Raw genomic sequence first — 103,558 nt, forward strand, 5'->3', positions numbered from 1 at the left:
GTCGGCCCGGCGGCTGCGCCAGTCCTCCACGGCCGCCGCGTACGCCGGGGTGGTGCGGTCCCGCTCCGCGTCCGACACCTCCACCACGCGATGGCCCGGCCGGCTGTGCTCGGCGAGGATCTGCCGGCGCAGCCGGATCATGTCCTGGCGTTCCTCGTTCTTGTCGAGGATGAAGAAGACGTCGCTGCGGGCGATGGCCTTGGCCGCCTGCAGGGTCAGGTGGTCGGGGTCGCCCGCGCCGATGCCGATGACGAAGATGTGCTGCATGACAGCGATTGTGCCGTCCGCCCGCCGTCCGCCTGCCCGCTGTACGCCCGCCCGCCCGCTGTCCGTCCGCCGTTCGGCCGCGCCGCCTGCCCGCGCCGCCTGCCCACGCCGCCATCCGCCATCCGGACAATCGCCGACACGGCCGCTCGGGTGGGCCTAGGCTGGGCCCGCAGTCGGTTCGCCCTGTCGGCCAGGCAGGCGCGTCGCAAGAGGGAACCCGGTGGGAATCCGGGACTGCCCCGCAGCGGTGAGTGGGAACGACCGCCGTCACATGCACTGGGCCCCGCCGGGGCCCGGGAAGCGACGGCCAGTAGGTGTCCGCCCTTCAAGGGCGGGCGAGCCCGCGAGTCCGAAGACCTGCCACTGCCCGCGTGCACCCCGTACGCGGTGATCTCGGTGACCTCGAGGGCGGGTCGGCGGAGCGGGCGGGCACATCCCGGTGCCACGCCCCTGCTGCCGTACCTTCGCGTCCGCGTGCTCTCCCGGGATCGCAGCGCGACTCGCGAAGGAGAGTTCCGTGTCAACGAGTTCCACCGCTCCGCAGGCCACCGTGTACGGCTACCCGAGGCAGGGGCCGAACCGGGAGCTGAAGAAGGCCGTCGAGGGCTACTGGGCCGGCCGAGTCGACGCCGAGACCCTGCGGACCACCGCCGCCGGCCTGCGCCGCGACAACTGGCGGCAGCTGGCCGAGGCCGGAGTCGACGAAGTCCCCACCGGTGACTTCTCGTTCTACGACCACGTGCTGGACGCCACGGTCGCCGTCGGCGCGATCCCGGCGCGCCACCGCGCCGCCGTCGACGCCGACCCGCTGGACGGCTACTTCGCCATGGCGCGCGGCACCCAGGACGTCGCGCCGCTGGAGATGACCAAGTGGTTCGACACCAACTACCACTACCTCGTCCCCGAGTTGGGGCCCGACACGGTCTTCTCCGCCGACTCCACGAAGGCGGTCTCCGAGCTGCTCGAGGCCCTCGCCCTCGGCCACCGCGCCCGCCCGGTGCTGGTCGGCCCGCTCACCTACCTGCTGCTCGCCAAGCCCGCGCCCGGCGTGGCCGCCGGCTTCGAGCCGATCACCCTGCTCGACCGGCTGCTGCCCGTCTACGCCGAACTCCTCACCGACCTGCGCGCGGCCGGCGCCGAGTGGGTCCAGCTGGACGAGCCCGCGCTCGTCCAGGACCGAACCCCCGCCGAACTCAACGCCGCCGCCCGGGTCTACCGCGAACTCGGCGCGCTCACCGACCGGCCGAGCATCCTGGTCGCGACCTACTTCGACCGGGCCGGCGAGGCCCTGAAGGTCCTCGCCAAGGCCCCCGTCGAGGGCGTCGGCCTGGACTTCACCGGCCCCGGCGCCGCCAACCTGGCCGACCTCGCGGCCGTCGGCGGCCTGCCCGGCAAGCGCCTGGTCGCCGGCGTGGTCGACGGCCGCAACATCTGGATCAACGACCTGGAGAAGTCACTGACCACCCTCGCCACCCTGCTCGGCCTGGCCGACCGGGTGGACGTCGCACCGTCCGGCTCCCTGCTGCACGTCCCGCTCGACGCCGGCCGCGAACGCGACCTCGACCCGCAGGTGGCGCGCTGGCTCGCCTTCGCCCGCCAGAAGACCGCCGAGATCACCACCCTCGCCCGGGGCCTGCGCGAGGGCGTCCACGCGATCGCCGCCGAACTCGCCGCCAACCGGGCCGACCTGGCGTCCCGCGCCGCCTCCGCACTCACCCGCGACCCCGCCGTCCGCGCCCGGGTCGCCGCCACCACCTTCGAGGACGCCCGCCGCGCCCAGGCCTACCCCGAGCGCGCCGAGGCCCAGCGCGCCCGCCTCGGCCTGCCGCTGCTCCCCACCACCACCATCGGCTCCTTCCCGCAGACCACCGAACTGCGCACCGCCCGCGCCGACCTGCGCGCCGGCCGCCTCGACGAGGCCGGCTACCGGGAGCGGATGGAGGCGGAGGTCCGCGAGGTCGTCGCCTACCAGGAGAAGGCCGGCCTGGACGTCCTGGTGCACGGCGAACCCGAACGCAACGACATGGTCCAGTACTTCGCCGAGCAGCTCACCGGCTACCTGGCCACGCAGCAGGGCTGGGTGCAGTCCTACGGCACCCGCTACGTCCGGCCGCCGGTGCTGGCCGGCGACATCTCCCGCCCGCACCCGATGACCGTCGAATGGTTCCGCTACGCCCAGGAACTGACGGAGCGTCCGGTCAAGGGCATGCTCACCGGCCCGGTCACCATGCTCGCCTGGTCCTTCGTCCGCGACGACCAGCCCCTCGCCGACACCGCCCGGCAGGTCGCCCTCGCCCTGCGCGACGAGGTCACCGACCTGGAGGCCGCCGGCGCCGCCGTCGTCCAGGTCGACGAACCCGCGCTGCGCGAGACCCTGCCGCTGCGGGCCGCCGACCGGCCGGCCTACCTGGACTGGGCGACCGAGGCGTTCCGGCTCAGCACCTCCGGGGTCCGCGCCGACACCCAGGTCCACACCCACATGTGCTACGCCGAGTTCGGCGAGATCATGGCCGCGATCGACGAGCTCGACGCCGACGTGATCTCCCTGGAGGCGGCCCGCTCGCACATGCAGGTCGCCCACGAGCTGGCCGGGGTGGGATACCCGCGCGAGGTCGGCCCCGGCGTCTACGACATCCACTCGCCCCGGGTGCCGAGCGCCGAGGAGGCCGCGGACCTGCTCCGCAGGGGGCTGGCGGCGATCCCCGCCGAGCGGCTCTGGGTCAACCCCGACTGCGGCCTGAAGACCAGGGGGTGGCCGGAGACCCGGGCCTCCCTGGAGAACCTGGTCGCCGCCGCCCGCGCGGTCCGCGGGGAGCTGGCCGGCTGACCCCGTCGCGCCGGGGGCCCGCCGGTCGGCCGGCCTCCGGCGCCACCCGCTGCGGCCCACCGCCACCTGCGGCCCGCTGTCATCCGCTTCCGCCCGCCGTCGGCCCGCGTCCGACGGCGGGCGGCGGCATGACCGGGCGCGTCGGCGCGGCGACCTCCCCGCCACCCTCACCCCCGCCCTCCACTGACCCGCTCCGACCGACTCCTCGTGGTCATCTTGTGGTGCGGAGAAGATTGCTGACAGGATCTCAGCCGGGTATTGCTCCGTAGCGGAACCCCGGCGGGGCACCCCGGAACGGCACGCACGAGGAGGCCGGATGGCACGTGTGAACCTGCGGGCTGCATTCATGAGCGGCCTCTCGTCGACAGTGACGGCGCAACAGGTCTTCACCAACCGGGTCGACGAGGTGGCCGCCTTCGGCCGGTCGGTGGACGCGTTCCACCGGGCACTGGACGAGGCCGAGGTCTCGCCGGTCGTGGACCGCGCACAGGGCCGCCGCAACGTCCTGACGTTCTACGGGGTGGGCGGCATAGGCAAGACGACGCTCTCCCACGAGCTGGAACGACGCCTCCTCACCGACGCGCGGGCCGAGGGCCGCGACGACGTCACGACGGTGCGGATCGACCTCTCCGAGGAGGGCGCCTGCGACACCGAGAGCCTGCTGCTGCGCCTCCGCGCCGGCCTGGGGCAGCTGGGGAGCCGCTGGCCGGCCTTCGACCTGGCGCTGGCCTCCTACTGGGCGCGTGCCCATCCCGGAGAGACGCTGCAGGAGTTCCTGGACGCCTCCCCGGCGCTGCGCCGCGCCTCGCGGAGCATCGGGCTGGGCGACCAGATCGCGGAGAGCGTGAGGCAGGTCGACCCCGCGGGCCTTGGCGGCCTGGCGGGGCTCGCCCACCGGGCGGCGCTGGCCACCTACCGTGCCGTCCGGGACCGCGTGCGGGAAGGGCGGCTGCTCTCGGACTGCGAGCTGTTCGCCGAACTGGTCGAGGCGGACGCCGACTACGAGACGCTCTCGTACTTCCCCTACCTCCTGGCCTGGGACCTCGAAAGGCTTCCGGGCCGCGGCCGCGCAGGCAAGCGGCCGACGGTGTGCGTCTTCCTCGACACCTTCGAGGTGGTCAACGGCCGGGCCGACCGGGCGGTGGAACGGCTCCTCCAGCGCTGCGTCTACCTGATGCCGAACGTGCTGTTCGTGATCACCGGCCGCAACCGCATCGACTGGGCCGACTCGGGCGCGGGGGCCGAGATCGACTTCACCGGACCGCAGTGCTGGCCCAACCTCCACTTCAGCAACGACACGGCCGAACCGCGCCAGCACCTCGTCGGGTACCTCTCGGACTCCGACGCCGACAGCTACCTCAGCGAGGCGCTCACCCGGGACGGGGAGCCCGCCATGTCGGCGGAGGTCCGGGAGCGCATCATCTCGGGCGGCCAGGGCCTTCCGCTCTACCTGGACCTCTCGGTGTCGCACTTCGCCGCGCTGCTGGCGCGTGGCGGACAGCCCTCGGTGGCGGACTTCGGCGGCTCGTTCACCGCGGTCGCCACCCGGTCGATCAGGGACCTCCCCCGTGACGAACGCGACCTGGTCCGTACGGCGGCCCTCACCGACCGGGTCGACGCCGCACTGCTGCGAGCCGGCCAGCCGGGCGTTCCCGACGGCAGCGTGGCCCGGTTCCTCCGCAGGCCGTTCCTCACCCACGACGACGCCTACGCGCTGCCGTACGCCCTGCACGCGGCGCTGCGCCACGCCATCGGCGAGGCCGACCGGTCCCTTCCGGACGGCTGGTCCGACCGTGACCGGAGCGAGGTCGCCGGCCGGCTGCTGACGTGGCTGGGCCGGGGCGTGGGCCCTTCGGCCGGGCGTGCCGCGACCGCGCAGGCCCTGGAGTCCGGCCTCAGGCTCTCGGCCGCGCACGGCGTCTTCGACGACTGGATGGCCCAGGCCACCCAGCGCCTGGTCGAGGCCGGCCAGTGGTCGGAGCTCGGAGCCGGCCTCGCCGCCGGTCCGGCCGACGGCCCCGGGTACCGGGCGGTCCGCGCCGCGATACGGGGTGTCCAGCTGCGCCGTACGGGACGTGTCGAGGAGGCGATCGACCTGCTCGGCAGTGCCGGGGAAGGGCTGCCGCACGACAGCCGCACGGCGCAGCTGGTGCGCATCCACCTCGCGCACGCCCTGCGCAACCACGGCGACTACTCGGCGGCGGCGGAGATCTACCAGGACCTGCTGGAGGGTGAGTTCGACGCGGCCGCCCGCTACTGGCTCTGCGACCACCACTACCTCAACGGGCGCTTCGCGACGGCCCTCTCGGCCCTGCGCGAGCAGCGCAGCCGGGGCCCGGAGGACGAGGGGGAGCGGCTCCGGCTGCTCGGCCACATCTGGCGGGTCAACGCGCGGTTCGACGAGGCGACCACCGCCTACACCGAGGCGATCGACCTGGCCCGGAGCGAGGGACTGGCCGCCGCCGAGGCGAAGGCCCAGGCCAACCTGGCACAGACGGCCTGCTGGTCCGGGGACGTGGCCGCGGTGTCGGCCGCGGCGGCCCGGGCCAGGGACCTGCTGGACCTGGTGCCCAACCCGGTCGAGCTGGTCAAGATCCGGTCCGCCGAAGCGGTGGTCCTGGCGCTGGGCGGCGATGCCCGCGCCGCTGCGGAGGCCGTCGGCGACACGCGGCGACTGGCGGACGGGATCACCTACCGCGGCGGCCACAACCTCGCGGACGTGGCCGAGATCCTGCTCGGAGTGCTGGCCGGGGACCACGACGCCGCCCGGCGGACGCGGTCCGAGCTCGACCGCCGCACCCGGGCCTCCGGCGGGAACACCTACTGGGTGCCCATCGCGACCAGCTGGATCGACGGTGCCGGGCGGGCCGCCGAGCACGTGCCGCAGGTGGACTGGGTCGACGGTCCGGCCGGGTCGCTGGGACGCTGGGCCGAGCTGGTGACCCACCGGTGACACGTCGGGGCGGCCGGACCACCGGCCCGGCCGCCCCGACCGGCAGCCGAACCGCAAGAGGAGAGCAGCACCGCAATGACTGACCTGGTACGCGTCGGCCTGGTCGGGGCCGGGATCATCGCCGAGACCCACCTCGCCGTGCTGGCCGAGCAGGACCGCGTGTCCCTGGAGTTCACCGTCGATCCCCGCCCGGGGAGGCGGCCCACCTTCCGCGGCGGCTCGTCGCCCCACTACGCGGACCTCGCCGACGCGCTCCGGGAGCACCGGCCGGACCTGATCGTGCTCGCCACGCCCACGGACACGCACGCGGACCTCGCGGTCGAGGCCCTGGCCGGATCCACGGCCAGGGTGCTCGTCGAGAAGCCCCTCGTCCACGACCTGGCCTCGCTCGCCAGGCTCAGGAGCCTGGACGAGGCCCTCGACGTCCGGGGGAGGCTGTTCACCGCCCACCACTTCGCCTTCTCCCCGGAGGTGGACTGGGCGGCTGCGCTGATGGCCGAGCACCCCGAGTGGGGGCCCGTGACGGTCGTCACCTCGGCGTTCTACGACCCGTACGTCCTCAAGGGGGCCGAGGCCGTCACGGCGTACGGCTCCAGCTGGATGGACTCGGGGGTGAACCAGCTCAGCATGCTCACCCGGTTCGTGGACTTCACGGAGCTCACCTCCGCTCGGCAGAGCGACGGCGGCGCGAGCGCGTGGTGCACCGCGCTGTACCGGTCCCGCGGCGAGTCGGGCACGGCCCGGCTGCGCAGCAGTTGGCTGACCGGCTCCAGCAGCAAGGAGAGCAGCCTCGTCTTCGGTCGTACGGGCGTGGAGGTCTGGATCGACCACACCGCGCTGACCGGCTTCGCGGCCCGGGGCGGCGACCTGCTGGCCGCCTTCGGCACCGACGGCCGGACGCCCCGGAAGATCGCCCACTACCGCCCGCTCTACGAGAGCCTGCTCTCCGACCGGCCCGACCCGGTCCTCGGGTTCGACGCGGCCGCGGGCATCACGGAGATCCACCACGCGGTGCCCGGCGGGCGTTAGCCGAGGGTGCCGACGGGGGCCGGTGGGGTGTGGGCGGGGTGGGGCGGGAGGGGCTCCCGGGGACCCGTTTCGGTGGGCGGCCGGGGCCGGAGCTAGCATGTGTACACCCTCCTAGCTCGAAAGATGGACTTGTGACTGTCAACGACGACGTGTTCACGGACTGGAAGAACCGCGAGGAGATCGCGGAGTCGATGATTCCGATCATCGGCCGACTGCACCGGGAGCGGGACGTCACAGTCCTGCTGCACAGCCGCTCCCTGGTGAACAAGTCGGTGGTCAGCATCCTCAAGACCCACCGGTTCGCCCGCCAGATAGCCGGCGAGGAGCTCTCGGTCACCGAGACGCTGCCCTTCCTGCAGGCGCTCACCACCCTCGATCTCGGCCCTTCCCAGATCGACCTCGGCATGCTCGCCGCGACCTACCGCAACGACGGCCGCGGCCTCTCGGTGGCGGAGTTCACCGCGGAGGCGGTCGCCGGCGCCACGGGTGACGGCAAGATCGAGCGCTCCGGCTCGCGTGACGTCGTGCTCTACGGCTTCGGCCGCATCGGCCGGCTCGTGGCCCGTCTGCTGATCGAGAAGGCCTCCGACAACGGTCTGCGGCTGAAGGCCATCGTCGTCCGCCAGGGCGGTGACCAGGACATCGTGAAGCGCGCCTCGCTGCTGCGGCGCGACTCGATCCACGGCCAGTTCCAGGGCACCATCACCGTGGACGAGGCGACCAGCACGATCATCGCGAACGGCAACGCGATCAAGGTGATCTACGCCAACGACCCGTCCGAGGTCGACTACACGGCGTACGGCATCAAGGACGCCATCCTCATCGACAACACCGGCAAGTGGCGCGACCGCGAGGGTCTGTCGAAGCACCTGCGCCCCGGTGTCGACAAGGTCGTCCTGACCGCCCCGGGCAAGGGCGACGTGCCCAACATCGTGCACGGCGTCAACCACGACACGATCAAGCCGGACGAGCAGATCATCTCCTGCGCGTCCTGCACCACCAATGCGATCGTGCCGCCGCTGAAGGCGATGGACGACGAGTACGGCGTCCTGCGCGGCCACGTGGAGACCGTCCACTCGTTCACCAACGACCAGAACCTCCTGGACAACTACCACAAGGCCGACCGTCGCGGCCGCTCGGCGCCGCTGAACATGGTGATCACCGAGACCGGTGCCGCCTCGGCCGTCGCCAAGGCGCTGCCGGACCTCAAGGCGAAGATCACGGGCAGCTCGATCCGCGTCCCGGTGCCGGACGTCTCGATCGCGATCCTCAACCTGCAGCTGGCCCGCGAGACCACCCGTGAGGAGGTCCTGGAGCACCTCCGCGAGGTGTCGCTGACCTCGTCGCTGAAGCGCCAGATCGACTTCACCACCGCGCCCGACGCGGTGTCGAACGACTTCATCGGCTCGCGGCACGCGTCGATCGTCGACGCCGGCGCCACCAAGGTCGAGGGCGACAACGCGATCCTCTACCTGTGGTACGACAACGAGTTCGGCTACTCGTGCCAGGTCATCCGGGTCGTCCAGTACGTCTCCGGCGTGGAGTACCCGACCTACCCGGTCCCGGCGGTCTGATCCGCTCGGACCTCACTGGGTCCCCATCGAGTCCCCACGGCGGGGCGGCAACCGGTCTCCGGTTGCCGCCCCGCCGTCGTTTCGGCAGCCGCGGGAAGGCGGGCGGGGGAGAGGGGTGCCGGCCGGGCGGGAGGACTTCCTCCCGCCCGGCTTCCGTGTACACGGTTGCCCGGTGTGTCAATCGCGTGTCGTGCGGGGGAACAAGTGCCGCGAGTGGCTGCGGTCCGGCCGGCCGACGGGGCCTCGACGGGGCCTCGGCGGACGTCGGCGCGGGGATGTTGGAGGACTGTTAACCCTGGTGTGGCCTGCTGCTTTACGGGCGTGGGTGGGCGGGTCGGTCGAATGGGGCAGGGGTGTCGTCCGGCCGCCGGACGAGCGCACGAATGGTCTATACCAATGCGGTACTGTGGCCGTGGAGCTGTCAGAAACACGGCTGTGGGGGCCATATGACCGTCCAAGAACTTTCGCCTGCTCAGACGGGGCCTGCCGAGCCCGTCGGGCACCTTCCTCAACCTCCTTCGGATCAGGAGCTCTACTGGTACTTCGGACCGCAGCGCCGCTGGGTGCTGGTCGCCACCTCGGCCGCCTTCGTGTTCACGGCCGGGACGATGTTCACGTTCGCCCTGCGGACGCCCGCCCTCTGGGTCTTCCTCGCGGTGCTGGCGCTCAACGTGGTGGCGCTCGCGCTCTCCTCGTTCAACAGCCTGCGCAGCCGCCGGCTCACCCGGCAGTCGCACGAAGTCCTCGTGCACGCCTGGGACCCGGACGGACTGCCGACCGTCGACCTCTACCTGCCCACCTGCGGTGAGCCGCTGGACGTCCTGGAGAACGCCTACCGGGCCGTCGCCGAGGTCGACTGGCCCGGCGCGCTGACCGTCTGGGTGCTCGACGACGGCGACCGGCCCGAGGTGGCCGCGCTCGCCGCCGGGCACGGCTACGAGTACGTCGTGCGCCCCGACCGGGGCCACCTCAAGAAGGCCGGCAACCTCAACCACGCGCTCACCCTCAGCAAGGCGGAGTTCATCGCCATCCTGGACGCCGACTTCGCGCCCAGGCCCGACTTCCTGCGCCACCTCGTCCCGTACTTCGCCGACCCGCGGACCGGCATCGTCCAGAGCCCGCAGTGCTTCGACACCGACGAGACGATGGGGTGGATCCAGCGCTCCGCCGGCGCCGCCCAGGAGTGGTTCTTCCGCTGGATCCAGCCCTCCCGGGACGCCAGCGACGCCGCGATCTGCTGCGGCAGCAACGCCGTCTACCGGCGCGCCGCCATCGACGCGGCCGGCGGATTCGCCCGGCTCGACCACAGCGAGGACCTCTTCACCGGCCTCGGCCTGTACGCCAAGGGGTACCGCACCCTGTACGTGCCCGTCCTGGTCGCCAAGGGCACCTCGCCCGACAACCTCGCCTCCTACGTCAACCAGCAGTACCGCTGGGCGATGGGCAACCTGCACCTGCTCGGCTCGCCCGAACTCAAGCGGATCGGCGCGCCCTGGCGGATGCGGCTCTGCTTCTACGAGGGCATCGTCGGCTACCTCGCCGCCGCCGTGAACATCTTCGTCGCGCCACTGCCGCCGCTGGTGATGATGTTCTGGTACCCCGACCAGATCAGGCCCTGGCACGTCCTGCCGATGCTCGCGCCGCTCTGGCTCTGGCACGTCCTGCTGCCCCGGGTCAGCCGCACCCGCTGGCGGATCGAGGTGATCCGCTCCAACGTGCTGATGAGCGTCGCCGCCGGCGCCGCGTTCTGGCACACCCTGCGCGGCCGCAGCGCCGCCTGGGTGCCGACCGGCGCGGGCAAGGCCAAGCCCGGCGGGATGGCCCGGCGGGTGGTGCTGGTCTCGCTGGCCTGGCTGATCGCCTCGCTCGGCGCCGGCGCGGCCGGGCTCGCCGTGGCCGTCGCCCGGTACGGATGGGAGCCCAACTGGGGCCTCGGCCTGTACCTCGCGGTGCAGGCGCAGATCGGCCTACCGCTGATCCGGGACCTGGTGGGCGAGATCAGGGGGGACGCCCGAAGCAGTGCGTCCGCTCCCGCGGGCCGCGCCGGCATGCTCCCCCGGCGCTGGCCGGAAGGGCTGGCCGCCACCGCCACGCTCGTGCTCACCGCTCTGCTCGCCTCCGGCTGGGTCCGCCCGATGCTGCCCTGGCTGGGTTGAAAGGTCGTCACCACCCATGGAAACGCCCGTGGTTCCGGAACTCCGTCCGGACGCCTACACCATCCCCGGCCCGCCGTCCGGCGGCGCCGGAGCCCGGGGGTCCGGTCCCCGGGGCGCCGTCTCCCGGGGTTCCGACTCCCCGGGCCCGGCGCCCCGGCCGGGCTTCCGGCCCGACATCGAGGGCCTGCGCGCAGTCGCGGTCCTCGCGGTCCTCGCCTTCCACGCCTCCGTCCCCGGCCTGGCCGGCGGCTTCGTCGGCGTCGACGTCTTCCTGGTCATCTCCGGCTACCTGATCACCGGCCTGCTGGTGCGCGAGGCCGTCACCACCGGCCGGATCCGGCTCGGCGAGTTCTTCTCCCGCCGGGCCCGGCGCCTGCTGCCCTCCGCCGCGATCGTGCTCGCCGCGGTCGCCCTGGTCGGCGCCTGGCTCACCGTCCCGCTGCGCCGCGCCGACCTGGAGCACGACGTCCTCGCGGCGGCGCTCTCCGTCGCCAACTGGCGGTTCGTCGCCCAGCAGACCGACTACCTGGCGGCCGGCCGTGACGAGAGCCCGCTGCTGCACTTCTGGTCGCTCGCCGTCGAGGAGCAGTTCTACCTCTTCTGGGGGCCGCTGCTCGCGCTCGCCTGCTACCTGGTCCTGCGGGTGGCCCGCAAGGGGCGCCCCGACCGCCGCGGACGCTCCCTCCGGCCCGTGGCGGCCGTGCTCGCCGCCGTCCTGACCGTCGGATCCTTCGCGCTCTCGCTGCACTGGACGCAGGACTCGGTCTCCCTCGCCTACCTCGGAACCCCTTCCCGCGCCTGGCAGTTCGGCGTCGGCGCGCTGCTCGCCCTGCTGCCCTGGCACCTGCTGCGCGGGCCGCGCCCGCTGCGCCTGCTGGTCGGCTGGGGCGGCGCCCTGGCCGTCGTCGGCTGCGTGCTCGCGTACGACAGCAAGACCCCGTACCCGGGCGTCGCGGCGCTCGTCCCGACCCTCGGCACCGCCGCCGTGATCCTGGCCGGCACGCCCGACCGGGCCGGCGCCACCTCCGCCCTCGGCGTGGACCGGGTGCTCGGCACCCGCGCGCCGCGCGCCCTCGGCCGCCTCTCCTACAACCTCTACCTCTGGCACTGGCCGGTCCTGGTCCTGGCCGGAGCCGAGTTCGGCGCCCTCGACTGGCCGGTCAAGGTGGCCCTCACGGCCGCCGCCGCACTGCCCGCCGCCGCCGTCATGCGCTGGGTCGAACGGCCGCTGCGCCGCAGCCGGACCGTCTCCGAACTCCCGCGCCGGGGGCTCTCCCTGGGCCTCGCCGCGGTGGTCATCCCGGTGGTGCTGGCGCTGGTCGTCGGCACCGGGACGCTGCGCCACCTCGGCCCCGCCGCACCCGTCGACCTGCAGGGCCTGCCGCCCGGCTCGCCGGACGGCACCTCGCTGCTGGTGCGCACCGCCACCCCGCCCAAGGGCGGTCCGGCGGTGGTCCCGGACGCCGTCCAGGCCCGCAAGGACTTCCCGCCCGACGGCGAGTGCGAGGTCGCGCCGACCGCCACCACCAGCCCCGACTGCCGCTTCGGCGTGGTCGACAGTCCGGACCGGATCGTGCTGCTCGGCGACTCGCACGCCGGCCAGTGGTTCTCCGCACTGCTCGCCGTGGCAGCCGAACGGCGCTGGGCACTGGAGGAGTTGGTCAAGCAGGGCTGCCCGCTGCCGGAACTCACCGTGGTAAACCCGCAGTTGGGCCGGACCTACCGGGAGTGCGACACCTGGCGCGCCAACGCCCTGACCCGGCTCAAGGAGGGCCCCAAGCCCCGGCTGATCGTGGTCTCGACCCTCAACCGGTACACCGACGACCGTCAACTCCTGCTCCAGGGCTGGGAAAAGACCCTCGCGCCGCTGCGCGAGCTGGGCGTGCCGATCGTCTACCTGCGCGACACCCCGATCCCCGGCACCGACGTGCCGGCCTGCGTCTCCGGTCACACCGACGAACCGGCCGCCTGCGAGTTCCCGCGCGATCAGGCCCTGTGGGCCGACCCGCTGGCCGACGAGATCGCCGCCGGCCGACAGCCCGGGGTGCAGTCGGTCGAGGTCAACTCGGTCGTCTGCCCCGGCAACGGCCGGAGCTGCCCCGCCGTCCTGGAGCGCATCCTGCTCTACCGGGACGACACGCACCTGACCAACGTCGCGGCCGTCGTCCTCACCCCGCGGCTGGACCGGCTGCTGGTCGAGGCCGGCGCGCTGCCCGCCAAGGCCGCCGCCCCCGGTGGCCCGGCTGCCCCGGTCGGTCCTGCCGGTCCTGCCGGCCCGGTCGGCGCGGACGGCTGGACCCAGCTGCTCCGGGACGACTTCGACGGCCCGGCCGGCAGCCGCCCGTCCGCCGCGAACTGGCAGTACGACCTGGGAACCTGCTATCCCGGCTGCCCGGCGCCCCAGTGGGGCACCGGCGAGATCGAGACGATGACCGACTCGCCCGCCAACGTCCGCCTCGACGGCCGCGGCGCCCTGGAGATCGTCCCCACCAGGGACGGGAACGGCCAGTGGTCCTCCGGCCGGATCGAGTCCCGCCGGGCCGACTTCGCCCCGCCGCCCGGCGGCGTGCTGCGGATCGAGGCCTCGCTCGCCCTGCCCGACGTCACCGGCCCCGCCGCCGCCGGGTACTGGCCCGCCTTCTGGACCCTCGGCGCCGACCTGCGCAACGGCTACACCGGCTGGCCGGCCATCGGCGAGCTCGACGTGATGGAGCAGGTCAACGGCCGTGACACGGTCTTCGGCACGATGCACTGCGGCGTCCTCGACGGCGGCCCCTGCCAGGAGCCCCGCGGCCTCGGCTCGGGCGACCAGCGGTGCGGGGCGGAGTGCCGCACCGGCTTCCACCGGTACGCGGTGGAGGTTGACCTGACGGCCGGCGCCGAGCAGATCCGCTGGTACCTCGACGGCCGCGAGTTCCACCGGGTCGAGGCCGCCCGGATGGACCGGGCGACCTGGGACAAGGCCGTGGGCCGCGGGCTGTTCCTGATCCTGAACGTCGCCGTCGGCGGCAACCTCCCCGCCGCCTTCGGGGGCGTCCCCGGCCCGGCCACGGAGCCCGGCCACCCGATGCGCGTCGACTACGTCGCCGTCTCGGCGAAGGCGAAGGTGGGCGCGGGTCCGGCCGCGGGTCCGGACGCGGCTGCGGGCGCGGGTTCGGCTGCGGGTTCGGCTGCGGGTCCGGCAACGGGCGCGGCCAAGCCGTAGTCCGTGCGGTGCGAGAGACCGGCCCGGGCCGGGGAGCCGCGTGCTCCCCGGCCCGGGCCGCATTCCGCGACGGGCCGCGGTGGGCCGTGACGGGCCGGGCCGTCAGCTTCCGGGCGTCGCGGCGGCGGCACCCGGGCCGGCACTGCCGCAGGTCGCCGTAAGGAGCAGGGTGTCGAAGGTGTCGCCGGCGGCCTCCGACTCGCGGTACGGGTTGAACGAGATGACGACCTGCCGGCGCCCGGAGGCGTCGCCCCTGACCATCGTGCCGTAGCCGGGGATGCCGCCGCTGAGGCCCCAGTACTCGCCGCACGCGGTGGGGTAGCGGGTCAGCCCGAGGCCGTAGGTGAAGCCGAGCCCGGTGTCGACCTGCTTCTTCATCTCGGCGAGTTCCGCCGGGCGCAGCAGCCGGCCGCCGAGCAGCGCGGCGTTGAAGCGGGCCAGGTCACGGGTGGTCGAGATCCCGGCGCCGGCCGGGCCGAAGGCGGACGGGTTCAGGAGGGTGATGTCGGTCGGCCCGGTCGGCCGCTCGATGTACGCGTGGGCGTGCGGCCCGGGGACGACCGGCGAGGTGACGGGCATCGAGGTGTCGCGCAGCCCCAGCGGCCGGATGATCCGGCGCTGGATCTCCTCGTCCCAGGTGCGTCCGGTGACGCGTTCGACGATCATCCCGAGCAGGACGTAGTTGGTGTTGGAGTAGTTCCAGGCGGCACCCGGCGGGCCGTACGGGGGATGGGCGGTGGCGATCCGCACGACGTCCAGCGGGCGGTAGGTCGTCCAGCGGCCGACGGTCAGCCACCGCTCCAGGTTCTCCTCCCCCTTGGTGCTGAAGCTCTCGTCGTCGGTGAAGTTGTAGATCCCGCTGGTGTGGTTCAGGAGCTGGCGCACGGTGATCGCACCGCCGCCGGGGACGAGCCCGGGGAGGTGCCGTTCGATCGGGTCGTCCAGTCCGATGCGGCGCTCGCCCACGAGTTGGAGCACCACGGTGGCGGCGAAGGTCTTGGTGACGCTGCCGATCCGGAACCTGGCACCGTTCGGCACCGGCGCGCCGGTCGCCAGGTCGGTGACCCCCGCGGTGCTCTGCCAGACCGTGCGGCCGTCCTCCCGGACCTCGGCCAGGGCCGCCGACGAGCCGCCCTCCTCGACCATGGCCCGCAGCGCCGCCCGCAGCGCCGCCGGGTCGGTGACGGTCGACGGTGCGGCGGCCCGGTCCTGTCCGGCGGAGGTGGAGGCGGCGGCCGAGGCGACGGCGGTCGGGGCGGGCGCTGCGCCGGGGGTCGGGGAGGCTGCGAAGGCCGTCGGCGTCAGCGTCGCGAGCAGGCCCGCACCGGCCAGCGCGACGACGGCGGCGTGGCGCGCGAGCCGTCGTGCGGAGCGGGGGTGCGGCGTGGCGGTGGTCATCTCGGTTCCCTCCCGATGGCGGCCGGATCCCTTCCGGCTGCCTCCACTCTGGCTGCGGCGCCGCCACCGCGGCCTCCCCCCGAGGTCGGGACCGCCTCCCCCCGCAGAGCCAGCCGGTGGCCCTCCGTCAGAAGGACCGGCACCGGTGTGCGGGTCGGCCCGGCCTGGTGGTGCCGGACGGACACGGCGGCGGGGCGAGGGCCGCCGGTCGGCTCCGGTCGGTCACCGTCGAGTTCCGGTCGGCCGGTACGGCCGGGTCCGTGAGCCGGGTGAGCGGCTCCCACCCCATCCGGCCGTCACCGAGCAGGACATGAGGAAGAGGGCGCCGGCCGGCCTGTCCACGCCCCGGCCACCACTGTCATGCTGGGCGTACCGAAACAGACGGAGGATCACGTGGCGGGGGACAATGTCGGTACGGCCGGGCTCGATGCGCGGCCCTGGTACGCCGCGAACGAACTCGTGGCCTTCCTGCTCGAACTCGCCGCGCTGGGCTCGCTGGGCTGGTGGGGATTCGGCGCAGGCCACGAGGGCGTCCTGCGGATCCTGCTCGGCGTCGGGACTCCGCTGGCGGGCATCGTGCTCTGGGCGCTGTTCGCCGCACCCCGGGCGCGGCTGCGGCCTCGGCTTCCGCTGGTCCTCGCGGTGAAGGCGCTGGTGCTCGGTGGCGGCGCCGCCGCCCTGTGGGCGGTGGGGCACCCCGTGGCGGCGGGCGCCATGGCGGTCGTGACGGTCGTCAACATCGCGGTGGCCGAGATCTTCCGCACCTCCCCCGTCGAACGCGACCCCGACCGGGCCGCACCCGTCGGGTGACGGAGGCGGCGCGGCCGTACGGCGGTTCGGGTGACCGGGGGCGGTGTGTCCGGGCTGCGCGCGGGCGTGGCGGCGGTGGCCGGTGTGTATACGTGGCAGCCGGGTGGGCCGCTCGCCCACCGGACACCGCTACGGAAGGGAACCCCCATGACCCAGCCACGGGCCAGGGCCGCGCAGAGCGTGGGCGAGGTCATCGAGCGGATGCGCGCGATCGCGGCCCGGCTGGACCCGCGCGACGGCGTCGCCTGCTTCAACCGGATGTACCTGCGGGTCACCGAACTCGTCGGCGAGCGGCTGACCGCCGGCTACTTCCAGGACCAGGCCTTCATCGAGCAGCTCGACGTCGACTTCGCCAACCTCTACTTCGACGCGGTGGACGCCACCGAGACCGGGCGCCCGGTCAACGCCGCCTGGAAGCCGCTGTTCGAGGCCCGGGCCGACGGGGTGATCTGGCCGATCCAGTTCGCCTTCGCCGGGATGAACGCCCACATCAACCACGACCTGCCGCTCGCCGTGGTGACCACCTGCATCGAGTGCCGCACCACGCCCGACACCCCGCCCGTGCACGCCGACTACCTCAAGGTCAACGAACTGCTCGCCCAGGTCGAGGCCGAGGTGCGGGCCTCCTTCGAGGCGCAGGTCGTCAAGGTCACCACCCAGGCCGCCGAACCGCTGAAACACATCGTCTCCAGCTTCTCCATCGCCCGCGCCCGGGACGCCGCCTGGGCCACCACCGAGGCGCTCTGGCACCAGCGCAACCTCCGCCCGGTGTTCGACGCCACGCTGGCCGCCGCCACCGGCACCACCGCGCTCGCCGGGCGGATGCTGCTCACCCCCGTCCTGCCGCCGGTCGGGCAGCCGGACGGCGAGGCCTGACGAGCGGCGTCCGGCGTCCGGCGGGTGGCGTTCGGCGTTCGGCGGGTGCCGTGCGGCGGCCGGGCCCGGTGCCCGATGCCCGGCCGCCCGGGCCCCGGCCGTAGACACCTCGGGCCGGCCGCCGGCCACCGGCTCAGCGCAGCGGGTCGAACGGCGCCAACGCCGCCGGCGGGCGCCCCGTGGCGACCGCCTCGGCGAGCAGCCGCCCCGTCGCCGGGCCCAGCGTGATCCCCCACATCCCGTGCCCGCCCGCCACGAACACCCGGGGCGAGCGGGTGGCCCCGATCAGCGGCAGCCCGTCCGGGGTGCACGGCCGGCAGCCGACCCACTCGTCCCGCCGGTCGTCCAGGTCGGCCCCGCGCAGCATCGGGCGCGCCGCCTCCGCGACCGCCCTGATCCGCCGCCCGTCCAGCGGTGCGCCCGGGCGGCGGAACTCCATCATCCCGGCCACCCGCAGCCGGTCGCCCAAGGGCGTGCAGGCCACCCGCTGCGCCGGGAAGTACACCGGCCCGGCGGGCATCCGCCGCACCGGCACGCTGAAGCTGTAGCCGCGTCCGGCCTGGACGACCGACCGCACGCCGAACCGGCGGGCCAGGTCGCCGAGGTCGACGCCGCCCGCCAGTACCACCGCGTCGAACTCCTCGGCGTCCCCGTCGCCGGTGAACACCTCGACCCGCCCGCCCCGGTCCCGGAGCGCCCCGACGGCGGTGCCCGGGCGGATCACCCCGCCGCGTCCGCGCACCGACCCGGCCAGCGCGTGCACGAAGCGGCCCGGGTCCAGGTACCGCTGGCCGCGCAGCAGCACCGCGGCGCCGATCCGCTCGGAGAGCGCCGGCTCCGCCTCCCGGGCCTGCGCGCCGTCCAGCAGCTCGTGCTCCACCGGCTGGCCCGCCGCCCGGAGGTGGTGCAACTCCCGTACCAGGCCGAGCCGTTCACCGGCCGTCCGGTACGCGGCGAGGAACGACCGCGCCTCGACCGTCCGTGCCTCGACGCCGCCCGCCGCCAGGGCGTCGAAGGCCGGCAGCGCCAGCCTGTTGAGCGGCACCAGCGCGGCCATCCCGCGCCGCCAGCCCCCGGGCGTGCTGTGCCGCACGAAACCGGCCAGGAACCGCAGCAGCCGGGGGTCGGTGCTCGGCGGCACGTACACCGGCGAGGACGGGCTGAGCACCGCCCTCAGCCCGTACCGCAGCACCGCCGGTTCGGGCAGCGGCGCCGCCAGCCCCGGGGTCAGCCACCCGGCGTTCCCCCGGGAGGCGCCGGCGCAGACGTCCTCGCGGTCGAGGACGGTGACGTCGGCGCCGTGCTCCTGGAGGAACCAGGCGGTGGCCAGCCCGACCATCCCGGCGCCGACGACGGCGACCCGGCGCGGGCGGCCGGGGCGGGTGCCGTTCCCGGGGGAGAGCGGAGAGTCGGGGGAGGCGGGGGAATCAGGGGAGGCCGGGGAACCGGGGGAGGCGTTCGAGGGCATGGGGTCGCTCCTTCTGCTGTCGCTGCCGCCCCGGTGGCCCGGGATGGTTCCGATGGTGGCCCGGACCGGGGGCGGGTGTCGTCGTCCCCGCGGGTGGTCCTGGCAGCCAGGCCGGTACCGGCGTCCCCCCGCCCCGTCGTACGGGCGCGCACCCCGGCGCCCGGTCGGCGCAGCCCGGCGGGCGGGCTCCCGGGCGCCGGGGTGGACTGGTGGGTGACCGCCCGCCGTGGAAAGGCCGCCGATGTCCCCCTCGCCCGCCGGACCCGCCGCCGGACCCGCCACCGGAACCGCCGCCGGAACCGACGTCGGACCCGCCACCGGAACCGCCGCCGGAACCGACGTCGGATACGCCGACCTGAGCGCCCTGGTGATCAACTGCACCCTCAAGCGCTCGCCGGAGCGCAGCCACACCCAGGGCCTGATCGACGTCAGCACCGGGATCCTGCAACGCCAGGGCGTCCAGGTGGACGTCCTGCGCGCGGTGGACCACGACATCGCCACCGGCGTCTGGCCCGACATGACCGAGCACGGCTGGGAGACCGACGACTGGCCGGTCCTCTACAGCCGGGTGATGGCCGCCGACATCCTCGTCCTGGCCGGCCCGATCTGGCTGGGCGACAACTCCTCCGTGATGAAGAAGGTCGTCGAGCGCCTCTACGCCTGCTCCTCCGTCCTCAACGCCGAGGGCCAGTACGCCTACTACGGCCGCGTCGGCGGCTGCCTGATCACCGGGAACGAGGACGGCGCCAAGCACTGCGCGATGAACGTCCTCTACTCCCTCCAGCACCTCGGCTACACGATCCCGCCGCAGGCCGACGCCGGCTGGGTCGGCGAGGCGGGCCCCGGCCCGTCCTACCTCGACCCCGGCTCCGGCGGCCCCGACAACGACTTCACCAACCGCAACACCACCTTCATGACGTGGAACCTCCTCCACCTCGCCCGGCTGCTGAAGGACGCCGGCGGCATCCCCGCCCACGGCAACCAGCGCTCCGAGTGGGACGCCGGCTGCCGCTTCGACTTCGAGAACCCCGAGCACCGGTGAGCGGGACCGGTCGCGGCCGGGGATCAGGAGAATTAATCGGTTGCGCCGGCCGGGAGAGCGGTTAAGGTGATCCCTGTTCTCGCGGATGCGGTGCGAGGACCAGACGAAGAGGAGGTGTGTCCGAATGGTTGCCGCCGTCAAGCGGCGCGCCTTCGCGTGCGCGCCATACGCCTTCCTCGTACGTCGTCTCCCCACCGGCTGACAGCGCGCCGTATCGGCCGCGCCCCGGTGGGTCGTCTCCTCAGGAGCCACCGCAGTGCGCGAGCGTTTTACCGACAGTGATTCCTTCTCCCGTATCCGCCCCAGGGGCGGGGCCCGGCGCGGTCGCCGGTCCGAGGGGTTCGACGGGTTCGAGCACTTCGAACCCGAGTACTTCCCCGCCGGGACGGCCGATTTCTCCGAGGGCCTCGACGAGTCCGCCCTCATGTCCCCGCCCCCTGCCGACGGTCCGGCCGAGGGCGACCGCTGGTCCACCTGGGACCAGTCCACCCCCACCGAGAAGGGGCCCGAGCCGCGTCCCGACTGGGTGGTGACCGAACTCGCGGCCGTCGACACCGAGCTCGGGATCGTCAAGACCGGCAAGGAGGCCGACGTCTTCCTGCTGGAGCGCGGCGTCCCGGGCACCGGGCGGCGCACCCTGATGGCCGCCAAGCGCTACCGGGACGCCCAGCACCGGATGTTCCACCGCGACTCCGGCTACCTGGAGGGCCGTCAGCACAAGGAGTCCAGGATCTCCCGGGCGATGGCCAAGCGCACCGCGTTCGGCAAGGAGGCGATCGCCGGCCAGTGGGCGGCGGCCGAGTTCTCGGCGCTCAGCCGGCTGTGGACCGCCGGGGTGGCCGTCCCCTACCCGGTGCAGATCACGGGGACCGAGATCCTCATGGAGTTCGTCGGTGACGAGGCCGGCACGGCTGCGCCCCGACTCGCCCAACTCCGCGCGGAGGAGGCCGACATCGAGGACCTGTGGGGGCAGCTCGGCCACAGCCTGTCGCTGCTGGCGGCCGACGGCTACGCGCACGGCGACCTCTCGGCCTACAACATCCTCGTCCACCACGGGCGGCTGGTGATCATCGACGTCCCGCAGATCGTGGACGTCATCGCGAACCCGCGCGGGCTGTCGTTCCTGGAGCGGGACGTGCGCAACGTCGGTGCCTGGTTCGTCTCCCGGGGCCTGCGCGAGGGGCGCGTCGACGAACTGGTCGACTCGCTCGCCCGGGACACCCGACGGCGGTAGTCCGCCGAGCGTCGCCGGGGACCGCCGCTGGGGACCGCCGCCGGAACCCGCCGCCCGCCGCCCGCCGCCCGCCGCCCGCCGCCCGCCGCCCGCCGCCCGCCGCCCGCCGTGCGTCGCCGGTTCCCGCCGCCCGCCGCCCGCCGCCCGCCGCCCGCCGTGCGTCGCCGGTTCCCGCCACCCGGCGGCGGGAACCGCGGGCGGCGCCGACGGCGCCGACTCCCTTGCGGCGCGCACGCGTTCCGCCCCCGCCGGTCGGACCGTTCGTGCCGCCCGGAGGGGGCGGTGGCCGTACGATGGGGCCCGCGAATCCAGCCCGTCGTGGCGGGGGAGACGGAAGGCTGCAGCGTGTCGACGCAGGTGATCTCGTACGAGATCGACGACGAAACAGTGGTCGGCTTCGAGGTGGAGGTGACGGAGGGGTTCCACCCGGTCGGAGCGGCCGAGGTGGCCGGGCGCGTGCGGGAGGCCGTCCGTCCGGCCGTGGAGGCGGCCCGGGAGGTGCTCGCCCAGGTGGCCTCGATGGGGCCCGACGAGGTCGAGCTGAAGTTCGGCATCAAGGTGAGCGGAACCGCGAACTGGCTGGTCGCCAAGGCGGCGACCGAGGCGAACTTCGAGGTGACGCTCACCTGGAACGCGCGCGGAGAGGCGACCGAGGGCTCCGCTCCGGGCCCCGGGGAGTGACCCGGCCCGAGTCGGCGGTGCGGCGGCCGGGCTCGGGGAACTGGGTGGCCTCGGTCCACCCGGCCCGGCGGGGCGACGCCGTCGGGTCCGGGTTCCTGATCGACGAACGGCGGGTGCTGACCTGCGCGCACGTCACGAGGACCAAGGGCCGGCCGGCCGAGGAACTCTGGGTGGCGTTCCCCAGGATGCCGGACCTGATGGGGCACCGGGTGAAGGTGGCGGAGGTCGTGCTGCCCGACCCCGACATCCTGGACGGCTCGCAGGCCGACGTCGCGGTGCTGGTCCTGAGCGAGTCCGTGCCCGCCTACGCGGCGGCCCGCCTGCGCCGGCCGACCCCGGACGACCTGGTGGGCCAGTCCTGGTGGTCGTTCGGCTTCCCGCACGGCCAGCGCCTCGGCAACTCCGCGGACGGCTCCGTCGGCGAGGCGCTGGCGTTCGGCTGGGTCCGGCTGGACACCGGCTCCCGCTACTCCGTGCAGCCCGGCTTCAGCGGGGCCGCGCTCTGGTCACCGGACTACGACGCGGTGGTGGGCATCGTCGGCCAGGCGAACGGGGGCGGGGACGCCCAGGCGATCACCCTGTGGATGGCCGACCTCTGCCTGCCCGAGCAGAAGCTGGGAGCCCTCGCCGAGTGGTCCGCGGAGGCCGCCGGGGACGGCGCCCTCGCCGCGTGGGGCTGGACCCTGGACCGCGACCCGGAGGCGCGCCGGCACTGGCGGCCGCGCGCCCGCGGCGTCAGCACCGACGCCGAACGCGGCTTCCGCTTCCGCGGCCGCAGCACGGCGCTCAACGAGATCGTCTACTGGCTGCACGAAGGCGCCGAGCGCCAGGCCCTCGTGGTGACCGGATCCCCCGGGGTCGGCAAGTCGGCCGTCCTCGGGCGGATCGTCACCACCGCCGACGCCGACGTCGTGGCGACCCTCCCGCCCGAGGACGACGCCGTCCGGGCCCGGGTGGGCTCGGTCGCCTGCGCCGTCCACGCCAAGGGGAAGACCGCGATGGCGGTCGCCGAGGAGATCGCCCGGGGGGCCTCGGCCGCCCTGCCGGCCGCCCCGCAGGACCTGGCGCTGGTGCTGCGGGACGCCCTGATGACCCGCCGGCCACCGCACTTCAACGTGGTGATCGACGCCCTCGACGAGGCCGCCACCCCCGCCGACGCCCGCGCCGTGATCACCGGCATCGTCCAGCCCCTGGTGGAGACCTGCAGCGATCTGGGCGTCCGGGTGGTCCTCGGCAGCCGGCGCCGCGACAACGGAGGCGGGCTGCTCTCCGTGTTCGGGACGGCGATGCGGGTCATCGACCTGGACATCGCCACCTACTTCTCCCAGGCTGACCTCGCCGCCTACGCCCTGGCCACGCTGCAACTGGCCGGCGACGAGCGGCCCGACAGCCCCTACCGGGACGAGTCGGTGGCCGGCCCGGTCGCCCACCGGATCGCCGCCCTCTCGGAGCAGAACTTCCTGATCGCCGGACTGGTCGCACGCACCCACGGCATGGCGGACCGCACACCCGTCGCACCCCGGGACGTCGCGTTCACCCCCACCGTGGACGCCGCACTGCGCGAGTACCTGAAACTGCTCCCGCCGGTCGCCGGCGTCCCCGCCTGGGACGCGATGACCGCGCTCGCCTACGCCGAGGCGCCGGGCGTCCCGCCGGCGCTGTGGCTGGAGGCCATCCGGGCACTGTTCGGCGTGGACGTGCCGGAGGACGCGCTGCGCGCCTTCGCCCGGTCCTCGGCCGCCAACTTCCTGGTGGAGACGATGGCCGCCGAGTCCGGCGAACCCGGGGACCGCATCCTCCGGCTCTTCCACCAGGCCCTCGACGACGCCCTGCTCGGCGCCCGCGCCGACCTGGACATGACCGTCGCCGACGAGCGGAAGATCGCCCGGGCCCTCACCGCGGTGGGCCGCGCCTCGGCCTGGACGGGCTCCCCCGACTACCTGCTGACCGCCCTGCCCGGCCACGCGGCCCGCGGCGGCGTGCTCGACGACCTGCTGCTCGACGACTCCTACCTGCTGCGCGCCGACCTGGGCCGGATCATCCCGCTGGCCGGGGCGACCCCCACCGGGTCCGCCGCGCAGCCGAGGAGCCTGCTGCTGCGCAAGACCCCGCGGGCGATCCACGCCGGCCCGGCGAGCCGGGCGGCGCTGTTCAGCGTCACCGCGGCCCGGGACGGCCTCCCCGGGGGCGAGTTCGCCGCCGAGGCGCCGTACCGTGCGGTGTGGGCCGCGGTGACCGCCCGGCAGGAGGACACCGTCCTGGAGGGCCACCGGGGCGCGGTCTCCCTGGTGTGCGAAGTCCCGGTGGGCGAACGGTCGTTGCTGGTCGCCGTCGACGACCAGGCCGTCCGGGTCTGGGACCCGACCTCGGGAGACCTGCTGCGCACCCTGCCCGGGGACGCCCGGTCGGTGCTGGCGGTGTGCGCGGTGCCGACCGTGCACGGCACCGTGCTCGCGACGGCGGGCCCCGACCACCTGGTGCGGCTCTGGGACCCGCTCACCGGGCAGCTCGTCCGCACGCTCGCGGAGCACACCGCCGCCGTACGCCACCTCGGCCGCGTCCGGCTGGGCGAGCGCGACCTGCTGCTCAGCGCGGGGGACGACTCCACCGTCCGGCTCTGGGACCCGGTGAACGGGCAGAACCTGCAGACGCTCCGCGACTACGCCGGGCCGCTGGCGGCCGTCGCGGTCGAGTCGCCGGACGGGGGCTGCGACGTCGTCGTCACCCACGGCGCGACCGCGGGCGAACGGCGCCGCCTGCGGCTCTGGGGACTGACCCCGGCGGCCGACGAGCGGGCCGGCGCCGCGTCGGCGGGAGGCCAGCCGGTCCGGTACTTCCCGGGCAGCCGCGACGGGACCACGGCGGAGGTGCTGGCGGCAGACCCCGACGGGCGGTTCGTCGCCGAGCCGGACGGCCGGGACGTCATGCTCTGGAACCTGCGGACCGGGCGGCCGGGGCGGATCCTGCAGGGCCACGGCGCCCGCGTGCTCGCCGTCTGCTCGGTACCGGTCCCCGGGGACCCGCTGGTGGCCGGTGCCGGATCGGACGGCACGATCCGGCTCTGGGACAGCGCGACGGGCCGGGCCCGGCTGGTGCTCCACGGCCATTCGTCCGCCGTCCGTACCGTCTGCGCGGTCTCGGTCGGCCGCCGGGTGATGCTGGCCAGCGGCGGCGAGGACGGCACCGTCCGGATCTGGGACCCGTCGGCGGACCCGTCGGTGGGCGGCCCGGTGGGCGTGGTGGGCGGTGCGGTGGGCGTGGCGGGCGCGGTGGGCGGCGGCACCGGCGCCACCGGCCTCGTCGGCGTGGACGGCGGCCCGTCGGGCGCGGACACCGCCCCCACCGGAGGCGGACCCGTGGCCACCGTCCGGATCGGCGGACAGACCGTCCTGGCCCATGCGGGCACACCGTCGGGCCTGATCCTGCGGGACCTCGACACGGGCACGGAGCTCGGCCGGCACCCGCAGCCCGCTCCGGCCGTGGGCGACCTGCACCAGCGGGAGGAGGACGGCGCGGTGTTCCTGGCCGAGCACGGCCGGTCCCGCGGCGTCCGGTTGTGGGACCCGAGGAGCGGCCGGACCCGTGCCCTGGAGACCGGACCGGACTCGGCGCTGCCGACGGCCGTCTGCGGGCTGGGCTCCGCGGGGCGCACGGTGGTGGCGGTCGGCCACGAGAACGGCGCGATCACCTTCGTCGCCCAGGACACCGGCCGGCCGCTCCACAGCCGGCACCGCCACACCCGCTCGGTGAGCGCCCTGTGCGAGGTCCGGGTGAACGACTACGTCATGCTCGCCAGCGCCTCCGAGGACCGCACCATCCGCATCTGGGGCGCGGCGGCGGGGGACCCGCTGCAGAGGCTCCACGGACACGAGGGCGCGGTCACCTCGCTGGCCGTGCTGCCGGGCCTCGGCCCCCGGGGAGTGCTGCTCGCGAGCGGGTCCGCGGACCTCAGCGTCCGGTTGTGGGACCCGGTCGCGGGCGACCACCTGGCGACGCTGAACGGCCACAGCGGGCCGGTCACCGCACTGAGCACCGTCCGGGTCGGGCACGAGACCGTCCTGGCCAGCGCGAGCATCGACCGCACCGTCCGGGTCTGGTCCCCTCGGGCGGGTCAGCTCCTGGTCGAGATACCGGTGTACTCGCCGGCCATGGCGCTCGCCGCGGACCGGGACGTCCTCGCCGTCAGCCTGGCGGACGGCCTGCTCGCCCTCCGGCTGGCGCCCGCCCTGCTGCCCCGGCGTGACGGCCCGGGCGTGACGTCCCGGGGGTAGTCGGCCAGCCGTAGTCGCCGGGGCGGGTGGCCGGGGCGTGTCGACCCGGGCGTGACCGCTCCGGGCGTGACCGCTCCGGCCGCGGTCGCCGGGAATCGAACGCAAGGGTGGGCCATCTCGAACGCCGGATCGAATCGGATCGAACGCCGGGTCGTTCGGCGGGCCGGTGCCTATACGACGGTAGGTGTCGGTTCCGGGTGAATTGACACCCGTTCACGCGATCGGCCGAACGGGTGGCCGTGCCGGTGGCGGGGATCCCGCCTGGCGTGCCGAAAAACCGTTCCCGCCCGGGGCTGCCCGGTGGCGGAGAGGGGGCGCGGGCCCGTCGGCGTGCTTCAAACGTGGAAGGCGCAGACGTTCACCCGATCGGGTGTAGAAGATCGTTCGGCTCGTTCCAGACCTGCCACCCCGCCTACCGTTGGGAAGCGAGCGAGACGGGTCCGCTTGCGGAGATCCCGTTCCCTCTGGGCCACATGACGGTCCGTCATCACCTGAAATCCTTCTCGGAGGGAGACTCCCCCATGCCCCTGGGCACCAGGCCGGAGCCATCGCGGGCGCCGCAGCGCCCGCAGGCCGGTCTCACCGCGGCCGCACGAGGCGTGCCGGAGAACGTGCAAGCGGAAGCGGTGCGGTCGTGAGCTCCCCTGCCCTGGACCGGATCCTCCGCGGTCCCAGCGGCCTCGGCACGGCAGGCCTGTACGTGGCGCCGCGCGGGGAGTCGCCCGATGCACCGGTCGGCGTGCCCGGTGTGCCCGGCACACCTGGTGGACCGGCCGGGCCCGGCGTGCCCGCCGAAGCACCGGATCCGGCGGCGGACGGGCGTCCGGCGGACGCCGGTCCCCCCAAGGCGGGCGACCCCATTCCGGGCCTGTACTGGCACCCGGTGGCCGAGCCCGACCCCGCGCGGGTGGAGGAGGTCAGCCGCAGGATCAAGGCCTGGGCGGAGGACGAGGTCCAGCTCTACCCGCCGGAGTGGGAGGACCAGTTCGACGGCTTCACGCTCGGCCGCTACATGGTCACCTGCCATCCCGACGCCCCGACCGTCGACCACCTGATGATCGCGACCCGGCTGATGGCCGCCGAGAACGCCGTCGACGACTGCTACTGCGAGGACCACGGCGGCTCGCCGGTCGGCCTCGGCGGGCGCCTCCTGCTCGCCCACACCGCGCTCGACCCGCTGCACACCACGCAGGCGTACGGGCCGGACTGGGAGGAGTCGCTCGGCGCGGACGCCCCGCGGCGCGCGTACCGCTCCGCGATGGACTACTTCACCGCCACGGCCACCCCCGCCCAGTCGGACCGGTTCCGGCACGACATGGCCCGCCTGCACCTCGGGTACCTCGCCGAGGCGGCCTGGTCCGAGACCGAGTACGTCCCCGAGGTGTGGGAGTACCTGGCCATGCGCCAGTTCAACAACTTCCGTCCCTGCCCCACCATCACGGACACCGTCGGCGGCTACGAGCTGCCCGCGGACCTCCACGCCCAGCCCGCCATGCAACGGGTCATCGCGCTGGCCTCCAACGCCACCACGATCGTCAACGACCTGTACTCCTACACCAAGGAGCTCGCCAGCCCCGGCCGGCACCTCAACCTGCCCGTGGTGATCGCCGAACGCGAGGGCACCTCCGAACGCGACGCCTACCTGAAGGCCGTCGAGGTCCACAACGAGCTCATGCACGCCTTCGAGGCGGAGGCGGCGGCGCTGGCCGCCGCCTGCCCCGTGCCGACCGTGGTGCGCTTCCTGCGCGGCGTCGCCGTATGGGTCGACGGCAACCACAACTGGCACCAGACCAACACCTACCGCTACAGCCTGCCTGATTTCTGGTAAGCAAGGAGCTGACCGATGACCACGACCGACATCACCACCCCCCTGAACGGCGCCGCCACCGTCCCCGGGCCGGCCACCCCCTACCAGGGCGACATCGCCCGCTACTGGGACCATGAGGCACGGCCCGTCAACCTGCGCCTCGGCGACGTCGACGGCCTCTACCACCACCACTACGGCATCGGCGACGTCGACCACTCCGCACTGGGCGAGCCCGGCGACAGCGAGCGCGAGAAGAAGGTCATCGCCGAGCTGCACCGGCTGGAGTCCGCACAGACCGGCGTGCTCCTGGACAACCTCGGCGACATCAACGCCGGCCACACGCTCGTCGACGCCGGCTGCGGCCGCGGCGGCTCCATGGTGATGGCCCACCAGCGCTTCGGCGCCAAGGTCGAGGGCGTCACGCTCTCCGCCAAGCAGGCCGACTTCGGCAACCGGCGCGCCAAGGAGCTGGGCATCGAGGACTCGGTCCGCGCCCGCGTCTGCAACATGCTCGCCACCCCGTTCGACACCGGCTCGGTCCGCGCGTCCTGGAACAACGAGTCCAGCATGTACGTCGACCTGCACGACCTCTTCGCCGAGCACTCCCGCATCCTGTCCGTGGGCGGCCGGTACGTGACCATCACGGGCTGCTGGAACCCCATCTACGGCCAGCCGTCGAAGTACGTGTCGCAGATCAACGCGCACTTCGAGTGCAACATCCACTCCCGCCGCGAGTACCTCCGCGCGATGGCCGACAACCGGCTGGTGCCGTCCGCCGTCATCGACCTGACCCCGGCGACGCTGCCCTACTGGGAGCTGCGGGCCACCGCGTCCTCGCTGGTCACGGGCATCGAGGAGGCGTTCATCAACTCGTACCGGGACGGCTCCTTCCAGTACGTCCTGATCGCCGCCGACCGCGTCTGACACGAGCGCCCGCGCCCGCGCCCGCTACCGCCGCCCCCGGCCCGGCCCCCGCCGCCCGCCGGGGGCGGCGGCGTGCGCCCCCGGCCCACCGCTCACCGGAGGTACAGCGCCCCGTCGCCGTGGAGCAGGGCGGGAATCGGCCGATCGTGACCCTGTGGGGGTGCGGCCGGGGAGCGGGCGCTCAGCTCCGGGGGTGGTCCCGGCGGACGGCGTCGATGCAGGTGTCGCGGGAGACGGGGCCGTCGAAGCGGAGGCGGTCGTAGGGGGCGAACGGCGGTTCGAGGGCGTCGAGTTCGTCGACCATGGCGTGCAGGCCGGTCAGCCAGGCGGGGGAGTCGGGGGCGGGGGCCCGGAGCGCCTCGGTGATCGCCCCGACCAGCTCCTCCTTGCGGCGCATGGTGACCGGGTGGAGCCGGTGCAGGCAGACGTTCTGGCCGCTGAGGTAGGACTCGTACTCGCTCGCACCGGCCTCCGGGTCGTCCCAGTGCCCGCGGAACCAGTCCGGCAGCTTCGCCAACCCGCCTGCCTCGTCGACGAGTTCGAGGAGGTCGGGGGCGACCATCTCGGTGCCGTCGGAGCGCAGGTAGGCGGGCAGCGGGAGGCGCTCGGCGAGCATGTGGCCGCGGACGGTGTCCGGGTCCTCGCCGTGGCGGGCGCAGAGCGCCTCCAGCGGGGCGAAGTGGCGGTCGACGTAGGCGTCGTCGGCCTCGGTCATCGGGTGTTCGCCGTTGACCGCGAGGTAGCGCAGGGCGAGCTGTCCCTTCGCCGTCGTCCCCATGGTGTGCCCTCCGGTGTCGCTCGGTTCCGCGGTGTCCGTAGCCGTGTTCGGGGCCGCGCTATCCCGCCTCGGCCGTGCCGACCGTGTCCTGCGGGGCGCGCCCGGGCCCGGAGTCGGTGCCCGGCCCGGAGCCGGCGTCCGGCCCGGAGCCGGCGTCCGGCCCGGAGCCGGCGTCCGAACCGGAGTCGATGCGCACCACCGGGGAGAGCGCGGTGCCGAGGAACACTACCGCCTGCACCGCGGCGGCGCACAGGAAGAGCGTACGGGTGGGGGAGGACCCGGAGACGAGCCAGCCGCCCAGCACCGCGCCGAGCGGGATGGTCGCGTACGCGGCGGCCCGGCTGACCGACACGACACGGCCGATCACCTCGGAGGGCACCACCTTCTGACGGGCCGTGAACCAGCTGACGATCACCACCGAGGTGGCGATGCCCTCCACTCCCCAGGCGATCATCACGGCCCACCAGGTGGGTACCAGCACCGGCAGGACCATCGTCGCCCCGGACAGCCCCATGCCGAACGCCAGCAGCACGCCGAGTCGGTAGCGGTCGGTCAGACGCGGCGCGAGCACGCCGCCGACCACCGCGCCGAGGCCCTGGGCGCCGAAGACCAGGCCGAGCACGACCTTCGGCATGTCCTCGACCTCCAGGATCAGGAAGAAGAGGCTGCCCTCGATGGTCCACGCGGCCAGGTTGGAGAGCGCCATCAGCACCGTGCCCCACATCACCGCCTTCATTGTCCAGAGCGACCGCAGTCCGCCGGCGAAGTCCTTGGCGATGCCGTTGGCGGTGGTCGGTTCCGCGGCGCGTGGGCGGGTGTAGGCGATGGCGGCGATCAGCAGTGCGGAGGCGCCGAAGGAGACCGCGTTGACCAGGGCGGAGAGCGAGACGCCGAGGGCCGCGACGAAGGCGATGCCGGCGACCGGGCCGATGAAGCCGAGTGCGCTGTCCACCGTCTGGGTCCAGGAGTTGACCCGGGCGAGCCGCTGCTCGGGCACCACGTCGACCAGGAAGCCCTGGAACGCGGGGAAGTAGAACGGGCGGACGCACGCGAGCAGGAAGGCGCACAGGTAGATGGCGGCCAGCGGCGGGTCGTCGAGCAGGGCGAGCGCGGTGACGGCGAGGGCCAGGACCGCCGAGGTGAGGTCGCAGAGGATCATCACCCGGCGCCGGTCGAAGCGGTCCGCGATGACGCCGGCGACCAGCCCGATCACGATGTAGGGGATGAACTCGATGGCGTAGGCGAGGGCGGTGGAGGTGGCCGATCCGGTGATTTTCAGGACCAGGACCGGAATGGCCAGCCGGTAGATCCAGTCGCCGACGCTGGAGACCAGGAATGCGGTGCGCAGCCGGAGGTCCGCCGAGTTCGCGACGGGGTGGTTCTCGGTCAGCGGTTCGGTGGACACCAGCGTTCTCCCGTGTGCTTTTCGAGGTGCGGATCTTCGGGGTGAGGAAGGGAATGATCGAGGAAACGGATGATGGAAACGGATGACGGAAGCGGATGATGGAAACGGGTGGAGGAGATCGAGGAGGAGATCCGGGGAAGGAGCCGGGAAAGGTGCGGAGCAAAGATCGATGGCAGCGGCGGGCGGGGGAAATGCGGAAAGGCCCGCGGGCGGGCGTGCCGAAAGCCCGGCGGGTGCCGTCGGTACGGCATTCCCGCCAGGTTTCCGGCCGGTCGGTGATCGGGGCTGACGGGTTCAGAAGGGGAGCTCCCGGTCGTCGCGGGCCAGCCAGGCGCTCGTGGCCGAGGGCCGGGCGTCGCGGCAGACCGCGCAGTCGGGGTCGCGCTTCCAGGTCTCGGCCTGGCGCACCCGCGGGTTGTGGAAGGTCTGCTCCAGCAGCCGCCCCACCGAGAGCGGTTCGCAGACCCGGGACGCCAGCCGGACCATCTCGGAGACCATGTGGGCGGCGGCGACCACCACGAGGCCGTTGAAGGCGGCGGTGTCCTCGCCGTAGGCGCTTCCTTCGCGGTCGATGTCGTCGAGGACGTCCAGCACCATCCGCGAGGTCTCGTCCTCGCGCCGGACCTGGCCGTACCAGCACTCGACGCACCCGCTGACGCCGGGCACCATCGTGTAGTGGATGGCCCGCTGGGTGTCGACGCCGCCGCCGATGAGCGTGGTGCCGGCGCGGACGCAGCCCTCGTTGAGCCAGTGGGCGACGTGCACCTTGGGGCGGTCGACGACGGCGATCACGATGTCGCGGTCGTGCACCACGGCGTAGACGTCGTCGGCGGACATCAGCTTGGCCTCGACCGCGTCGATCCGCACCCCGCTGTTGAGCCGGCGGGCCCGCTCGGCGGCGACGTGCACCTTGGTGCGGCCGACGTCCGGCTCGCCGTAGATGATCTGGCGGTTGAAGTTGGAGACCTCGATCTTGTCGAAGTCGACGATCCGGATGTCGGTGAAGCCGATCGCGACCAGGTCGATCAGGGTGTGCGAGCCGATGCCGCCGACGCCGAGGACGGCGACCCGGGCGTCCCGGATGCGGCGCTGGAACTCGTACTTGGAGGTCTCCAGCGAGGCGTAGGTCTCGAAGAAGCCGAGGTTGTTGGACCAGCGCTCACGGGCGGCGGCGTCGAAGTCCTCGCCCTGGTCGGTGGCGTCCTGGACCAGCCCGGTCTCGTCGAGGTCGCGGACGGCGTCGCGGACGTCCTCGGGGGTGACGTCGGGGTACCCGGCGCTCAGGTCGCGGTGGACGGCGTCGAAGTCGCGGCTGCCGTCGAGGAGTTGGAGGAGTCGGAGCACGCGCCCGTCGGTGTCCTCCAGTGAGGTCAGGTCGCCGCCCATCCGGAAGTGCACGGACCCGTCGGAAACGAAGTAGGGGATGCTCGTCTTGAGCGCCGGACGTGCCACGAATACCCCTCGGAGGATGATCGTCGGAATTCTTCGGATGATGTGGCCGAAGATTCCCGGAGGGTTTCCTCGACGGGAATCACGGCCGGAACGGGCGGGAGATCAGGAAAGGCGGCGGGGCACCGCTGGTGGGAGCCCCGCCGCGTTCATTCTCAGCCCTTGGCGGTGCTGGCGGCGCTGCTGTAGCGCTTGGTGGACTTCTTGATCATCAGAATCACCTCCCCCCCTCGGGTCTGACTCCATGCTATTCACAGCGCAAGTTCCCGGACAAGATGTCGGACCGGTTTTACGGTGAGATCTTTTGAGTGTCGCCGAGTTGAACGGAAAGTCCCAGGTATTCGGCTTGGAATGCCAGCACATCGGCGAAATAGGCGAGCCGTCCGCTGCGCGCGCGGGCGCCGTGGCCGACGCCGGCCTCTTGACGGAGCAGCACCGGGCGTGCCGAGGCGGTCGCGTGCTGCAGCGCGGCGCACATCTTCCGGGCGTGCAGCGGGTCGACCCGGGCGTCGTCCTCGAACGCCGTCAGGAGCACCGCCGGGTAGGCGGTGCCCGGCACCACGTGGTGGTACGGCGAGTAGCCGAGCAGCCAGCCCAGTTCCTCCGGGTCCCCGCGGCTGCCGAACTCGTCGGTCCAGTACGGGCCGTAGCCGGTCAGCTCGTAGCGGGCCATGTCGAGCAGGGCAGCGGTGGCGGCCACGGCGGCGAACAGGTCCGGGCGCTGGGTCAGCGCCGCGCCGACCAGGAGGCCGCCGGCGCTCTGGCCGAACGCGCCGAGCCCGTCCGGTGGACAGAGGCCCTGGTCGTGCAAGTGCCGTGCGGCGGCGAGGAAGTCGTCGATGCCGCGCTGCTTGTGCTCCCGCATGCCGGCGCGGTGCCACTCCTCGCCCTCCTCGCCGCCGCCGCGCACCGCCGCGACGGCGAACTGGCCTCCCCGGGAGGCCCAGGCGAGCGCGGCCGCGTAGTAGTCCGCGACCTGCGGTTCGCCGAAGGCGCCGTAGCCCTGGAGGATCGTGGGCAGCGGGCCGTCCGGGCGGTCGGCGGGCCGGGTCAGCAGCAGCCGCACCGGTGTGCCGTCGGCGGAGGTGCACGTCGTCTCGGACACCAGGATCCCGGGGGCCGGGACCCCGGGGACCAGGACCCCGGGGACCGGCGACGCCAGGGGGCCCGGGGTGCCGGTGACGGCGGTCGGTTCGGTGGTGCTGGTCGGTCCGGTGGCGGCGGGTGCGAGCCAGGCCCCGGCGGTGTCCCGGCGGGCGTCGTAGCGGTGGACGGTCTCCGGCGTGGTGGGGTCCGAGTAGGTGAACCAGGCCTCGTGGCCGCCCTGGCGGAACGTCAGATCGGTGACCACGCCGGCGCCGGGAAGCCGGACCTCGCCCAGTGGTGCGCCGGTGCGCAGGTCGTGCCTGGTGATCCGGCCGCGCCCGCCGGCGGAGCGGAGCACCAGGAGCAGCGGGGCGGGCAGCGCCGGGTCGTCGAGGACGGCGAACGACTCCAGTACCTCGCGGTCGTCCTCCGGGACCAGGGTGCGCGGCTGCGCGGCCGGGGCCCGTGGGTCGGTCACCAGGATCCGGCCGCGGTCCGCGTCCAGGTCGGTGAGCAGGTAGAGCGCGCCGTCGGTCGCCGGCCACGGCGAGGTCCAGCCGCCTTGGGTGGCGGCCAGTGGGGCGAACTCCGGTTTGTCGTAGGGGTCTCGGTGGAGGTCGGCGAGCAGGATCCGGTTGCCGCCGGAGAGCCCGTCGGCGGTGACCACCACCAGGTGGCGGCCGTCGGCGCCGAGCACGACGTCCAGCTCGGCGGCCCCGGCGGCCGGTTCGTCGTCCCCGGCTGATTCGTCCCCGGCGGGCTCGTCCGCTGCCGCCGGTTCGCCGTCCGGTCCGGCCATGGGGTCGGACTCGGGCCCGGCGCCGAAGAGTTCCGGATCGTCCGCCGGGTCCGTCCCGAGCCGGTGCAGGTGGAGCCGGGCGCCGCCGTCCGGGCCGGTCCGGGTGTAGTAGAAGGCGTCGTGGCCGGGCAGCCAGGCGACGCTTCCGTACGGGCATCCGCCGATCGGACCGTCCACCGTGCGGCCGGTGGCCACGTCGAGCACGTGCAGGTCGTACTCCTCGGACCCGCCCTCGGTGGTCTGGTAGGCGACCAGTCGGCCGCTCGGATCCGGTGTCCAACCACCCAGTGCCGTACGGCCGGTGGGATCGTGCCGCTGCGGGTCGAAGAGCACTCGGCGGGCGCCGGACCGGTCCGCGACGGCCAGTGCGGGGTGCTCGTCGTCCGGGCCGCGAGCGGTGAAGAAGGCGAGCTCGGCCGTGGGTTGAGGTGATGTCAGGTGCTCGAAGGCGGTCAGCCGTTCCATCGCCGTGCGGAACGGTGCCACCGCCGACCAGCCGTCGCGCAGGCGGTGGAAGAGCTCCCGTTGGCCGGCCGACCAGGTGGCGGTGTCGGCGGCGGAGGAGTCCTCCAGCGCGCGGTAGGGGTCCGGGACGGTGCGGCCGCCGAGTTCGTCGGCCGTGTCGCCGCGTAAGGCGGGCGGGTACTCCGGCCGCCCGGCCGTGTCGATCGGCAGCATGGCCCCCTCCAACCCGCATGCGGACGGAACGGTGATCCTCGCCCGGGGGTGGTCCGCAGGGGGCCGTCGTCCGGGTGGCCGACATCCTAACGACGCTTTCCGCGTACTCGTCAATGGCCGTGGGGGCCCGGAGCTTCCGCCGTGCGGCGTCGCCTGGGAGGGGGTCGGGCGGCGGTGCACACGCACGAACGGTGCGGCCGAAGGGGTCCGGGTGCTCGCGCCGGACGGCGGGCCGGTGCGCGGGCCGGGGATGAGAATCCGCTGGGCGCAAGGGTGTTCGTTTCGCCCTGTGGCGGCACCGCCGCCGGGCACCCGCCCCGTCTGCCTCGTCAGCCCTGCCCACCCCGTTCACCCCTTCTACCCCGTCCGCCCCGTCCGCCCCGACCCTCCGCGCCCCACCCCGGGTCCGGCCCGCCCCACCCCCTCCCGCCCCGTCCGGGCCCGGCGCACCTGCGCCCGGGCCCGGACGGGGCCGAGGGCGGCTCAGCCCTCGGTGAAGACCAGGTCCTCGACGTCGACGGTCATCCGTACGGCGTCGTCGCCGATGAGCTGGACCAGCGGCTTGAGGCTCATCTCGGTCCGGTCGGCCGGGAGGATCTTGACCTGGTCCTGGGCGCCGGCCAGGAAGGCGGGGAGGCAGGTCAGCGACTCCCCGACCAGGTTGAAGTGGTCGACCAGCCGCCGGAACAGCTTGGGGAGCAGCACCAGGCGGGTGAGCGCCGCCATGTCGGGGATGACCGCGCCGGTGGCGGAGGTGGTGACGTCGTCCCGCCACAGCCCCTTCTTGTCGGTGCGGGCCTGGTGGGCGACGGTGGTCAGTTCGGCGCGGAGGTCCGGGAAGAGCTTGCTGTAGAAGGTGGGGTAGGCCAGGCCCTTGGTGAGCAGGTCGTGGTTGGCGGTGGTCCGCAGCAGCGGGACGTCCACCTGGACCTGGCTGCCGTCGGCGCCGGGCGGGGTGCCGATGCCGATCAGGGCGACGCAGCGGCCGAGGCTGTCGGCGCCGATGGTGGCGATCCAGCCGGGCGTGGTGGCGGGGGTGGCGGCGATGACCTTCTCGCCTTCGCGCTGGATGTTGCTGAAGCCGAGGAAGGCGAGCAGCGTGTCCCGGGCCGCGTGGGCGAACTCGTGCGGCTGGCTGACCACGGGACCGGTCCGGTCGTAGTGGGTCTCCAGGGCGTCCACGGCGTCGAGCCGCAGCCTGGTCTCCCCGGTGGCGGTGCTGTGTTTGACCGGACAGCCGGGGAGCCGGTCCCAGGCCTTCGGGTCGACCGGGACGAAGCGGACGGTGTCGCCGTCCGGCTCGGATCCGATGATCTTGTAGGAGCCGTGGACCAGGAGCATCGTCATGGCAGCCTCTTCGCGGTGCTGGGGGAGCCGTCCGCCCGGTCGGGGGCACCGGCCCGCGCGAGGGGCCGTCACGGTCGGTGGCGCCCCGGTGACGGGAGGCGGCGGGGTGGCGCCACTGTAGGTTCGTGTCCGATCCGGTTCAACCACCCCCGGCGTGTTGCCCGTTCGGCGCGTCGCCGGTCCGCCCGCCGCCGGCCGTTCCCGCGGAGGCCGGGCTGGCCGACGGGGTGTCGGCGGCGCGTGATATCCAGTGGGTCCTGGATGGCCTCACGGGTCACCCGAACGATGCAGACGACGACGGGCCGACGAGGTCTCAGGGGGGCCGCACCATGTCCTTTTTCCGACGCCGAACCGGCGATGACGCCCCGGCGGGCCAGGGGGGTCGCCGGGCGTTCGGCTTCGGCCGGAAGGCGGCGCGCGGCGCCGTCCCCGTCCTCGACCCCGCCCACGGGGACGAGGGGCTGCGCCGGCTGCGCGACCTCGCCGCCGCCGGGGACTGGACCGCGCTCGGACCGGCCCTCGCCGTCGTCGGGGACCAGGCCGAACTGACCTGGCTGCTCGCCGAGGTCGCCGACGTCGAGGGCGTCGAGGAGTGGATCGGCAAGGTCGTCGCGGAGCACCCGGACGAGCCGCTGCCGCTGCTGCTCTCCGGCGCCCGGCACATCTCCTGGGCCTGGGAGGCCCGCACCGGTCAGCGCGCCAAGCACGTCACCGACGAGCAGTGGCAGCTCTTCCACGAGCGGCTGGACGTCGCCGAGGAGCAGCTGTTCGAGGTCGCCGAACGCGAACCGGAGTGGCTGGCGCCCTGGTACTTCCTGCAGATCGGCGCCCGCGGCGCCTCGCTCGGCCCGGCGGTCGCGACCGCCCGCTTCGAGGCCGCGCTGCGCCGCGACCCCGCCCACCTGGCCTCGCACCAGCAGCGCCTCCAGCAGCTCTGCGCCAAGTGGGGCGGCTCGCACGAGGAGATGCACGCCTTCGCCCGCGCCTCGATGCTGGCCGCCCCCGAGGGCAGCCCGCTCGGCGAACTCGTCGCCCTCGCCCACCTGGAGCACTGGCTGGACCTCCCGGACGGCGAGGACCACGCCTACCTGACCGGCCCCGCGGTCCGCGCCTCCCTGCGCGAGGCGGTCCACCGCTCCGTGCTGCACCCCGCCTACCGGCCGGGCCGCGACTGGCGGGCCGCCCACAACACCTTCGCCATGGTCCTCTCCCTCGCCGACGAGCGGGCGCTCGCGCACGCCGTGTTCCGCACCCTGGAGGACGTCGTCACCGACTGGCCGTGGTGCTACCTGGGCGGCGACCAGGCCGAGAACTTCCGTCTCCACCGCGACCGCTGCGCCCACTGACCGCTGCTCCCACTGGCCGCTGCGCCCACTGACCGCAGCGCCCGCCGGCGTCCTCCGGGGCATCCCGCCCCGACCCGCCGCCGCCGCGCCCCGCCCTGATCCGCCCCGCTCCGACTCACCGCCGCCGCGCCCCACCGGGCCCGCGCGCACCACGAACCCCATCACGCCTGCGATCGAAAGAGCCCCCGGTGTCCCCATCCGAGAACCCGACGAGCGCGCACACCTTCCAGGTCGACCTGCGCGGCCTGGTCGACCTGCTCTCCCACCACCTCTACTCCAGCCCCCGGGTCTACCTGCGCGAGCTGCTGCAGAACGCGGTCGACGCGATCTCCGCCCGCCAGGCCCTCGACCCGGCCGCGCCCGCCGCCATCACCGTCCACGCCGACACCGCGCTCACCGTCACCGACACCGGCATCGGCCTCACCGAGCAGGACGTCCACACCTTCCTCGCCACCATCGGCCGCAGCTCCAAGCGCGACGCCGACGGACGCCTCGACGGCGCCGGACTCGCCCGCGCCCGCGGCGACTTCATCGGCCAGTTCGGCATCGGCCTGCTCGCCTGCTTCGTGGTCGCCGACGAGATCACCGTCGTCACCCGCTCCGCCGCCACGCCCGACGCGCCCGTCATCGAGTGGCGCGGCGGCTCCGACGGCCGCTACACCATCCGCACCCTGCCCTCGGACGCCAAGCCCGAGCCCGGCACGACCGTCCGGCTCACCCCGCGCGCCGACGCCGCCGAGTGGACCCGCGCCGACCGCGTGCTCTCGCTCGCCCGGGACTTCGGCAGCCTGCTGCGCCACGAGGTCACCGTGGTCGACGGCCGCGGCGACGCCACCCGCGTCAACCACACCCCGCCCTGGGCCGACCGGCACGGCTCCCCGCTGGCCCGCCGCGAGGCGCTGGCCGCGTACTGCCGCACGACCTTCGACTTCACCCCGCTCGACACCATCGAGCTGGACCTGCCGCTGGTCGGCCTGCGCGGTGTCGCCTACGTGCTGCCCGACGCCGTCCCGCCGTCCCGCCGGGCCGGCCACCGGGTCCACCTCAAGGGCATGCTGCTCTCCGACCACGCCGACGAACTCCTGCCCGACTGGGCGTTCTTCGTCCGCTGCGTGGTCGACACCGACGGCCTGCGGCCCACCGCCTCCCGCGAGGGCCTGTACGCCGACGAGACGCTCGCCGCCGTCCGCGACGCGCTCGGCACGCGGATCCGCGACTGGCTCACCGGGCTCTCCGCCGGGGACCCGGCGCTGCTCCACCGGTTCATCTCGGTGCACCACCTGGCCGTCAAGGAACTCGCGCGCTACGACGACGAGTTGCTCCGGATGCTGCTGCCCTGGCTGCCGTTCGAGACCACCGACGGCAACGTCACCCTGGACGAGTTCGTCCGTGCCCACCCGGTCGTCCTGGTCACCCGCACCGTGGAGGAGTTCCGCCAGGTCGCCCCGATCGCCGGCGCCGCCGGGCTCGGCGTCGTCAACGGCGGCTACACCTACGACCGCGACCTCGTCCACCGGCTGCCCGAGATCCGCCCCGGCACGTCCGTGGCCGACCTCGACCCGGGCACCGTCACCGCCCACCTCGACACCGTCGACCCGGCCGCCGAACTCGCCGCCTCCGCGTTCCTCACCATCGCCCGCGAGGTGGTCGGCCGGTTCGACTGCGACGTCGCCCTGCGCAGCTTCCACCCGACCAGCGCACCGGCCCTGCTGCTCGACAACCGGGAGGCCCGGCACGAGCGAAGCCGCGCCCAACTCGCCGAAGAAGCCGACGGGTTGTGGGCCGACATCCTCGGCTCGCTGCGCGCCGAGGTACCCCGGGCCCAGCTGGTGCTCAACCACCTCAACCCGCTGGTGCGGCGGGCGGCCGGCATCGCCGACCGCGAACTCGCCGTCACCGCCGTCGAAACGCTGTACGGGCAGGCCGTGCTGCTCACCCGCAGGCCGCTGACCTCCAGCGAGAGCGCCCTGCTCAACCGCTCGTTCATCAGCCTGCTCGACCACGCCATGTTCGGCCACGAGGCCGCCGGCCGCGGGACCGGCCCGCGCGACGACCAGAAGGAGGCGTGATGCTGGACACCGTCGACGCGGTGACGGCCGCGCTGCGCGAGAACGACGCCCGCCCGTACGGGCGGCAGCGGACCGTCACCGCAGAGGAACTCGTCGACGCCGCCGAGCAGTTCGACGACACCGGGGTGCGCTCGATGGCGCTCCTGGAACTGATGGAGGCCTACACCTACGACGGCGAGCGGAGCAAGTCCCCGGTCGTCTTCGCCCGCGTGCTCAAGCTCTGGGACACCGACCCGGACGGCTTCGGCGAGTGGGCGTCCCAGCAGGTCTTCTGGCGGTTCAAGTGGGTCGCCAACGCGCTGCTCGGCACCCCCGACGTCCCGCTGGCCGCGCTCCGCCGCTGGCACCAGGAGATGCGCGACCGCTACCGCGCCGCCGGGCACGGCCTCCAGCCGTACTACGCGCAGCGGTTCCACCTCGCCGCGCACACCGGTGAATCCGTCCAGGACGCCTACGAGCTGTGGGCCGCCCGGCCGCGCACCGAGCTGAGCGACTGCCAGGCCTGCGAGATCCGCTCGCGCGCCGTCCACCACCTGCGGGCCGGCGACGACGAGCGCGCCCTGGAGGCCTGGCGCCCGGTGCTGGGCGGCGAGAGCACCTGCGCCGAGGAGCCCTGGACCAGCCACGCCCACGCGCTGCTGCCGCTGCTGCGCCAGGGCCGGCTGGACGACGCCCGCTCCAGCCACCTGGTCGGCTACCGCTTCGCCCGCGGCAAGACCGGCATGGCCCGCGCCGTCGGCCTGCACCTGGAGTTCTGCGCGCTCTCCGGCAACGAGCCGCGCGGCCTGGAGATCCTCGCCGAGAACCGCGACCTGTTCGGCGTCACCGGCGACCCGGGCGCCCGGCTCGACTTCCTCACCGCCGTCGAGGTCCTGATCGCGGGCCTTGCCCGGGCCGGCCACGGCGGCCTCGCCGTCAGCGGTCCGCCCGGTGCGAGCTGGACGGTCGACTCGCTCCTCGCCCACCTGCGGGCCGAGGGCGACGCGCTGGCCGCCCGCTTCGACGCCCGCAACGGCACCGACGCGGTCGGCGACCGCCGCCGCACCCGTCTGGAGCGCCGGCCGCTGCTCGCGGAGCCGCTCGCCCTGGGCGTGCGCGCCGCCGCCGCGCCCGAGCTGGCCGCCGCCCCGGCCCTCCCCGCGGTGCCCGCCCGGGAGACCGAGGCGGAGCCGGAGGACTTCGCGGCCCTGGTGGCCCGCGCGCGTGAACTGCAGCTGATCGGCCACCCGGACGCCGACCGGCTCTGGCGCCGCGTCGACGAGCGGTTCTCCGCCGACGGCCACACGCACACCGAGGGCACCGGGGCCGGCACGGCCGGGAGGCTGCGTGCCGAGCTCGCCGAACGGCGGGCGCACGACGCGCTCGACCGGGAGGAGTGGGCGGCGGGCGCCGCCGGGCTGCTGGCCGCCGGCGAGCTCTTCGAGGAGGAGGGCCTCGTCGGCCGCGCCCTCGCGGTGCGCACCCGCGCGCTGGTCGCCGAACTCGCCGCCGACACGGACGCCGACGCGGACGCGGACGGTGATGAGGGCGCGGACGCCGACGCCGATGAGGGCGCGGCCAGGGCTGCGGACGAGGGCGAAGGCGCCGGCGAGGGCGATGGCGAGGGGGCGGACCGGACCGGGGCATACCCGGACGGCGCGGACGGCGCGGCCGCTGCGGCCGCAGCCGCCGGTGCTGCGCCCGACTGGCCGGCCCTCGACGCCGCGCTCGCCCGGGCCGGGGAGCTGCTCGCCGCCCCCGGCGGCCCGGCCATCGAGGACGACGACTACCTGGTCGTCCTCCAGTGCCGGGCCTTCGCCGCCCACCAGGCCCTGGTCCGGGCCCTGCCCGAGGCGCCCGCCGCGACGGCCGAGCGCTTCGACGCCGCCGTCACCGCCTACCGGGAGGCGAGCGCCGCCCGGGGCTCGGTCCGCCGCCTGGCCGTCGCCCGCCAGTACGCCGCCGACGTCGCCGCGCGCAAGGGCCTGCTCGCCGAAGCCGCCGGTGAACTCCGATCCGTCATCGCCGAGTTGGAGGAGGCCGGGCAGCCATGGCACACCCCGCGGCCGTACGGGCTGCTCGGCCAGGTGCTGCTGCAGGACGGCGAGCCGGCCGAGGCCGTCGAGGTGCTCCACCGGTCCCTCGCGGCGGCCGCCCGCTGGGCCGACGAGTCCTACCCGTTCGCGGCGACGTACCTGATGGCCGGCCACGCGAGCGCCCACCTCGGCGACACCGGCGCCGCCGTCCGGGCGCTCTCCGAGGCCGCCGCCCGGTTCGACCGCGAGGGCCCGTCCGCCGCCCAGGAAGCGGCCCAGGTCCGGCTCCAGCTCGCCGACCAGCTGACCGGCGCCGACCGGACGGCCGACGCGGTCGCCGTCCTGGAGTCGGTGCTGCTCGACCGTTCCGCCGACGCGCTGGACGAGCGGCTGCTCGCCCAGGCCCGGCTGGACCTCGCCCGAGGCCTGTACGCGCTGGACGAGTACCGGGACGCCGCCGAGGAGTACCTGCGACTGGCCGCCGTCCTCGACGGCTGGGAGGAGGACCTCCACCTGCGCACCATGGTGGCCGCCGAGGCCGCCCTCGCGCTCGCCCACGCCGACCGCTGGGAGGCCGCGGACGCCGCCCGCGAGCGCGCCCTCGCCGCGCACGAGCAGTGGCCCCAGCCGGCCCAGGTGTCCGCCATGCTGCGGCAGTTCGCCCGGCTTTCCGTGCAGACCCGGGGCTCGGACGGCGTGGACGCGGCCCTCGCCCGGCTGGCCGAGGCGGACTCCGTCCGCGAGCGGGTCGAACGAGAGGACCCGGAGCAGGAGACCTGGTACCCGCGCGCCGCCGGCGACTACGAGCGGGCCCGGGTCTACGCGGTGGCCGGCCGCTACGAGGAGGCGCTCGCCGTCGCGGAGGCGGCGATCACCGGGTACGAGGAGGGCGGCGAGGAGGCCGAGACCCCGCGTGCCGAGGCCGTCCGGCTGGCCGCCCTGATCGAGGGCACCGACCTCGGGCGCACCGGTGCGGCCCGGGCCCGGCTCGCCGACGCCGTCGACCGCTGCCGGCGGCACGGCCTCGACGAGGCGGCGTCCGTCCTCGCGGGGCTCCGGGAGCGACTGGCGGAGTGACGGTCCGCTCCGGAGCGGCGCGGCTCCGGAGCGGCGCGGCGCACGGCCGACCCGTCACCGGGCGGACCGTGCGCCGCGTCGTGCCGTGCTCTGCTGTGCTCTGCCGCGTCGTGCCCCGCCGTACCCTGCTCTGCCGTGCCGGGAATGACGGAGCGGACGTCAGCAGGGGCCGTCGTCCGACCAGACACCCCACTGGCCGCTCGCGGACGGGTTCTCGTTCAGCGTCCACCACTTGGCGTGGTACTTGTGGCCGTTGTACGAGACCTTGTTGCCGCCGGTGAACGTCGTACCGGCGTTCCACGGCGGGTCGGTGCAGACGCCCGGGCTGTTCGGCGGCGTGGTGGGCGGCGTGGTGGGTGTGGTCGGCGGCGTGGCGCCGGCGAACCGCACGGTGAACTTCGTGAAGTCCCAGTCGTTCTGGACCACGCTGGAGCAGGACCCGGACAGCCCCGGGTCGACCGTCCCGGGGCACTGCCGGTCCCGGTTGACCGACCAGTAGGTGTACCGGGCCAGCTTGTGCGCGAGCGCGAAGTCCAGCACCGCCTGGAAGTCCGCCTGCCGGAAGTACTCGGCGACGTCGGTGCGGCCGTTCATCAGCGAGACGCCCTCGTGCGCGTACGCCTCCGCCTCCGACCAGCCGAAGGTGTTCCGCAGGATCTGGTTGAACTTCACCAGCGCGTCGGTCTGGGCCGCCGCGCCGTTGAAGCCGCCGTCGAAGGGCATGATCGAGTAGTTGTCGGGCGTGAACCCCTGCGCCTTGGCCTCGTTGAGCATCTGCTGCCCGAACCAGCCGGTGCCGCCCGCGGTGGTGCCGGCGGTGGTGATCGAGATGTACAGCCCCGGGTTGTCGCGCTGGAGGATGCGGGCCGCGCCGATCTCGTTGCGGATCGCGGCGGCGTTCTCGTACTCCGGCTCCTCCAGGTCGAAGTCGATGGCCTTCAACTGGTACTTGGTGACGACCTTCTGGTACCCGGCCGCGGTCGCCTCGGGAGTCCCGCAGGTCTGCCCGAGCTTGGTGCCGCCGTACCCGCCGACCGAGACCGAGACGTCGCCGCCCTTGTCCCGGACGGTCCGGATCACCGCGGGCATGACGGTGTCGGTGTCGATCGACGACGTCCCGCCCCAGGCGGGGCTGCAGCCGCCCTTGTCGAGGATGAACGCGAGTTGGAAGGCCTTCTGGCCGGTGGCGTCCATCACCGTGGCGACATCGGGCGGGCTGTTGTCCTCGGGCATCAGGTACGGCGCGGAGGCGTACCAGTTGCTGCCGATGCCGCCGGCGGCCGGTGCGACGGCCGTGGTCGTCGCGTTCGCGGCGACCGCCACGAGCCCGCCGGCGACCAGGCCGAGCACCCCGGCCACCGCGAGGGCGGCCCGCTGGCGGCCGAACGGCAGCGGTCTTCTGACGCGTCGTGGCTGTGGGGGAAGTGCGCGTTCCATGGAGACCTCTCAGGAAACGGCGGAGGAAGGCCCGCCCGCGCCGGTGGTTGGGGGCGGAGCGCCGGGCCGGATTCGCCCGCGACGGGACCGGGTCGTCGGTCGCGGCAGGGCCTTCACTGGTATAGACCTCTCGGATGTGGCCGTCAACGGGTCCGGACGCTCGTCCGCGTGCGATCCGGCGGGCGGCCACCGCCGGTGCCGGTCCGGGGCGTTGCTGCATATGATCCGGAAATGAACGCTCCCGTCACGCTCAAGGCCGCCGCGACACCGACCGCTCCCGCTCTCGTCCTGCGCCCCTGGTGCGCGGACGACGTGGCCGCACTGGTCGAGGTGTACCGGGATCCCGATCTGCGGCACTGGACGGACTCCCGGGTGGAGAACGAGGAGGACGGGTTGCGGTGGGTGCGCGCCCAGGAGCGGGGCTGGGCGGCAGGCGACCGGTTCGGCTTCGCCGTCCTCGAAACGGCCCTCGAAACGGCCCTCGGCGCGGCCCTCGGCGCGGCGGTTCCCGGCGGTGCCTCCGACTCGGTCCTTGAGGCGGCACCTCCGCGGTTGGTGGGCAACGTGGTGCTCAAGGGCGTCGCACCCGGCAAGTCCTCCGCCGAGGTGGGCTACTGGACGGCCGCCCGGGCGCGCGGTCGGGGCGTCGCCCCGCGGGCCCTGGAGGCGCTCACCGCCTGGTCCTTCGACGCCTTCCGGGCCGACGGCCTGGAGTGCCTCGAACTCCTCCACCAGGTCGACAACCTGGCATCCTGCCGGGTCGCCGAGAAGGGCGGCTACCGGTTCGACCGGATCCTGCCATCGGCTCCTCCGTCCTACCCGCTCGACGGGCACCTGCACCTACGGCGCGCGGCCGCCTGAGCCCGAGGCTGAGCCCGAGCCCGAGCCGAGGGTGTCCCGTTCGGCCGGTGCCGGTCGGGGCAGGGCCCGACCGGACAGGTCGGAGCAGTGTGGGCCGGGCGCCCAACGCGGCTTCCCCGCAGGTGCGGTGGCCCGTCGGGCTCAAGCGGTGGCCGGGTGCGGTGGCCGAGCGGTCCGGTCGCCATCCCGGTCGGTGCGGACGGCGGCCAGCAGGCCGGTGACGGCCGGTGACCACGGCCGCCCGGCCGGGCCGGTCAGCGTGAGCGTCCGGTGCACGGCGGGCCGGATCGGGACGAGCACGCACTCCGCCGGCAGCATCGGCTGCGCCAGTGCCGGCATCACCGAGACGCCCACGCCCGCGTGCACCATGCCGATCAGCGTGTTGAGGTCCCGGATCCGGTGCCGGGGCGTGAACCGGATGCCCGCCCGGCGGTAGGCCTTTCGGATCTGTCGCTCGCAACCTCCCTCGGACAGCAGGAAGTTGTCGTCCTCCAGTTCGGCGACGCCGACGGCCGCCTCGCCCGCGAGCGGGTGGTCGCGGCGGAGCAGCGCGTGCATGGCGTCCGTCCCGAGCGCGACCGCTCCAGGCGGCACCGTCGCCGCGTCGACCAGGACCGCCGCGTCCACGGTGCCGGCCTCCAGCCAGACGGCCAGCTCGTCGTCCTCACCCTCGAAGACCCGCACGGTCAGCCGCGGGTGCGCGGCCCGCCAGTCGCGCAGCAGGCCGGGGAGCAGACCCTGGCAGACGGTGGTGGGCGCGGCCAGCCGGACCGTTCCGGTGAGCCCGCCCGAGTGGTGGGTGGCGATCGCGTGGACGGCCGCCGCGGAGGCGACCGCCGTCCGGGCGTGCGGCAGGATCCGCTCGCCCAGCGGGGTCGGACGCGCCGGTGCACCCCGGTGCAGGACGGGCGCGCCCAGGACGCGCTCCAGGGCCGCCACCGCGTGCGAGACCGCGGACTGGCTGACGCCCAACTCGGCCGCCGCCGCCCCGAAACCGCCCGCGTCGGCCACCGCGACCAGCGCCCTGAGCTGGGCGAGGTTCACCTCCGTCGCCATGAGACTTCCTCATCCGTTGTGCACCACCACTTGTTGGACTCATGATCCGTCGACGCGCCACCCTCTGTCCACGCGGTCGTTCGGCCTGCGGGGGCGCCTCGTGGGGGGCGCTCTGCGGGGAGCCCCCGCGGGGGGGTCCGCCGCCCGGAACGAGGGAACGAGGAAGGGCGGGTGGTCCGGATGCGGCGGCACTGGTGGCCGGGGTTCGTGGCACTGTCGGCGATCTGGGGTGCGAGCTTCGCGCTGATCAAGGTCGCCGTCGACGCGGGGGTGCCCCCGGTCTGGGTGGCCTGCTGGCGGTGCCTCCTCGGTGCGGCCGCACTCTGGGCGATCCGCGCCGTCCGCCGGGAGGCCGCCCCGCGCTCGCCCGCCATCTGGGGCCACTCCGCCGTGGTGGCCGTGCTGCTGAACGCGGCACCGTTCGTCCTCTTCTCCTACGGCGAGACGCGGGTCAGTTCGGTGCTGGCCGGGGTGCTGAACGCCACCACCCCGCTGTTCGCCCTGCTCTTCGCGGTCGCCACCGTCGCCGAGGAGCGCCGTCCCGGTCCACGCCGGCTCGCCGGACTCGGGCTCGGCTTCGCCGGGGTGCTGACCGTCCTCGGCGTCTGGCGCGGGATCGGCACCTCCTCCGGAGAAGCGGTCGGCGGCCTCGCCTGCCTGGCCGCCGCCTGCTGCTACGGCGCCGGCTTCGCCTACCTGCGCCGCCACCTCGCCGGCCGGCCGCATTCGGCGACCGCCCTCGCCGCCGTGCAGATCACCTGCGGCGCGGCCGAACTCGCCGTGGCCGCACCGCTCGCCGCCGGCGCCCCGCACTGGCCCGGCACCGGACCGGCCGCCGCACTGCTGGTCCTCGGCGCCCTCGGCACCGGCGTGGCCTACATCCTCAACCTCGACCTGGTCCGCAGTGCGGGGACCGCGGTCGCCGCCGCCGTCACCTACGTCACGCCGCTCTGGTCGACCGCGTTCGGCGCCCTGCTGCTCGCGGAACCGGTGGGCTGGAACGCCCTGCTCGGCGGCCTCGCGGTGGTCGGCGCGGTCGCCCTCACCCGGCAGCCGCCCGCCGGGGGCGGAGTCGGTGCCGGTGTCGGGGCGGGTGCCGGGGCGGGTGCCGGTGCCGAGGCGGCTCAGGGCGGCCGGTTCCGTCGGGGCCGTCGGAGCGGCCGGAGCGGCCGGAAGGCACGTCAGCCGGTCGGTTAGGGTGGCTTGATGGGCAAGGGGCGGGCAGACGAGAGCGGCCGTACGGGTACGGCTCTCCACGGCGGGCACCCGGACGCCGCCGGGCCGGACGCCTCTGCGTCGGACGTCTCCTCAGTGGCCGTCTCCTCGTCGGAGGCCTCCCCCCGCCGGAACACCGAGCAAGGCTCCTCCGCGCCCGCGCCCGCGCCCGGGCTCGTCGAGCCCCCGGCCGACGGTCACGAGTCGCCGCCCGTCGCCGTCTGGGCCGCGCTGCGCGCCGACCCGCTCCGCTTCCCGTTCACCCGTCACACGCCGCGCTGCTGGGCCTACCTGGTCGGCGGCGCCGTGCTCGGCCTGCTGATGACGGTCCTCCTCGTCGTCCTCACCCTGCTCGGCGTCGCCCTCTCCGTGGTCGGCGTCGGCCTGCCGCTGCTGCTCGCCGCCGCCCTCGCGGGCCTGCCCGCCGGGGCCCTCGAACGCCGCCGGCTCCGGCTGGTCGAACCCCGTCCCGTACCGGACCCGCACCGCGCGCTGCCCGGGGCCGGGCGCCGCGCCCGGCTTCGGACCCGGCTGCGCGAGCGCGCGACCTGGCGAGCGCTCGCCCACACCGCGCTGGTCGGCCCCGCGCTCACCGCCGCCGGGCTCGGCCTCACCGCCCTGCTGGTGTTCTCCGCGGCGCTGGTCGTCAGCCCGGTCGTGGTCTGGGCGCTCGCTCCCGAGACCGTGATGCTGATCCCCGGCCACGCCGTCCCCGGGCCGCTCCACGCGCTCCCGGCGACCGCCGTCGGCTTCGCCGGCCTGCTGCTCGGCGCCTACGCGGGCGCCCTGCTGACCACGGCCCACGTCCGGCTGGCCCGGCTGCTGCTCGGCCCGCGCGAGGAGGACCTCGGCCGGCAGGTGCTCGAACTCACCCGCTCGCGGGCCCGGCTGGCCGACGCCTTCGAGGCCGAGCGCCGCCGCATCGAACGCGACCTGCACGACGGCGCCCAACAGCAGCTCGTCGCCCTGACCATGACGCTCGGCCTCGCCGCCCACGAACTGCGCGAGCGCCCCCGGTCGCCGGGCCCCGCGGCCCACCCGCCCGCGCGGGATCCGGCCGCGCAGCTCCGGCCCGCGCAGGATCCGCCCGCGCAGGATCCGGCCGCCGTGCTCGTCGACCGTGCCCGGGCCGAGGCCCGGAAGGCGCTGGAACAGCTGCGCGACCTGGTCCGCGGCATCCACCCCCAGGTGCTCACCGACCACGGACTGCCCGCCGCCGTCGCGGAGGTCGCGCTGCGCCACCCGGTCCCCGTCGAGGTCGACCTCGACCTGCCCGGCCGACTGCCCGGCCCGGTCGAGAGCACCGCCTACTTCACGGTCACCGAGGCGCTCACCAACGCGGCCAAGCACAGCGGTGCCACCGCCGTCACCGTCCACGGACGGGTGGCCGACGGCCGGCTGGTGATCCAGGTGACCGACGACGGCTGCGGCGGGGCCGACCCGGCCGCCGGAGCCGGACTGCAGGGACTGGCCGACCGGGTGGCGATCCTGAGAGGACGACTCATGGTGACCAGTCCGACCGGCGGGCCGACCCGGCTCCGGCTGGAGGTGCCGTGCTCCGGCTAGTCATCGCCGAGGACGCCGTGCTGCTCCGGGCCGGCCTGGTCGAACTGCTCACCCGGGGCGGCCACCGGGTGGTCGCCGCCGTCGGGGACGCGGCCGCGCTCGCCGCCGCCGTGGACGCCGAACGGCCGGACGCCGTCGTCACCGACGTCCGGATGCCGCCCGACTTCCAGGACGAGGGCCTGCGCGCCGCCCTCGAACTCCGCGAGCGCCACGCAGGTCTGCCCGTCCTGGTCCTCTCGCAGTACGTGGCGACCCCGTACGCCACCCGGCTGCTCGGCGCCGCGAGTGCGCAGCAGGCCGGACTCGGCTACCTGCTCAAGGACCGGGTCGGCGACGTCGGCGACTTCCTGGACGCGCTGCGCCGGGTGGCCGGCGGCGAGACCGTGATCGACCCGGAGGTGGTCCGCGTCCTGCTCCGCGGGCAGTCCGCCGACCGCCCGCTCGCCCGGCTCACCCCGCGCGAGCGCGAGGTGCTGGGGCTGATGGCCGAGGGGCTGAACAACCAGGCGGTCGGGGCCCGGCTCAGCATCACCGAGGCGTCGGTGGTCAAGCACTGCGGGAACATCTTCATGAAGCTGGACCTCGATCCGGCCGAGGGCAACCGCCGCGTGCTCGCCGTCCTCGCCCACCTCGCCGATCTGCGCGGCGAGTAGCCACCGGGCGCGGCGGCGTACGGGTCGGCGGACCGTCCGTCCGCCCGTCCGTATGCCCGCCCGTCCGTCCGCATGCCCGCCCGCGGCCCGTCCGTCCGCCCGTCCGTATGCCCGCCCGTCCGTCCGCATGCCCGCCCGCGGCCCGTCCGTCCGCCCGTCCGTATGCCCGTCCGTCCGTCCGCATGCCCGCCCGCGGCCCGTTCCGGTTGTCGTACCCGGGGGCTACGGTGCCGCCATGACGGAATTCGTACTGGTGGCAGGTGCGTGGCTCGGCGCGTGGGCATGGGACGACGTGGTCCCCGACCTGCGGGCGGCCGGGCACGGCACCCATCCGCTGACCCTCTCCGGCCTCGCCGAGCGGCGCGGCGAGCCCGCCGGACAGCAGGCCCACGTCCAGGACGTCGTCGACCTGGTCGAGCGCCGGGACCTCCGTGACGTGGTCCTCGTCGGCCACAGCTACTCGGGCATCCCCGTGGGCCAGGCCGCCGAGCGGATCGGCGACCGGCTGGCGCACGTGGTGTTCGTCGACTCCAACATCCCGGTCGACGGCGAGGCCTTCGTCGCCGCCGGGCCGTGGGGCAAGGCGGTGGCGGAGGCGATCGCCGCCAACGAGGGCTTCTGGCCCCCGCTCGCCGCGGCCGACTTCGCGGGCCAGGGGCTGACCGACGAGCAGATCGCCCGCATCGTGGCCGGCGCCACCCCGCACCCCGGCGGCAGTCTCACCGAGCCCGCCGCCCTCGCCCGCCCGCTCGGCGGGCTCCCGGCCACGTACCTCACCTGCCTGCTCGACAGCCCCGAGCCGCCCGCCCCGGTGGCCGCCCTCCTCGCGGGCCCCAGCTGGCACGCGGCCGAGCTGCAGACCGGCCACTGGCCGATGTTCTCCCAGCCCCGCGAGCTGGCCCGCGTCCTGCTGGAGGCCGCCGCCCGCTGAGCGCGGCGGCCCGTCCGTGAACCCCGGACCGGACGCGGCCCACGCGTGGCCGGACCCGGACACAGGCCCGGGCCCCGGACCGGACACCGGGTGCGGACACCGGTGGGCCCGCCCGCCCCGGAAACGCGGATTCGGGGCGGGCGGGCCCACCGGAAGGGGCCCGATCGGACCCCTACCGGATCGGACCGGCCAGCGTCTCGATGGGCAGGAGCGGCCATTCCGGCTCCTTCCGGGTGAGGCTCGCCAGTTCCTCCGGTGGTTCGGCGCCGTCGCGGACCGCCGTGACGTAGGCCTTCGCCTGCTGCAGGCTCAGCCGCGGCGCCTGCTTGCGGAGGTGGCTCATCGCCGCCACGACGCCGGCGGACCGCACGAGCGTGCGAACAGCGGAGGCCAGCTGGTCGGGCGGTCTGATGCCCTTGGTCTGCAGGAGGTAGTGCTCCTCCCAGCCCTCCTCCGACCACCAGGCGTCGGGGACGTAGTGGATGCTCCCGTCGTACCGGTCCACCAGGCAGTGGCCGGCGACCATGGAGCCGGATCCCTCGCGCACCTCGCGGGTGCGGGCGTACTCCGCCGTGTTCCAGAAGACGAGCCAGCCGACCGCGTGCTCCTCCACAAAGGAGGCGGCGAGCTCAGGCGCCGGCCCCTGCCACCGCCACGTCAGCCGTTCCGCGGCCAAGTAGGACTCGACGAGTTCGACGGCGCGTTCCTCGGATATCACGGTCTCATCCTGCACCACGGGTCAACTGCTTTCCGGCGTACCGTCTCCGCCCTCGCCCGGCTTTCGAACGCGGTCCCGGTGCACGGGAACGCATATCTCGCACAGGTGGTCCCTGAGCATGTGCGGGCGGTACCGCTCAAGGACCGGCCGGGTGGTGTCGAGTTCGAAACCCGCGTGCGTCAGCGAGGGGAAGAGACCGGCCCACGCGCTCGACAGCCCCTCGGCCGTGTGCGCGACGGTGAGGACTGCGTGGCGGCCGCCGGCGACCCGGCCCTCCCGGACCTCGGCGTGACGGATACCGACCTCCTGCGGCAGGACGAGGCAGGCGTCGTACCGGCAGTTCTGAGGCTCCGTCCGCGCGGGGTCGTCCCGGGCGATCCCCAGGACGACCGAGTCCGCATTGAGCAGGCCGGCCGCGGCGGCCCATTCCTTGAGCCTTTCCATCCGGGCGCCGTTCCCGGGCCCGTACGGGCCGGTGTGCCGCAGGTAGGCGATCCGGAATTCCGGTATTTCCTCGACCGTGAACATCGGTGTTCTCCTCGGTTCGACCGGTGTGAATTCCCACGGTAGCAAGGTATAAAAGCTTTTCCGGTCGACAATTAAAAGGAAATCAACGGGGATTCCCGGAAGGGTCGGGAGGGGCCGGGTCGCTACGGTTCGGGTCGGCACGGGGTACGTCGGGGCGGCGCAGCGGCCGCGGGGCTGCGGAGCCTCACCTGCCGGCAGCGCGTCGGCAACGCCCGGGACCGGACGGATGCGCCGTCCCCGCGCGGGGTGGAACCGCCGGTCCTCCCGGAGGGGTGCGCGGGGCGCGACCGGCTCTGCGCCCGGGAGGCCCGTCCGGACGGACGGCCCGTCACTCCCACGCCCGTCGCGCCCCGTCGGCGAACGCCGCCGGCCCTGGGACGTCCGGTGCGCCTGCTGTGCCTGCTGCGCCTGCTGTGCCGGGACGGCCTGCGGCGTCGCGGCCGACGGGGTCTACGCGGTCGTCGGGGCCGTCAGGGCCACCGGAGCCGTCGGGAGTGAGGAGGGCGGCAAGGCGGTGGGCGGTGGCCTCCCAGGACCACTGCTCGCGGACCCAACGGCGGCCGGCCTCGCCCATGCGTGCCCGCTCGGCGGCGGGCGCGCGGAGTATGCGGACGATGGCCTCGGCGACAGCGGCATCGTCCCGGCCGTCGACGACGGTGCCGCTGACGCCGTCGAGGACGGCGTCCGGTGCGCCGCCCGAGCGGCCGGCGACGACGGGCAGGCCGGCGGCCGCGGCCTCCAGGAAGACGATGCCGAGGCCCTCCGCCTCCAGGCCCGCCCGCCGGGTGCGGCAGGGCATCGCGAAGACGTCGGCCGCCGCGTAGGCGGCGGGCGTCTGCGCGTGCTCCCGGCCGCCGACGAACACGACCGAACCGGGCTCGGTGTGCCGGAGCGCGAGCTCGCGCAGCCGCCGTTCGTCCGGGCCCCGGCCGACCAGCACGAGCACGGTGCCGGGGACGGCCCGCCGGATCAGCGGGAGCGCGCGGATCAGGGCGTCCTGGCCCTTGCGGGGGACCAGCCGGGCCACGCAGAGGACCACCGGCGCGCCGGGGCCGCCGTCGGCCGGCCGGGCGTGGTCCTGCCGAGGCCGGAACAGCTCGGAGTCGACACCGGGCACCAGCCGTTCCAGCCGGGCGGCGGGCCCGAGGGCGGGGGCGATCCGGTCGCGGGTGTACGGGCCGAGGTAGGTGACGACGTCGACGCTGTCGCCGATCCGCCGCAGCAGCCGCCGGGCGCCCGGGGTGCGCGCCCACCAGATCTCGTGGCCGTGCGTGGTGGCGACGGTCCGCCGGATCCCGGGGGCCCGGCGGCGGAGCCCGGGCGTCATCGCGGCGAGCGGTGCGGCGGCGCCGAACCAGACCCGGTCGCAGCCGTACGCCCGGGCTATCTCGGCGGCCCGGCGGGTGACGCGGCCGGTGGGGAGCAGCATCCGCGACCGGTCGCGGATCACCGGGAAGGGGAGCGCGGCATCGTGACGGGCGGCCCCCGGTTCGTTCGAGGTGTAGACGACGACGTCGCCGTCGGGCAGCCGGGTGGCCATGGCGTGGACGAAGGTCTCGATGCCGCCCTGCCGGGGCGGGAAGTCGTTGGTGACGATGAGTGTGCTGCTCATGGGGTGGGTGCGACCTCGGTTCGGTGGCGGGCGGTGGTGGCGGCGGTGGAGACGGAGGCAGTGGCGGTGGCGCGGACCGTGACGGCGGTTCGGGCCTGGGCCTGGGCCGGGGCCCGGGCGGACGCGGGCGCGGGCGCGGTACGGCGGCGGGGCGCGGGCCGTCCGCCGCTGTCCGCCCACGTCGGTGTCGGCCCGGGCGTGGGCCTTGGTGTGGGCTTGGGCAGGAAGGACGCGGCCAGGGAGGCGGTGCCGGAGGTGACGGCGGCGTGGGCGCGTGGGCGCGCGGTTCGCGGACGGGTGCTCTCGCCGAGCCGGGCGAGGAGGACGAGCAGGGCGGGCAGCGCGAGGTAGCCGTACCGTCCGGCGGGCGCCAGCAGGAAGGCCAGCGCGAGCCCGAGCGCGAGCCGCTCGGCGGCGCCGACGGCGTCCCGGGGCGGGCGGAGCACGAGGGAGGCGGCGAGGGCGGTTCCGGCGAGCAGCAGCAGGGCGACGGCGGCGTACCAGCCGGCCGGGCCGAGGTCCGCGAGCAGCCGGCCGGGCAGCGGGCTGCTCGCCGGGGTGGGCAGTTCGCCGCGCCCGGTGGGGAAGGCGAACACCTGCTGTACGAGTGGTCCGGGCGAGCGCAGCGCGCAGGGCAGGACGAGCACGGCCGCGCCGACGGCGGCGGTGGCCGTGGCGCGCACCGCCGCCCGCCGCCCGGTGGTCGCGGCGAGCAGGGCGGCGGTCACCGCGACCGCCGGCCAGGCCGTCCACTTGAGCGCGCAGGCCAGGGCGAGGGCCGCCCCGGCGCCGAGCGGACGGGCGCGGCCGGCCAGGGCGAGCGCCAGGCAGCAGAGGCCGGTCAGCGGAAGGTCGACCCCACTGACGCAGAGCGGCAGCGCGACCAGCGGCGAGGCGATCAGCGCGGCGGCCGACGTGCCGACGTTCTCGCCGAACCACCCGGCGCCCTGAGCGGCGGCGGGCACGGCAGCGGCCCCCGCTGCGCCGCGCGGACGCCGAAGCCCACGCGCACGCTCACGTTCGAGCCCATGCCCGAGCCCACGCCCGCGCCATGGGCGTGCGGCCACCGCCAGGCAGCCGAGGAACGCGGCGGCACACCAGAGTCTGGCGTCGCCGAGCACCCTCGCCTGCCAGCCGTCCGACCCGAGCAGCGCGCGGGGCAGCCCGAACAGCGCCATGCCGGGCAGGTAGGGCGTGTACTCGGCGACGGTGCGCGGCTCGGCCAGGTACGGCGTGCCGTGCCGGAGCAGCAGTTCACCCGACCGTTCGATGACGGCGACCTCGCTCTGTCCCTGTCCGGTCGCGAGCAGGAGGAGCAGCGGCGCGGCCACCGCACCCGCGAGCGCGACGGCCACCGAGTACCGGGGCGCCCACCGCCGGGGCAGCACCAGCACGGCGACCGCCGCCGCCAGGTAGCCCGCTGCGGCGCACAGCCCCCAACTCCGGTGCGGTCCCAGCCCGGAGACGAGCGGGAACACTCCCGCCCACCCCGCGGCCACCAGCCACCCGACGCACCACAGCACCCGTCGCCCGCCGGGAGGGCGGCGTCTGCGGAGGCCCGGGCGACCACCGACGCCGGGGCGACCGCCGACGCCCGGGCGACCACCGACGCCGGGGGCACCAGGGGAGTTGCGGTGAACGCGGTGATCGGGGTGCTCGGCGGAGCGCGGGAGGTCCGGACGGACGCGGTGAATCAGCACCACTTCATTGCAGCGGCGCAGGTCAGCGAGGTCATGACGGCCAGGTCGAGTCCTCTGGTCGGGTTTCCCCTACCACCGGCCCGGGCGCGGCGGCGGGCGGACCGCGCGCCGGTCGGACGGCGGAATCGCGCATGTGCTGCTCCTCTCCAGGCGAGCGGTGCTCCGAACAAGGGAATTCGTATCCGATCTGACGTTCGGTGTCCAACGAATTACGTTCCGTGCCCGGCGGTCGCTATCGTGGACGCCGTGGTGAGGTCCTGGGATGCGGCGGTGGAGCGGGCGCAGGCGCGGTTGGCGGCGGCGCCCGGGGTGCGGGCGGTGGGGGAGGACGAAGGGCGGCGGTTCGCGCTCTGGGACCTCGCGTCGCGTGCCGAGGGGGAGTTGGGCGAGCCGGTGGACCCGGAGACGCTCGGCCCGGCGGAGGAGCGCGCGCTGCGGCAGCGGCTCGGCGAGAGCGGACGCGAGTGGCCGGACGGCGAGCTGTACCGCCGCCGCTACTGGCTGTCCGACACCGCCGCGGCCGCCGACGGCGCCGACCCGGGCGGCGGTGCGGCGTCCCCCTTCGGCACCGCGGCGCCCCCCGTCGGCACCGTCGCGGTCGACAACTGGACGAAGGGACCCGGCCAGTTGGCCGTCTCCTCGCTCTACCTGCGGCCCGCCGCGCGCGGGCGCGGACTCGCCGCGACCGTGCTCGACCAGGTCTACCGGGCCGCCACCGCCGAGGGCCTGCCCGGCTACCGGCTGGAGGCGCACTGGACCTGGCAGCACGCCGTCCGGTACTACCTGCGCCGCGGCCTCTGGGTGGTGTCCTGGAAGCACGCCGTCGGGCTGGCCCGGCTGCCCCAACTGCCGCCCTACCGGGTGCGGGAGGAGGAGGACCGGCTGGTCCTGCTGATCGCGGACGGGGCGCCGGGGCCGCGCGGCGGCTGGACGCCGCTGCTCACCGCCGGCCGCGAGGGCCGCTGGCTGCGGCTGGACGAGACCGCGGCCTACCGGCAGGCCGACGGCTGGGTGCGCGACTACGCCCGCTCGACGCTGGCCCTGCACCTGGCGCTCGCCGGCCGCCCGCTGGTCCGCGGCCCGCAGTGGTGGGCGGAGGCCTGGCGCTGGTCGGACGCGGGCGAGCCGGAGGGCCTCGCGTACCGGATCGAGCACGTCGAGCGGTCGGCCCGCGACGGCGGCCGACCGGTCACGACCCCGTACCGCCGCACGGCGGCGGGGGCGGGCGGCGACCCGGCCGGAGGGCCCGGCGAGCCGGTGGGCTGACCCGGACCGCCCCCGCCCCGCCCCCGCCCTCGCTCACCCTCCTCACCTCACCTCACCTCACCCCGTCCCACCGCACCCCGCGCACCCGCTCGAACCCGTCCCTGCCCGCCGACCTGGGAGACTCGGCGCCATGGCAGAGATCGAGATCGACGGCGCGCCCGCCGACCCCGCGCAGCTCGCGGCGCTGGGCCTGCTCAACTACGGGCACTTCACCACCCTGCGCGCCGAGGCGGGCCGCACCCGCGGGCTGACGCTCCACCTCGACCGGCTGGTCCGCGACTGCCGCACGGTCTTCGGTGCCGCACTGGAGCGGGAGCCGGTCCGCGCCCGGATCCGGCGCGTCCTCCCGGCCGACGGTTCGCCGGTGATCGTCCGGGTCACCGTGTTCGACCCGGCGCTCGGCCTGGAGCGCCCGGCCGCACCCGCCGCACCCCGGTTGCTGGTCACCACCCGCCCGGCGCCGGCCGCCGCGCCCGGTCCGCTGCGGGTCCGCACCACCGTGTACCGGCGGGAGCTGCCCGAGGTGAAGCACGTCGGCCTGTTCGGACTGCTCCACCAGCGCCGGCTGGCCCAACTGGCCGGCTACGACGACGCACTGCTCGTCGACCCGGACGGCCACGTCGCCGAGGGCGCCACCTGGAACCTCGCCCTGTACGACGGCCGCGAGCTGGTCCGCCCGGCCGCCGCCGCCCTGCCCGGCGTCACCGAGGCGCTGCTCGCCCGTGCGTACGGCGGTCCGCAGCGCCGCGAGCCCGTCGCACCGGCCGGGCTCGACCGCTTCGTCGCCGCCGTCGCCGTCAACGCGGGCGGCGGTGTCCGCCCGGTGGCGGCGATCGACGGCACGACGTTCGACCCGGCCCACCCCGTCATCGCCGAACTCCGCACCGCCTACGAGCAGATCGAGGCCGAGGAGATCTGACCCCCGCAGGCCCCCGCAGGCTCCCGCAGACCCTCGCCGGACCCCCGTCCCCGCCGGTGCCCCGGACCCCCGCGTCCCCGCCGATTCCCCGGCGTCCGCCCCGGGCGGATGACCCACCTGCTACCCGGGCCTCCCGCACGGGTCGCCCCCGTCCGGAAAGGCCCCCGCGGACACGGTGAAGTCCGCGTCCACGGCCGAACCCCCGGGCGGCAGGAACCTCACGGTCACCACCATCCACCTGCGTCCACGTTCTTCTCGAACGCGATGCTGCCGAGGGCGTCGTCGAGCGAGGGGTCGTCGACCTCGCTCCAGCCGTTCGGACCCGCCAGGCCCCGGTAGTGGTCGCGGCACGGGTCCGACCGGACCAGGTAGCACCCGCCCAGGGTCAGGACGAGCGCCGAACACACGAAGAACATCTTCGTACTCTTCATCGGGCTCTCCATCTGCTTCGTCGAACAAGGAGGGGTGGGCAGGGAGTTCAGGGGGGGCCCGGCGCTACCCGGAGGAGCCACCGGGGGGATAACCCCACCACCCGTCCGCCAGCGGCCTGTATGGTCCGCCGCGCCCCGTCTTCCTAGCCTGGAACACGTCGACGACCAGCGACGATCCCCGAAGGAAGGCCCACCATGGCACCCCGCCGCACCCGCCCCCAGCCCGAGCCGTACGGGCGCTCCGCCGCCCACGCCGCGATCGAGCTGCGCGGCGTCCGGCGCAGCTACGGCCGGGGCGGGGAGACCGTGCACGCCCTGCGCGGAGTCGACCTGGCCCTCGGCCACGGCACCTTCACCGCCGTCATGGGCCCGTCCGGTTCCGGCAAGAGCACCTTCCTGCAGTGCGCGGCCGGCCTGGACCGCCCGACCTCCGGCGAGGTCCACCTGGGCGGTGAGGAGATCACCCGGCTGAGCGAGAACCGGCTCACCAAGCTGCGCCGCAGCCGGATCGGCTTCGTCTTCCAGTCCTTCAACCTGCTGCCCTCGCTGACCGTGCTGCAGAACGTGCTGCTCCCGCAGCGCCTCGCCGGGGAGCGCCAGGACCGGGCGCGGGCACGGGAGCTGCTCGCCCAGGTCGGTCTCGGCGACCACGCGGGGCGGCGGCCGGGGCAGCTGTCCGGCGGCCAGCAGCAGCGGGTGGCGATCGCCCGTGCGCTGATCACCAGCCCGGACGTGCTCTTCGCGGACGAGCCGACCGGCGCGCTGGACACCCGGACCGCGCAGGAGGTGCTCGGCCTGCTCCGGCACGCGGTGGACGCGATGGGCGCCACCGTGGTGATGGTGACGCACGACCCGGTGGCCGCCTCGGTCGCCGACCGGGTGCTCTTCCTGGCCGACGGCGCGCTCGCCGACGAGCTGTACCGGCCGGACCCGCGGACGGTCGCCGAGCGGATGGTCACGCTGGCCGCGCGCCCGGTCGGGGTCGCGGCATGAGCAACGGACTCGCCCGCGCCTCGGTGCGCTTCCGCCCCGCCTCCTTCGTCGGCACCTTCGTCGCGCTGCTGTTCGGCGCGGCCGTCGTGATGGCCTGCGGCACCCTGCTGCAGACCGGCCTCACCGCCTCCGTGCCGCCCGGCCGGTACGCGGGCACGCCGGTCGTGGTGGCCGCCGACCCGACCGTCACCATCAGCTTCAAGTCCGCCGAGGACACCGAGACCGAGAGCCAGGCCGTGCCCGAGCGGGCCCGGGTGGACGCGGGGCTGGCGGCCCGGATCGCGGCCCAGCCGGGGGTGGCCGCGGCCCGCCCGGACACCGCCTTCCCGCTGCACGGCGCCGCCGGGAGCCCGCTGGCCGGCTCGCCGCTGACCGGCCGGGGCTTCGCCGCGCTCGGTGTCGCCGGCCCCGGCGACAAGCTGGTCGAGGGCCGCGCCCCGGCCGCCGGCGAGGTCGTCCTGGACGCCGACACGGCGCGCGCCGCCAAGCTGGCGCCCGGCGCCACCGTCACGCTCACCGCGCCCGGCGGCGCCGGCGGCTACCGGATCTCCGGCCTCGCCGCCCCGCAGCAGGCCGGCCCGACCGGCGCACCGACCCCCACCGCCTGGTTCGCGGACCAGACGGCCGACCGGCTCTCCGGCCACCCCGGCCGGGTCGACGCGATCGCCGTCCAGGCCCGTGAGGGCGTGGACGACAAGGCGCTCGCCGCGCAGGTCCGGCAGGCCGTCGGCGGCACGGCCGAGGTGCTGACCGGAGACGAGCGCGGCACCGTCGAGCAGCCCGAGCTCACCGAGGCCCGCAGCATGCTGACCGGGCTGGGCGGCTCCTTCGGCGGCGTCGCCACCATGACCGCCGTGTTCGTGGTCGTCTCCACCGTCGCCCTGGCCACCGGCCAGCGCGCCCGTGAGTTCGCACTGCTGCGCGCCATCGGCGCCACCCCGCGGCAGATCCGCCGCACCATCGCCACCGAGGCGATGCTGGTCGCCCCGTTCGCGGGCGCCCTCGGCATCCTGCCCGGACTGGCCCTGGCCCGCTGGTGGTTCGGCGAGATGGTGGAGCGCGGCGCCGTCCCGGAGGCGGTGGAGCTGTCGGTCGGACCGGTGCCGATGCTGGCCGCCGTCGGCGTCTGCACCCTCGCTGCGCTGGGTGCCGGCTTCGTCGCCGCCCGTGGTCCGGCCAGGATGCGGGCCGGTCAGGCGCTCGGCGCGGCAGCCGTCGAGACCGCCCGTCCGGGCAAGGTGCGCACCGTCGTGGGGCTGCTCTTCGCGGTGGGCGGCGTGTCGCTGGCCGGTCTCGCCTCGGCCCTGAAGGGCTCCGACGCCGCCAACACCGCGCTCGGCGTGGTGATGTGCTTCATGACGGCCGTCGCGCTGCTCGGTCCCTGGGTGGCCCGGGCCGCGGCCGGTGTCCTCGGCGCCCCGCTGCGGGCCGGCGGCGCGCCCGGCTCGCTGGCCGCCGACAACACCCGTGCCAACGCCCGCCGGCTGGCTTCCGCGATCACGCCGATCGTCATGGTCACCGCGTTCTGCGGCACCCTGCTCTTCATGCAGACGACGATCCGGCACGAGACCGGCGAGCAGGTGCGCGCCGGCATCACCGCCGACCACGTGCTCGCCTCGACCGGCCCCGGCCTGCCCGCCGGCACCGCCGAGCAGGCCGCCGGGGTGCCCGGGGTGGACGCGGCAGTCGGCGTGCTGCGCACCGGTGTCCTCTACCGCACCGGCCAGACGGTGAACACCGCCAACGCGCTGGGCGTCGCCGGCGACCCGGCGCGGCTGTCCCGGGTGCTCGACCTCGGGGTGCAGCAGGGTTCGCTGGCCGACCTCGGCCGCTCGGCGGACACCGTCGCGCTCGCCCGGGGCACGGCCGACGACCTCGGCGTGAAGGTCGGCGACCGGGTCCCGCTCTGGCTCGGGGACGGCACGGAGGCGAAGCCGCTGCTGGTCGCCACCTACGAGCGCGGGCTCGGCTTCGGTCAGGCGCTGCTGCCGCGGGCGGCCGTCGCCGAGCACGTCACCGCCGGGTACGACAGCCAGGTGCTGGTCGCGGACGCGCCCGGTGCCGACCGGGCCGCCGTGGCGAAGCGGCTGGCGGCGGTCGGCGGTGGGACGGGGCTGCTCGTCACCGACCGGGCCGGCTTCGTCGCTCAGGCCGACAAGGCGCAGGAGCTCGGCGCCTGGGCGAACACCGTGATGGCGGGCGTGCTGGGCGGGTTCGCGGCCGTCACCGCCGCGAACACCCTGGTGATGACGGTGCTGGACCGGCGCCGTGAGGTGGCGCTGCTCAGGCTGGCCGGGACCACCCGGCGGCAGGTGCGCGGCATGATGCGCTGGGAGGCGCTGCTGGTCGCGGCGACCGGCCTGGTGGTCGGCGGGGCGATCGCCTGGGTCACCCTGGTGCCGATCACCCGGGGTATCGCCGACGCGGCGCCGCACGTCCCGGCGGGGCTGGCGCTGCCGCTGGGCGCCGGGGCGGTGCTGCTCTGCCTCGCCGCGACCGCCCTGCCGGCCCGGTCCCTGCTGCGCTCCCGCCCGGTGGCGATGGGCGGCGGGCGGCAGTAGGAGGCCGGGGACAGGGACCGGGGCTTCGGTCCGCCGGCGGGCGACGGGGGTGTCGCCGGTGGACCGGAGCCCCACCCCCGCGGGGGCCGACGAAGGGGCTCACCCTCACGGGGGGCGTGAACAGGGCGGTGCGCGCGGGTCCGGCGCACCGCCCGTTCGGGTGACAAAGGCGCACCGAACCGCCGCCATCGGGTGGTAGACGGCCGGAAAGCGCTTGATCCACACCGATCGTGATGTCTGATCAGCTACGCTCACGGCCGCGTCCGTCCGGTGCCGCACGCCCGGGGACGCCGTCCCGTCCACCCCCGCGCCGCGCCGAGCCGAGCCGGTCCGGCACGTCCGGCACGTCCGGCGCGCCCACCGCCGTGCCCCGGCGCGCCCGGCAGAGAGAAGGCCGACCGATGAGCAGTCCCCCCGCGGCCCACCCGCCCCGTCTGCCGCAGGGCCTGCCGGCCCGCCTGCCCCTGATGCTGCTGAGGGCGACCGCCACCGCGCTCGCCGCCCTGGCCCTGGCCCAGACGGTGCTGGCCGCCAGCTTCCTGAACGGCCACTACGACTCGCTCAAGGCGCACGAGCTGACCGCGATGGCCCTGGACACCCTGGTGCTCGTCCAGCTCGTGACGGCCGTGCTGGTCCTCCTGGCCGGCCGCCGCCGCCCGGGCGGCACCCGCGGACCGCTCTGGCCGCTCGGCAGCACGGCCCTGCTGGCGGTCGCGACCGGCGCCCAGACGCAGTTCGGCTACGACCGCGCGGTCGGGCTCCACGTGACCCTGGGCGTGCTGCTGGTCAGCGCCCTGCTGTTCGCCCTGGTCGGCGCCTGGCGCCTGCCGCTGCCCGCGCGCGCCGGCGCGTCCGCCGACCCGCGGGGCGACGCGGCGGGACGGCTGCCCCGCCCGAGCGGTTCGATGGAGGTGGCGCAGTGAACCGCCGCCGGTTCCTCGGTGTCGGCGCCGCGGTGCTCGGCACGGGCGCGGTGGGGGCCTTCGCCGTGCCGTCGGCCGCCCGGCTGCTGGCCGAGGCACGACCGGGACGCCTGCTGACCAGCGAGGTCGAACTCCCGGAGCCGTTCCAGGTGCCGCTGCCGGTGCCGCCGGTCCTCGCCCCGGTCCGCTCCGACGGGACCACGGACCACTACGAGATCGTGCAGCGGGTCGCTGGGCTGGAGATCCTGCCCGGCCTGCGGACCGAGGCCTGGACGTACGGCGGCACCTTCCCCGGGCCGACCCTGGTCGCCCGGGCCGGCCGCGAGGTGGTGGTCCGCCACCGCAACGAGCTGCCGGTGCCCTCGGTGGTCCACCTGCACGGCGGCCACACCCCGGCGGACAGCGACGGCTACCCGGTCGACCTGCTGCTCCCGGTCGGCTCCTCCGACGAACACGCCGCGCACGCGATGGCGGGCATGGCGGGCATGGCGGGGATGTCCGGCACGGGCGGGACCGGCGGCCCCGGCGGTACGGCATTCGTGGGCCGGAACGTCACCGGCGAGCGCAACTACGCCTACCCGGGCCGCCAGCGCGCCGCCACCCTCTGGTACCACGACCACCGGATGGGCTTCACCGGCCCCGGCATCTGGCGCGGCCTGGCCGGCTTCCACCTGATCCGCGACGACGAGGAGGACGCCCTGCCGCTGCCGCGCGGCGAACGCGAACTCCCGCTGATGCTCACCGACCGCGCCTTCGCCGCCGACGGCTCCTTCCGCTACCCCGCCGTCGACCCCGCGCTGACCGTCCCGGGCGTCACCGACGACTACATGAACGGCGTGCTCGGCGACGTCGTCCTCGTCAACGGCGCCCCCTGGCCGCGCGCCGAGGTGGACCGCGCCCACTACCGGCTGCGCCTGCTCAACGCCTCCAACACCCGGCTCTACCGGCTCGAACTCGACCCGCAGCCCGCCGGCGGCGGTGCGCTGGTCCAGATCGGCGGGGACGGCGGCCTGCTGGAGACGCCGGTCCGGCACGACGCCGTCGAGATCGCCCCCGCCGAACGGTTCGACGTCGTGGTCGACTTCTCCCGCTACCCGCCGGGCACGTCCGTCCGCCTGGTGAACCGCTTCGGCGGCGAGCGGACCGGCGAGGTGCTCCGCTTCGACGTCACCTCCCGGCCGGTGAGCGACGACGCGACCGTCCCCGAGCGCCTCTGCACCCTGGAGCGGCTCGACCCCGACGCCTCCGTCATCACCCGCACCTTCGGCTTCCGCCGCAGCCGGAACGACGGCTGGACGATCAACAACCGGCCGTACGAGCCGGGCCGGGCGCTGGCCGCCCCGGCGCTCGGGGCCACCGAGATCTGGAGGTTCTTCAGCGACGTCCACCACCCCGTGCACCTGCACCTGGACCAGTTCCAGGTGCTCTCCCGCAACGGCGGCGACCCGGGGCCGTACGACGCGGGCTGGAAGGACACCGTGGACCTGCGGCCGTCGGAGGGGGTGGAGGTGCTGGTGCGGTTCACGGACTACCCGGGGACGTACATGCTGCACTGCCACAACCTGGAGCACGAGGACATGGCGATGATGGCGGACTTCGTCGTGGAGTGAGCGGGGCGCGGGCGGTCGTGGGCGGGGTGGCGCGGGCGGCCCCGTCCACCGGCTCTCCCGCGCACCCGTCCCCCCGCGGACCCGCCTCTCCGCCTCTCCGCCTCCCCACTCCTCCGCGCCCCCGTCCGCCCGCCCGCTCGCCAGTTCACCCGTTCGGCCGAGCGTGGACGGGTCCGCCACGTGCCCGCCCGTGTCGTGAGCGGCCCCGCTCGCGCCCTGCCCGCGCCCCGACGTGCCGCCCCGCGACGCTTGACCTAGCGTCGCGGGGGAGGGGGTACCCGGCCGGGGGAGCGGTCCGGGCCGCACCAGCGAGGAGCCGCGCATGACCAGTCCCGCCGAACGCCGCCGGCGCGGCCGGGCCGCCCGCAGCCGGGCCTCCCGCTCGGCCCACGGCCGCTGGATCCCCGCCGCCGACCGCCCGGACCCGATCCGCCTCCTGGAACAGCAGGGCGAGGACCGGCTCGCCGACCTCCGCCCGATCCGCTACGGCCGGATGTCCGACTCCGCGTTCGCGTTCCTGCGCGGATCCGCCGTCGTCATGACCGCAGACCTCGCCGCCGTCCCCGACACCGGCCTGACCGTCCAGCTCTGCGGCGACGCCCACCTGCTGAACTTCGGCGTGTACGCCTCGCCGGAACGCGCACTGCTCTTCGACGTCAACGACTTCGACGAGACCTATCCCGGCCCCTTCGAGTGGGACGTCAAACGGCTCGCCGCCAGCGTCGCCGTCGCCGCCCGCGACAACGGCCACGACGAGGACCGCGTCCACCGCGCCGCGCTCGCCGCCGCCAACGGCTACGCCGTCGCCATGCGGCGCCTGGCCGAGATGGGCGAACTCGACGTCTGGTACGCCCGGATCGACACCGCCGACCTCCCGGCGATGATCCGCAAGGGCGGCCGCCGCCGCCGGCAGGTCGAGGCCGGCCTCGACAAGGCCCGCAGGCGAACCAGCATGCAGGCCTTCGGCAAGCTCACCGAGCGGGGCGAGGACGGCAGGCGCCGCATCATCAGCGACCCGCCGCTGATCGAACCGCTGCCGCGCGACGAGCTGCGCCGGGTCGGCAAGATCTACAGCGACTACCGCGCCACGCTCGCCGAGGACCGCCGGGTCCTGCTCGACCGCTTCCAACTGGTCGACGTCGCCCGCAAGGTGGTCGGCGTCGGCAGTGTCGGCACCCGCTGCTTCATCCTCCTGCTGGAGGGCCGGGACGAGCGCGACCCCCTCTTCCTCCAGATCAAGGAGGCCGGGCAGTCCGTACTGGAGGACTACCTGCCCGACAGCCCGCCCGAGGGCCGCCCGCTCTCCGAGGCACCGGTCGCCCACGGCGGCCGCCGCGTCGTCACCGGCCAGCACCTGATGCAGGCCGCCAGCGACATCTTCCTCGGCTGGACGACCGGCCCGGCCGGCCGCCACTTCTACGGCCGCCAGCTGCGCGACATGAAGGGTTCCGCCGACGTCGCCGACATGGCCCCCTCCGACCTGCGCGCCTACGCCGACCTCTGCGGTCGGACCCTGGCCCGCGCCCACGCCCGTTCCGGCGACCGTCTCGCCGTCGCCGGCTACCTGGGCAGCGCCGACACCTTCCCGGAGGCGGTGGCCGACTTCGCCGTCCAGTACGCCGACCAGACCATCGCCGACCACGCCGCACTGCTGGCCGCGATCGAGGAAGGCACAGTGACGGCCCAGAAAGGCATCTGACTCCGAATCAGGCGTTAGTACCGGTCGAGGCGGCCCCGCCCCGGCTCCCAGCCCCCGGCCTCCGGGCCCCGGCCGGGGCCGGGCTCGGGCCGTGACCCGGCCCCGTGTACAAATGGCTCCCGTGGACTTCCCCCGGACCCTGCGCGAGCGCCGCACCCGACGCCGCCTCAGCCAGCTCGAACTCGCCACCCGCGCCGGGACCACCCAGCGCCACCTCAGCTTCATCGAATCCGGGCGCTCGGTGCCGGGGCGCGCCATGGTGGTCAGACTCGCGGAGTCCCTCGACCTGCCGCTCCGCGAACGCAACGAGCTCCTGCTGTCCGCCGGTTACGCCCCCGTGTACGCCGAGCACCCGCTCGACGGTCCCGAGCTGGCGCCCGTCCGGGCCGCCCTCGGCCACATCCTGGACGGCCATCTCCCGTACCCCGCACTGGTCGTGGACCGTTCGGGCGGCTTCGTCGCCGCCAACGAGGCCCTCGGGCTGCTGACCGAGGGCGCCGCCGCCGAGCTGGTCGGCCCCGGGACCAACGCCTACCGGCTGGCCCTCCACCCGGACGGCCTGGCCCCGCGGGTCCTCAACTTCGGCACCTGGGCCCGGCACATCCTCGACCGGACCACCCACCTGGGGGAGCTCCACGCCGAACTGCTCGGCTACGTACCGGCGTCGGAGGAGCCGCAGGCCGACCACCTGGGCTTCGCCGTCCCCCTCCACCTGCGCACCTCGGAGGGGGAACTGCACCTGATGACGACGATCACCACCTTCGCCACCGCGGTCGACGTCACGCTCGCCGAGCTGAGACTGGAGGCCTTCCTGCCGGTCGACGAGCCGACCTCGGCCGCCCTGCGCGCCTACGGTGCGCGTACCGGCGGGAGCGGCGGTGCGCGTTCCGGCGGGCGTTCCGGCGGGCGTCCGGACCGCAGTGCGGGCGCCCGCCGTCCGGCTCAGGCCGGGAACTGGTAGTCCGTCACGATCAGCCCGTTGCCGTCCAGGACGAGCACATCCACCCCGCCCCCGAGCACCTCCCCGCTGGCGACCGCCACCATCTCCCAGGTCAGCTTGACGGCGTCCCGGAGCCGGACCGCCTCCCCCGTGCCCCGGAACGTGTACTCCCCGCCCGCCACGAACTCCTCGTACGCCTGCGTCACCCGCTGCTCCAGCGCGTCGTGCCCGCGCGCCTCCAGCGCGGTCTCGCCGAAGCCCAACCTGGCCGCCTGCTTGCGGAGCTCCTCCGGCGGCTGGAGCAGGTGCACGCCGTCCGCTGCCCAGAGTCCCTCGATCGCCGCCCGCCGGCGGGCCGGGTCGGGCTCCGTCCAGAGTGCGGTGTAGCGGTCCGCGATGTCCTGTGCCGTCGTCATGAGGTCTCCTCCGTGTCCGTGTTCCCCGTCGGTCGTGATCCATCCTGCGGTCGCGCGCGGCGGCCGACAATTCCCGCCGGGGAATGCCGGACGGGCCGTCACCCGGCGGGTCGCCACCCCCGCCGGACGGTGGATTGCGCGTGACCGGACCCCCGTCGAAGGCGGGGGGTCCGATCCGGGACGTGCGCCAACGATCCCTGGAGGTACTGGCTCTGACGGGATTTGGTTGCGCGTTCACCCATCGGCATGTCTTCGACAAGCTTGTTTCCCGTCAGTAACATGAGCGGTCCGCGCGGCCGTGCGATCCGCGCGCTTCTCCGCACCCATCCACACCCACCCTCGTCCCCGGGCGGCCGCGCGCACCTGTCCGCCGCCCGCGCTGAAAGAGCCCTGGTGAAGAGTCCCCTCGGCACGGCCGTCCGGCCTGCCCTCGTCTCCCTCCTCCTGCTCGGCGTCGCCGCGTGCGGGCCCACGTCGGACGCGCCACGGGCCGTTTCGGTCGCCGTGGACGCGGCCGGCGCCGCCCCCGCCGCGGCGACTGCCGCCGCGACCGCCGCGCCGTCCGCGCCGGTCGCGCACGCTCCCGCGACGGGCACCGCTGCCGCCCGGCCGTCCGGTGCGCCGCAGTCCAAGGGGGCCGCGCCGTCCGCGGCGCCGTCCGGCGGGTCGTCCGGCGGGTCGTCCGCCCCGCAGTCCGTCCCGCCCGCCGCCCCGGCCGCGAGCCCGCTGCCGGTGACGGCCGCCCCGTCCGACGCGCAGACGGTCGCCATCGGCACGCCGGCCGCCGACGGCGCCGCCGCCACCCCGGCGGCGGCCACCGGCCTGCGGCTCGCCGCCTACGACCCGGCCGCCGGGACCGCCGTCCTGTCCGCCGCGGCTCCCTCGACCGCTGCTCCGGTCACCCCCTCGGCGGCCCCCTCCACTGCCTCGTCCGGCGCCCCCTCGGCCGCCCCCTCGGCCGCCCCCGCCGCGACGCCGGAGGTCCGGCCCGGCCAGCTCATAGCCAGCCCGCCGACCGCCGCCGCCCCGCAGGGCGCGCTGGTCGCCGTCACCGCCGTGCACCCGGCCGCCGGCAACACCCTCGCCCTCGCCACCCGGCCGGCCACCCTCCCCGAACTGCTCGGCGGCGCCGAGGCGGACGGCAAGGTGGCCGTCGACCCGCAGGCCATCAAGGTCACCCCGCTGGTCAAGGACGTCAAGGCGACCGTCGCCCGGGAGAACGGCACCACCAAGGCCGACGCCTCCGGCACCCTTGAGGTCGACGTCAAGGCGCCCATCCCGCTCCCCGCGGGCGCCACCGCCGACGCGTCCGGCTCGCTCACCCTCCACCCGGCCGTCCACTTCGCCTACCACGGCGCCGGCGTCGGCACCCCGCGCACCGCCTCCATCGGCTTCGACCTCGGAGCCCGCGCCCACTGGAAGGTCACGGGCGACTTCGCCCGCGGCACCGCGACGCCCGTCCGGATCCCCTTCGCCAAGCTCCAGGCCAGCCCGGTCCTGACCGTCGCCGGCCTCCCCGTGGTCGTCAACCTCGGCCTCACCTGCTACCTGGAGGTCGGCGCCGACGGTTCGATCCACGTCGAGGCCGAGCAGGAGGCCACCGGCACCTGGGCCGTGCACGCCGACTACACCGGCGGCCGGGGCTGGACCTCCGCCACCGACGCCGCCGACACCAAGGTCTCCCCGGTCCGCCTCCGCCTGAGCGGCAAGGCGGAGGTCCGTGCCGCCCTCGGCGCCGAGGTCAGCGTCGGCCTCTACGACGCCGTGGGCGTCGAGGCCACCGTCGCCCCGTACCTCCGGGCCCGCGCCGACGGCTCCCTCGCCGTCGACGTCCCCGGCGGCAGCCCGCAACTGCAGGGCAGCTGGGCCCTGTCGGGCGGCATCGACCTCAACGGCGCACTGCTCGCCCACCTGAAGATCTTCGGTACGCCGCTGATCGAGGGCAGGCTCCCGCTGCCGGCGTTCCACCGCGAGTGGCCCCTGCTGGCGGGCTCCCTCCCCTCCCCCCGCCCCTCAGCCTGACGGCCGGCCGGGGCGGGGCCCGTCCGCCCCGCGCCCTGCCCTCGGCGGCGCAGTCCTCCACCGGGCACGGCAGGGTGGCAGGGTGAGGGGGAATACCCGCAGCCACCCGGAGGCGCCGAACCGATGAAGCCGACCGACCCCAGAACCCCTGGCCCCACGCCCCCTCCACCTTCCACACCTCCTCCGGTGCTGCACTTCAAGGACGCCGCCGCCTGGGAGTCGTGGCTGGCCGAACATCACGGGGACGAGGGCGGGGCCTGGCTGAAGATCGCCAGGAAGGGATCGACCGCCACCGCCGTCACGATCGACGAGGCCCGGGACGTCGCGCTCTGCTACGGCTGGATCGACAGCCACCGCAAGGCCTTCGACGAGCACTGCTTCCTCCAGCGCTACTCGCGCCGACGCAGGGGCAGCCCCTGGTCCCTGGTGAACGCCGACCGGGCGGAGGAACTGACCGCCGCCGGCCGGATGCGCCCGCCCGGCGAGGCCGAGATCGCGGCGGCCCGCGCCGACGGCCGCTGGGCCGCCGCCTACACCCCGCAGAGCACCACCACCGTCCCGCCCGATCTCGCCGAGGCCCTGTCCGCCGACCCGTCCGCCGCCGCCCGCTTCGAGGCGCTCGACCGCACCGCCCGCTACCTCCTGATCCTCCCGCTGCTCAAGGCACGAACCTCCGCCACCCGCGCCACCCGCCTCCGAAAGGCCCTCGACAGCCTGCACGGGTGATCCGCCCCGGCTCCTGCGCATCAGGGCCCGTCCCGCCGAGCGGCGGGGCGGGCCCTGTGGTGTGCTGTCCGAGGTCAGACCGTCGTCCACCACCTCTGGTTGCTGTACGAGTGGCAGTCGTAGACGTCCAGCTGCACCCCGTTCTGGGCGCCGGCGACCGGGTCGTCGAGGCACCGGCCGGAGCCGGTGTTCAGCAGCGTCCCGTCGCCGCGGAACGTCCACTGCTGGCTGCCGTCACCCGGCGAGCAGGACCGTAGGGAGACCGGAGCGCCGTTCCAACCACCCTCGACGGTGAGGCACTTGCCGTAGACCCGCACGGTGTTGTCGGTGCGGAACTCGAAGCGCTGATTGATACCGTTCCAGCAGTTGTACAGCTTGACAGGAGCGCCGTCGCCGCTGCCGATGGCATCGGCGCACTTGCCGAGATCGGAACCGGCATGGAGGTTGACCGGGGCGTTGACGGTGGTCTTCCACTGCTGGTTGGAGAAGCCGTGGCAGGTGAAGACGGCCAGCTGGACGCCGTTGCCGGCGCCGGCCGTCGGGTCGTCCAGACAGCGGCCGGCTTGCGCGTTGTAGATGCTCCCGTCCGGACGGAGCGTCCACTTCTGCGCGTCGCTACCGGGGGCGCAGCTGCGGATGCTGACCGGGCTGCCCTCCCACGTGCCGTCGGCGGTCACACACTGGTCGAGCGTGCGGAGCGTGCCGTCGGTGCGGAAGTTGAAATGCTGGTTGTCAGCGTTCCAGCAGGGATAGACCTGGACCTGGGAGCCCTCGGCGCTGCCGTTGGCGTCCAGGCACTTCCAGGAGACGGTGCCCGTGTGGATGCTGAGGCTGCCGCCGGGGTAGCCGAGGGCCGCCGGGCTGAGCACGCCGGAGACGGGGGTGGACGCGCTGCCGTCGCCGGTGACGCCGTTCCACACGTTCAGCGCTCCGCTCGCGTCCCGTGACCAGAGGTCGGCGATCCCGTCGCCGCTGAAGTCGCCGGAGGAGGTGAGGACCGGATACTGCGGCTCGGACAGCCCGGTGGCGATCCGCTCACGCGCGCCCTCGTCGCCGAGAGCGGTGAAGTCGGCTGCGCCGTTGGGGAGTTTGCGGCTCTTGTACTGGAAGACGTCGCCGGTGTTCACGTCCCGCGCCCAGAGGTCGACCAGGCCGTCGCCGGAGGTGTCACCCGGGGCGATCAGGCTCAGGTTCGCCCAGTCGGCGGTGCTGATGAGTGTGGGGTCGCTCAGAGTTCCGGTGGCGCCGGTGCCGTGGAAGAGCCAGAGCTGGACGCGACCCGTGCCGTCGTCCTCCTCCGTGATGAGGTCGTAGCGACGCTTGTCCGCAGTGGGAGTGGGGTCGGGGATTCCGGCCGTGTCGACGTCACCGATGGCCAGGATCCGCCTGACGCGGCTCCAGTCGGTGGCGTAGGAGCTGCAGCTCGCACCCGCCGGGAGAGCGGTGCAGGAGCGTGACCCGCCGGGCGTTCAAGCCCTTCGGTGAGGAGCGCGGCGCCCAGCCGTGGCCGGGTGCGTGGCAGGGGGAGAAGGGCTTCGTCGGCGGCACCCAGGACAAGGCCACCGGCCTGACCCACCTGGGAGCCCGGGAGTACGACCCGAAGCTCGGACGCTTCCTCTCGGTCGACCCGGTCATCGACGCGAGCGACCCGCAGCAGCTCCAGGGCTACCTGTACGCCAACAACAGCCCGTTGACCTTCTCGGACCCGAGCGGTCTGTGGTGGGGCTCGAAGCTGGTGAAGAAGGCCAAGGAGGCGGTCAGCAAGACCGTCGACGTGGTCAAGGAGAACTACAACACCATCTCCAACGTCGGCCACACCGTCCTCGACGTGGCCGGCATGATCCCGGTGATCGGCGACGCCTGCGACATCGTCAACGGCGTCTGGTACGCGGCCGAGGGCGACTGGAAGAACGCGGCCATGTCGCTGGTCGCCGTCGTCCCGGTGATCGGCAGCGCGGCGACCGCGGCGCGCATCGCCTCCAAGGTGGCCGACGCCGTCGACACCGTCACCGACGTGGTCAAGGCCGTCGAACGCGGCAGCGAGGCCGCCAAGGGCGCCGCCAAATCCATCCCGTCCTCCCCGTCCCTGCCCCGCGCCGCCGCGGGCGGCGGCAAGGCCGGCCCGACCCCGGGCGCGGGCAAGGCGGGCGGCGGCAAAACCTCCAGCGGGGGAGGTGGCAAGCCCTCCGGCGGTGGCGGGAAGTCGAGCGGAGGCGCGGCCAAGCCTGCTGCCAGTACTCCGAAGCCGAGGGGCGGCAGCAGCAACGCAGGCGGCCGTGCGGCTCCCGGGTGCAACAGCTTCACCCCGGATGCCCCGGTTCTGATGGCCGACGGCACGCACAAGCCGATCGATCGGATCGCCGTCGGAGACCAGGTTCTCGCCGCCGACCCCGCGACCGGTCGGATCGTGGCGGAGGAGGTCACCGCCACCATCACCGGCGAGGGTGACAAGACCCTCTACGAGATCACCGTCGACCCCGCCACCACCACGCGGACCCCGCAGCTCACCCACCCCGCCGACGACGCGGTCAAGGCCGCGGCCGACTACACCGTCGACGTCACCGAGTCCCAGACCGTCACCGCCACCGACGGCCACCCGTTCTGGCTCCCCCAGACCCGCGAGTGGCTCACCGCCGACAAGCTCCAGCCCGGCCAGTGGCTGGAGACCTCCGCCGGCACCTGGGTCCAGATCAGCACCATCCGCTCCCACACCGCCCACCAACGCGTCCACAACCTCACCGTCAGCGACCACCACACGTACTATGTGCTGGCGGGCTCGACGCCGGTGCTGGTGCACAACTGTGGTCCCGTAAAGAACAGTAAGGCGGATGATCTCCCGTCCGAGCAAATGGCGGCTGATTTTGAAGGGGTCACCAAAATATCGGCCGGAACGCCTGAATTTGCGCAATCTACGGGAGGCAGTGGCAGCTACCTGTGGACCGTGGGTGAAGGTGGCGATCTGAATATGGTTCGGAACTTGCCGGGCATCCACCATACAATCGCATTCGGCGGAGGGTCAGTGATGGCTGCCGGGCAGGTCACATTTATTGGCGGCCGAGTCACTTCCTTCGATAACATGACGGGCCATTATACGCCGAAGCCGGAATGCGCTTGCGTCTTCATTCAAAGGGGAGTGGATGCATTTGCTGCGCAGGGGATCAGGGTTCCATTGAATGCGATTAAGGACTACGGTGGGATGGCTCCGTGACGACTTCCAATGATGATCTTCGGAGTATTCAATCGCTTCGCAATCGAGAACTTTCCGCATGGCTTGACGCGAATGCAGATTTTTCTGCATCACCCCAGTGGTGGTGGGGCATTCTGGAGTCTATCGAGTCGAACGCGAGTGGCTTGCGGAACATCTCGGCGGATCAGAGGAGTGATCTGCTCGGCGTTGGCGCTCGGCTATTGGCTTCGGGGCGCGCGCGGGGAGAGCTGTCACCCTCCCTGGTTGCCTACTGGCAGTTGCGACTCGCCGTTGTCGCTACGCGTTCCGATTCCGGGATTCCTGGGCTGATTGGGACGCTGACGCCAGAAGGTGCCGCTAGGTGGGCTGTGAGCAACATGCCAGCTTCACGCGAAGAGGTCATTGGCTATGCCAGAGAGCGCGCATCGCGCTATCGGGATGCCGATGAAGATTTCTATGCGCCTGTCGGTGCGACCTGCCAGAGTTGGGGGCAGCGTGACCCTCGTATCGCCTTGCTGCAAGATGTTGAACGGGTTCTCTCTGCACTGGGGTGGATTGACCCATCTTGTCTCGATAAGGATCTCCGAGCTGAGGTGGAAGCCTGGCTGGGAATCCGATCGGAGCTAGACATATAGCGCAACCCAGAATGCCTCGTGATTTGGAGGCTTGGTTGCATTTGATCAAGTGCGCGAGGGGTTTCTGGGGGCGCATGGGATTCAGTATCTGACCGTCTGCAGGTCAAGCATCAGTGGCCCCGCCGGAGTGCATTTCCGGCGGGGCCACTGATGCTTGACGGCAACGTTAGCGGGCAGGTTCTGAACGAAGGGCCGAATCGTTGCCGTTGCCGGTTTTGGAGGCGGTATCCGAGGGGCTGCGGAGAGCTTGGTTGAGGAGGGCGATGGCATCGCGTTGGGGGTGGAGGTGGGCGTGGGAGTAGACAGTGGCGGTGACGTCGCTACTATCCCGACGGCAGGCAACAGGCGCATATCGCCGTTCGGGATGGTGGCGAGGTGCTCAGGGCTCACCAGTACGGAAGCCTCGGGAATCCGGATAACGGCGTTGCTCAGTTCACGTCAGCCGACCTTCATTCCCTTACGATCAACCTGAGGATTGCCTTGCCCAATCCGCAGGCGGCTATGGCCTTTGCTGAGACAGCGATGGCCAAGTCAGAACGGAGAGCTTGGCCAGCCTACGACGAGAAGAATCAAGCATTTGTGACCTATTACGCGCAGGTCCTGGGAGCGGGTGGCCTGGCTGGGATTGCGGAGAACGATCAAGAGGCGCAGGCCTGGCTGTTCGCGCGGTATGGGTGATGGAAGGAGGGACGATGGGTCGGCCTGGGGGTGGGAGTGGTTGGATGAGCCTCGGGAGCGTTGGGATGTGGCCGCGGTGCTTTGAGAAACCGACGGGTCGACTCCGGCGAACCTTGCCATTGTGATGCTGTCCTGTGCATTTCTGGGGCACCGGATCTCTGCACTTGTCGGCCAGTTCGTTACCGAGCATGCGCTCTTTTATCCTCGGTCACCTGGATGGCTTCTGGGGTTCCGGGAGCACGCGCTTCTGGCCGACGTACTGACGAGGCATGCGCGGCGTACGTTCGAGCCATGGGAGGGCTTCGTGAAGGCCGCTGAGGGGAGGGGCCGAACGCGGAGGTCGGGCGGCGTGTGGAGGCGGTCCGCGAGGTACTCGCAGCAGAGTTGGAGAGCGCCGTGGCGGCGTTCGAGGCGCTTCCGGAGAGCGGTTTGTAGCGGAGAAGAGTCAGGGCCCCGGCGTCGGGGATCCTCCCGTGCAATCAGGGGCCGTCCCGCCGAATCGGCGGGACGGCCCCGTGGCCTATCCGGGAGGTCAGGCCGGGGCGAGGAGGGTCAGGGCGCCGGGGGCCACTGTGACGTGGATGGGGAGGGGGGCCATGAACTCGCCGTCGGCGTAGGCGGTGATGGCGGGGGAGTCGATGCGGACGGCGGTGGTGCGGTGGGTGGTGACCTCGGGGCGGCGGGTGTGGGTGCCCTTGAAGAGGGTGGGGAAGAAGCGGGCGATCCGGAGCCGCGGCATGGCGTCGACGAGGGTGAGGTCGAGGAGGCCGTCGGCGGGGTCGGCGTCGGGGCAGATGAGCATCCCGCCGCCGTAGCTGCTGGTGTTGCCGACGGCGGCGAGGGTGAGGTCGCGGGCGATCTCGGTGCCGTCGGCGAGGGTGAGGTGGAAGGGGAGGGGCCGGAGGTTGGCGAACTCGACGGCGATGGCGAGGTTGTAGCGCATCCGGCCGCGCGGCCAGCGGAGGCGGTTGGTGCGGTCGCTGACGAGCGAGTCGAAGCCGCTGGCGAGCACCGAGCCGAACCAGCGGGTGCTCCCGTCGGCGGCGGTGACGCGGCCGAGGTCGACGGTGCGGGCGTGGCCGGCGGCGATGACGTCGGCGGCGGCCTCGGGGCTGTCGCGGGGGAGGCCGTAGGCACGGGCGTGGTCGTTGCCGGTGCCGGCGGGGACGACGCCGAGCGGTACGGACGTGCCCGCGACGGCCTGGATGCCGAGGTTGATCATGCCGTCGCCGCCCACGACGACCAGCGCGTCGCAGCGGGTGGGGGAGGCGACGGCGGCGCGGGCGAGTTCGAGGGACTCCGCGGCGGAGCCGCCCGCCCGGGCGTCCACGGTGATGCCGAGGTCGCGCAGGCGGGCGGTGGCGCGGCGGGCCGCCGGTTCGGCGTGGCCGGCGGCCGCTGCGGGGTTGGTGAGGAGAACGACGCGGGCGATGGTTCTCCGGCCGCTCACGGGATCAGCTTGCCCGGGTTGAGGATGCCCGCCGGGTCCAGCTCGGCCTTGACGGCGCGCAGGATGCGCACGCCCAGCTCGCCGACCTCGTCGGTCATCCAGGGGCGGTGGTCGGCGCCGACCGCGTGGTGGTGGGTGATCGTGCCGCCGGTCGTCACGATGGCGTCGCAGGCGGCGCGCTTGGCGGCGGCCCAGCGCTCCAGCGGTTCCTCGCCGAGGGCGGCGACGACCGTGAAGTAGAGCGAGGCGCCGGTCGGGTAGACGTGCGAGATGTGGCAGAGCACGAGGGCGCCGGGGAGGGCCTCGGTGAGCGCGGTGCTGACGGCGAGTCGGAGGTCGGCCAACTGCCGCCAGGAGGTGGCGGTTTCGAGGGTCTCGCAGAGCGCGCCCGCGCTCAGCAGCGAGTCCCGCAGGTACGGGGCGTTGAACCGGCCGTGCTCCCAGGCCCGGGCGGGGGCTTCGCCGAGGGAGGTGCCTCCGGCGGCGAGCAGTACGGCGCGGGTCGCCTCGTGCCGGGCGGCGACCTGGTCGGCGGCGCCCTCGAAGACGGTGACGGCGAGGCAGCCGCTGACGGCCGGTTCGCCGCCGATCTTCTCGGTCATCGCGAGGTTGACCATGGTCTCGGCCTCGTCGGAGAGCCGGATGACGGTCGGGCCGGTGCCCTGCTGCTCGACGGCGCGCAGCGCGGCGGCGCCGGTGGCGAAGTCGGGGAAGGACCAGGCCTCGTACGCCTTGGCGGCCGGGACGGGGTGGATGCGCACCCGGACGGCGGTGATCACGCCGAGGGTGCCCTCCGAGCCGAGGAACAGTTCGCGCAGGTCGGGCCCGGCGGCGGAGGCGGGGGCGCGTCCGAGGTCGAGGGTGCCGGCCGGGGTGACGACGCGCAGGCCGCGCACCATCTCGTCGAACCGCCCGTACCCGGCGGAGTCCTGGCCGGAGGAGCGGGTGGCCGCGAAGCCGCCGATGGTGGCGAAGCGGAAGCTCTGCGGGTAGTGGCCGAGTTCGAAGCCGTGGTCGGCGAGCAGTGCCTCCGCCGCCGGGCCGGTGACGCCCGCGCCGAGGACGGCCTCGCCGGAGGTCGCGTCGAGGTCGAGCAGCTGGTCGAGGCGGCGCAGGTCCAGCGAGACGACGGCGGTGAGGCCGCCGCGCTCCGGGTCGAGTCCGCCGACCACGCTGGTGCCGCCGCCGAACGGGACGACGGCGATGCGGCGTTCGGCGCAGAGCGCGAGCAGCGCGGCGATCTCGTCCTCGCCGCCGGGCAGCACGACCGCGTCGGGTGCGTCCTGCGGCTCGCGGCTGCGGCGGCGCAGCAGGTCGGGGGTGGACTTGCCGCCGGCCCGGGGGAGGCGGTCGGCGTCGGCGGCGCTGACGTGCGCCTCGCCGACGACGGCGGCGAGGGCCGCGAGGTCGTCCGGGGACAGGGCGGACGGTCGCAGGACGACGTCCGAGGCGTCCGGGCCGGGCGCGGCGTCGCCGGTGACGCCGAGGGCGGCGGCGAGCAGGCCCTTGACGTCGGCGGACAGCTCCTTGGCGAGGGCCGGGTCGCCCCAGGCGTCCCACTTCATCGGGGGGAGCGGCAGCGCGGCGGGGGCCGGGGCCGCTTGCGTCTCGGGGGTCATGCGTTACAGTTTTACACATCATGTCAAGTAGTAACGCGGACCCCGACCGGTCGCCCGAGCCTCGCGGCACCGACGACGCCATCCTCGACGCCGCTGCCGAGCTGGTCGTCCAACTCGGCGTGGGCCGAACCCAGTTGGCGGAGATCGCGCGCCGCGCCGGGGTCAGCCGGCCGACCGTCTACCGGCGCTGGCCGGACGTCCGCGCGGTGATCGGCGCGCTGCTCACCCGCGAGATCGCGGTCACCCAGGGTGCCGTCCGACTGGCCGGGGTGGATCGGGCGGCGTTCGTCGACGGCGTGGTCGAGGTCGCCGTCCGGCTGCGCGACCACCCGGTGCTCGGGGCGCTGCTGCGCTCCGCCGACTCCGACACGCTCTTCGAGTACGTGGTCGAGCGCCTGGGCACCAGCCAGCGCGGACTGCTCGAAGCGCTCCGTGCCGGTATCGCGCAGGGGCAGGAGCACGGCTCGATCCGGGCCGGCGAACCGGTCGAACTCGCCGCCATGGTGCTGCTGATCGCCCAGTCCACCGTCCAGTCGCACCGCATGGTGGCCCAGTTGCTCTCCGAGGCGGCCTGGCGGCGCGAGCTGGCCCGCGCCCTGGACGGATACCTCGCGCCGTGAACGACCGCGGGGGGCCGGTGAGCGGCCGCGAACGGCTGCACGTCGTCCACGCCCGTCGGGCCGCCCGGCCGCCCGCGCCGCCGGCCGCCCGTTCGGCCGGGGCCGTCCGCACGACCTCGGCCGCCCGCACAGCCCCGGCTGCCCGCCACCGGCGGCCGGTGACCCGCAGCAACGCCACCCGCCACGGAGGCCGCAGATGACCACCACCGCCGGACCCTTCGCCGGGACCACCCGACTCACCGCCCGCCGGAGGGAGTTGGAGCTCGAAGCGCTCGCCGCCGCGCCGGTCGTCGACCTCCTGGTCGTCGGCGGCGGCGTCACCGGTGTCGGGGTCGCCCTCGACGCGGCCGCGCGCGGGCTCTGCACCGTGCTCGTCGAATCCCGCGACCTCGCCTTCGGTACCAGCCGCTGGAGTTCGAAGCTCGTCCACGGCGGCCTCCGGTACCTCGCCTCCGGGCGGATCGGCGTGGCCCGGGAGAGCGCGCTCGAACGCGGTGTGCTGATGACCCGCACCGCCCCGCACCTGGTCCGTTCGCTGCCCCAACTCGTGCCGCTGCTGGACGGGTTGTTCCGCCCCGGGCAGGCCTCGCTGGTCCGTGCGGGCTTCGTCGCGGGTGACGCCCTGCGGCTGAGCGCCCGCACTCCGGGCGCGCTGCTGCCCCGGGTCCGCCGGGTGGGCGCCGACCGCGCCCGCCGGCTGGTGCCGGGCCTGCGGTCGGCCGGCCTGAACGGCGCGCTGGTCGCCCATGACGGCCAACTCGTCGACGACGCGAGGCTGGTGGTCGCCCTCGCCCGGACGGCGGCGCAGTACGGGGTGTCCGTGCTCACCCGCGTCCGCGCCGACGAGGTCACGGGTGGCGGTGCCCGGCTCACCGACGAACTCACCGGTCAGTCGTTCGCCCTCACCGCCCGCGCCGTCGTCAACGCCACCGGCGTCTGGGCCGGCGAGGTGGACCCGTCGATCCGGCTGCGGCCCAGCCGGGGCACCCACCTGGTGGTCGACGCCGCCGCGCTCGGCCGGCCCACCGCCGCGCTCACCGTCCCCGTTCCCGGCTCCACCAGCCGGTTCGTCTTCGCGCTGCCCCAGCAGCTCGGCCGGGTCGCGATCGGCCTCACCGACGAGGACGCGCCCGGCCCGATCCCGGACGAGCCCAAGCCCACCGACGCCGAGCTCGACTTCCTCCTCGACACCGTCAACGCGGCCCTGGAGACCGCCCTGACCAGGGCCGACGTGCGCGGCGCCTTCGCCGGGCTGCGGCCGTTGATCGACACCGGCGACGGTGCCACCGCCGACATCTCCCGGCAGCACGCGGTGCTGGATTCGCCGGAGGGGGTGATCACGGTGGTCGGCGGCAAGCTCACCACCTACCGCCGGATGGCCGAGGACGCCGTGGACACCGCCGTCCGGCTCCGCGAGCTGCCAGCCCGCGACTGCTGGACCACCCGGCTGCCCCTGGTCGGCGCACCCGGTCACCGCGACAGCCGCCCCTGCCCCGAGGGCGAGGTGCCGGCCTCCCTGGTCGCCCGCCACGGCGGCGCGGCCCGCGAGGTGCTCGCGGCGGGTGAGGCGCTGGGCGCCGGGTACGCGGCCCCGGTCGTGGACGGCATCGACGTGTGCCGCGCCGAGATCGCGTACGCCGTGACGCACGAGGGCGCGCTGGACGTCGAGGACGTGCTGCACCGCCGGACCAGGATCGGCCTCGTCCCGGCGGACGCGGAGCGCGCCCGGGCGGCCGTCGAGGAGATCGTCGCGAAGGCGGTCCGCGCGTGACCGGCGTGACCGGCGTGACCGAGGTGGCGGGGGCACCGGTGGACGGGGGCCGGGAGGAGCTGGTCCAGTACCGGGTCGTCAAGTACGTCGAGGAGGAGCGGACCGGTGCGCGTCCGGCCTGGACGAGCCACTCCGACATCGGCCTGTCCTTCGGCGGGGAGGTGCTCACGGCCGAGGCCTACGCGGAGACGGAGGAGCGCTACCTCGCGGCGGTCCGCGGGTTCGCGGCGGCCTGCGGCGTCTCGGCCGTCCGGGTGACGGCGCTGGAGATCGAGCCCGAGAGCACCTGGTGGGGGCGGGTGGGCGAGGGCGACGAACTCGCGCTCGACGACGCCGTCGAGCTGGCGCGGTCGATGCTCCGGGAGGAGTTCGTCTGGTGCCGGCTGTCCGGCCCGGACGGCTTCTTCGCCCACTTCGGGTACGACTACTACATGTACCTCGGCGGGCCGGGCCCGGCCGAGGCCGCCGTCGGGGCCGCCCGGCGGTCCGGGCTCCAGGTGGACGCGTTCACCTCGCCGTACTGGGACTGACCGGCGGACGCCGAGGTCGCGGGCGGTGGGCGGTGGGCGGCGGCCGCCGGGCGCGGCACCGCGCGCCCGGCGGCGGCCCCGGGCGTTCAGTGCTCCGTCTGCTCCGGCATCGGGTGCTCCGCGCCGCCGGCCTCCAGGACGCACGTGAGCGGGTTCCCGGGGACGCCGCTGCGTTCCAGCCGGACGGCGAGCGGCCGCGGGGGCTCCTCGGGCAGGCGGACGGCCAGGGTGAGCGGGTAGACGCCGTGCCCGTGGACGCGGTGGAAGGCGACCTCCTTGCCGTCCACCAGCAGCTCGGTCTCGGTGATCCAGCCGGCCCGCACGTTCACCGTGACGGAGTGTCCGGCCCGGTCGAGACGGAAGCTGTGCCGCTGGCGCATGGATGACCTCCCGGGAGCCCGCCGATTCCCCCGCACGACCACGTCAGTCTACGTCCGCGCTCCGGTCCTGGCCCCGGCCCCGGCCGGGACCGGAGCGGACCGGACCGGAGCGGGAAGGGCGCCGACGCGGAGCGCCCGGCCGGGGAATCCCGGCCGGGCGCTCGCGCAGATGCTTCTCAGAGACCGGGGTCCCAGAGGTCCCAGAGACCCCGGAGTCCCCAGGGCCCCCGGGGACCCGGGGTCAGAACTGGGTGCTGACCGTGACGCCGCTGAAGTCGGTGACGGCGTACAGGCTGATGTAGCGGTAGCCGGCGGTGGGGTTGGTGACGGTGAGGGACTGGGTGGTGCCCGTGCCGGTGGAGGAGGCGGTGAAGGCGTTCGGCGAGGCCCAGGTACCCGCGTTGTAGTACAGGTGCGCGGTGCCGGTGCCGCCGGAGGTGGTGACCTTCAGCGTGGTGGTGCCGGCCGGCAGGTAGACGTACAGGTAGTCGGTGTTCCCGGCGGTCGCGGCGCGGCCGGTCCGCGAGCAGTTCCGGCCCATCGCGTCGGTGCGCTGCTCGGTGCAGTTCGGCAGGGCGACCGGGGCGGCCGTCACGGTGACCGTGGTCGGGGTGGTGGCGGTCCGACCGGTGTCGTCGGTGGTGGTCAGGGCGACGGTGTACGAGCCGGCCGCCGCGTAGGTGTGGCTCGGGTTGCGCTCGTCCGAGGAGGTGCCGTCGCCGAAGGTCCAGCGCCAGGAGACGATCCGGCCCGGGCCGGTCTGCACGGACCGCTCGGTCACGTTGACGGTCGCGCCGTTCACCGACGCGTCGAACAGCGAGGTCGGGCCGGCGGCGTAGCAGGCGCCGGCGGCGCAGGCGGTGAGCCAGGCGTCGAAGTCGGCGTCGTAGGAGGTGCCGAGGTTGTTGTAGACCGCGTAGCCGCCGGTGTAGTCGCCGACGCGGAAGCGGGCCAGCATGGCGTGGACGTCGGCCGGGTGCTTCTCCAGCATGTACCGGACGGCCAGGTAGCCCCACGGGTAGACGCGGGTCGAGTCCGAGTTGCCGTAGGTGTTCTGGAAGATGGTGCTGAGCTTGTAGGTGTGCAGGGCGGCCTGGGCCATCGCGTCGGTGTCGGTGGTGGCGCGGTAGCTGTAGGAGATGTACTCGGCGAGGCCCTCGACCCACCAGATGTCCGGGACGGACATCTGGGTGTTGTAGTTGCCCTTCATGTCGTAGATGGCGTCGAGGTAGTGCGTGTACTCGTGGTTGAGGTTCCACACGCGGGCGGGGTCGCTGTTGTTCCAGGCCTTCTGGTACATCACGGTGGCGGCCCGGCGGTTCGGGTCGGTGGCGTCCATGACGGTCTGGCCGCCGTTGTCGGTCGAGTTGCCGAAGATCGCCCACGAGTAGGTGGTGTAGTCGGTCTTGTTGGCGAAGATCCCGAAGGTGACGGTCTTGGCGTACTGGTTCGGGATCGGCCCGTTGTCCTTGACGACGTTGTGGAAGAACGCGTCCTGGTTGCGCAGGCTCGCGCAGACGGTGGCCAGTTCGGCGGCCGACAGGGCCTGGGCCTGGAGGGTGCGGTTGTCGCAGACCAGCTGGTTCGGCAGGACCACCGAGGTGAGCTTGGCGGGCAGGTTGCAGATGTCGTAGTACGAGCACTGGCTGCCGTTGTAGTAGGCGGCCTGGACGGCGGTGTAGACGTACAGCGACGCCTCGGGGGTGAGGAGCGGCGCGGAGTCCAGCACCCGCTTGACCTGCGGCTTCGCCACGGCCTCGACGGTGGGGCTGCTCCCGGCCATCCGGGCCAGGTCGTTGCCCGCGTTGGTGTCGAGGACGGAGTTGGGGCCGTTGAGCAGGTCCTTGTGCTTGATCGCGAAGTCGGCGAGCGAGGTGACGAGGCTCGGGTAGGCGCCGAGCGCGTTGACGAAGTTCGGGTTGGTGTTGCCCCGCCAGAGCGGGAACCTCAGAACGGAGTTGACCGCGCTGACCATCTGCGGGAACGCGTTGTACGAGTTGTCGTAGTCGTCCAGCACGCGCTTGTAGACGGGCAGGTAGTCGGCCTGGATGTTGGCGCTGTCGGTCTGCGTCAGCACCTCCTTGAGCACGCGGCCGTTGTTCTCGGTGACGTCGTGCCAGCGGGAGCCGGCGAAGAACGCGTCCAGGCCGGCCTTGACGGCGGTGGTGAGTGCGCTGGTGTACGGGCCGGCCGCGTCCGGGTAGTAGGACTGGATGTAGTAGCCCACCCGCAGGTAGAGCACCAGTTGAAGGATGCCGGTCGAGTTGTCGCCGGTGTAGCCGGCGGCGAGGTCCTTGAAGGCGGCCGCGACGGTCAGCATCCGGGACTGCTGGAAGATGCTCGGGTCGGTGCCGCCGTTGTTGAAGAGCGCGGAGACGCACTCCGGGGTCGAGCTCTTGAGGAATGCGACCAGGTCGGCGCCGGTGTGGGCGGCGAAGTCGGCCGGGGTGCAGGTCGGCGCGGCGGCTTCCGCGGCGGCGCCCGACTGGGCCCGTGCCGCGAGGGACTTGGGCTGGGCGGGGGTGGTCGCCGCGGCCGTCGCGGCCGGTTCGCCCATGAGGGTCTCGCTGAGCAGCGCCGGGGGCAGCGGGGTGGCGGGCGCGTCGGGGTGCTCGGACCCCGTGGTCGCGCCGGCCGTGGACAGGCCCGCCGGCTTCCCGGCAGCAGCAGCGATCGCTGCTGCTGCCGCCGCCGGGGTGGTGCTGGTCGGGGCTGTCGCGGTCGGGGCCGGTCCGGCGGTGGCGGCGGGGGGCGCCGCGAAGGCCTGGGCCGGCAGCACGGCGGTGGCCGTGGCGCAACAGGCGACGACGCCGGCTGCGAGCGTGGAGAGACGTATGCGCAGGTGCACGCCGAGTCCTTCTTCGAGTGGGGGCAGCCTGACGTGGGGTCAAGCTGAATGAAGGAGATTGGCGTGGATCCTGTCACCGAATGGCGGTCAGAACAATGTCACAGGTCATATGACATGAAGCTTTCGGCCACCTGACCGACCGCGGTGTTCGCCGTCTGGCTGACCTGCGTCGGCGGAGACCGGGGCGGCCCGGCTTGCGGAGCGCCGATCGGCGAGCGTGGCGCGGGCCGCGAGGTCGCCCGCCACCCCGCCGGCCGACGGGCCGCGCGGAGTGGCCGATCTGCGTCCCGGCCCGGGGCGCTGCGGGGTCGGGGCGCCTCGGGTCGGGACGTCTCGGGGCCGGGATTCTGCGGGGCCGGGATTCCGCGGGGCTCGGGGTGCCGCAGGCGCGAGGGCTCCCGGCCGAAGGCCTCAGGCGAGGCGGCCGCCGCCGTCGACGTGGAGGACGGTGCCGGTGACGAACGGGCTGGTCATCGCGAAGTGGACGGCGCGGACGAGGTCCTCGGTGGTGCCGGTGCGCCGGGCGGGGTTGCGGTCGGCGACGGAGCGCAGGAACTCGCCCTTGTCGGCGCCCATGCGGTCCCAGGCTCCGGTGTCGACGATGCCGGGGGAGACGGCGTTGACGCGGACCGGGGCGATCTCGACGGCCAAGGCCTGGACGAGGAAGGCCAGGGCGCCGTTGGTGGTGGCCATCACGGTGCGGGCGGGGGCTGGGCGCCAGGCGGCGACGCCGGAGAAGAAGGTGAAGGACGCGCCGTCGGGGGTGTCGGTGGCGGCCTGCGGGGCGAGGTGCTTGGCGAGCAGCAGCGGGCCGTAGACCTTGGCGGCGAACGCCCGGTGGACGTCGGCGAGTTCGAGCTCGGCGAGCGGGCCGTTGGCGGGCATGGCGGCGGTGGAGACCAGGTGGTCGAACCGGCCGGTGGCGGCGGTGAGGGCGGCGATCGAGTCCTCGTCGGCGAGGTCGACGGGGACGACCTTCGCCGGGCCGGCGAGCTCACCGGCGGTCCACTCCAGCTTGCGGGGGTCGGGGCCGGCGAGGATCAGCTCGGCTCCGGCGGCGGAGGCGGCGTGGGCGAGGGCGCGGCCGGTGTTGGATCCGGCGCCGACCACGACGACACGGCGGCCGGAGAGGGAGGGGCCGAGGTGGGCGGGGGCGGGAACGGGGGGAGTGGTCATGGGACAACCCTGCGGTGACCAGGCCGGATGCGTCCAAGGCTTGTTTTCTTGGGAAGCCATAAACTCTCTGCATGGCTACCCCCACGCTTCGCCAGTTCGAGTACCTGGTGACCGTCGTCGACACCGGCTCCTTCACCCGGGCCGCCGAGCTGCTGCACGTCACCCAGCCCGCGCTCTCGCACCAGGTGCGGGCGCTGGAGAAGGCGGTGGGCGGGGCCCTGCTGGAGCGGCTGCCGCGCGCGGTGCGGCCGACGCCGATGGGGCGGGCCGTCCTGCCGCACGCCCGCGCCGCGCTCGCGGACGCCGAACGGCTGCGCGCCGCGGCCCGGTCGGCGGCCGGACTGGACGGCGGGGAACTGGAGTTGGCCACGGTGTACTCGGTGAGCCTGGGCATCCTGCCGCCGGTGCTGCGGACGTGGCGGCGCGCGCATCCGGGGGTGCGGATCCGGCTGCGCGAGTACGCGCACAACGAGGAGCTGCGGGCGGCCATGGCGGCCGGTCAGGCGGACGTGGCCGTGGGGACCCCGCCGGCCGACTGGGAGGGGCCGATCCGGGAGCTGGGCGTGGAGGAGTTCGTGCTGACGCTGCCCCCGGAGGACGCGGAGGACGCGGAGGACGCGGGCGGCCCGGGCGGCGCGGACGGCGCGGAGCGGGCCCGGCGCCGGCGCGTCCCGCTGGCCGGACTGGCGGACCGGGACTGGGTGCACTACGCCCCCGGCAACGGGCTCGCCGACCTGCTGGACGCGGCCTGCGCGGAGGCCGGGTTCCGGCCGCGGGTGGCCGTGCGGACGGAGCAGACGGCGGCGGCGCCGCTGCTCGCGGCGGCCGGGCTCGGGGTGGCGCTGGTGCCGGCCAACATCGTGCCGACGGGGTTCGACGGGCTGGTCCGCCGCCCGGAGCCGCCGGTGCGGCGGGTGCTGGTCGCGTACACCCGGACCAGGCCGGACCCGCTGACGGCGGCCTTCGTCGACCTGCTGGCCCGGCGGGCGTGCCTGCTGCCGCCGCAGGTGGCGGAGCTGCTCGCGGACGGCGGGTGAGGGGGAGTCCGGGGCCGCAGGGGGAGCCGTAGGTGGCCGTATTCGGTCGGACGGATTCTCGTGATCTCTACAGTGTTGTAGATTCTTTTCCAGGGAGAGCAGCAGCGCAACCGAGGAGGGCACTGTGGGAGTTTCGCTGGCCAAGGGCGGCAACGTCTCGCTGACCAAGGAGGCGCCGGGCCTGACCGCCGTCATCATCGGACTCGGCTGGGACGTGCGGACCACCACCGGCGCCGACTACGACCTGGACGCGAGCGCGCTGCTCTGCAACGCGGTCGGCAAGGTGCTCTCGGACGGGCACTTCGTCTTCTTCAACAACCTGCGCAGCCCCGACGGTTCGGTCGAGCACAGCGGCGACAACCTGACCGGTGGCGGCGACGGCGACGACGAGCAGATCAAGGTCGACCTGGCCGCCGTCCCGGGCGACGTGGCCAAGGTCGTGTTCCCGGTGTCGATCTACGACGCGGACGCCCGGCTGCAGAGCTTCGGCCAGGTCCGCAACGCCTTCATCCGGGTCGTCAACCAGGCCAACGGCCAGGAGATCGCCCGCTACGACCTCACCGAGGACGCCTCGACGGAGACGGCGATGGTCTTCGGCGAGCTGTACCGCAACGGCGCCGAGTGGAAGTTCCGCGCGATCGGCCAGGGCTACGCCTCCGGCCTGCGCGGCATCGCCACCGACTACGGCGTGCACGTCTGACCGGGCGAACCGTCCTGCGCTGAGGCGGAGTTCGGCGGCCGGTCGAGGGACAGGCCGCCGAATCCGCCGGTGCCGGCGAGCTGTTCGCGCCACCAGTCGGCCATCCCGGCCTCGTCGATGGCCGTCCAGTCCGGTGCGCGGGTGACCTGCGCCTGTCCGAGCCGGCGGCCGAGGTCGACCAACGCCCGGCCCACCGCGCCGCGTTCGCGGTCGTACCCGGGCAGCAGGTCGTCCCAGCCGTCGGCCGTGCGCCAGGCGTCCTCGAAGGCGCAGGCGTCCTGGAGCGCCTTGGCCGCGCCGCTGGTGTTGTGCGGGCGGACCAGGGTGGCGGCGTCCCCGGCCAGCAGCAGGCGGCCCGCGGTGCGGCGCGGGGTCGCGAGGTCGTGGATCGGCTGGAGGAGGATCCGTTCGACCGGGGTCAGGTTGACCACTCCGGCCCAGTAGGGCGGGAGGTACCGGTCGGCGAGTTCGGCCAGTTCGTCGAGCCGGGCGGGGTCGAGCGAGCCGGCCGGGATGCCGTTGGGGTCGGCGGAGGTGTCGTCGGCGGGGCGCAGCCAGGCGGGCGCGGGCGCGTAGAAGACCCAGTTGACCAGGGTGGTGCCGGGCGTCAGGCCGGGGATGCGGTAGAGCACGACCTGGCCGCCGGGGTAGCAGGCGGTGATCACCTCGTGCCCGGGCCAGCGGGCGGCGCCGCCGGGCAGCCGGTCGAGCAGGCGGGCGTCGAAGCTGCCGCGCCAGCAGACGTACCCGGCGTACTCGGGCCGGGCGTCCGGGCAGACGGCGGCGCGGACCACCGAGCGGTAGCCGTCGGCGCCGACCACCAGGTCGTACGGCTCCCGTCCGTCGGCGGTCTCCACCCAGGCCTGCCGGCCGCCGTGGTCAGGGGAGTCGCCGACCGCCCCGCCGCCGACCGCCGCCCCACCCCCGGCCGCCGCCCCGCCGCCGCCGACCGCCGTGACGGTCGTGCCGGCGCGGAACTCCACGCTGTCCGGGGCGCGTTCGCGCAGGCCCTGCCAGAGCACGCCCCAGTGGAACGAGTGCATCGTCATCGGCTGGACCCAGAGCACCCGCCCGCGCGGGCCGTGGGCGCCGGAGGAGTCGGCGGCGACCCAGTGCCGTTCGGTGAGCGGGTGGTGGCGGATGCCGTCGTCGAGGTGGCCCGCCCGGACGAGTTCGGCGTAGCGGTCCAGCACCACGCAGAGGCCCACGCCGCGGTCCTCCAGCCGGCCGGGGCTGCGCTCCAGGACGGTGACCCGCTCCGCTCCGCCCCGGGCGGCGGCCCGGGCGAACGCGCACCCCGCGATGCTGCCGCCGACCACGGCGACCGATCCACCCCGCACGGCCGTGCCCCCTCTCCGGGGCCGCGGTCGGCCCCGTCCGTTGTCCGACGACCATACGCCGCGGACTGACGATCCGTCAGCAAAGCACCGGGGGAGTCCTCGGCGGGCGGGGCAGGGCGGGGCGGGGCGGGGTGGGGCAGGGCGGGGCGGGAGGGGGTGAGGGGTCCGGTGGGGCCGTGGGAGTCGGGGGTGGGGCGGAGCTCCGCCGCCCCTCTTATGCAACCAGTTGCATATGAGTCGGCTCCTCCCCTACCGTGTGGTAACAACGAGCCGCCGCCTCGACGAAGCCCCCGGAGACCCCCGATGACCGCCACCCCGCCGCCGCCCCACCCCGACTACCCGCACCTGCTGCGCCCGCTCGACCTCGGCTTCACCACCCTCCCCAACCGCGTCATCATGGGCTCCATGCACGTCGGCCTGGAGGAGGCCCCCGACGGCCCGGAACGGCTGGCCGCCTTCTACGCCGAACGCGCCCGCGGCGGCGTCGGCCTCATCGTCACCGGCGGCATCGCCCCCAACGAGGCCGGCCGCCCCTGGGGCGGCGGCGCCATGCTCACCACCGAGGAGGAGGCCGAACAGCACCGCGTCGTCACCGACGCCGTGCACGCCGCCGGCGGCCGGATCGCGCTCCAGATCCTGCACTTCGGCCGCTACGCCTACCATCCCGACCTGGTCGCCCCCAGCGCCGTCCAGGCCCCGATCAGCCCGTACCCGCCGCGCGCCCTCACCGGCGACGAGGTCGAGCAGACCATCGAGGACTTCGCCCGCTGCGCCGCCCTCGCCCGCCACGCCGGCTACGACGGCGTCGAGATCATGGGCTCCGAGGGCTACCTGATCAACGAGTTCGTCGCCGCCACCACCAACCACCGCGAGGACGACTGGGGCGGCCCGTACGAGAACCGGATGCGCTTCCCGGTCGAGATCGTCCGCCGGGTCCGCGAGCGGGTCGGGCCCGACTTCATCCTGATCTACCGCCTCTCCATGCTCGACCTCGTCCCCGGCGGCTCCACCCTCCCCGAGGTCGTGCAGCTCGCCCAGGCCGTCGAGGAGGCCGGCGCCACCATCATCAACACCGGCATCGGCTGGCACGAGGCGCGCATCCCCACCATCGCCACCTCCGTGCCGCGCGGCGCCTTCGCCTGGGTCACCCGGAAGGTGATGGGCTCGGTCGGCATCCCGCTGGTCACCTCGAACCGCATCAACACCCCCGAACTCGCCGAGCAGTTGATCGCCGACGGGTACGCCGACCTGGTCTCCCTCGCCCGCCCGCTGCTCGCGGACGCCGACTTCGTCGCCAAGGCGCGCGACGGCCGCGCCGACGCCGTCAACACCTGCATCGGCTGCAACCAGGCCTGCCTCGACCACACCTTCAGCGGGAAGACCACCTCCTGCCTGGTCAACCCGCGCGCCTGCCACGAGACCGAACTCGTCCTCGCCCCGACCAGGACGCGCAAGCGCATCGGCGTCGTCGGCGCCGGACCGGCCGGCCTCGCGTTCACCGTCTCCGCCGCCGAACGCGGCCACCACGTCACCCTGTTCGACGCCGCCGACACCATCGGCGGACAGCTGGACATCGCCCGGCGGATCCCCGGCAAGGAGGAGTTCGACGAGACCATCCGCTACTACCGCACCCGGCTCGCCGAACTCGGCGTCGAGCAGCGGCTCGGCGCCCTGGTGGAGGCGCCGGACCTCGCCGCCGAGGCCTTCGACGAGGTCGTCCTCGCCACCGGCGTCACCCCGCGGATCCCCGCCGACCTCCCCGGCGTCGACCACCCGAGCGTGCTCGGCTACCTCGACGTGCTGCGCGACGGCGCACCCGTCGGCGAACGCGTCGCCGTCGTCGGGGCGGGCGGCATCGGCTTCGACGTCGCCGAGTTCCTCACCGACCAGGGCGACGAGGCGAGCCTCAACCCGCCCGTCTACCAGCGCAAGTGGGGCATCGACCCCGAGTACCGCGAACGCGGCGGCCTCGCCCGGCCCGAGCGGCCCGCGCCCCCGCGCCGCGTCCACCTGCTCCAGCGCCGGACCGGCAAGGTCGGCGCCGGGCTCGGCAAGACCACCGGGTGGATCCACCGCGCGGAACTCAAGCACCGCGGCGTCACCATGGTCGCCGGCGCCCGCTACGACCTGATCGACGACGCCGGACTCCACTTCACCCTCGACGGTGAACCGCAGCTGCTCCCCGTCGACACCGTCGTCCTCTGCACCGGGCAGGAACCGCGCCGCGACCTCGACGCCGCACTGCGCGCCCTCGGCATCACCCCGCACCTGATCGGCGGCGCCGACGAGGCCGCCGAACTCGACGCCAAGCGGGCGATCAAGCAGGGCACCGAGCTGGCCGCCGCACTCTGACCACCCCGCGAGGAGGCGTGCGGCACCCCGTGGCCGCCTAGGATCGACCCATGTCGCTGCCGCACGCCATCCTCACCGCCCTGCTGGAGAAGCCGTCCTCGGGGCTGGAGCTGACCCGGCGGTTCGACAGGTCGATCGGCTTCTTCTGGTCCGCCACCCATCAGCAGATCTACCGCGAGCTGGGCCGGCTGGAGACCTCCGGGCTGATCCGGGCGCTCCCGCAGACCGGCCCGGTGCGCGGCCAGAAGAAGGAGTACGAGGTCCTGCCCGCCGGCCGGTCCGAACTCGAACGGTGGACGGCCGGCGCGGACGACCCCAAGACCGTCCGGGAGCCGCTGCTGCTGCGGCTGCGCGCCGCCGCCGTGGTCGGCACGGCAGGCCTGGAGGCCGAACTCCACCGGCACCTCGCGCTGCACCGGGCGCAGTTGGCCGACTACCAGGAGATCGAACGGCGCGACTTCCCGCCGGCGCCGGGCGCCGAGGCCAACCCGCTGCAGCACGCCGTCCTGCGGGCGGGCATCGGGCTGGAGGCCTTCTGGGTGCAGTGGCTCGCCGAGACGCTCGCCACGCTGCCGGCGGACGGCCCGGACGGCCCGGACGGCCCGGACAGCGCCGCCGGTACGGGCGCCGCCGGTACGGACGGCCCTGACGCCGCCGCTGGCCTCTCCGCCGATCCTGCCGGACCCGCGGCCCGACTCTCCCCCCGGCGCTCTGCCGAAACCGCCGTAGACCCGTCCTGACCCGCCCTGACCCGTCCTGACCCGTCCTGACCTGCGGATACACCGTCCGGGCGGGCGGGCTCCGGGGTGCGGTGGGAGACTGGACGCCTGTCCCTGCCCGCACTCTCGACCGGGGGCCGCATGTCTCTCCCGAGGCCTTTTCCCGCCCTTGCGGCTGCGGCCGCCACCGCCCTGCTCACCCTCGGCACCGCCGGACTCGCCGCAGGCTCCCCACCCGGGCCGCCCGCGCCGACCGTGACCGTCGCGGCCGCCCCAGGGGCCACCGTCGCGGCCCCTGCCCCTGGCGCCGCAGCCGCCCCGGCCGCCGTGCAGCTGCCCACCAACGAGCAGCTCAGGTCCGCCCTGCTCACCGCCGAGGAACTGGGGCCGGACTTCACCGAGATCCCGGCCGGCGCGAGCCCCTCGCCCGAGAGCGGGGCCTCCCCGGTGGCCGGCTGCGACGCGCTGCGCGCGCTGCTGAACCGCGAGACGGCGCAGGGGCCCGCCGGACGGCCGCACCAGGGCGTCGAGTTCGAGGGCCCGGCGGGCAACCCGCTGATCACCGAGTCGCTCACGGCCGAGGAACCGGACCGCCTGGCCGCCGACTTCGCCACCGTCAGCTCCGCGTTCGCCGACTGCCGCAGCCTCACCTTCAACGACGACGCGGGGACCGCCGTGACCTTCACCGTCACCCCGATCGCCCTCGGCGACCGGCCCGGCGCCCCGGCCGTCCGCCTCGACGGCGTGCTGGAGGGCATCCCGCTCAACGGCTACCTCGGCGTCGAACGCCTCGGCGACGTCGCCCTCTCCTACGGCTACTTCCAGCGCGACTCCTCCTCCTCGCAACTCGCCTCCCTCTACTACCGCGCCGCCGTCGCCAAGGCCGAACGCGTCCTCGGCGCCCCGGCGGGCTCGACGGTGGCCCCCACCGCCCCGGGCGTCCCGTCGACGCCGTCCCTGCCCGCCACCCCGTCGGTGCCCGCCACGCCGTCGGCGCCGGGTACTCCGCCCGTGCCGGGGACGCCGCCTGCCCCTGGGGTCCCGACCGCGGCGGTCTGACGGACCGCTGCCGATCCGCCCGGGCCGTCCGTGGTGGACGGCCGGTGCCCGCCCGGGCCGCCTCCGGCTCCCTGGCGCGGCGGCCTCCCGGAGGCCACAATGCGGGCATGCGCAAACGGCTCCCGGCCGGCTTGGCGGGCCTGTTCACGGTGGCGGCGGCGTCGGTGGCATGCGGTTGCGGTGGACCCGCCGGGCCACCCCCGGCGACCGCCACCGCGCCGCAGACGGCAGCCCCCTCGCCGTCCCCGCCGCCGTTCGACCCGCTGGAGGACTGCGTCCTGAGCATCGGGCCCTGGCTCAGGACGTACCTCGACGGCGGCACGGACCTCGGCGACTACCAGGAGATGGGCCTCTCCAGCGCGCAGGGCGGAGCGCTGCGCGAACTCCAGCGCCAGGCGGCGGTGTTGAAGGCCCGAGGGCCGCTGCCGCCGGACTGGGCGGCCACGGAGGTCCATCGGGCCTGCGTCGCGATCGTCGCTGCCAGGGCCACCATGACCGCGAAGCCGACGGGCTGGCCCTGACGGTCACCTCCCGACCGGTGGTGCGCCGGCCGCCGAACGGCTCACGGCCGCCCCGGCCGACTCGGCCCCGGCCGCCCCGGCCCCGGCCGGTGCGGCGCCGGTCGGCGCGGTCCGGTGCGGCGAGCCCTCGGCCGACTCGCTGCCGAGGGCGGGCGGAGGTCGGAGGAGCCCCTCGTCACCGGCCGTGATCCACCGCGAATCGACGGGTGCCCCTGTTGCCTCGGCCCGTTCGGGGGTGATAGACCGCTTCCCGTTCGGGTCCGCGCCCGCTTCCCGTTCGGACTCCCGGCGGCTTCCCGTTCGGGTCCGCCTCGGCCGTGAGCGGTGGCGGGCGCCGGGTATCGGACGAACTGACGGTGCGTCAATGCCCGATCGCTGGTGCACGCCGTCGGGCGCTCGCCCCGTGCGCGCCCGGGTTCATGCGCTGCCGGACCCGCCTGCTGGGGTCAACCCCACCTCTGAGCAGGGGGTTTACCCCCGGAAGGGTTGGAGGACGGCCCCAGCGCGCCCCGCGGCCACACCACGTGATGATCACTCCACCGCCCAGCGGAGACACCGAGTTCAGGAGTGATCAGCATGACCACGCACACGAAGGCCTTCGGACGACGGGGCCTGCTCGCCGCGACGGCAGCGCTCGCCACCACCGCCCTGCTCGCCCCGGCGGCCTTCGCCGCACCCGCCGCGGACGCCGCGTCCGCCTCGTCCGGCCCCGCCTCGCCCGGCGCCACGGCGTCCGGTGCCACGGCGATCGACGGCCGACAGGCCGCCGCGCTACGCGCCCTGGAGCGCGCCGCCCAGCCCCTGCGCTCCACGGAGCCGGGCGGGCGCAGCACCGACCTGCGGGCGCTGGGGGCGATGATCGGGGACGCCAAGGTGGTCGGGCTGGGTGAGGCGACCCACGGCTCGCACCAGTTCTTCGCGATGAAGGAACGCGTCTTCCGCTACCTCGTCGAGGAGAAGGGCTTCACCACCTTCGCCCTGGAGATGAGCTGGACGGCCGGCCTGCGGATCGACGAGTACCTCCAGGGCGGGCCGGGCGACGCCCGGCGGACGGCGAAGGAGGCGCTCGCCGGATCCCCTTGGGAGCGCGAGGAGTTCGTCAGCCTGATCACCTGGATGCGGCAGTACAACGACCGGCACCCGGACCGGAGGGTCCACTTCATGGGCAACGACGTCGGAGCGCCGAAGCTCGGCGACGCCGCCTTCGACCGGGTCACCTCCTACGTCCGCTCGGCCCACCCCGAACAGCTCGCGCGGATCGAGCAGTTGTACGCGGGCCTGCGCCCCCTCGACGACGTCTTCGCCTACCTGGGCCGGCCCGTCGCCGAGCGGCGGCACAACGCCACCGTCGCCCAGCAGGCCTTCGACCTGCTGACCGCGAACAAGGGCGCCGGCGGTGACGCCTACGAGTGGGCCGAGCAGCACGCCCGCAACATCGTCCAGACCTTCGCCTTCACCGCCCTCGACCTGTCCGACCCGGCGTCGGTGTCCTCGGCGGAGCACTACCGCGACCAGGCCATGGCCGACAACACCGCCTGGTGGCAGCGCCGCACCGGGGACAGGATGCTGCTGTCCGCGCACAACGGCCACGTGGGCTACCTGTCCACCGACCCCGTGATGTACCCGACGACGCAGGGCGTCTACCTGCGCAACGCCCTCGGGCGGGACTACGCCGCCATCGGCTTCACCTTCAACCAGGGGGCGTTCCTCACCGGGACCGACCTCGGCGGGGCCTGGAACACGGTGACCGTCCCCGCGGCCACCCCGGACATGCAGGAGTACACCCTCGACCGGGTCCACTACCGCGACTACTACCTCGACCTGCGCACGCTGTCGGCGGCGGGCCGGTCCTGGCTCGACACCCCGCGCCCCGTCAACGACGCCGGGTCGAGCTTCAAGCGGCCGGCCCCCGCCCTCGCGGTCAACCAGGCCTACGACATCCTGATCCACCTCCACCAGGTCCACGAGGCCACAAAGCTCTGACCCCCCCGGGGGTCCGGCTGCGACGGGCCCCGGCCGGCCCTGCCCCGCGCCCGGAGCCGCCCGTACCATGACGAGCGGTCGGTCCATCGGACCGGGTGCGGTTCAGGGGCGGCGCGCGGGCCGGGACGGTGCTGCGGGGGCGGCCGCGGGACGGGGGAGCGATGAGCGACGAGAGCCTGGACGGGGACCCCGGGAGTACCGGGTCGCTGCCCACGGCACCGGTGCACCGGCCCGGTGACCCGACGCCGGTCCCGGCCGGGAGGAAGGGCGACGGCTGCCTGGCCGACATCGGCGACCTGGTGGGCGATTTCGTCCTGGAACTGGTCGGGGAAATGGTCCTCGGCCTGGTGCTGGCGGTGCTCACCACCGCGTCGCTCGCGGGCGTCTTCGTCCTCGCCGTGCTCGCGCACCGCCAGAGCCCCGCCCTCGCCTACGCGCTGGCCGCCCTCGCGGTGGCCGTCGTCGCCCTCGGGATCCGGCAGCTGCGCCGACCACGCGAGCAACGCGGCCGGGCGGGCCGGATCCTCGGCTCCGTCACATCGGCGCTGGGAATGTGGCTGATGCTCTGCGTCGGCTACGCCTCGCTGAGCGAGGCCCTGGACCTGGCCACGTTCTGAACCGCCGCGGTCCGGCCGCCGGCCCGCACCCCCGCACCGGCCCGCACCCCCGCACCGGCCCGCACCCCCGTGCCGGGCCGGCATCCCGGCGCGGGCCGTCCTCCTGCCGAACTCCCCTGCCCGGGGCGGCCGCCGGTCAGCCGCGCGGCGCCACGTGCAGGGCCAGCCCGTTCGTGCCCGGCGCCTCCACCTCGGGCAGCAGGCGCATGTCCCGCCCGTAGTCCCCGCCGTCGAGCCGCCGGAACGGCACCGGCTCGTCGGTGAACAGCCCGTCCAGCCGCCGCCCGTACTCCTCGGTCAGCTCGGCGAACCGTTCCGGCGAGACGTCCGACGAGCCGTACACGGCGAACGGTTCGAGCGCCTCGATGCCGGTGAACCACAGCACGCCGTGCTGCACGGGGAACAGCAGGTCGGCCAGCGGGCCGTGCGCGCCCCGGTCAGTGAACGCCGACTCCCGGGCCCCGGCCGTCACCGCCAGCAGCCCGCGCCGCCCGCCCAGCGCGCCCTCGCTGTACGGCGGCGGGACGGCCGGCCCGTGCGCGAACTCGAAGGTGAGCACCCGGTCGATCCAGCCCTTGAGGATCGCCGGCACCGAGAACCACCACAGCGGGAACTGCAGCACCACGGCGTCGGCCCGGCGCAGCTTCTCCTGCTCGGCGGCGATGTCCGCCGAGAGTCGCCCCACACGGGTGGCCTCGCCCTGGGCGGCCAGCACGTCCAGCCGCTCGTCCGCCGGCCGGTCGGGGAAGTCGTCGGCGTCCAGCGAGGCGTGCCACTTCATCGCGTACAGGTCGGACACCTCCACCCGGTGCCCGGCGGCCCGCAGGTGGTCGGCGGCGAACGCGGACAGCGCGGACGTGAGCGAGCGCGGCTCGGGGTGCGCGGTGACGAGGAGGACGGTCTTCTGCGGGGCGGGCGCGGTCTGCTGCTGCGGCGTGTGCTCGGTCATGGCACCACCCTCCCGCCGGCCGCGCCGGGCAGCCAGCACCCTGTGATTCCGGAGGACTGCCGTTCCTGGTACTGAGAGGGCCACCCATACTGGATCGCATGGACACCAGCACCGACACCGGTACCGACACCGGTACCGACACGGGCACCGACACGGGCACCGCCACCCGCGGGGACGAGGGCACCGGCGCGACCATCCCGGTGGACGGGGTCGGCGACCCCAGCCGGGCGCTCGGCGCGTTCCTGCGGGCCCGCCGCGGCCGGGTGGCCCCCGAACTGGTCGGTCTCGCGGGAGGCGGACGGCGGCGGGTGCGCGGGCTGCGCCGCGAGGAGCTGGCCCAACTGGCCGGGATCAGTGTGGACTACTACGTCCGCCTGGAACAGGGCCGCTCCACCCAGCCGTCGCCCGAGGTGCTCGGCGCGCTCGCCCGCACCCTCGGACTGGACGAGGCCGAGCGCCGCCACCTCGACACGCTGGCCTGCGCCCGGCGGGTGCCCGTGCCCAGGCCCTGGGTCAGTCCGCTGCTGCGCCGCATGCTGGACGCGCTCGGCGCCGACCTCCCCGCCTTCGTGACGGACCACCGCCTCGACGTCGTCGCGTGGAACGGGCTCGGCGCGGAACTCATCGGCGGCGTCGGCGATCTGCCGCGACGTGACCGCAACCAGGCCTGCTTCCTGTTCCTCGATCCCGCGTCCCGCACCGTCCACCCCGACTGGGCGGACCGCGCGGCGGAGGCCGTCGGCCAGCTGCGGGTGGCCGCCGGGACGTGGCCGGACGACGCCGAGCTGGTCGCGCTGATCCGCCGGCTCTCCTCGCGGAGCGCCGACTTCCGGCGGATCTGGGAGACGGGGGAGGTGGTGATGTGCGCGGCGGGCCGCAAGCGGCTGCACCACGCCGTGACCGGGGTGCTCACCCTGGACTTCGAGCCCCTGAACATCCCGGCGGCCCCCGGCCAGACCGGCCTGGTGCTGCACGTGTTCAGCGCGGGCGAGGACGCCGGCACCGCCGCCGCCCTGACCCGCCTCGCGGCGGCCGGCAGCGGCGGCGGCACGGGCGGTGGCGGGGGCGGCGCGGAGCAGGCCGACTGAGCCGGTGCGGTCGGGGCGGCCCCGCCACCGGTGCGGTCCTCCCGGCCGGATCGTCGAGCGCTGCCGGCCGGTCACGACCGGCCGTGTGTCCGGGTTCGTGGCCGCCCGCCCCGGGCCCCTGGGCCCCACCAGGCGGGCGGCGGCCGGTCCCCGGGGGCGGAGGTCGGCTGGTCGGGATGGAGCCCGAGCCGCCGCAGTGCCTCGGCGCGGAAGCGGACGGCGAACCAGCCGTGCCAGTGGCCGTCCCGGTCGGCCCCGCAGGCCAGGTCGATCCTGATCTCCTTCGGGGCGAAGGGCATCCAGTCGATGCCGCGGTCCCGCAGTCAATCCGCCATCAGCCGCCCTGGTTTGGGGCAGCCGGGGAGGTTCTCGTAGGAGAAGAGGGTGATCCACTCGTCCGTCTGATCGGTCATGCGCCCCATCATGCCGCCTGGCCGCTCCGGGCCGCCCGACCGTGTGGCCGATGTGGTGTTTTCGGACAGACCGGGTGGTCGGGGCGGGGGATTCCGGTCACGGTTCGTGGGCGCCCGGACCCGGCGGGGAGGGGTCTCGCATGCTGGACGGGTGCCCCGGCTCCGATCGGGCGGGGGCGTTTGCCGTAGCTGTGCTCACACGGAGGTGGCCGGATGGGGTCGGGGATTCGTACGTGGGTGTGCGGGGCGGGGGTCGCCCTGGCGATGGTGGCGGCGGGGGCGCCGGTGGCGGGCGCGACGCCCGCCGACACGCCGGTGCGGCCGGGGATGATCGACATCGCGGACCTGCCGCCGGACTCGCTGACCTGGATGGGAGGGGCGTCGGACCAGCCGGGCGGGAGCTTGATGCCGACCTGTCTGTGGGAGTGGGGCAGCGACGTGCCGGAGGAGAACATCTGGAGCGCCGACTTCTTCACCTCGGAGACGGCCTCGGCCGTCGAGCGGGTCTGGGTGCTGCCGACGGAGGCCGAGGCGGTCGCGCTGGCCGAGTCGCTCCGGCAGGCCTACGCGGGCTGCGCCGACCGCCTCCGCGCCGCGTACCCGGGTGACGTCGTGACCGGCTACGACCACGGCTCGGTCGCCGTCGAGGAGGGCGCGACCGTGGGCGGGGTGAAGCGCACCCGCACCTCCCCCTGGTCGTCGTACAACAACTACCTGTTCGGCGTGGGCAGGGACGGCAGCACCGTCGTCATCGTCGACTGGGAGAGCAACTGGACCCAGCCGGACGTGCCCGCCTTCAAGGAGACCATCAAGGCGGCGGTCAACAAGCTGTACTGATCGGGCTGTTGTCCTGCGGCCCCGCGCCACCCGGCTCCGGCCGGGCGGCGCGGCGCCTCCGCCGCCCTGCCCCGCCCTGCCCCGCCCCGCCCCGTCAGGGCAGGCAGAGCACCAGCAGGCAGCTGCGCACCTTCACGTCGTCGATGACCGGGCCGCCGTAGCCGGGGGTGGTGCTGGCGAAGGTGAGGGTGACGGAGGAGCCCAGCAGGTTGGTGAAGGCGGCGGTCTGCTCGGTGTAGCCCATGGAGCGGAAGCCGTGCCCGGTGGTGTCGAAGGAGAAGTCGAGCACCGTCGTGCCGTCGACCCGCACCTGGCCGGTCTTGAGCGCGGGGGCCCACGCCGGGTTGCCCGCCAGCTTGAAGGTGACGAGGTACGTCGTCAGCGGTGCCACCGGGAAGGTCTGCGAGACGCTGCCGGTGGTGCTGCCGTTGAGGTCGAGCGACTGGTGGCCCTCGGCGACGTCCCAGAGGCGGTCGGAGGTGAGGTCGGCACTGTCGCCGCCGACCGTCCAGGGGCCGAAGGTCTGGCCGCCGAGGTAGTCGGTGAACGGCGACGGGGAGGGGACGACCGGGCTCTCGAAGCCCCCGTCGGAGAAGCCCGCCACCGCTGCGGTGGCACCGGCGCCGGGCGCGGCGCGGGGAGCGTCACCGGGGGCGGCCGAGGCGCTGCCGGCGGTGGCGGTCAACAGGAGGGCGGCGGAGAGGACGGCGGCGGAGACGGCGGTGGCGGACGGGCGGAGCGGGCGCATGGAGGCCTTTCCGGTCGTGCGACGCCACCCGCGCGCCTGGCGGCCCGGGTGGCGGGGTCTCCGGCCGGGAGCCCCTCCCGGAGTGTGCGGTCCCGTGCACGCCCCGCCAAGGGGCCGGGCGTGGTGCGCGGGAGCACGGTGACCACGGCGGGGGCGGGAGTGCCGTCCGCATGGCGCGCGACCGGAAGCGCACGCCCCAGTGCGCGCCCTGCTCGTCCCCGCCCCGCCGCCGGACCCGTCCCTCAATCGGCCTGCACCGGAGCGCCGTTGCCCTCCGTCGGGATGATGACGAGGACCAGGTCGGTGCCGGGCGGGTCCTCGCGGTGCGAGACGTGGAAGTCGTCGGTGAGGCGGGCGATCAGGCCGAGTCCGCGGCCCGAGGTGCCGAGTCCGGGGGCCGCGTCGGGGGCGGGCGGGGCCGGCGGGGTGAAGCCCGGCCCGTCGTCTCCGACGGTCACGGTCAGCCGTCCGTCGGTGAGTTGCCACCGCAGCCGGACGGCCGTGCCGGGCCGCTGCCGGTTGCCGTGCACGATGGCGTTGGCCGCCGCCTCGTGGACGGCGAGGCCGATCCGGTAGCGGTCTTCCTCGCCGAACTCGCAGGCGTCGGCGATCTGTTCGGCCCAGGCCCTGGCGGCGTCGACGCTCGCCACCTCGGAGGGCAGCTCCGTCTGCGGGGGAGGCATCACCGTCGCTGCTCCTTGCCTGGTCACCGTCAATGCCGCGGGCGAGCCTAGGAGCCGGCGCGGTGGTGGCCCGGGCGGCGCTCGTGTCGTTCACTCGAACGAGTGGGCAAGGAGCGGGAAGTCGGCGGGTCCGACATCCTGGGAGCGTCGGCTCCCGGCCCGCACCGCCCCTGTGTGAGCCGGCGGTGCGGCGGCCGGAGTCGCCCTGGCCGACGAGGGAGGCGCTCGACCGGGCGCACATCGTTTGTGTGCGCCCTTTCCTGGTCTGGCGCGAGCCGGTTGCACTCCTTCACGCCCCGCGGTGCCGTGCGCGGGAGCGGCGCGCCTGCGGCGAGTGGTGCGCATCCGACCGATTGACTGGCGCCGCGATGCAGGGCGGCCCCGCCCCGCCCCGCCGTGTGCGCCATCCCCGCCCGCGCCCGCCCTCAGGTGAGGACGGCAATGAAGGTTCTGACCCACAACGTGATGTCCCTGTCGTGGCTGATGCAGCAGGGCGAGGCCGCCGAGTCCGCGCACGTCGGCGGCCACGACCTGCTGGTCCTCCGGGAGCTCTTCGACCCCGACCCATCGGAGGAGCCGCTGAAGCGCCTGGAGGGCAGGGGCCATCTCCACCGCCCGGTGACGGCGGGCTGCTGAGGCGGCGGTCGACGCCGGCGCGGAGCGCGCCGGACCAGAACGGCGGGGAAGGCGCGGGGGCCACTGAAGTGGAACCGAGGAGAGGAAGGAAGCGATGTCCGAACAGAACTACATCGCCGTCACGATCGGCAACCGGACCGGGGCGGCACTGGAGGTGCAGAAGTACGACCTGTACTCGGGCACGTGGGAGGCCGAAGGCGACTTCCCACCGGTCGAGGTCCCGGCGGGCAAGGAGCTGATCGCGTTCCGCGCCAGCGGCAGGCCGGGCACCGCGGCAGGCACCGAGGGCTACGTCGTCCACGAGTTGGCAGACGGCTCCGGAGCCACCGTCAAGGTCTACTGGGACGCCCCGTGGGGCAGCACCTACAACAACCTCAAGGTCGACACGTCCGACTCCGACATCACGGTCGACGTGGAGGGCTGGACGGGGAGCGGTGTCACGGAGGAGGTGACCCTCACCGTCCACGACGACCGCTGACCCGTCCGGCCGCCCCGCGCCGATCGGGCGCAACTCGTACACCTGCACGGGGAATTCATCGGGCCCCGCCTGTCGACCGGCAGGCGGGGCCCGTGCTGCGACGGCCGCGGTGCCGTGGACGGCCGTGCGGCTCCGGTTCGCGCATTCGACCTTCACGGCCGGTGGGCGGCCCCGTTGGTTCCGATGCGGTCCGAATCGGCGTGGATGCGGGGTCCCGGCCCGATCGCGCTCCTACGGTGGGACCGCTTCGTTGCCACTCCGAGGGAAGGTGCACACATGGCCGACGAGCTCTACGCGACTCTCAGGACGAACCAGGGCGACATCGAGGTGCGGCTCCTGCCGGACCACGCGCCCAAGACCGTCGCGAACTTCGTCGAACTCGCCAACGGCGAGCGCGAGTGGGTCAACCCCGAGACCGGGCAGAAGACCACGGACAAGCTGTACGACGGCACCGTCTTCCACCGCGTGATCGAGGGCTTCATGATCCAGGGCGGCGACCCGCTGGGGAACGGCACCGGCGGCCCCGGCTACAAGTTCGCCGACGAGTTCCACCCGGACCTCGCCTTCACCAAGCCCTACCTGCTCGCCATGGCGAACGCCGGCCCGGGAACCAACGGCTCGCAGTTCTTCATCACGGTCTCCCCGACCAGCTGGCTGACGGGGAAGCACACCATCTTCGGCGAGGTGACCGGCGACGCCGGGAAGAAGGTGGTGGACGCGATCGCCACCGCCGACACCAATCCGCGCACGGACCGGCCGGTCAACGACGTCGTCATCGAGTCGGTCGTCATCGAGACCCGCTGAGGGCCTACTGGCGGCATGCCGAGGGCCTGCCGAGGACGTCCGCGCTCCGGCGCACGGGGGCCTTGGATTGGCAGGGCCCGCCCCAGGGTCAGTACGTACGGGGGATGACGCACTGTGCCCGGGGCGGTGCCCTTGGAAAGACCTTGGCACAGTCGAGCGGACGATGGGAACAACTTGCGGCAATTGAGCGGAAACAGGGGACCAAAGGCCCAACCCGTTCTCCCGTTAGGGCAGGCGAACTGCCCCGCGCGCGCGGCGAATGCGGGCGGGCGGGGGTGAGGGATCCGTAATGGCCGGGCGGGCGGTGCCGCCGCGAGCAGGCTCCGGGCTGCTCGCGGCGGCATCACGGGTCAGCCCTTGATCGCCTTGGCGAGGGTCCGGGCGAGGGCCTCCTCGGAGGCCGCGTCCTTGGCGGCGTCGGGGTTGTTGGCGCCCAGAGTGCGGTTCGATTGGACCTCGACCCGGTAGTACTGCGCGCCCAGCGCGAAGTACAGGGCGGGCTTGTGGCCGTTGCCGCGGGACTCGACGAACACCTCGTTGCCGACGTCCTTGACGGCCGGCTCCTTGGCGGTCGGGCGCTGGGAGTCCCTCTTGTAGCTGTTGTAGGTGGAGGCGTCCACCTCCTGCAGGCTGGTGAGGGACTCCCTGTTGCTCCAGGAACAGCCCCAGACCGCCGCGCCGCTGGGCTGCCTGCCCATGGGGGTGCCGGGGAACGGGCCGGGCGTGCCGACCACCGCCTTGACCTGGTCGGAGGTCAGCAGCGTGCAGGCGTCGGCCGGGCGGGCGGCGGGCGGGGCCGCCTGGCCGCTCTGCCCGCCGGCGGAGGCCGCGACGTCGCCGGCGAGCGCGTTGCCGGTGGTGGGGGCTGCTGCCTTGGCCTTGTCCGAGGCCTTGTCCGAGGCCGAGTCGCCCGAGGACGAGCAGCCGGCCACCGCGACCGATGCCAGGGCGAGCGCGGCGAGCCACCCGTACCGGCCTGACCTGCGCGGTCGCCGGCCGTACCGGGTGACGGAGTCGAGCTGCATGTGAGGTACCCCCCTCGTCGGCGGCCGGTCCCGTCGGACGGACCGGTCGTTCGGCTTGATCGTACCGAGCGAGGGGTGTTCGCAATCTTGATTGCCCGAAGGGGAGTTGACCGTCACATCGTGGTGTCGGTCGTGGGCTGCACGAACCATCGGGTGGCTCGGGTGGCTCCGCGGGCGGCAACGGGTCGCTGCGGAAGCGCGTTCCGCCGGCCCCGTGACCGCGCCACGGCCGGTCTCGCCGACCGCAGCGCGAGGGACGTGGACCATCTGGGCGCGGCCGTGGTCCACTGCGCGCATGAGCCTGTTGGTGGACGTGTTCATCGCTGATGAGAACGGTGAGTTCCGTTTCCTCGACGTCCCCGAAGGGTCGTCCGATCTTGCCGGCTTCGAGAGCTGGCGCACCACGGTCTGGGGGTCGGAAGCCGTCCGCTCACTCGGCGCACGGTTCTTCCCTCGGTTGGCCGGAGACGAGCTCCGCGTTGCCCCGGAGGACGTTTCGGAGTTCATCGAGGAAGTCCTCCTGCTCCAGGGCAACATCGAGTCCATTGCCGCCGCAATGGACTCACCCAGGCCCGTCGCTCAGCGCGTCGGCGCGATCTCCGATCGGCTGGACAACATCCTCGACGCCGCTCGCCGGGCGGCACGGATCCGCGGCGGAGTCCAGATCTGGTAGGCGGATCGGGGGAGGGGGAAGTCGGCGGGGCCGACTTCCCGTGCGGCGGTCAGGGGTTGGGGGCGAGGCTGGGGTCGGGGGAGGAGGTGGTCGAGGAGGCGGGGGCGGGGCGGGGGAGGGGGTGGTGGTGCCTGAGGACGGGGTAGGCCCAGGCGACGAGGGCGAGGAGGAGGGCGAAGGGGAGGAGGGTGTAGGCGGTCGCGGCGGCAGGGCCGGGGAGGGGCGGCGGCGGGGTCTGCGCCGTGGTTCGGAGCCGCCGTCGGTGGTGGCGGTCAGGCGGCAGCATGGGCGGCGGGAGTCGGCTCGGTCGCGGCGGTGGGGGCGGACGTCGGTGCGGTGAGGTCGAGTGTGAGGTGGGCCGCCGGGCGAGGTGTCAGCTCGTGAGCTGCTCCTTTTCCCAGCGGCCTCCTCCCGAACCCGCCGTGCGACGTTAATCGCAACGGGCTCTCCAGTGACTGCCGTGAGGTCAGGCAGGGTGGCCGACGTGGATGCCTTCGTGGCAAGTCGCGCAGACCACAAGGGTTTTGCGTCGTCTCTTCGCCATGAGGGCAGCCCAGTCGGGTTGTTCCCGTCCGCCCTGGTCGAGGTCGGCGAGCTTGCGGACCTGGTGGACCTGGATGTTCTCGGTCCGTCCGCACATCTCGCATA

General features: G+C 74.4%; 80 protein-coding genes, 1 pseudogene and 1 riboswitch (1 of these 82 running past the window's edge). Of the genes and pseudogenes, 51 read left to right on the forward strand and 30 right to left on the reverse strand.

The window, feature by feature from the left end:
• A protein-coding gene (cobF, locus tag AC067J_RS27680) for a precorrin-6A synthase (deacetylating) (RefSeq protein WP_478303631.1) crosses the window boundary here: on the reverse strand, positions 1-267 show its beginning. 492 nt of this gene lie to the left of the window's left edge; the window shows 267 of its 759 coding nt (coding positions 1-267); its start codon is at positions 265-267; the stop codon falls past the left edge of the window.
• A gap of 156 nt (positions 268-423) precedes the next feature.
• Positions 424-646, forward strand: a riboswitch (cobalamin riboswitch).
• A 138-nt stretch (positions 647-784) separates the two neighbouring features.
• Here cobF and metE point away from each other — a divergent pair.
• The 6 genes from metE to AC067J_RS27710 all read left to right on the forward strand — a co-directional run bounded on the left by metE (position 785) and on the right by AC067J_RS27710 (position 14,011).
• Positions 785-3,094, forward strand: a complete 2,310-nt coding sequence (metE, locus tag AC067J_RS27685) for a 5-methyltetrahydropteroyltriglutamate--homocysteine S-methyltransferase (protein WP_478303633.1) — start codon at positions 785-787, stop codon at positions 3,092-3,094.
• A 316-nt stretch (positions 3,095-3,410) separates the two neighbouring features.
• The gene (locus tag AC067J_RS27690) at positions 3,411-6,047 is read left to right on the forward strand and encodes a hypothetical protein (protein WP_478303635.1); all 2,637 of its coding nucleotides are present in this window, start codon (positions 3,411-3,413) and stop codon (positions 6,045-6,047) included.
• Positions 6,048-6,122: 75 nt separating this feature from the next.
• Complete coding sequence (locus tag AC067J_RS27695; RefSeq protein ID WP_478303637.1) at positions 6,123-7,076, forward strand: Gfo/Idh/MocA family protein; 954 nt, start codon at positions 6,123-6,125, stop codon at positions 7,074-7,076.
• 131 nt (positions 7,077-7,207) lie between these two features.
• Positions 7,208-8,650, forward strand: a complete 1,443-nt coding sequence (locus tag AC067J_RS27700) for a glyceraldehyde-3-phosphate dehydrogenase (RefSeq protein ID WP_478303639.1) — start codon at positions 7,208-7,210, stop codon at positions 8,648-8,650.
• Between the two features lie 446 nt (positions 8,651-9,096).
• Positions 9,097-10,806 carry a glycosyltransferase family 2 protein gene (locus tag AC067J_RS27705; protein WP_478303641.1) on the forward strand — a complete coding sequence of 570 codons (1,710 nt, stop codon included), beginning with the start codon at positions 9,097-9,099 and terminating at the stop codon, positions 10,804-10,806.
• 16 nt (positions 10,807-10,822) lie between these two features.
• The gene (locus AC067J_RS27710) at positions 10,823-14,011 is read left to right on the forward strand and encodes an acyltransferase family protein (RefSeq protein WP_478303643.1); all 3,189 of its coding nucleotides are present in this window, start codon (positions 10,823-10,825) and stop codon (positions 14,009-14,011) included.
• Positions 14,012-14,113: 102 nt separating this feature from the next.
• On the opposite strand, the gene AC067J_RS27715 is transcribed toward AC067J_RS27710, so the two are convergent.
• Positions 14,114-15,409 (reverse strand): serine hydrolase domain-containing protein, encoded by a 1,296-nt coding sequence (locus tag AC067J_RS27715; RefSeq protein WP_478303645.1) that lies wholly within the window; start codon positions 15,407-15,409, stop codon positions 14,114-14,116.
• Between the two features lie 393 nt (positions 15,410-15,802).
• Between AC067J_RS27715 and AC067J_RS27720 the strand changes: the two genes are divergently transcribed.
• Positions 15,803-16,219: a YrdB family protein gene (locus AC067J_RS27720; RefSeq protein WP_478303647.1), complete on the forward strand. Its 417-nt coding sequence runs from the start codon at positions 15,803-15,805 to the stop codon at positions 16,217-16,219.
• A gap of 147 nt (positions 16,220-16,366) precedes the next feature.
• The gene (locus AC067J_RS27725; RefSeq protein WP_478303649.1) at positions 16,367-17,095 is read left to right on the forward strand and encodes a DUF5995 family protein; all 729 of its coding nucleotides are present in this window, start codon (positions 16,367-16,369) and stop codon (positions 17,093-17,095) included.
• Positions 17,096-17,228: 133 nt separating this feature from the next.
• On the opposite strand, the gene AC067J_RS27730 is transcribed toward AC067J_RS27725, so the two are convergent.
• Complete coding sequence (locus tag AC067J_RS27730; RefSeq protein WP_478303651.1) at positions 17,229-18,563, reverse strand: NAD(P)/FAD-dependent oxidoreductase; 1,335 nt, start codon at positions 18,561-18,563, stop codon at positions 17,229-17,231.
• A gap of 241 nt (positions 18,564-18,804) precedes the next feature.
• Here AC067J_RS27730 and AC067J_RS27735 point away from each other — a divergent pair, with 241 nt between their 5' ends.
• From AC067J_RS27735 to AC067J_RS27760, 6 genes are all read left to right on the forward strand, one after another.
• The gene (locus tag AC067J_RS27735) at positions 18,805-19,605 is read left to right on the forward strand and encodes a flavodoxin family protein (RefSeq protein WP_478303653.1); all 801 of its coding nucleotides are present in this window, start codon (positions 18,805-18,807) and stop codon (positions 19,603-19,605) included.
• Between the two features lie 256 nt (positions 19,606-19,861).
• Entirely contained in the window at positions 19,862-20,839 is a 978-nt protein-coding gene (locus AC067J_RS27740) for a serine protein kinase RIO (RefSeq protein WP_478303655.1), read from the forward strand.
• A gap of 345 nt (positions 20,840-21,184) precedes the next feature.
• Positions 21,185-21,520 carry a CU044_2847 family protein gene (locus AC067J_RS27745; protein ID WP_478303657.1) on the forward strand — a complete coding sequence of 112 codons (336 nt, stop codon included), beginning with the start codon at positions 21,185-21,187 and terminating at the stop codon, positions 21,518-21,520.
• Between the two features lie 44 nt (positions 21,521-21,564).
• Positions 21,565-25,791 (forward strand): trypsin-like peptidase domain-containing protein, encoded by a 4,227-nt coding sequence (locus AC067J_RS27750; protein ID WP_478303659.1) that lies wholly within the window; start codon positions 21,565-21,567, stop codon positions 25,789-25,791.
• A gap of 634 nt (positions 25,792-26,425) precedes the next feature.
• Positions 26,426-27,619 carry a family 2 encapsulin nanocompartment cargo protein terpene cyclase gene (locus AC067J_RS27755; RefSeq protein ID WP_478303661.1) on the forward strand — a complete coding sequence of 398 codons (1,194 nt, stop codon included), beginning with the start codon at positions 26,426-26,428 and terminating at the stop codon, positions 27,617-27,619.
• A gap of 15 nt (positions 27,620-27,634) precedes the next feature.
• Positions 27,635-28,522, forward strand: coding sequence for a geranyl diphosphate 2-C-methyltransferase (locus tag AC067J_RS27760; RefSeq protein ID WP_478303663.1), 888 nt, complete (start codon positions 27,635-27,637; stop codon positions 28,520-28,522).
• 181 nt (positions 28,523-28,703) lie between these two features.
• Here the strand turns inward: AC067J_RS27760 and AC067J_RS27765 are convergent, their stop codons facing one another.
• The 5 genes from AC067J_RS27765 to AC067J_RS27785 form a co-directional block, all read right to left on the reverse strand.
• A complete protein-coding gene (locus tag AC067J_RS27765) occupies positions 28,704-29,300 on the reverse strand; it encodes a DUF6058 family natural product biosynthesis protein (protein ID WP_478303665.1) in 597 nt (198 codons plus the stop codon).
• 58 nt (positions 29,301-29,358) lie between these two features.
• Positions 29,359-30,705: an MFS transporter gene (locus tag AC067J_RS27770; RefSeq protein ID WP_478303667.1), complete on the reverse strand. Its 1,347-nt coding sequence runs from the start codon at positions 30,703-30,705 to the stop codon at positions 29,359-29,361.
• Positions 30,706-30,999: 294 nt separating this feature from the next.
• Positions 31,000-32,157, reverse strand: a complete 1,158-nt coding sequence (locus AC067J_RS27775; RefSeq protein WP_478303669.1) for a HesA/MoeB/ThiF family protein — start codon at positions 32,155-32,157, stop codon at positions 31,000-31,002.
• A gap of 286 nt (positions 32,158-32,443) precedes the next feature.
• The gene (locus AC067J_RS27780; protein WP_478303671.1) at positions 32,444-34,717 is read right to left on the reverse strand and encodes a prolyl oligopeptidase family serine peptidase; all 2,274 of its coding nucleotides are present in this window, start codon (positions 34,715-34,717) and stop codon (positions 32,444-32,446) included.
• A 483-nt stretch (positions 34,718-35,200) separates the two neighbouring features.
• Positions 35,201-36,064, reverse strand: coding sequence for a thermonuclease family protein (locus AC067J_RS27785; RefSeq protein ID WP_478303673.1), 864 nt, complete (start codon positions 36,062-36,064; stop codon positions 35,201-35,203).
• Positions 36,065-36,393: 329 nt separating this feature from the next.
• On the opposite strand from AC067J_RS27785, the gene AC067J_RS27790 reads away from it, so the two are divergent.
• The 3 genes from AC067J_RS27790 to AC067J_RS27800 all read left to right on the forward strand — a co-directional run bounded on the left by AC067J_RS27790 (position 36,394) and on the right by AC067J_RS27800 (position 42,571).
• Positions 36,394-37,410 carry a hypothetical protein gene (locus AC067J_RS27790; protein ID WP_478303675.1) on the forward strand — a complete coding sequence of 339 codons (1,017 nt, stop codon included), beginning with the start codon at positions 36,394-36,396 and terminating at the stop codon, positions 37,408-37,410.
• A gap of 188 nt (positions 37,411-37,598) precedes the next feature.
• Positions 37,599-39,479 (forward strand): HSP90 family protein, encoded by a 1,881-nt coding sequence (locus tag AC067J_RS27795; protein ID WP_478303677.1) that lies wholly within the window; start codon positions 37,599-37,601, stop codon positions 39,477-39,479.
• Positions 39,479-42,571 carry a hypothetical protein gene (locus tag AC067J_RS27800; RefSeq protein WP_478303679.1) on the forward strand — a complete coding sequence of 1,031 codons (3,093 nt, stop codon included), beginning with the start codon at positions 39,479-39,481 and terminating at the stop codon, positions 42,569-42,571. The genes AC067J_RS27795 and AC067J_RS27800 overlap by 1 nt, the downstream gene beginning before the upstream one ends.
• A gap of 159 nt (positions 42,572-42,730) precedes the next feature.
• On the opposite strand, the gene AC067J_RS27805 is transcribed toward AC067J_RS27800, so the two are convergent.
• Positions 42,731-44,008 (reverse strand): carbohydrate-binding protein, encoded by a 1,278-nt coding sequence (locus tag AC067J_RS27805; protein WP_478303681.1) that lies wholly within the window; start codon positions 44,006-44,008, stop codon positions 42,731-42,733.
• Positions 44,009-44,239: 231 nt separating this feature from the next.
• On the opposite strand from AC067J_RS27805, the gene AC067J_RS27810 reads away from it, so the two are divergent.
• On the forward strand, positions 44,240-44,869 hold the full coding sequence (locus AC067J_RS27810) for a GNAT family N-acetyltransferase (RefSeq protein WP_478303683.1): 630 nt from the start codon (positions 44,240-44,242) through the stop codon (positions 44,867-44,869).
• A 141-nt stretch (positions 44,870-45,010) separates the two neighbouring features.
• Here the strand turns inward: AC067J_RS27810 and AC067J_RS27815 are convergent, their stop codons facing one another.
• Positions 45,011-45,925, reverse strand: coding sequence for a LysR family transcriptional regulator substrate-binding protein (locus AC067J_RS27815; protein WP_478303685.1), 915 nt, complete (start codon positions 45,923-45,925; stop codon positions 45,011-45,013).
• A 180-nt stretch (positions 45,926-46,105) separates the two neighbouring features.
• Between AC067J_RS27815 and AC067J_RS27820 the strand changes: the two genes are divergently transcribed.
• The 4 genes from AC067J_RS27820 (at position 46,106) to AC067J_RS27835 (ending at position 50,290) form a co-directional block, all read left to right on the forward strand.
• Positions 46,106-47,122, forward strand: a complete 1,017-nt coding sequence (locus tag AC067J_RS27820) for a DMT family transporter (protein ID WP_478303776.1) — start codon at positions 46,106-46,108, stop codon at positions 47,120-47,122.
• A 9-nt stretch (positions 47,123-47,131) separates the two neighbouring features.
• On the forward strand, positions 47,132-48,706 hold the full coding sequence (locus AC067J_RS27825; RefSeq protein WP_478303687.1) for a sensor histidine kinase: 1,575 nt from the start codon (positions 47,132-47,134) through the stop codon (positions 48,704-48,706).
• A complete protein-coding gene (locus AC067J_RS27830) occupies positions 48,694-49,359 on the forward strand; it encodes a response regulator (protein ID WP_478303689.1) in 666 nt (221 codons plus the stop codon). Before AC067J_RS27825 ends, AC067J_RS27830 begins: the two co-directional genes overlap by 13 nt.
• A 235-nt stretch (positions 49,360-49,594) precedes the next feature.
• A complete protein-coding gene (locus AC067J_RS27835; RefSeq protein WP_478303691.1) occupies positions 49,595-50,290 on the forward strand; it encodes an alpha/beta fold hydrolase in 696 nt (231 codons plus the stop codon).
• A gap of 172 nt (positions 50,291-50,462) precedes the next feature.
• On the opposite strand, the gene AC067J_RS27840 is transcribed toward AC067J_RS27835, so the two are convergent.
• The 4 genes from AC067J_RS27840 to AC067J_RS27855 all read right to left on the reverse strand — a co-directional run bounded on the left by AC067J_RS27840 (position 50,463) and on the right by AC067J_RS27855 (position 54,626).
• Entirely contained in the window at positions 50,463-51,026 is a 564-nt protein-coding gene (locus AC067J_RS27840) for a YrhB domain-containing protein (RefSeq protein ID WP_478303692.1), read from the reverse strand.
• A 3-nt stretch (positions 51,027-51,029) separates the two neighbouring features.
• A complete protein-coding gene (locus AC067J_RS27845; protein ID WP_478303694.1) occupies positions 51,030-51,536 on the reverse strand; it encodes an AraC family transcriptional regulator in 507 nt (168 codons plus the stop codon).
• Positions 51,537-51,864: 328 nt separating this feature from the next.
• A complete protein-coding gene (locus AC067J_RS27850) occupies positions 51,865-53,148 on the reverse strand; it encodes a glycosyltransferase family 4 protein (protein ID WP_478303696.1) in 1,284 nt (427 codons plus the stop codon).
• Positions 53,145-54,626, reverse strand: coding sequence for a hypothetical protein (locus AC067J_RS27855; RefSeq protein ID WP_478303698.1), 1,482 nt, complete (start codon positions 54,624-54,626; stop codon positions 53,145-53,147). The genes AC067J_RS27850 and AC067J_RS27855 overlap by 4 nt, the downstream gene beginning before the upstream one ends.
• 471 nt (positions 54,627-55,097) lie before the next feature.
• Between AC067J_RS27855 and AC067J_RS27860 the strand changes: the two genes are divergently transcribed.
• Together AC067J_RS27860 and AC067J_RS27865 are read left to right on the forward strand one after the other, a co-directional pair.
• A complete protein-coding gene (locus AC067J_RS27860) occupies positions 55,098-56,114 on the forward strand; it encodes a GNAT family N-acetyltransferase (RefSeq protein ID WP_478303700.1) in 1,017 nt (338 codons plus the stop codon).
• A gap of 130 nt (positions 56,115-56,244) precedes the next feature.
• On the forward strand, positions 56,245-57,033 hold the full coding sequence (locus AC067J_RS27865; RefSeq protein ID WP_478303701.1) for an aminotransferase class IV: 789 nt from the start codon (positions 56,245-56,247) through the stop codon (positions 57,031-57,033).
• Between the two features lie 224 nt (positions 57,034-57,257).
• On the opposite strand, the gene AC067J_RS27870 is transcribed toward AC067J_RS27865, so the two are convergent.
• A complete protein-coding gene (locus tag AC067J_RS27870; RefSeq protein WP_478303703.1) occupies positions 57,258-57,464 on the reverse strand; it encodes a hypothetical protein in 207 nt (68 codons plus the stop codon).
• Positions 57,465-57,659: 195 nt separating this feature from the next.
• Between AC067J_RS27870 and AC067J_RS27875 the strand changes: the two genes are divergently transcribed.
• The 6 genes from AC067J_RS27875 (at position 57,660) to AC067J_RS27900 (ending at position 66,211) form a co-directional block, all read left to right on the forward strand.
• Positions 57,660-58,457: an ABC transporter ATP-binding protein gene (locus AC067J_RS27875; protein ID WP_478303705.1), complete on the forward strand. Its 798-nt coding sequence runs from the start codon at positions 57,660-57,662 to the stop codon at positions 58,455-58,457.
• Positions 58,454-61,018 carry an FtsX-like permease family protein gene (locus AC067J_RS27880; RefSeq protein ID WP_478303707.1) on the forward strand — a complete coding sequence of 855 codons (2,565 nt, stop codon included), beginning with the start codon at positions 58,454-58,456 and terminating at the stop codon, positions 61,016-61,018. The genes AC067J_RS27875 and AC067J_RS27880 overlap by 4 nt, the downstream gene beginning before the upstream one ends.
• Before the next feature lie 401 nt (positions 61,019-61,419).
• Complete coding sequence (locus AC067J_RS27885; RefSeq protein ID WP_478303709.1) at positions 61,420-61,941, forward strand: hypothetical protein; 522 nt, start codon at positions 61,420-61,422, stop codon at positions 61,939-61,941.
• A complete protein-coding gene (locus AC067J_RS27890; protein ID WP_478303711.1) occupies positions 61,938-63,551 on the forward strand; it encodes a multicopper oxidase family protein in 1,614 nt (537 codons plus the stop codon). Before AC067J_RS27885 ends, AC067J_RS27890 begins: the two co-directional genes overlap by 4 nt.
• Before the next feature lie 322 nt (positions 63,552-63,873).
• The gene (locus AC067J_RS27895; RefSeq protein WP_478303713.1) at positions 63,874-65,250 is read left to right on the forward strand and encodes a DUF2252 domain-containing protein; all 1,377 of its coding nucleotides are present in this window, start codon (positions 63,874-63,876) and stop codon (positions 65,248-65,250) included.
• Positions 65,251-65,371: 121 nt separating this feature from the next.
• Positions 65,372-66,211, forward strand: coding sequence for a helix-turn-helix domain-containing protein (locus AC067J_RS27900; RefSeq protein WP_478303715.1), 840 nt, complete (start codon positions 65,372-65,374; stop codon positions 66,209-66,211).
• On the opposite strand, the gene AC067J_RS27905 is transcribed toward AC067J_RS27900, so the two are convergent.
• Positions 66,193-66,606, reverse strand: a complete 414-nt coding sequence (locus AC067J_RS27905) for a hypothetical protein (protein ID WP_478303717.1) — start codon at positions 66,604-66,606, stop codon at positions 66,193-66,195. The genes AC067J_RS27900 and AC067J_RS27905 overlap by 19 nt on opposite strands.
• 393 nt (positions 66,607-66,999) lie before the next feature.
• Here AC067J_RS27905 and AC067J_RS27910 point away from each other — a divergent pair, with 393 nt between their 5' ends.
• The gene (locus AC067J_RS27910; protein WP_478303719.1) at positions 67,000-68,628 is read left to right on the forward strand and encodes a hypothetical protein; all 1,629 of its coding nucleotides are present in this window, start codon (positions 67,000-67,002) and stop codon (positions 68,626-68,628) included.
• Positions 68,629-68,814: 186 nt separating this feature from the next.
• Positions 68,815-69,354 (forward strand): YdeI/OmpD-associated family protein, encoded by a 540-nt coding sequence (locus AC067J_RS27915; RefSeq protein ID WP_478303721.1) that lies wholly within the window; start codon positions 68,815-68,817, stop codon positions 69,352-69,354.
• 74 nt (positions 69,355-69,428) lie between these two features.
• Here the strand turns inward: AC067J_RS27915 and AC067J_RS27920 are convergent, their stop codons facing one another.
• Positions 69,429-70,481: a ricin-type beta-trefoil lectin domain protein gene (locus AC067J_RS27920; protein WP_478303723.1), complete on the reverse strand. Its 1,053-nt coding sequence runs from the start codon at positions 70,479-70,481 to the stop codon at positions 69,429-69,431.
• Between the two features lie 326 nt (positions 70,482-70,807).
• On the opposite strand from AC067J_RS27920, the gene AC067J_RS27925 reads away from it, so the two are divergent.
• The gene (locus AC067J_RS27925) at positions 70,808-72,562 is read left to right on the forward strand and encodes an RHS repeat-associated core domain-containing protein (RefSeq protein ID WP_478303725.1); all 1,755 of its coding nucleotides are present in this window, start codon (positions 70,808-70,810) and stop codon (positions 72,560-72,562) included.
• 989 nt (positions 72,563-73,551) lie between these two features.
• Positions 73,552-73,854 carry a hypothetical protein gene (locus AC067J_RS27930; protein WP_478303727.1) on the forward strand — a complete coding sequence of 101 codons (303 nt, stop codon included), beginning with the start codon at positions 73,552-73,554 and terminating at the stop codon, positions 73,852-73,854.
• 532 nt (positions 73,855-74,386) lie between these two features.
• Here the strand turns inward: AC067J_RS27930 and AC067J_RS27935 are convergent.
• Positions 74,387-75,304 (reverse strand): diacylglycerol kinase, encoded by a 918-nt coding sequence (locus AC067J_RS27935; protein ID WP_478303729.1) that lies wholly within the window; start codon positions 75,302-75,304, stop codon positions 74,387-74,389.
• On the reverse strand, positions 75,301-76,923 hold the full coding sequence (locus AC067J_RS27940; protein ID WP_478303731.1) for an FAD-binding oxidoreductase: 1,623 nt from the start codon (positions 76,921-76,923) through the stop codon (positions 75,301-75,303). Before AC067J_RS27940 ends, AC067J_RS27935 begins: the two co-directional genes overlap by 4 nt.
• 20 nt (positions 76,924-76,943) lie before the next feature.
• On the opposite strand from AC067J_RS27940, the gene AC067J_RS27945 reads away from it, so the two are divergent.
• The 3 genes from AC067J_RS27945 to AC067J_RS27955 all read left to right on the forward strand — a co-directional run bounded on the left by AC067J_RS27945 (position 76,944) and on the right by AC067J_RS27955 (position 79,844).
• Positions 76,944-77,543: a TetR/AcrR family transcriptional regulator gene (locus tag AC067J_RS27945; RefSeq protein WP_478303733.1), complete on the forward strand. Its 600-nt coding sequence runs from the start codon at positions 76,944-76,946 to the stop codon at positions 77,541-77,543.
• 196 nt (positions 77,544-77,739) lie between these two features.
• Positions 77,740-79,314 carry a glycerol-3-phosphate dehydrogenase/oxidase gene (locus tag AC067J_RS27950; RefSeq protein ID WP_478303734.1) on the forward strand — a complete coding sequence of 525 codons (1,575 nt, stop codon included), beginning with the start codon at positions 77,740-77,742 and terminating at the stop codon, positions 79,312-79,314.
• Entirely contained in the window at positions 79,311-79,844 is a 534-nt protein-coding gene (locus AC067J_RS27955; RefSeq protein ID WP_478303735.1) for a hypothetical protein, read from the forward strand. The genes AC067J_RS27950 and AC067J_RS27955 overlap by 4 nt, the downstream gene beginning before the upstream one ends.
• 86 nt (positions 79,845-79,930) lie before the next feature.
• Here AC067J_RS27955 and AC067J_RS27960 read toward each other — a convergent pair whose 3' ends face one another.
• From AC067J_RS27960 to AC067J_RS27970, 3 genes are all read right to left on the reverse strand, one after another.
• The gene (locus AC067J_RS27960; RefSeq protein ID WP_478303737.1) at positions 79,931-80,224 is read right to left on the reverse strand and encodes a hypothetical protein; all 294 of its coding nucleotides are present in this window, start codon (positions 80,222-80,224) and stop codon (positions 79,931-79,933) included.
• A gap of 241 nt (positions 80,225-80,465) precedes the next feature.
• Entirely contained in the window at positions 80,466-83,072 is a 2,607-nt protein-coding gene (locus AC067J_RS27965) for a collagenase (RefSeq protein WP_478303738.1), read from the reverse strand.
• 411 nt (positions 83,073-83,483) lie between these two features.
• Positions 83,484-84,248 (reverse strand): SDR family oxidoreductase, encoded by a 765-nt coding sequence (locus AC067J_RS27970; protein WP_478303740.1) that lies wholly within the window; start codon positions 84,246-84,248, stop codon positions 83,484-83,486.
• Positions 84,249-84,319: 71 nt separating this feature from the next.
• Between AC067J_RS27970 and AC067J_RS27975 the strand changes: the two genes are divergently transcribed.
• Both AC067J_RS27975 and AC067J_RS27980 read left to right on the forward strand, forming a co-directional pair.
• Positions 84,320-85,285: a LysR family transcriptional regulator gene (locus AC067J_RS27975; protein WP_478303741.1), complete on the forward strand. Its 966-nt coding sequence runs from the start codon at positions 84,320-84,322 to the stop codon at positions 85,283-85,285.
• A gap of 124 nt (positions 85,286-85,409) precedes the next feature.
• Positions 85,410-85,985, forward strand: coding sequence for a TerD family protein (locus AC067J_RS27980; protein ID WP_478303742.1), 576 nt, complete (start codon positions 85,410-85,412; stop codon positions 85,983-85,985).
• Here the strand turns inward: AC067J_RS27980 and AC067J_RS27985 are convergent.
• Positions 85,967-87,325: an FAD binding domain-containing protein gene (locus AC067J_RS27985; RefSeq protein WP_478303744.1), complete on the reverse strand. Its 1,359-nt coding sequence runs from the start codon at positions 87,323-87,325 to the stop codon at positions 85,967-85,969. The genes AC067J_RS27980 and AC067J_RS27985 overlap by 19 nt on opposite strands.
• A 303-nt stretch (positions 87,326-87,628) precedes the next feature.
• Here AC067J_RS27985 and AC067J_RS27990 point away from each other — a divergent pair, with 303 nt between their 5' ends.
• From AC067J_RS27990 to AC067J_RS28015, 6 genes and pseudogenes are all read left to right on the forward strand, one after another.
• On the forward strand, positions 87,629-89,677 hold the full coding sequence (locus AC067J_RS27990; protein WP_478303746.1) for an oxidoreductase: 2,049 nt from the start codon (positions 87,629-87,631) through the stop codon (positions 89,675-89,677).
• A 50-nt stretch (positions 89,678-89,727) separates the two neighbouring features.
• Positions 89,728-90,264: pseudogene (locus tag AC067J_RS27995) on the forward strand (PadR family transcriptional regulator); the annotation flags it as partial.
• A gap of 273 nt (positions 90,265-90,537) precedes the next feature.
• Positions 90,538-91,455, forward strand: coding sequence for a hypothetical protein (locus AC067J_RS28000; RefSeq protein WP_478303748.1), 918 nt, complete (start codon positions 90,538-90,540; stop codon positions 91,453-91,455).
• 107 nt (positions 91,456-91,562) lie between these two features.
• Positions 91,563-91,976 carry a hypothetical protein gene (locus AC067J_RS28005; RefSeq protein ID WP_478303750.1) on the forward strand — a complete coding sequence of 138 codons (414 nt, stop codon included), beginning with the start codon at positions 91,563-91,565 and terminating at the stop codon, positions 91,974-91,976.
• A gap of 576 nt (positions 91,977-92,552) precedes the next feature.
• A complete protein-coding gene (locus AC067J_RS28010; protein ID WP_478303752.1) occupies positions 92,553-93,959 on the forward strand; it encodes an erythromycin esterase family protein in 1,407 nt (468 codons plus the stop codon).
• A gap of 161 nt (positions 93,960-94,120) precedes the next feature.
• Entirely contained in the window at positions 94,121-94,576 is a 456-nt protein-coding gene (locus AC067J_RS28015) for a hypothetical protein (RefSeq protein ID WP_478303755.1), read from the forward strand.
• Between the two features lie 136 nt (positions 94,577-94,712).
• Here the strand turns inward: AC067J_RS28015 and AC067J_RS28020 are convergent, their stop codons facing one another.
• Positions 94,713-95,525 (reverse strand): NAD(P)H-dependent oxidoreductase, encoded by an 813-nt coding sequence (locus AC067J_RS28020; protein WP_478303757.1) that lies wholly within the window; start codon positions 95,523-95,525, stop codon positions 94,713-94,715.
• 98 nt (positions 95,526-95,623) lie between these two features.
• Here AC067J_RS28020 and AC067J_RS28025 point away from each other — a divergent pair, with 98 nt between their 5' ends.
• On the forward strand, positions 95,624-96,613 hold the full coding sequence (locus tag AC067J_RS28025; protein WP_478303759.1) for a helix-turn-helix transcriptional regulator: 990 nt from the start codon (positions 95,624-95,626) through the stop codon (positions 96,611-96,613).
• A gap of 71 nt (positions 96,614-96,684) precedes the next feature.
• Here AC067J_RS28025 and AC067J_RS28030 read toward each other — a convergent pair whose 3' ends face one another.
• Positions 96,685-96,912 (reverse strand): hypothetical protein, encoded by a 228-nt coding sequence (locus tag AC067J_RS28030; protein ID WP_478303761.1) that lies wholly within the window; start codon positions 96,910-96,912, stop codon positions 96,685-96,687.
• Positions 96,913-97,239: 327 nt separating this feature from the next.
• On the opposite strand from AC067J_RS28030, the gene AC067J_RS28035 reads away from it, so the two are divergent.
• Positions 97,240-97,863, forward strand: coding sequence for a hypothetical protein (locus AC067J_RS28035; RefSeq protein ID WP_478303763.1), 624 nt, complete (start codon positions 97,240-97,242; stop codon positions 97,861-97,863).
• Positions 97,864-97,957: 94 nt separating this feature from the next.
• Here the strand turns inward: AC067J_RS28035 and AC067J_RS28040 are convergent, their stop codons facing one another.
• Positions 97,958-98,611 (reverse strand): DUF642 domain-containing protein, encoded by a 654-nt coding sequence (locus AC067J_RS28040; protein WP_327682365.1) that lies wholly within the window; start codon positions 98,609-98,611, stop codon positions 97,958-97,960.
• A 242-nt stretch (positions 98,612-98,853) separates the two neighbouring features.
• The gene (locus AC067J_RS28045) at positions 98,854-99,294 is read right to left on the reverse strand and encodes an ATP-binding protein (RefSeq protein ID WP_327682367.1); all 441 of its coding nucleotides are present in this window, start codon (positions 99,292-99,294) and stop codon (positions 98,854-98,856) included.
• A gap of 441 nt (positions 99,295-99,735) precedes the next feature.
• Between AC067J_RS28045 and AC067J_RS28050 the strand changes: the two genes are divergently transcribed.
• The 3 genes from AC067J_RS28050 to AC067J_RS28060 all read left to right on the forward strand — a co-directional run bounded on the left by AC067J_RS28050 (position 99,736) and on the right by AC067J_RS28060 (position 101,212).
• Positions 99,736-99,930, forward strand: a complete 195-nt coding sequence (locus AC067J_RS28050) for a hypothetical protein (protein WP_478303764.1) — start codon at positions 99,736-99,738, stop codon at positions 99,928-99,930.
• Between the two features lie 94 nt (positions 99,931-100,024).
• Positions 100,025-100,408: an aegerolysin family protein gene (locus AC067J_RS28055; protein WP_478303766.1), complete on the forward strand. Its 384-nt coding sequence runs from the start codon at positions 100,025-100,027 to the stop codon at positions 100,406-100,408.
• A 276-nt stretch (positions 100,409-100,684) separates the two neighbouring features.
• Positions 100,685-101,212, forward strand: coding sequence for a peptidylprolyl isomerase (locus tag AC067J_RS28060; RefSeq protein ID WP_478303768.1), 528 nt, complete (start codon positions 100,685-100,687; stop codon positions 101,210-101,212).
• Positions 101,213-101,562: 350 nt separating this feature from the next.
• Here AC067J_RS28060 and AC067J_RS28065 read toward each other — a convergent pair whose 3' ends face one another.
• Positions 101,563-102,237 carry a DUF3558 family protein gene (locus AC067J_RS28065; protein ID WP_478303770.1) on the reverse strand — a complete coding sequence of 225 codons (675 nt, stop codon included), beginning with the start codon at positions 102,235-102,237 and terminating at the stop codon, positions 101,563-101,565.
• A gap of 295 nt (positions 102,238-102,532) precedes the next feature.
• Here AC067J_RS28065 and AC067J_RS28070 point away from each other — a divergent pair, with 295 nt between their 5' ends.
• The gene (locus tag AC067J_RS28070) at positions 102,533-102,910 is read left to right on the forward strand and encodes a hypothetical protein (RefSeq protein WP_478303771.1); all 378 of its coding nucleotides are present in this window, start codon (positions 102,533-102,535) and stop codon (positions 102,908-102,910) included.
• A gap of 49 nt (positions 102,911-102,959) precedes the next feature.
• Here AC067J_RS28070 and AC067J_RS28075 read toward each other — a convergent pair whose 3' ends face one another.
• Both AC067J_RS28075 and AC067J_RS28080 read right to left on the reverse strand, forming a co-directional pair.
• Positions 102,960-103,196 (reverse strand): hypothetical protein, encoded by a 237-nt coding sequence (locus AC067J_RS28075; protein ID WP_478303773.1) that lies wholly within the window; start codon positions 103,194-103,196, stop codon positions 102,960-102,962.
• Between the two features lie 180 nt (positions 103,197-103,376).
• A partial coding sequence (locus AC067J_RS28080; RefSeq protein ID WP_478303774.1) for an HNH endonuclease occupies positions 103,377-103,558 on the reverse strand: 182 nt, incomplete at its 5' end.

It is taken from the genome of Kitasatospora sp. NPDC042419, assembly GCF_056437345.1.

What these genes read in the sequence shown, in the direction of transcription:
- AC067J_RS27730 (WP_478303651.1), bottom strand. Translation starts at nt 18,563, where the DNA reads ATGCCCTCGAACGCCTCCCCCGGTTCCCCGGCCTCCCCTGATTCCCCC.
- AC067J_RS28060 (WP_478303768.1), top strand. Translation starts at nt 100,685, where the DNA reads ATGGCCGACGAGCTCTACGCGACTCTCAGGACGAACCAGGGCGACATC.
- AC067J_RS27785 (WP_478303673.1), bottom strand. Translation starts at nt 36,064, where the DNA reads ATGACGATGCTCCTGGTCCACGGCTCCTACAAGATCATCGGATCCGAG.
- AC067J_RS27695 (WP_478303637.1), top strand. Translation starts at nt 6,123, where the DNA reads ATGACTGACCTGGTACGCGTCGGCCTGGTCGGGGCCGGGATCATCGCC.
- AC067J_RS27940 (WP_478303731.1), bottom strand. Translation starts at nt 76,923, where the DNA reads ATGACCCCCGAGACGCAAGCGGCCCCGGCCCCCGCCGCGCTGCCGCTC.
- AC067J_RS28075 (WP_478303773.1), bottom strand. Translation starts at nt 103,196, where the DNA reads ATGCTGCCGCCTGACCGCCACCACCGACGGCGGCTCCGAACCACGGCG.
- AC067J_RS27690 (WP_478303635.1), top strand. Translation starts at nt 3,411, where the DNA reads ATGGCACGTGTGAACCTGCGGGCTGCATTCATGAGCGGCCTCTCGTCG.
- AC067J_RS27765 (WP_478303665.1), bottom strand. Translation starts at nt 29,300, where the DNA reads ATGGGGACGACGGCGAAGGGACAGCTCGCCCTGCGCTACCTCGCGGTC.
- AC067J_RS28020 (WP_478303757.1), bottom strand. Translation starts at nt 95,525, where the DNA reads ATGACCGAGCACACGCCGCAGCAGCAGACCGCGCCCGCCCCGCAGAAG.
- AC067J_RS28030 (WP_478303761.1), bottom strand. Translation starts at nt 96,912, where the DNA reads ATGCCCTTCGCCCCGAAGGAGATCAGGATCGACCTGGCCTGCGGGGCC.
- AC067J_RS27990 (WP_478303746.1), top strand. Translation starts at nt 87,629, where the DNA reads ATGACCGCCACCCCGCCGCCGCCCCACCCCGACTACCCGCACCTGCTG.
- AC067J_RS27760 (WP_478303663.1), top strand. Translation starts at nt 27,635, where the DNA reads ATGACCACGACCGACATCACCACCCCCCTGAACGGCGCCGCCACCGTC.
- AC067J_RS27780 (WP_478303671.1), bottom strand. Translation starts at nt 34,717, where the DNA reads ATGCTGCCGATCGACACGGCCGGGCGGCCGGAGTACCCGCCCGCCTTA.
- AC067J_RS27735 (WP_478303653.1), top strand. Translation starts at nt 18,805, where the DNA reads ATGTCCCCCTCGCCCGCCGGACCCGCCGCCGGACCCGCCACCGGAACC.
- AC067J_RS27800 (WP_478303679.1), top strand. Translation starts at nt 39,479, where the DNA reads ATGCTGGACACCGTCGACGCGGTGACGGCCGCGCTGCGCGAGAACGAC.
- AC067J_RS27725 (WP_478303649.1), top strand. Translation starts at nt 16,367, where the DNA reads ATGACCCAGCCACGGGCCAGGGCCGCGCAGAGCGTGGGCGAGGTCATC.
- AC067J_RS27905 (WP_478303717.1), bottom strand. Translation starts at nt 66,606, where the DNA reads ATGACGACGGCACAGGACATCGCGGACCGCTACACCGCACTCTGGACG.
- AC067J_RS27845 (WP_478303694.1), bottom strand. Translation starts at nt 51,536, where the DNA reads ATGTTCACGGTCGAGGAAATACCGGAATTCCGGATCGCCTACCTGCGG.
- AC067J_RS27805 (WP_478303681.1), bottom strand. Translation starts at nt 44,008, where the DNA reads ATGGAACGCGCACTTCCCCCACAGCCACGACGCGTCAGAAGACCGCTG.
- AC067J_RS28050 (WP_478303764.1), top strand. Translation starts at nt 99,736, where the DNA reads ATGAAGGTTCTGACCCACAACGTGATGTCCCTGTCGTGGCTGATGCAG.
- AC067J_RS28000 (WP_478303748.1), top strand. Translation starts at nt 90,538, where the DNA reads ATGTCTCTCCCGAGGCCTTTTCCCGCCCTTGCGGCTGCGGCCGCCACC.
- AC067J_RS28065 (WP_478303770.1), bottom strand. Translation starts at nt 102,237, where the DNA reads ATGCAGCTCGACTCCGTCACCCGGTACGGCCGGCGACCGCGCAGGTCA.
- AC067J_RS27975 (WP_478303741.1), top strand. Translation starts at nt 84,320, where the DNA reads ATGGCTACCCCCACGCTTCGCCAGTTCGAGTACCTGGTGACCGTCGTC.
- AC067J_RS27945 (WP_478303733.1), top strand. Translation starts at nt 76,944, where the DNA reads ATGTCAAGTAGTAACGCGGACCCCGACCGGTCGCCCGAGCCTCGCGGC.
- AC067J_RS27810 (WP_478303683.1), top strand. Translation starts at nt 44,240, where the DNA reads ATGAACGCTCCCGTCACGCTCAAGGCCGCCGCGACACCGACCGCTCCC.
- AC067J_RS28010 (WP_478303752.1), top strand. Translation starts at nt 92,553, where the DNA reads ATGACCACGCACACGAAGGCCTTCGGACGACGGGGCCTGCTCGCCGCG.
- AC067J_RS28040 (WP_327682365.1), bottom strand. Translation starts at nt 98,611, where the DNA reads ATGCGCCCGCTCCGCCCGTCCGCCACCGCCGTCTCCGCCGCCGTCCTC.
- AC067J_RS27715 (WP_478303645.1), bottom strand. Translation starts at nt 15,409, where the DNA reads ATGACCACCGCCACGCCGCACCCCCGCTCCGCACGACGGCTCGCGCGC.
- AC067J_RS27960 (WP_478303737.1), bottom strand. Translation starts at nt 80,224, where the DNA reads ATGCGCCAGCGGCACAGCTTCCGTCTCGACCGGGCCGGACACTCCGTC.
- AC067J_RS27865 (WP_478303701.1), top strand. Translation starts at nt 56,245, where the DNA reads ATGGCAGAGATCGAGATCGACGGCGCGCCCGCCGACCCCGCGCAGCTC.
- AC067J_RS27950 (WP_478303734.1), top strand. Translation starts at nt 77,740, where the DNA reads ATGACCACCACCGCCGGACCCTTCGCCGGGACCACCCGACTCACCGCC.
- AC067J_RS27790 (WP_478303675.1), top strand. Translation starts at nt 36,394, where the DNA reads ATGTCCTTTTTCCGACGCCGAACCGGCGATGACGCCCCGGCGGGCCAG.
- AC067J_RS27710 (WP_478303643.1), top strand. Translation starts at nt 10,823, where the DNA reads ATGGAAACGCCCGTGGTTCCGGAACTCCGTCCGGACGCCTACACCATC.
- AC067J_RS27875 (WP_478303705.1), top strand. Translation starts at nt 57,660, where the DNA reads ATGGCACCCCGCCGCACCCGCCCCCAGCCCGAGCCGTACGGGCGCTCC.
- AC067J_RS28025 (WP_478303759.1), top strand. Translation starts at nt 95,624, where the DNA reads ATGGACACCAGCACCGACACCGGTACCGACACCGGTACCGACACGGGC.
- AC067J_RS27705 (WP_478303641.1), top strand. Translation starts at nt 9,097, where the DNA reads ATGACCGTCCAAGAACTTTCGCCTGCTCAGACGGGGCCTGCCGAGCCC.
- AC067J_RS28045 (WP_327682367.1), bottom strand. Translation starts at nt 99,294, where the DNA reads ATGCCTCCCCCGCAGACGGAGCTGCCCTCCGAGGTGGCGAGCGTCGAC.
- AC067J_RS27885 (WP_478303709.1), top strand. Translation starts at nt 61,420, where the DNA reads ATGAGCAGTCCCCCCGCGGCCCACCCGCCCCGTCTGCCGCAGGGCCTG.
- AC067J_RS27825 (WP_478303687.1), top strand. Translation starts at nt 47,132, where the DNA reads ATGGGCAAGGGGCGGGCAGACGAGAGCGGCCGTACGGGTACGGCTCTC.
- AC067J_RS27850 (WP_478303696.1), bottom strand. Translation starts at nt 53,148, where the DNA reads ATGAGCAGCACACTCATCGTCACCAACGACTTCCCGCCCCGGCAGGGC.
- AC067J_RS27815 (WP_478303685.1), bottom strand. Translation starts at nt 45,925, where the DNA reads ATGGCGACGGAGGTGAACCTCGCCCAGCTCAGGGCGCTGGTCGCGGTG.
- AC067J_RS27835 (WP_478303691.1), top strand. Translation starts at nt 49,595, where the DNA reads ATGACGGAATTCGTACTGGTGGCAGGTGCGTGGCTCGGCGCGTGGGCA.
- AC067J_RS27970 (WP_478303740.1), bottom strand. Translation starts at nt 84,248, where the DNA reads ATGACCACTCCCCCCGTTCCCGCCCCCGCCCACCTCGGCCCCTCCCTC.
- AC067J_RS28035 (WP_478303763.1), top strand. Translation starts at nt 97,240, where the DNA reads ATGGGGTCGGGGATTCGTACGTGGGTGTGCGGGGCGGGGGTCGCCCTG.
- AC067J_RS27880 (WP_478303707.1), top strand. Translation starts at nt 58,454, where the DNA reads ATGAGCAACGGACTCGCCCGCGCCTCGGTGCGCTTCCGCCCCGCCTCC.
- AC067J_RS27870 (WP_478303703.1), bottom strand. Translation starts at nt 57,464, where the DNA reads ATGAAGAGTACGAAGATGTTCTTCGTGTGTTCGGCGCTCGTCCTGACC.
- AC067J_RS28015 (WP_478303755.1), top strand. Translation starts at nt 94,121, where the DNA reads ATGAGCGACGAGAGCCTGGACGGGGACCCCGGGAGTACCGGGTCGCTG.
- AC067J_RS28055 (WP_478303766.1), top strand. Translation starts at nt 100,025, where the DNA reads ATGTCCGAACAGAACTACATCGCCGTCACGATCGGCAACCGGACCGGG.
- AC067J_RS28005 (WP_478303750.1), top strand. Translation starts at nt 91,563, where the DNA reads ATGCGCAAACGGCTCCCGGCCGGCTTGGCGGGCCTGTTCACGGTGGCG.
- AC067J_RS27895 (WP_478303713.1), top strand. Translation starts at nt 63,874, where the DNA reads ATGACCAGTCCCGCCGAACGCCGCCGGCGCGGCCGGGCCGCCCGCAGC.
- AC067J_RS28070 (WP_478303771.1), top strand. Translation starts at nt 102,533, where the DNA reads ATGAGCCTGTTGGTGGACGTGTTCATCGCTGATGAGAACGGTGAGTTC.
- AC067J_RS27820 (WP_478303776.1), top strand. Translation starts at nt 46,106, where the DNA reads ATGCGGCGGCACTGGTGGCCGGGGTTCGTGGCACTGTCGGCGATCTGG.